This window comes from Stenotrophomonas sp. PD6, from assembly GCF_049199305.1.
Classification (GTDB): Bacteria; Pseudomonadota; Gammaproteobacteria; order Xanthomonadales; family Xanthomonadaceae; genus Stenotrophomonas.
In genome coordinates this window covers 1-84,964 of sequence record NZ_JBLZQD010000016.1, presented here as the reverse complement: position 1 = coordinate 84,964, position 84,964 = coordinate 1, and the positions used below count along the sequence as shown (strand labels likewise).

81 protein-coding genes and 6 tRNA genes are annotated in these 84,964 nt (G+C 65.0%); 25 read left to right on the top strand and 62 right to left on the bottom strand.

Features of this window, described 5'->3' with window-relative positions; all coding sequences use genetic code 11:
• Positions 1–91: 91 nt before the first annotated feature.
• Entirely contained in the window at positions 92–2,644 is a 2,553-nt protein-coding gene (locus ACOZHM_RS17730) for a Cache 3/Cache 2 fusion domain-containing protein (protein WP_421570637.1), read from the bottom strand.
• Positions 2,645–3,076: 432 nt separating this feature from the next.
• Between ACOZHM_RS17730 and ACOZHM_RS17725 the strand changes: the two genes are divergently transcribed.
• Positions 3,077–3,152, top strand: a tRNA-Ala gene (locus ACOZHM_RS17725).
• Between the two features lie 161 nt (positions 3,153–3,313).
• On the opposite strand, the gene ACOZHM_RS17720 is transcribed toward ACOZHM_RS17725, so the two are convergent.
• Together ACOZHM_RS17720 and ACOZHM_RS17715 are read right to left on the bottom strand one after the other, a co-directional pair.
• Positions 3,314–3,625 (bottom strand): helix-turn-helix domain-containing protein, encoded by a 312-nt coding sequence (locus tag ACOZHM_RS17720; RefSeq protein WP_421570636.1) that lies wholly within the window; start codon positions 3,623–3,625, stop codon positions 3,314–3,316.
• Positions 3,612–3,938: a transcriptional regulator gene (locus ACOZHM_RS17715; RefSeq protein WP_421570635.1), complete on the bottom strand. Its 327-nt coding sequence runs from the start codon at positions 3,936–3,938 to the stop codon at positions 3,612–3,614. Before ACOZHM_RS17715 ends, ACOZHM_RS17720 begins: the two co-directional genes overlap by 14 nt.
• A gap of 155 nt (positions 3,939–4,093) precedes the next feature.
• Between ACOZHM_RS17715 and ACOZHM_RS17710 the strand changes: the two genes are divergently transcribed.
• Both ACOZHM_RS17710 and ACOZHM_RS17705 read left to right on the top strand, forming a co-directional pair.
• Positions 4,094–4,330 (top strand): hypothetical protein, encoded by a 237-nt coding sequence (locus ACOZHM_RS17710; protein ID WP_421570633.1) that lies wholly within the window; start codon positions 4,094–4,096, stop codon positions 4,328–4,330.
• A 180-nt stretch (positions 4,331–4,510) separates the two neighbouring features.
• Complete coding sequence (locus ACOZHM_RS17705; protein WP_421570632.1) at positions 4,511–4,867, top strand: hypothetical protein; 357 nt, start codon at positions 4,511–4,513, stop codon at positions 4,865–4,867.
• 20 nt (positions 4,868–4,887) lie between these two features.
• On the opposite strand, the gene ACOZHM_RS17700 is transcribed toward ACOZHM_RS17705, so the two are convergent.
• The 3 genes from ACOZHM_RS17700 to ACOZHM_RS17690 form a co-directional block, all read right to left on the bottom strand.
• Positions 4,888–6,000 (bottom strand): alpha/beta fold hydrolase, encoded by a 1,113-nt coding sequence (locus ACOZHM_RS17700; protein ID WP_421570631.1) that lies wholly within the window; start codon positions 5,998–6,000, stop codon positions 4,888–4,890.
• Between the two features lie 104 nt (positions 6,001–6,104).
• On the bottom strand, positions 6,105–6,266 hold the full coding sequence (locus ACOZHM_RS17695) for a hypothetical protein (RefSeq protein ID WP_421570630.1): 162 nt from the start codon (positions 6,264–6,266) through the stop codon (positions 6,105–6,107).
• Positions 6,267–6,336: 70 nt separating this feature from the next.
• A complete protein-coding gene (locus ACOZHM_RS17690) occupies positions 6,337–7,152 on the bottom strand; it encodes an AraC family transcriptional regulator (RefSeq protein WP_421570629.1) in 816 nt (271 codons plus the stop codon).
• Positions 7,153–7,226: 74 nt separating this feature from the next.
• Here ACOZHM_RS17690 and ACOZHM_RS17685 point away from each other — a divergent pair, with 74 nt between their 5' ends.
• The 8 genes from ACOZHM_RS17685 (at position 7,227) to dxs (ending at position 15,533) form a co-directional block, all read left to right on the top strand.
• Complete coding sequence (locus tag ACOZHM_RS17685; RefSeq protein WP_421570627.1) at positions 7,227–8,417, top strand: YbfB/YjiJ family MFS transporter; 1,191 nt, start codon at positions 7,227–7,229, stop codon at positions 8,415–8,417.
• Positions 8,418–8,601: 184 nt separating this feature from the next.
• Positions 8,602–8,677: transfer RNA gene (locus ACOZHM_RS17680), tRNA-Phe, on the top strand.
• A 78-nt stretch (positions 8,678–8,755) separates the two neighbouring features.
• A complete protein-coding gene (locus tag ACOZHM_RS17675) occupies positions 8,756–9,205 on the top strand; it encodes a hypothetical protein (RefSeq protein WP_421570626.1) in 450 nt (149 codons plus the stop codon).
• 270 nt (positions 9,206–9,475) lie between these two features.
• Entirely contained in the window at positions 9,476–10,015 is a 540-nt protein-coding gene (locus tag ACOZHM_RS17670) for a lipocalin family protein (RefSeq protein ID WP_421570625.1), read from the top strand.
• A 213-nt stretch (positions 10,016–10,228) separates the two neighbouring features.
• A complete protein-coding gene (locus ACOZHM_RS17665) occupies positions 10,229–10,714 on the top strand; it encodes an LEA type 2 family protein (protein WP_421570624.1) in 486 nt (161 codons plus the stop codon).
• Positions 10,715–10,767: 53 nt separating this feature from the next.
• On the top strand, positions 10,768–12,561 hold the full coding sequence (locus tag ACOZHM_RS17660) for an acyl-CoA dehydrogenase C-terminal domain-containing protein (RefSeq protein ID WP_421570623.1): 1,794 nt from the start codon (positions 10,768–10,770) through the stop codon (positions 12,559–12,561).
• A gap of 300 nt (positions 12,562–12,861) precedes the next feature.
• Positions 12,862–13,521: an HNH endonuclease gene (locus ACOZHM_RS17655; protein WP_421570622.1), complete on the top strand. Its 660-nt coding sequence runs from the start codon at positions 12,862–12,864 to the stop codon at positions 13,519–13,521.
• A gap of 113 nt (positions 13,522–13,634) precedes the next feature.
• On the top strand, positions 13,635–15,533 hold the full coding sequence (gene dxs, locus ACOZHM_RS17650; RefSeq protein ID WP_421570621.1) for a 1-deoxy-D-xylulose-5-phosphate synthase: 1,899 nt from the start codon (positions 13,635–13,637) through the stop codon (positions 15,531–15,533).
• A 205-nt stretch (positions 15,534–15,738) separates the two neighbouring features.
• Here dxs and ACOZHM_RS17645 read toward each other — a convergent pair whose 3' ends face one another.
• The 7 genes from ACOZHM_RS17645 to ACOZHM_RS17615 all read right to left on the bottom strand — a co-directional run bounded on the left by ACOZHM_RS17645 (position 15,739) and on the right by ACOZHM_RS17615 (position 20,654).
• The gene (locus ACOZHM_RS17645) at positions 15,739–16,290 is read right to left on the bottom strand and encodes a DUF3011 domain-containing protein (protein ID WP_421570620.1); all 552 of its coding nucleotides are present in this window, start codon (positions 16,288–16,290) and stop codon (positions 15,739–15,741) included.
• 166 nt (positions 16,291–16,456) lie between these two features.
• Positions 16,457–16,660, bottom strand: a complete 204-nt coding sequence (locus ACOZHM_RS17640) for a hypothetical protein (RefSeq protein ID WP_421570619.1) — start codon at positions 16,658–16,660, stop codon at positions 16,457–16,459.
• A 160-nt stretch (positions 16,661–16,820) separates the two neighbouring features.
• Complete coding sequence (locus ACOZHM_RS17635; protein WP_421570618.1) at positions 16,821–17,885, bottom strand: linear amide C-N hydrolase; 1,065 nt, start codon at positions 17,883–17,885, stop codon at positions 16,821–16,823.
• 22 nt (positions 17,886–17,907) lie between these two features.
• Complete coding sequence (locus ACOZHM_RS17630; protein WP_421570617.1) at positions 17,908–18,198, bottom strand: hypothetical protein; 291 nt, start codon at positions 18,196–18,198, stop codon at positions 17,908–17,910.
• Positions 18,195–18,524, bottom strand: coding sequence for a hypothetical protein (locus ACOZHM_RS17625; RefSeq protein ID WP_421570616.1), 330 nt, complete (start codon positions 18,522–18,524; stop codon positions 18,195–18,197). Before ACOZHM_RS17625 ends, ACOZHM_RS17630 begins: the two co-directional genes overlap by 4 nt.
• 103 nt (positions 18,525–18,627) lie before the next feature.
• Entirely contained in the window at positions 18,628–19,983 is a 1,356-nt protein-coding gene (locus tag ACOZHM_RS17620; RefSeq protein ID WP_421570615.1) for a sensor histidine kinase, read from the bottom strand.
• Positions 19,980–20,654: a response regulator transcription factor gene (locus ACOZHM_RS17615; RefSeq protein WP_421570614.1), complete on the bottom strand. Its 675-nt coding sequence runs from the start codon at positions 20,652–20,654 to the stop codon at positions 19,980–19,982. The genes ACOZHM_RS17620 and ACOZHM_RS17615 overlap by 4 nt, the downstream gene beginning before the upstream one ends.
• A gap of 115 nt (positions 20,655–20,769) precedes the next feature.
• On the opposite strand from ACOZHM_RS17615, the gene ACOZHM_RS17610 reads away from it, so the two are divergent.
• The 4 genes from ACOZHM_RS17610 to ACOZHM_RS17595 all read left to right on the top strand — a co-directional run bounded on the left by ACOZHM_RS17610 (position 20,770) and on the right by ACOZHM_RS17595 (position 23,085).
• On the top strand, positions 20,770–21,546 hold the full coding sequence (locus ACOZHM_RS17610) for a MipA/OmpV family protein (RefSeq protein ID WP_421570613.1): 777 nt from the start codon (positions 20,770–20,772) through the stop codon (positions 21,544–21,546).
• A gap of 2 nt (positions 21,547–21,548) precedes the next feature.
• The gene (locus ACOZHM_RS17605) at positions 21,549–21,782 is read left to right on the top strand and encodes a hypothetical protein (protein ID WP_421570612.1); all 234 of its coding nucleotides are present in this window, start codon (positions 21,549–21,551) and stop codon (positions 21,780–21,782) included.
• Positions 21,783–21,816: 34 nt separating this feature from the next.
• Positions 21,817–22,239, top strand: coding sequence for a hypothetical protein (locus ACOZHM_RS17600; protein WP_421570611.1), 423 nt, complete (start codon positions 21,817–21,819; stop codon positions 22,237–22,239).
• A gap of 75 nt (positions 22,240–22,314) precedes the next feature.
• On the top strand, positions 22,315–23,085 hold the full coding sequence (locus tag ACOZHM_RS17595; protein WP_421570609.1) for a transporter: 771 nt from the start codon (positions 22,315–22,317) through the stop codon (positions 23,083–23,085).
• 445 nt (positions 23,086–23,530) lie between these two features.
• Here the strand turns inward: ACOZHM_RS17595 and ACOZHM_RS17590 are convergent, their stop codons facing one another.
• The 4 genes from ACOZHM_RS17590 to ACOZHM_RS17575 form a co-directional block, all read right to left on the bottom strand.
• Positions 23,531–23,704, bottom strand: a complete 174-nt coding sequence (locus ACOZHM_RS17590; RefSeq protein ID WP_313344673.1) for a DUF1328 domain-containing protein — start codon at positions 23,702–23,704, stop codon at positions 23,531–23,533.
• A 434-nt stretch (positions 23,705–24,138) separates the two neighbouring features.
• Positions 24,139–24,537: a response regulator gene (locus ACOZHM_RS17585; RefSeq protein ID WP_421570607.1), complete on the bottom strand. Its 399-nt coding sequence runs from the start codon at positions 24,535–24,537 to the stop codon at positions 24,139–24,141.
• A complete protein-coding gene (locus ACOZHM_RS17580) occupies positions 24,534–25,541 on the bottom strand; it encodes an HWE histidine kinase domain-containing protein (RefSeq protein ID WP_421570657.1) in 1,008 nt (335 codons plus the stop codon). Before ACOZHM_RS17580 ends, ACOZHM_RS17585 begins: the two co-directional genes overlap by 4 nt.
• A gap of 115 nt (positions 25,542–25,656) precedes the next feature.
• Positions 25,657–26,229, bottom strand: a complete 573-nt coding sequence (locus ACOZHM_RS17575; protein ID WP_421570606.1) for a GNAT family N-acetyltransferase — start codon at positions 26,227–26,229, stop codon at positions 25,657–25,659.
• A gap of 201 nt (positions 26,230–26,430) precedes the next feature.
• On the opposite strand from ACOZHM_RS17575, the gene ACOZHM_RS17570 reads away from it, so the two are divergent.
• A complete protein-coding gene (locus tag ACOZHM_RS17570; protein ID WP_421570605.1) occupies positions 26,431–26,886 on the top strand; it encodes a hypothetical protein in 456 nt (151 codons plus the stop codon).
• 18 nt (positions 26,887–26,904) lie between these two features.
• Here ACOZHM_RS17570 and ACOZHM_RS17565 read toward each other — a convergent pair whose 3' ends face one another.
• The 3 genes from ACOZHM_RS17565 to ACOZHM_RS17555 all read right to left on the bottom strand — a co-directional run bounded on the left by ACOZHM_RS17565 (position 26,905) and on the right by ACOZHM_RS17555 (position 29,140).
• Positions 26,905–27,228 (bottom strand): low molecular weight protein tyrosine phosphatase family protein, encoded by a 324-nt coding sequence (locus ACOZHM_RS17565; RefSeq protein WP_421570604.1) that lies wholly within the window; start codon positions 27,226–27,228, stop codon positions 26,905–26,907.
• Between the two features lie 833 nt (positions 27,229–28,061).
• Positions 28,062–28,334, bottom strand: a complete 273-nt coding sequence (locus tag ACOZHM_RS17560) for a hypothetical protein (protein WP_421570603.1) — start codon at positions 28,332–28,334, stop codon at positions 28,062–28,064.
• Entirely contained in the window at positions 28,331–29,140 is an 810-nt protein-coding gene (locus ACOZHM_RS17555; RefSeq protein ID WP_421570601.1) for a hypothetical protein, read from the bottom strand. Before ACOZHM_RS17555 ends, ACOZHM_RS17560 begins: the two co-directional genes overlap by 4 nt.
• Positions 29,141–29,569: 429 nt before the next feature.
• Between ACOZHM_RS17555 and ACOZHM_RS17550 the strand changes: the two genes are divergently transcribed.
• The gene (locus tag ACOZHM_RS17550) at positions 29,570–30,370 is read left to right on the top strand and encodes a tyrosine-type recombinase/integrase (protein WP_421570600.1); all 801 of its coding nucleotides are present in this window, start codon (positions 29,570–29,572) and stop codon (positions 30,368–30,370) included.
• 123 nt (positions 30,371–30,493) lie between these two features.
• Here the strand turns inward: ACOZHM_RS17550 and ACOZHM_RS17545 are convergent, their stop codons facing one another.
• From ACOZHM_RS17545 to thrS, 11 genes are all read right to left on the bottom strand, one after another.
• Positions 30,494–33,007: a hypothetical protein gene (locus ACOZHM_RS17545; protein WP_421570599.1), complete on the bottom strand. Its 2,514-nt coding sequence runs from the start codon at positions 33,005–33,007 to the stop codon at positions 30,494–30,496.
• Positions 33,008–33,385: 378 nt separating this feature from the next.
• A complete protein-coding gene (locus tag ACOZHM_RS17540) occupies positions 33,386–33,877 on the bottom strand; it encodes a hypothetical protein (protein ID WP_421570598.1) in 492 nt (163 codons plus the stop codon).
• 1,011 nt (positions 33,878–34,888) lie between these two features.
• Positions 34,889–34,965, bottom strand: a tRNA-Pro gene (locus tag ACOZHM_RS17535).
• A gap of 67 nt (positions 34,966–35,032) precedes the next feature.
• The gene (locus ACOZHM_RS17530; RefSeq protein ID WP_068853353.1) at positions 35,033–35,389 is read right to left on the bottom strand and encodes a MerR family transcriptional regulator; all 357 of its coding nucleotides are present in this window, start codon (positions 35,387–35,389) and stop codon (positions 35,033–35,035) included.
• Positions 35,370–35,669: an integration host factor subunit alpha gene (locus ACOZHM_RS17525; RefSeq protein ID WP_005410432.1), complete on the bottom strand. Its 300-nt coding sequence runs from the start codon at positions 35,667–35,669 to the stop codon at positions 35,370–35,372. The genes ACOZHM_RS17530 and ACOZHM_RS17525 overlap by 20 nt, the downstream gene beginning before the upstream one ends.
• Before the next feature lie 26 nt (positions 35,670–35,695).
• Positions 35,696–38,077: a phenylalanine--tRNA ligase subunit beta gene (gene pheT, locus ACOZHM_RS17520; protein ID WP_421570597.1), complete on the bottom strand. Its 2,382-nt coding sequence runs from the start codon at positions 38,075–38,077 to the stop codon at positions 35,696–35,698.
• A gap of 119 nt (positions 38,078–38,196) precedes the next feature.
• On the bottom strand, positions 38,197–39,192 hold the full coding sequence (locus ACOZHM_RS17515; RefSeq protein ID WP_421570596.1) for a phenylalanine--tRNA ligase subunit alpha: 996 nt from the start codon (positions 39,190–39,192) through the stop codon (positions 38,197–38,199).
• Positions 39,193–39,384: 192 nt separating this feature from the next.
• Positions 39,385–39,744: a 50S ribosomal protein L20 gene (gene rplT / locus ACOZHM_RS17510; protein ID WP_017355264.1), complete on the bottom strand. Its 360-nt coding sequence runs from the start codon at positions 39,742–39,744 to the stop codon at positions 39,385–39,387.
• A 10-nt stretch (positions 39,745–39,754) separates the two neighbouring features.
• A complete protein-coding gene (gene rpmI / locus ACOZHM_RS17505; RefSeq protein ID WP_017355265.1) occupies positions 39,755–39,952 on the bottom strand; it encodes a 50S ribosomal protein L35 in 198 nt (65 codons plus the stop codon).
• 354 nt (positions 39,953–40,306) lie between these two features.
• A complete protein-coding gene (gene infC, locus ACOZHM_RS17500) occupies positions 40,307–40,846 on the bottom strand; it encodes a translation initiation factor IF-3 (RefSeq protein WP_421570656.1) in 540 nt (179 codons plus the stop codon).
• Positions 40,847–40,893: 47 nt separating this feature from the next.
• Positions 40,894–42,798: a threonine--tRNA ligase gene (gene thrS / locus ACOZHM_RS17495; RefSeq protein WP_421570595.1), complete on the bottom strand. Its 1,905-nt coding sequence runs from the start codon at positions 42,796–42,798 to the stop codon at positions 40,894–40,896.
• A 440-nt stretch (positions 42,799–43,238) separates the two neighbouring features.
• On the opposite strand from thrS, the gene ACOZHM_RS17490 reads away from it, so the two are divergent.
• The 5 genes from ACOZHM_RS17490 to ACOZHM_RS17470 all read left to right on the top strand — a co-directional run bounded on the left by ACOZHM_RS17490 (position 43,239) and on the right by ACOZHM_RS17470 (position 48,698).
• Entirely contained in the window at positions 43,239–45,371 is a 2,133-nt protein-coding gene (locus tag ACOZHM_RS17490) for a TonB-dependent siderophore receptor (RefSeq protein WP_421570594.1), read from the top strand.
• Positions 45,372–45,379: 8 nt separating this feature from the next.
• A complete protein-coding gene (locus ACOZHM_RS17485; RefSeq protein WP_421570593.1) occupies positions 45,380–45,664 on the top strand; it encodes a hypothetical protein in 285 nt (94 codons plus the stop codon).
• Positions 45,664–45,927: a hypothetical protein gene (locus ACOZHM_RS17480; protein ID WP_421570592.1), complete on the top strand. Its 264-nt coding sequence runs from the start codon at positions 45,664–45,666 to the stop codon at positions 45,925–45,927. The genes ACOZHM_RS17485 and ACOZHM_RS17480 overlap by 1 nt, the downstream gene beginning before the upstream one ends.
• A gap of 10 nt (positions 45,928–45,937) precedes the next feature.
• A complete protein-coding gene (locus ACOZHM_RS17475; RefSeq protein WP_421570591.1) occupies positions 45,938–47,500 on the top strand; it encodes a PepSY-associated TM helix domain-containing protein in 1,563 nt (520 codons plus the stop codon).
• Between the two features lie 121 nt (positions 47,501–47,621).
• A complete protein-coding gene (locus ACOZHM_RS17470) occupies positions 47,622–48,698 on the top strand; it encodes a serine hydrolase domain-containing protein (RefSeq protein ID WP_421570590.1) in 1,077 nt (358 codons plus the stop codon).
• Here ACOZHM_RS17470 and ACOZHM_RS17465 read toward each other — a convergent pair.
• Together ACOZHM_RS17465 and ACOZHM_RS17460 are read right to left on the bottom strand one after the other, a co-directional pair.
• Positions 48,667–50,268, bottom strand: a complete 1,602-nt coding sequence (locus tag ACOZHM_RS17465; protein ID WP_421570589.1) for a tetratricopeptide repeat protein — start codon at positions 50,266–50,268, stop codon at positions 48,667–48,669. The genes ACOZHM_RS17470 and ACOZHM_RS17465 overlap by 32 nt on opposite strands.
• 77 nt (positions 50,269–50,345) lie before the next feature.
• On the bottom strand, positions 50,346–51,518 hold the full coding sequence (locus ACOZHM_RS17460; protein ID WP_421570588.1) for a glycoside hydrolase family 18 protein: 1,173 nt from the start codon (positions 51,516–51,518) through the stop codon (positions 50,346–50,348).
• A gap of 197 nt (positions 51,519–51,715) precedes the next feature.
• Between ACOZHM_RS17460 and ACOZHM_RS17455 the strand changes: the two genes are divergently transcribed.
• Positions 51,716–52,723 (top strand): hypothetical protein, encoded by a 1,008-nt coding sequence (locus tag ACOZHM_RS17455; protein ID WP_421570587.1) that lies wholly within the window; start codon positions 51,716–51,718, stop codon positions 52,721–52,723.
• Between the two features lie 97 nt (positions 52,724–52,820).
• Here ACOZHM_RS17455 and pnp read toward each other — a convergent pair whose 3' ends face one another.
• The 29 genes from pnp to ACOZHM_RS17310 all read right to left on the bottom strand — a co-directional run bounded on the left by pnp (position 52,821) and on the right by ACOZHM_RS17310 (position 82,420).
• Positions 52,821–54,929, bottom strand: coding sequence for a polyribonucleotide nucleotidyltransferase (pnp, locus tag ACOZHM_RS17450; RefSeq protein WP_068853377.1), 2,109 nt, complete (start codon positions 54,927–54,929; stop codon positions 52,821–52,823).
• A gap of 150 nt (positions 54,930–55,079) precedes the next feature.
• Positions 55,080–55,340, bottom strand: coding sequence for a 30S ribosomal protein S15 (gene rpsO, locus ACOZHM_RS17445; RefSeq protein WP_421570586.1), 261 nt, complete (start codon positions 55,338–55,340; stop codon positions 55,080–55,082).
• A gap of 164 nt (positions 55,341–55,504) precedes the next feature.
• Positions 55,505–56,413: a tRNA pseudouridine(55) synthase TruB gene (truB, locus tag ACOZHM_RS17440; RefSeq protein ID WP_421570585.1), complete on the bottom strand. Its 909-nt coding sequence runs from the start codon at positions 56,411–56,413 to the stop codon at positions 55,505–55,507.
• Positions 56,414–56,488: 75 nt separating this feature from the next.
• The gene (gene rbfA / locus ACOZHM_RS17435) at positions 56,489–56,902 is read right to left on the bottom strand and encodes a 30S ribosome-binding factor RbfA (RefSeq protein ID WP_421570584.1); all 414 of its coding nucleotides are present in this window, start codon (positions 56,900–56,902) and stop codon (positions 56,489–56,491) included.
• Between the two features lie 67 nt (positions 56,903–56,969).
• The gene (gene infB / locus ACOZHM_RS17430; RefSeq protein WP_421570583.1) at positions 56,970–59,615 is read right to left on the bottom strand and encodes a translation initiation factor IF-2; all 2,646 of its coding nucleotides are present in this window, start codon (positions 59,613–59,615) and stop codon (positions 56,970–56,972) included.
• A gap of 95 nt (positions 59,616–59,710) precedes the next feature.
• Complete coding sequence (gene nusA / locus ACOZHM_RS17425) at positions 59,711–61,222, bottom strand: transcription termination factor NusA (protein ID WP_421570581.1); 1,512 nt, start codon at positions 61,220–61,222, stop codon at positions 59,711–59,713.
• 4 nt (positions 61,223–61,226) lie between these two features.
• Positions 61,227–61,817, bottom strand: a complete 591-nt coding sequence (gene rimP, locus ACOZHM_RS17420; RefSeq protein WP_421570580.1) for a ribosome maturation factor RimP — start codon at positions 61,815–61,817, stop codon at positions 61,227–61,229.
• 729 nt (positions 61,818–62,546) lie between these two features.
• Positions 62,547–62,623 (bottom strand) — tRNA-Met (locus tag ACOZHM_RS17415).
• 82 nt (positions 62,624–62,705) lie between these two features.
• Positions 62,706–63,575, bottom strand: coding sequence for an RHS repeat-associated core domain-containing protein (locus ACOZHM_RS17410; protein ID WP_421570579.1), 870 nt, complete (start codon positions 63,573–63,575; stop codon positions 62,706–62,708).
• A 23-nt stretch (positions 63,576–63,598) separates the two neighbouring features.
• Positions 63,599–64,441 carry an RHS repeat-associated core domain-containing protein gene (locus tag ACOZHM_RS17405; protein WP_421570578.1) on the bottom strand — a complete coding sequence of 281 codons (843 nt, stop codon included), beginning with the start codon at positions 64,439–64,441 and terminating at the stop codon, positions 63,599–63,601.
• A 149-nt stretch (positions 64,442–64,590) separates the two neighbouring features.
• A tRNA-Met gene (locus ACOZHM_RS17400) sits at positions 64,591–64,667 on the bottom strand.
• Positions 64,668–64,777: 110 nt separating this feature from the next.
• Complete coding sequence (gene nuoN, locus ACOZHM_RS17395; protein ID WP_421570577.1) at positions 64,778–66,238, bottom strand: NADH-quinone oxidoreductase subunit NuoN; 1,461 nt, start codon at positions 66,236–66,238, stop codon at positions 64,778–64,780.
• Positions 66,239–66,274: 36 nt separating this feature from the next.
• A complete protein-coding gene (locus tag ACOZHM_RS17390) occupies positions 66,275–67,783 on the bottom strand; it encodes an NADH-quinone oxidoreductase subunit M (RefSeq protein ID WP_421570576.1) in 1,509 nt (502 codons plus the stop codon).
• A 23-nt stretch (positions 67,784–67,806) separates the two neighbouring features.
• Positions 67,807–70,020, bottom strand: coding sequence for an NADH-quinone oxidoreductase subunit L (nuoL, locus tag ACOZHM_RS17385; protein WP_421570575.1), 2,214 nt, complete (start codon positions 70,018–70,020; stop codon positions 67,807–67,809).
• 7 nt (positions 70,021–70,027) lie between these two features.
• On the bottom strand, positions 70,028–70,333 hold the full coding sequence (gene nuoK / locus ACOZHM_RS17380) for an NADH-quinone oxidoreductase subunit NuoK (RefSeq protein ID WP_068853402.1): 306 nt from the start codon (positions 70,331–70,333) through the stop codon (positions 70,028–70,030).
• Positions 70,330–70,989, bottom strand: a complete 660-nt coding sequence (locus ACOZHM_RS17375) for an NADH-quinone oxidoreductase subunit J (protein ID WP_421570574.1) — start codon at positions 70,987–70,989, stop codon at positions 70,330–70,332. Before ACOZHM_RS17375 ends, nuoK begins: the two co-directional genes overlap by 4 nt.
• Before the next feature lie 6 nt (positions 70,990–70,995).
• On the bottom strand, positions 70,996–71,484 hold the full coding sequence (gene nuoI, locus ACOZHM_RS17370; protein WP_017355930.1) for an NADH-quinone oxidoreductase subunit NuoI: 489 nt from the start codon (positions 71,482–71,484) through the stop codon (positions 70,996–70,998).
• 3 nt (positions 71,485–71,487) lie between these two features.
• Complete coding sequence (gene nuoH / locus ACOZHM_RS17365; RefSeq protein WP_421570573.1) at positions 71,488–72,579, bottom strand: NADH-quinone oxidoreductase subunit NuoH; 1,092 nt, start codon at positions 72,577–72,579, stop codon at positions 71,488–71,490.
• Positions 72,576–74,819, bottom strand: coding sequence for an NADH-quinone oxidoreductase subunit NuoG (nuoG, locus tag ACOZHM_RS17360; RefSeq protein WP_421570572.1), 2,244 nt, complete (start codon positions 74,817–74,819; stop codon positions 72,576–72,578). The genes nuoH and nuoG overlap by 4 nt, the downstream gene beginning before the upstream one ends.
• A complete protein-coding gene (gene nuoF, locus ACOZHM_RS17355) occupies positions 74,816–76,156 on the bottom strand; it encodes an NADH-quinone oxidoreductase subunit NuoF (protein WP_421570571.1) in 1,341 nt (446 codons plus the stop codon). Before nuoF ends, nuoG begins: the two co-directional genes overlap by 4 nt.
• 3 nt (positions 76,157–76,159) lie before the next feature.
• Positions 76,160–76,687 carry an NADH-quinone oxidoreductase subunit NuoE gene (nuoE, locus tag ACOZHM_RS17350; protein WP_070207226.1) on the bottom strand — a complete coding sequence of 176 codons (528 nt, stop codon included), beginning with the start codon at positions 76,685–76,687 and terminating at the stop codon, positions 76,160–76,162.
• Positions 76,688–76,781: 94 nt separating this feature from the next.
• Positions 76,782–78,011, bottom strand: a complete 1,230-nt coding sequence (locus tag ACOZHM_RS17345; RefSeq protein ID WP_421570655.1) for an NADH-quinone oxidoreductase subunit D — start codon at positions 78,009–78,011, stop codon at positions 76,782–76,784.
• A gap of 89 nt (positions 78,012–78,100) precedes the next feature.
• Positions 78,101–78,850: an NADH-quinone oxidoreductase subunit C gene (locus ACOZHM_RS17340; protein ID WP_313344568.1), complete on the bottom strand. Its 750-nt coding sequence runs from the start codon at positions 78,848–78,850 to the stop codon at positions 78,101–78,103.
• 32 nt (positions 78,851–78,882) lie between these two features.
• On the bottom strand, positions 78,883–79,437 hold the full coding sequence (locus ACOZHM_RS17335; protein WP_019182677.1) for a NuoB/complex I 20 kDa subunit family protein: 555 nt from the start codon (positions 79,435–79,437) through the stop codon (positions 78,883–78,885).
• Positions 79,428–79,784, bottom strand: coding sequence for an NADH-quinone oxidoreductase subunit A (locus tag ACOZHM_RS17330; protein WP_026069699.1), 357 nt, complete (start codon positions 79,782–79,784; stop codon positions 79,428–79,430). The genes ACOZHM_RS17335 and ACOZHM_RS17330 overlap by 10 nt, the downstream gene beginning before the upstream one ends.
• 113 nt (positions 79,785–79,897) lie before the next feature.
• Positions 79,898–79,982 (bottom strand) — tRNA-Leu (locus ACOZHM_RS17325).
• A gap of 65 nt (positions 79,983–80,047) precedes the next feature.
• Positions 80,048–80,488 (bottom strand): preprotein translocase subunit SecG, encoded by a 441-nt coding sequence (gene secG, locus ACOZHM_RS17320; RefSeq protein WP_421570570.1) that lies wholly within the window; start codon positions 80,486–80,488, stop codon positions 80,048–80,050.
• Between the two features lie 54 nt (positions 80,489–80,542).
• Entirely contained in the window at positions 80,543–81,295 is a 753-nt protein-coding gene (gene tpiA, locus ACOZHM_RS17315; protein ID WP_421570569.1) for a triose-phosphate isomerase, read from the bottom strand.
• A gap of 189 nt (positions 81,296–81,484) precedes the next feature.
• Positions 81,485–82,420, bottom strand: coding sequence for an isopenicillin N synthase family dioxygenase (locus ACOZHM_RS17310; RefSeq protein WP_421570568.1), 936 nt, complete (start codon positions 82,418–82,420; stop codon positions 81,485–81,487).
• Between the two features lie 293 nt (positions 82,421–82,713).
• Between ACOZHM_RS17310 and ACOZHM_RS17305 the strand changes: the two genes are divergently transcribed.
• Positions 82,714–83,865, top strand: coding sequence for a glycosyltransferase family 4 protein (locus tag ACOZHM_RS17305; RefSeq protein ID WP_421570567.1), 1,152 nt, complete (start codon positions 82,714–82,716; stop codon positions 83,863–83,865).
• Positions 83,852–84,706 (top strand): polysaccharide deacetylase family protein, encoded by an 855-nt coding sequence (locus ACOZHM_RS17300; RefSeq protein WP_421570566.1) that lies wholly within the window; start codon positions 83,852–83,854, stop codon positions 84,704–84,706. Before ACOZHM_RS17305 ends, ACOZHM_RS17300 begins: the two co-directional genes overlap by 14 nt.
• The last annotated feature ends 258 nt before the right edge of the window (positions 84,707–84,964 follow it).

The following is an 84,964-nucleotide window of genomic DNA, read 5'->3' as shown; positions in this document are numbered from 1 at the left end:
TTTCTTTTCTTCCCGCCATCCCCCCCCCCCGGGGGGGGGGGGCGGGGGGGCCCCCCCCCCCCCCCCCCCCCCCCCCCCCCCCCGCGCCCGATCAGGCCGCAACGCGCTCCTTGCGCGCGGGCTGCGCGTCGGCCAGGCGGAAGCGCCCGACCGATTGCTGCAGCTCGGCCGACTGCGCGTTCAATGCGCGCGCAGCGGCCGAAGCCTCCTCGACGAGGGCAGCGTTCTGCTGGGTCACACCATCCATCTGCACGATGCTCTGGTTGACCTGCTCGATCCCTGCCGCCTGTTCCTGGCTGGCGCTGGCGATTTCTTCAATCAGCCCGCCCAGTTCGCCTACCGATGCCACCACGCGCTGCAGGGTCTGCCCCGCCTGGCTGGCCAGTTCACTGCCATCGGCCACCTGGGCCACGGAGGCCTCGATCAGGCCCTTGATCTCCTTGGCCGCGTTGGCCGAACGCTGCGCCAGCGCGCGCACTTCGGAGGCGACCACGGCAAAGCCGCGGCCCTCCTCGCCCGCACGCGCCGCTTCCACGGCCGCATTGAGCGCCAGGATGTTGGTCTGGAACGCGATGCCGTCGATGACCGAGGTGATGTCGGCGATGCGTCTCGACGAGGCCTCGATGCCGCCCATCGTCTCCACCACCTGCGCCACCGCCGCGCCGCCCTGCACCGCCACCTCGGCCGCCTCAACGGCCAGGCGGTCGGCACGGCGGGCGTGGTCGGCATTCTGCTTCACCGCCGCGGTCAACTCTTCCAGCGACGCGGCCGATTCTTCCAGGCTGGCCGCCTGCTGCTCGGTGCGGCGCGACAGGTCGTCATTGCCCGCCGCGATCTCCGCCGAGGCGGTCGCCACCGACACCGCTGCCTGCTGGATGCCACCCACGATGGACGTCAGCTGCGCCACCGTGGCGTTGGCGTCGTCGCGCATGGTGGCGAACACGCCCTGGAACTGGCCGTCGATGCGGCCACGCAGGTCGCCCGCAGCCAGCGCGCGCAGCAGGCCGGACAGGGCGCCGAGGTTGCGGTCGGCGGTGACCATCAACGCGTTGAGGCCTTCGACCATCACCCGGAAGTCGTACTGGAAGGCATCGGCGTTGCCACGCACGCTGAAGTCGCCGGCGGCAGCGGCCGCCACCAGGTGCTTGATCTCGCCATTGATCGCCTGCAGGCGGTCACGCACGCCATTGACCGCCTCAGTGATGCGCGCCTTTTCACCCGGCAGCTGTTCCATGGGCTGAGACAGGTCACCATCGGCATAGCGGCGCACCAGGTCGACCATGCGCATCTTGACCGAGATGTGGGCCGCGACCAGTTCGTTGGTGCCGGTCACCATGGTGCCGAACTCACCCTCGAACCGACTGGCGTCGATGCGGTGGCTGATGGCGCCTTCAGCGTGGCGCTGGCTCATCTCGTTCTGCGCCTGGATGATCTCGCGCAGCTTGTCCTGCATCTGCTGCAGCGCCCCCATCAGGCGCCCGACCTCGTCCTGGCTGCGCACCACGATGCGCTGGTCGAGGCGGCCGGCGGCCACATCGCGCGCCACCTGCCCGGCCTGGGCCAAAGGCACGGTGAGCAGGCGGCGCACCACCAGCACCAGCGCCACGATCACCGCCAGCAGGCCAAGGCCCGAGACCACGCCAATCTGCAGCATCAGCTTGTGCAGCACCGCCTGCAGCACCGAGGTCGGTTCCAGGCCCAGCACCGTCCACTTCCACGGGCCATAGGTCTGGGCGCTGACGAAGTAGGTCTGCGCCGGTGCGCCCTGCGCGGTGCGCAGACGCAGCGTGGCCTGCGTAGCCTTGCCGGCCAGCAGCGCGTCGAGCGCGGCCTGGTCGGCCGGGTCCGCCAGCGCCGACAGCAGCTCGCCTTCGCCGGCGGAGGCGGCGACGACGGCACCAAACTGCTCGCCGGCACGCGTGTTGACGGCCAGGAAGTGGCCTTCCTTGCCCAGCTTGGAATCGCGCAGGCGCGCCTTCAGCGCGGCCAGGCCCTGGGTGTAGTTCTGGCCGACGAACGCGATGCCGGCCACCTCGCCCGCGGCATCCTTGATCGGCATGTAGTGGGTCATGTAGTCCACCCCGAACAGGCGCACCGGGCCGGTGAAGCCTTCGCCGGCGATCATCTTGGCGTAGGCCGGGCTGGCATGGTCGAGCACGGTACCCATGGCGCGCGCACCTTCGGCATTGCGCACCGAGGTGGACACGCGGACGAAGTCATCGCCATCGCGCACGAACACGGTGGCGACACCGCCGCCGGTGGCCTCGGCGAAGCGGTCCACCGCCGCGTCCTGCAGGTTGAGTACTTCGGTGCCCAGGCGCAGGGTCGGGGTCTGGCGCTCTCCCACGGTGACGGTCTTTGCGGTATCCACGCTGACGTCGCCGGCCGGCAGCATGCCGCGGAAGATACCGGCCATGCGCTCGGTGCTGTCGCTCAGGCTGCGGTCGTACAGCTCGACCGAGTCGCGCATGAGTTCAGTGGAGGACTGCAGCCCGGCTTCAACGCGCTGCTGGTAGCTGGTGGCGGCCTGGCGGTAGATCAGCACCGCCAGCGCCACGAAGGCCACGGTGGTGATCAGACCCATCAACAGCGCCAGCCGCGCGCCAATGGAGGTGGAGAAAACGGTGGCGGCACGGGTCGTCATCGTTGGTACTCGAGGGGAAGGTAGTGTGAGAGTTGCGTCACACTTCTTATCGGCACCGATCTGGTCCTCTTTACGTAAAACAAGCCAAAATTCTCTAACCTTTCGTTTTGGCTAACCAATTGATTTGCAAGGAATGTCCTCCGGTTGCATCTTCACAAAGCCGGATTCCTGTTCAGAAAAGCCGCAAATCCGCTCAAGTTGCGCCCCGCCCTGCCGCACACGGCCCCGCTGTCCCGGGCCTTAGGGTCGAATTGCCGCAGATCCTGCCGAACCAGAGCTGCGGCGCCGGTTGTCGCCGAACCTCGTGCAAGCCACCACGCGCGCTCGACGCACATCCTCGATCGAGAGGAAGCGCGAGACTATTGGCAGCGCGGGGTACCGGGCGCTACACTTGCCCGCATCGCGGCACCCACGCCGCGTAGCAGCACACATGGGGCCATAGCTCAGCTGGGAGAGCGCGTCGTTCGCATCGACGAGGTCAGGAGTTCGATCCTCCTTGGCTCCACCACATTTTTGCCGGCGTCCGTTGGACGACAGCAGACAAAAAAGCCACCCGACGGGTGGCTTTTTATTTGGGTCGGTGGCAATGCCACCGTAGAGCGACGCCATGCGTCGCTGCGCCTGATGCCGATCATTGCCGCGAAGCCACGCACGGCGTGGCTCCACGCCTCAGACTGCCAGCGCTTCGTGCACCGCATCCGGGCGAATGGCGGCAATCTTCAACAGCGTCCTGGCCGCACCAGAAGGCTCCCGGCGGCCCTGCTCCCAATCCTGGAAGGTTCGCACCGAAACACCCAGCATGCCTGCAAACTGCGCCTGGGACAGGCCCAAACGCTGGCGCGCCTCGGCCGCAATGGACACGGGAACCATGTTCACCTTGCCCACCTTGCCTGCCTTGATGGCACGGACAGACGCCAGCAACTCGGCGCCGATATCGCGCTTGGCGTCGCGTGCCTCCAGTACTTTCTCACTCTTCGGCATGACCAAGCTCCTCTGCCAACTCGCGCAAGACATGCGCAGGAATGTTCTCTTCCGTGCCCTTTCCATAAATGGTCAAGGCAACGACTGCACCGCTGGCAAGACGCAGGGTGTAGATGACGCGTACGCCGCCACGTTTCCCTCTTCCGTCGCCGGCCCACCGCACCTTTCGGCAACCGCCGGATCCTTTGATGACGTCTCCGGCCTCTGGATGCCCGGCGATGAACGCCACGAACTCTGCGTGCTGTTCCGCCGTCCAGTAGTCAGGCCAGTACCTGGTAAAGAGCGGCGACTCGATGACCGTCAGTAAAGACATGGAAGTACTATACGGCATTGCCGTAGTTTGAGCAAATGATTTCCGGCCCGGTCGGCCGGTCTCGCCAGACACCCCCGACCAACCGCACAATGCGGCGCTGCCGGCGCCTGCCGGTCGCGCATGGACACCGAACACACTCTCACAAGGACCCGAACGTGATTCGATATGCATTCGTTGTGCTGGCGATGGCCGCCGCGCCCGCCTCCGCCGCCGACCGCTTTATTCCCCCGCCCGCCCCGCGCATCATCGATGCCTCGACGCTGGCGCTGGAGCGGGAGGTCTACGGCAACCAGCAGATCATCCATATTCCGCGCTCGTCGCCGGCCCAGCAGTTCCAACTGGCGGGCAACTATCTGGTCGACCTCGCCTCGATCCCGACGATGCCCAACTAGGCGTTCGACATGAATCACCGTCAACGGACGTCTGCACTTCGCGCAACCTGCATCGCAACAGCGCTGCTACTGGCAGGGTGCGACAGCCCCCCTCCCGCTGCCGCCACCGCTTCCACGCCGTCCGCGCCAGTCTCAGCACCCGGCGCATCGCCCTCCGAAGCGCTGGTCAAGCGCTTCAACATGGGTGCGGGTCTGGAGTCGCTGGCGTACGACGTCGGGCGCGGCACTACCACCTTCGGCGCGCTGGCCAACCAGCATGGCGCAGCGCAGGCCGATCAGCGGCTCCGGGCGGAGATCGCGCGCGCCTTGCCGGCCTACCAGCAGCGCTGGGAGCACACGCTGGCATCGCTGTATGCGCGCCACTTCAGTGCGGCCGAGCTGAGCTCGCTGGCAGCCCACGGCACCGCCTCACCGTATGCGGCCAGATTCAGAACCGTGCAACCTACGGTCGCCGCAGAGATGCAGGCAGTATCGAAGCCGCTGCTGGAAGCATTGGTGACCGAAGCACTGACCAGAGCAGCGGCCGGTTCGGAGTGAAGCAGCGCACGCGCGCCGCCTCAACGCGGCGCGTCCCCTGCCCGCTCGGCGATGGGTCGAACCTGCTGCACAAGCGTCAGCAACGTCTTGCCCGGCTCCTCGATCATCACCTCATGGGCGGACTGTTCGAACCACACCAGTTGCTTCGAGGGTGCCTTCACCGACTGGAACCACTGCGCCGCCAGTTCCGATGACACGTTGTGGTCATGCCGCCCCTCGAAGAGGAATAGCGGGGTCTTCAGCTCACGCACCGTACTCATGTCCAGCGTCAGCACCTCGCCCAGCAGGTGCTGCATCGAGAAGTCGTTTCCCTTCCAGATGCCGGCCACATCCTCGTCGGTGTACTCGGGCGACAGCTTGATCGCCGCCGCCTCGGCATCGCCTCCGCGGCGGTTGTGGACCATGCCGCCGTAGTAATTCAGCCACTTGCGCTGTTTGAACAGCGATTCCAACGGCACCGGCGTGCGCCCCTGCGCGTAAGGCGCCAGTGCCTGCAGTTCGGCCACGGCCTCCGCGTTGCCATCGGCCATGGCCTGCTGCAGCGTCCAGGCCCAGCCGCGCCGCTCGCTTTCGGGCGCGTTGGAAATCTGCCCGATGCCGATGTAGGCATGCAGCCACTCCGGGTGGCGCTGCGCCAGCTCCAGGCCCAGGTAGCTGCCCCAGGAATGGCCCAGTACGAAGATCTTGTCCTTGCCGAATTCGCTGCGCAGCCAGGCCACCATCGCTTCGCTGTCGGCGATCATGCGTTCGCGGGTCATGGTCGGTGCGACGGTGGCCGGGTCGCTGGCGGCATAGGTCTTGCCGGCGCCGCGCTGGTCCCACTGCACCACGGTGAAGTATTCCTCCCAGCCGCGCTGGAAGTACCAGCTCGTGGGCATGGCCACCCAACCCGGTCCACCGTGCAGCATCAGCAGCACCGGGTTGCGCCGGTCGCTGCCACGGATCGACACCCATTGGTCGATGCCGCCGATACGCACCTTTTCCAGTCGCTCCACACCCTGGTCTGCGACGACCTTGCGCAGGTTGGCGATGATCGTCGTAGCCGCCTCGCGGCTGGTTGGCGCCGGTGGCGTGGACGCCATTACAGGCGCACTCGATACCGCAATGAGCAGCAGCGACAGCAGCATCTTCATGGGGCACGGATCTCGGCGGGCGTGACGCCGATTGTGGCATGCCCGCGCGCCACCACAGGCCACGCGAATTAGCGCCGCGCGCCGCTGCGTGGCGGCGACCCGAATCAGCCGGGCGTGTTGTCCTTGCGCTCCGGCCGGCGCGTTTCCGCGTCGTGGATCTTCTGGTCGGTCTGGCCCGGCCGCTGCTTGGCGACCTCGTCCTGCTTGCGGTCCTGCTGCGCTTCCTGCACGCCCTGCTGCTTGCCGCTCTGCTTGTCGTTGTTCATGGTGTCTGCCCGTTGGTTCAGCCCGCGATGGGCATGGCCACAACCTAGCCGCCCGCGCGTGATGCAGGGGTCATGAGCGCGACCTGCGCCACTGCAGCGGGCTCATGCCCATCTCGATGCGGAACATGTAGTTGAACGCCGAGGCCGAGGCATACCCCAGCTCATGCGCGATCGCGGTGGGCGAACGCCCCTGCGCCAGCCATTCGATCGCGCGCAGCAGGCGCAGGCGCGTACGCCACGTGCGCAGGCTCATGCCGGTCTCGCGTTCAAAGTGCCGCGACAAGGTCCGCGGTGATGCACTCAGCACGCGCGCCCATTCCTCAACACCACGCGCATCCGCCGGCTGGTCATGCAGCGCCTGGCACCAACGCTGCAGGCGCGCATCCTGCGGCCACGGCAGGTGCCGCACGTGTTGGCGCTGGCGGCGCAACTGCGCCACCACCAGCGCACTCAGGTGCGCGTAGTACGCCGTATCGTCTTCCGGCCGAACCTGCCCCAATTCCACGATCAGCTCGCGCAGCAACGGCGACACGTCCAGCACCGCGCAGCGGTCTGGCATGCCCAGCGCCGGGTCGTCGGCCACGTACAGGTTGCGAAAGGCCGCCGCACTCAATGCGCCGGTGTGATGCACCATGCCGGTGGGTACCCACAGCGCCTGCTGCGGGGTGATGACGTGGCGTGCATTGCGCGCAGTGACCTGCAGCACGCCCTCGGTGGCGAACACCACCTGGTTCCAGTCATGCGCATGCGGCGGGAACCGCTCGCCCGCCGCCAGTTGCTGGCTGCGCGCCATCACCGGCCAGGGCAGTGCGCGCAGCGGCGGCACCGGGACCTCCTTCCAGGGGGTATCAGGCGCGGCAGGGTGCAGCTGGCGACTGGTCGACATGATCCGGCATTCTATCGAAAGACAGCCGCCACGCCGCTGGCCGAGGATGGGCGCGTTCCCCACCGGCTGCGCGCATGTCCACACCCTCCCCGCATTCCTCTCCCCTGCAGCCCTGGCAGGTCATCGGCGCCGGCATCTGCGCGCTGGTGCTCACGGTCGGGCTGGCCCGGTTCGCCTACACCCCGCTGCTGCCGCTGATGCGCGTGGACGCCGGCCTGAGCGCCGCCCAGGGCGGCTGGCTGGCCACCTTCAACTACCTGGGCTACCTGCTCGGCACGCTGCTGGTGGCACGGGTGGGCGACATGCGGCAGAAATTCCGCTTCTACCGCATCGGCCTGCTGCTGGCGGTGGCCGCCACGGCGCTGATGGGCGCCACCACCCAGCCGTGGCTGTGGAGCCTGCTGCGCTTCGTGGCCGGCCTGTCCAGCACCGCCGGCCTGCTGCTGGCGTCCGGGCTGGTGCTCAACTGGCTGCTGGCCCACGGGCAGCGGCCACGGCTGGGGCTGCACTTCGCCGGACTGGGGCTGGGCATTGCCGTGTCCGGTCTGGCCACGGCAGCGCTGGCCGGGTACGCCAGCTCCAGCGCCCAGTGGGGCTGGCTGGGTCTGCTCGGCGTGCTGTTCCTGGTGCCCGCCTGGTGCTGGATGCCCGCCCCGGCGCTCCCGTCGGCCGCGAGTGCGGCAGCCGCCCCGCCCCCGCCGGGGAAGCGCTGGCGTCGGCTGCTGGTGGCGGCCTACTTCTGCGCCGGCTTCGGCTTCGTGGTCAGCGCCACCTTCATTGTGGCGATCCTGGAGCAGACCGCCGCCTTCCGCGGTCACGGCAGCGCCGTGTGGGTGCTGGTTGGGCTGGCGGCCGTGCCGTCCACCTTCGCCTGGGACCGCGTCGCCGGCCGCGTCGGCATCATCCGCGCGCTCATGCTCGCCTTCGCGCTGCAGGCGCTGTCGTTCGTATTGCCGCTGCTGGACGACGGGCTGGCCGCCGGGCTGGGCAGCGCGGTGCTGTTCGGCCTGACCTTCGCCGGCATCGTCAGCCTCACCCTCACCGTGGTCGGCCGGCACTACCCGCAGAACCCGGCCAAGGCGATGGCCACCCTCACCCTCAGCTACGGCGTTGCGCAGATCATCGCCCCGGCCCTGGCCGGCACCCTCGCCCGCGACAGCGGTTCCTACCAGGCTTCCCTGCTGCTGGCGGCCATCATCATGGCCATCGGCATCGTGCTGCTGGCGGTGATGCCGGAGGAGCGCGGCGATCATCCACGCCACTGACGTTGCGCGCGGCCTGCAGGGATGAACAAAAATTCATCAGCGGCGCGCACGTGCGATCAATCACTTAAGCCGCAGCAGCAGGCCCGCAGCAACGAATGTGAAATTTTTTGGTCGAAAGGCTTGCCGAACCCTGCAGACCTCCGTATTATTCGCGTCCTCGCCAGCGGCAACGCAGCGATGAAGTGGCCGAGTAGCTCAGTTGGTAGAGCAGGGGATTGAAAATCCCCGTGTCGGCGGTTCGATTCCGTCCTCGGCCACCATGATTCTAAAAAGACCTGCAGAAATGCGGGTCTTTTTTTTTGCACAATGCAGACCTCATTATTGAACAAGGATGTCCCATGCGCGTTGCCCTGCTTCTGCCTTTCCTGCTGCTCAGCGTCGGTTGCGCGCATCAGAGCCGGGTGAACGCACCGATGGCGCCGGGCTGGATCACGCCCGCCGAGGCCGTCCATGCAGCGAACGACGATCCGCAGCGCGGCATCAGTGGCACCTTCGTATTTACCGTCAAGAACGTTGACGTCACCGAGCATCGCCTTTACCTCAACAGCGAACGCGACTACCGCCACCAGCTTGCACTGAACGTGTCACTGGATGCATCGCAACGCGAGGCCCTGCAGGCACAGCTGGGCGTGCCGGTGGAGCGGCTGGTCAACCGTCGCGTGCTGGTGCAGGGCACTGCGCGCCGCACGACCATCGACTTCATCACCGACGGCAAGCCGACGGGCAAGTACTACTTCCAGACCCAGCTCAAGGTGAGCGATCCGCGCCGGGTGCGATTCGCGCCCTGAGCGGGTTCGAGGCTGATCGCTGCCGCGTGGCCATGCGATCCAGAGCTGGCGGGGCAACTGCGTGGTCAACTCATGGCTGGGCATCCGCTGAGATGTTCCTTTTTCGCTCCACTTGTGGACATGTGGCGCACATATGGAACATCGAAAGCCGAACGGCTCCTCCTGTTCCTTGTCCAATGAGCAGTCATCCGCCGTGCGCGGAATGACGAATCTTTTACACCTCCGCTCCCCTCTGCCCCCTAAGCTCTGGCCTCCTGCCGGGAGACCTCCATGCGCCTTCGCCCTGCCCTGTTTGCCGCTGGCCTGCTGCTGACGACACTCACCGCCCATGCGGCCGAGCCCGTGCAATCGGTGCCGGCGCTGGACATGGGCCGCTACGCCGGCCAGTGGCATGAAATCGCGCACCTGCCGGTGTCGTTCCAGAAGAAGTGCGTGGGCGACATCACGGCAACCTATGCGCTGCGTGCCGACGGCCGCATCAGCGTGCACAACGCCTGCCGCACCGGCGATGGCGAGCGCATCGCGGCCGACGGCGTAGCCCGGCCGGTAGACGGCGAGCCCGGCCAGTTGCAGGTGCGCTTCGTGCCGGACTGGCTGGCCTGGGTGCCGCTGGTGTGGGCCGATTACTGGGTGATCGCGCTGGACCCGGACTATCAGTGGGCCGTGGTGGGCGACCCGGGCCACAAGTACCTGTGGATCCTGTCGCGCTCGCCGAGCATGGACAAGGCGCTGTTCGCCAGCCTGAAGGCCAAGGCCGAGGCGATGGGGTATGACCTTGGCCCGTTGAGGGTGATGGCGCCGTTGGATTGAGCCGGCGCGGGCGTAGAGCCACCCCATGGGTGGCTGGCGGGCCCCGTTTCGCCTGAACAAGAAGCAGCCACGCATGGCGTGGCTCTACCGCTTTGCAACCTGAATGGACGTCGCATTGTCATACGATGCGTACCGGTCTCGACACACCCGCACAACCACCATACGCCGTAGTATGCTTCCACGCACGCGGCACCTGCACGAGGATTTGCGCCCATGTTCCACCGCCTTCGTACCGTCCTTACCGTGGCCTTGCTGGCCGGCACCGCCGTTGCGCTGACCGCCTGCAACACCAACGTCAAGCGCGTCTCCCCGCCGGCCGCCAGCGTGCAGCAGCTGACCGTGGGCGCCAACGGCAACTGGACCCTGGCCCTGCGCCTGCAGAACTTCAGCTCCATGCCCATGACCTTCGACAACGTGGACCTGCAGATGCAGGTCGGCGACCAGGACGCGGGCAAGGTGAGCGCACGCCCGGCCATCTCCATCGGCGGCGTCTCGGCCGATGTCATCACGGTGGAACTGCAGCCCTCCTCGGCCGCGCGGATCGTGGTGGCCGACGCCCTGGCCGGCAACCGCACCCTGGCCTATTCGCTCAAGGGCACGGTGAGCGCCACCCCGAACGAAAAGAAGCAGCGCAGCTTCGACATCGACAACCGCAGCACCCTCAACCAGGCCCCCGGCCTGCCCGGCGTGCTGCGCTGATACACGCACCCTGCCCCTTTGCCTGATTCCCTGCATCTGATCGAGACCTGACGATGAGCAGCTACACCGCCCCGCTTTCCGATATCCGTTTCGCCCTGCACGACGTGCTGAGGGTGGAGCCACTGTTCGCCCGCCTCGGCTTTGCCGACGCGACCACCGACGTGGTCGATGCCGTGCTGGAAGAAGCCGGCCGCTTCAGCACCAGCGTGCTGGCGCCGCTCAACAGCGTGGGCGACGAGATCGGTTGCGTGCTCGACCAGGCCAGCGGCGAAGTCACCACTCCGCCCGGCTTCAAGCAGGCGTACGCGCAGTTCGTCGACGGCGGCTGGACCGGCCTCACCGCCGCGCCGGAGCTGGGCGGCCAGGGCCTGCCGCATACGCTGGGCGTGCCGCTCAATGAAATGATCAACGCCGCCAACCTGGCATGGGGCAACTTCCCGCTGCTCTCGCACGGTGCGATCGAAGCGCTCAAGCAGCACGGCGAAGCCTGGCAGCAGGACGCGTTCCTCAAGCCGCTGATCGAAGGCCGCTGGACCGGCACCATGTGCCTGACCGAACCGCATTGCGGCACCGACCTGGGCCTGCTCAAGACCAAGGCCGAGCCGAATGCCGACGGCAGCTATGCCATCACCGGCACCAAGATCTTCATCACCGCCGGCGAGCACGACCTCACCGACAACATCGTGCACCTGGTGCTGGCCAAGCTGCCCGACGCCCCGGCCGGTGCCAAGGGCATCTCGCTGTTCGTCACCCCGAAGTTCAAGGTGGACCGTGAGGGCAAGGTGGGCGAGCGCAACGCGCTGCGCTGCGGTTCCATCGAACACAAGATGGGCATCAAGGGCTCGGTCACCTGCGTGATGAACTTCGACGGCGCCGAAGGCTATCTGGTCGGCCAGCCGCACAAGGGCCTGCAGGCCATGTTTACCATGATGAACACCGCGCGCCTGGGCGTGGGCCTGCAGGGCATCGGCCTGTCCGAGCGCGCCTACCAGAACGCGCTGAAGTACGCCCGCGAGCGCTTGCAGTCGCGTTCATTGAGCGGCCCGAAGCACCCGGAAAAGCCGGCCGACCCGATCCTGGTTCACCCGGACGTGCGCCGCATGCTGCTCTCCATCAAGTCGCTGGTCGAAGGCAGCCGCCTGCTCGCCCTGCATGCCGCCACGCTGATCGACGTGGCCCACCACGCCGACGATGCCGCCGAGCGCGAGCGCGCCGAGACCCTGGTGAGCTTCCTCACCCCGATCTCCAAGGCCTGCCAGACCGAATGGGGTATCGAGAACACCTACAACGCCCTGCAGTGCTTCGGTGGCCACGGCTACATCCACGAGCACGGCATGGAGCAGCTGGCCCGCGATGCGCGCATTACCACGCTGTATGAAGGCACCACCGGCATCCAGGCGCTGGACCTGATCGGCCGCAAGACCGCCGCCAGCCAGGGCGCCGGGCTGAAGCTGATGCTGACCGAGATCGAGGCCTTCGCCAAGGCCAATGAAGGCAACGAAGCGCTGGCCGAGTTCATCGCCCCGCTGCGCGCCAAGGCCGACGAATGGGGCAAGCTGACGATGGCCACCCTGCAGCGCGCGGCGGCCAACCCGGACGAACTGGGCGCGGCCAGCTTCGACTACCTGTTCTATTCGGGCTACGTGGTGCTGGCGTACTGGTGGGCCCGCAGCGTCGCCGCCGCCGACGCATCGGCGCAGAGCGAGGCCTTCAAGCAGGCCAAGCGCGAGACCGCCCGCTTTTACTTCGCGCGCATGCTGCCGCGCACCCTCAGCCACGCCGCCGCCATCCAGGCCGGCGCCGATTCGCTGATGGCCATGGAAGACGGCCGCTTCGGCGAAGGCTGAGGCCATCCATCTGGAGGAGAGCCCCCTTGATGTTCAAGGGGGCGCGCCAAAGGCGCGGGGATTAGGTGGAATGCGCGGAACGCGGGCGCCATGGCGCCCGTGTTTCAAGGGGGCGCGCCAAAGGCGCGGGGTTTAGGTGGAATGCGCGGAACGCGGGCGCCATGGCGCCCGTGTTTCAAGGGGGCGCGCCAAAGGCGCGGGGTTTAGGTGGAATGCGCGGCCCCGAATCATGACGAATTGCGTATCGGCGCTTGCGCCTATACACAATTCGTCATGATTCGGGTATAAGCTGTTTTCCCGATGGAGACAGACACTACACGCTTAGGTCTGATCGATACCGGAGCCTCGTCCGCCCCGGTCGACGAAGTATCGCCCATCGCCACGCTGCACCGGCCTGGCAGCGTACGGCTGCTGTCCCTGGACGCCCACGGGCGCGTCCTGGACTGGATCAACTGGCAGGACGCCGCCTGCCTCTACTCGCGCGATGCCGTTGCCTGGACCCTGGGCGACCCCTGCCTGCACATTCACGGCGGCATCAACCGGCTCACCGGCATCCAGAGCGGGGTCGACCTGCACCCGATCATCGCCGCACGCGGCCACGCCCGTTCGCGCGCCCTGGACCCTACCCCGAACCTGTCCAACCAGTCGCTGTTCGCCCGCGACGCGCACCTGTGCATGTACTGCGGCCAGCAGTTCAATCGGCCGCAGCTCACCCGCGACCATGTCATGCCGATCTCCAAGGGCGGCCTGGACGTCTGGGAGAACGTGGTCAGCGCCTGCTTCCACTGCAATTCGCGCAAGAGCGACCGCACCCCGCAGCAGGCGGGCATGCCGCTGCTGGCGGTGCCGTACCGGCCCAGCTGGATCGAACACATGATCCTGTCCAACCGCAACATCCTGGCCGACCAGATGGCGTTCCTGAAGGCGCAGCTGCCCAAGCGCTCCAAGCTGGTGGCCTGAACTGCGTCAAACTGACGCAGCCACCCTCACCGTTTGCTCACCGCGGTGGCGGTTTGCTTGCCCCACCCCGGTTTGGGGGCGAAAATAGGCGCTTAAGAAGAAGCGCGATAAAAATGATCGATTCCGCACGCTATCCCCGCCTGTCGCGCATCCAGAATCCGGATGACCTGCGCAGGTTCGACGAATCCGAATTGCCCGCCATCGCGGACGAACTGCGTGCCTACCTGATTGAGTCGGTAGGCAAGAGTGGCGGCCATTTCGGCGCTGGCCTGGGGGTGATCGAACTCACCGTCGCCCTGCACTACCTGTACCAGACCCCGGTTGACCAGTTGGTGTGGGACGTAGGCCACCAGACCTACCCGCACAAGATCCTGACCGGCCGCCGCGACGAGATCCACACCGTCAAGCAGAAGGACGGCGTGGCGCCGTTCCCCAAGCGCGAAGAGAGCGAGTTCGACACCTTCGGCGTCGGCCACTCCTCCACCTCCATCTCCGCCGCGCTGGGCATGGCCATCGCGCGTGCGCGTGAAGGCGATGACCGCAAGGTGGTGGCCGTGATCGGCGATGGCGCGATGACCGCCGGCATGGCCTACGAGGCACTCAACCATGCCGGTGGCATGGACCCCGAGCCGAACCTGCTGGTGATCCTCAACGACAACAACATGTCGATCTCCGAGGCGGTTGGCGGGCTCACCAAGATGCTCGGCCGCGCCACCGGCAGCCGCACCCTCAACGCACTGCGCGAGGGCGGCAAGAAGATCCTGGGCGACAAGAAGAAGTCGCCCTCCGCGCGCTTCGTCAAGCGCTGGGAAGAACACTGGAAGGGCATGTTCGTGCCGTCCACGCTGTTCGAGGAAATGGGCTTCCACTACACCGGCCCGATCGATGGCCACGACATTCCGGCCCTGATGGCCACGCTGAAGACGCTGCGCACCCTCAAGGGTCCGAAGCTGCTGCACGTGATGACCACCAAGGGCAAGGGCTACGAGCGCGCCGAGGGCGACCAGATCGGCTACCACGCCGTGGGCCCGTTCGACCCGGACAAGGGCCTGATCGCCAAGGGCGGCGCCAAGAAGCCGACCTACACCGACATCTTCAGCGACTGGCTGTGCGACGCCGCCGCGGCCGAACCGCGCCTGCTCGGCATCACCCCGGCCATGCGCGAAGGCTCGGGGCTGGTGCGCTTCAGCAAGGAATACCCGGATCGCTACCACGACGTGGCCATTGCCGAGCAGCACGCGGTGACGCTGGCGGCGGGCATGGCTACCCAGGGCGCCAAGCCCGTGGTGGCGATCTACTCCACCTTCCTGCAGCGCGCATACGACCAGCTGGTGCACGACGTGGCGGTGCAGAAGCTGGATGTGCTGTTCGCCATCGACCGCGCCGGCGTGGTCGGCCCGGACGGCGCTACCCATGCCGGAAATCTGGATTTGAGCTTCCTGCGCTGCGTGCCGCACATGGTGGTGATGGCCCCGTCCGATGAGGCCGAGTGCCGCCAGATGCTCAGCACCGGCCTGCAGTACGCCGGCCCGGCCGCCGTGCGCTACCCGCGCGGCAGCGGCACCGGCGTAGCCGCCGGCACCGACCTGTCCACGCTGGAGATCGGCAAGGCCGAGCTGCGCGTGCAGGGCAGCCGCATTGCGCTGCTGGCGTTCGGCAGCACCGTGCCGGCCGCCGAGGCGGTGGGCCGCGAGCTGGGGTTGAGCGTGGTGAACATGCGCTTCATCAAGCCGCTGGACCGTGGACTGCTGCTGGAGCTGGCCAAGACCCACGAAGGCTTCGTCACCATTGAAGACAACGTGGTGGCCGGCGGCGCCGGTTCCGGCGTGGCCGAACTGCTCAACGCCGAAGACGTGCTGCGCCCGTTCCTGCACTTGGGCCTGCCGGACAGCTTCCAGCACCACGCCAGCCGCGAAGACCTGCTGGCCGAAGCGGGCATCGATGCGGCGGGCATTCGCGCGGCGGTGTTGAAGCGTTGGCCGACGCTGGGCAGCCAGGCATTGGCATCGTAGCGCCGGGCTCTGCCCGGCTGATGTTCGTTGCGGTGCCGATGCATCCGGCACCGCGCAGCCACGCAGGGCGTGGCTCTACCCCTTGGGTGTCTGGCACCCCGTGGACACGCATGGCGTGTCCCTACGCGTGGGTCTCTGGCACCGCGAAGCCACCCATGGGGTGGCTCTACCGTTCCGGCGCCGCGCAGCCACGTCCGGTGCCGGGTTACCTCACCTCGAACTGGCCACGGCAGCCGCCGTTGACCCATACGCCATCGCGGTCGAAGCCCCAGGTGCGCCCTTCCACGCAGGCGGTGCGTGAGGTCTGGCGGACCAGCCGGGCGTCGCGGCGGATGCTCACGTTGCAGCGGCGCAGGCGCTGGTCGTTGGAATCGCAGCTGATCACCTGGCCGCCACCACCCCAGCCGCCGCCGTTGTTGCCGCCACCGTTGCCACCCCAACCACCGCCACCGTGCGACGGGCGCCGGCCTTCGGCAATGAACTCGGCGCGGCAGCCCTTGGTCACCCATACGCCGTTGCGGGCCTGGCCCCAGGTATCGCCCTCGATGCACGGCGAGCCCGAAATCTGGCGCACCAGGCGCGCGCGCCCCTGGATGGGGCACTGCTGGGTGCGGCCCTTGACCGACTCGCAGCGCACCGGGCCCTCGTTGTAGCCATCGTCGCGGTACCGGTCGTACTGCTGCGCCTGTGCGGCACCGCCCAGCACCAGCAGCGCCGGCAACAGGGTCCACACCCACTTCTGCGTTCCGTTCGCCATCGCCTCGCTCCTCATGCCTTGCCTCTGGTCTGTGTCTGAATAGGCACAGGATCGTGCAAGCGGAGCGCTTCGCCTATAGGCCGAAGGTCGCGGATTTCATACGCGATTCAAGTAGCCGACGCGCAGCTGACCGGCGGCGGGCGGCCGGGTCACATCCCCACGCGGCTCAGCCGTAGCGCACCACGTCGACGAACGCGTCGTGCACTTCCACCCGCACGGCAATGCCACGGCCGGTTTCGGCATGCTGCTCACGGGCCAGGTTGTCGGCGAAGTCGAAGGCCACGGCACCATCGACGAACGCAGCAGCTTCGTTGCGGCCGGGATCAAGAACACGCCAGCGACGATCCGCGAGTTGCAGGGTGATTTTCATGGTGCGCTCCGGGGCCTATCCCTGCCCCGCACCATACGGCCGACGCCGGCACCGAACTATCGGATTAGTCTGATATTGGTGCAGGTCCTACCCCCAAATCCGAACTTGCCCGATGGCGGCAACCGGCCTGCCGTCGCCCAGGCCGGCCCAGCCCTCCTCCTCAATCCTCCTTGCCAAGGAAGGCGAACGCCGGGGTGGGCTTGAACTGCGCCAGCGCGTCGCCGGCAAACACGTTGCGCTGGCCCTTGCCCAGGTCCAGCTTGAGCACCGGCGCCCCGGGCGAGAAGTCCGCCTTGTTCAGGTCAACCCAGAAGGTATTGGGGGTCAACGCCGATTCGAAGAAATAGAGCTTGCGCTTGTGGTCGGCCACCGTCCGCCACCGCGTGGAGGATATGTTGGGCGCCTCCGGAGTGGTCAGCCCATACGGTACCGACGCATTGCGAATGACGCTGAACACGCTCGCCAACGCCTCCACCGGGTCTTCGCTCTTGGGAATGGCGTGGATGTAGAAGTTCGCCCGCGCGAAGCGATCCGCGGCGCGGTTGGTGCCGGGCAGCATCACGGTGCCGCCGATCTGCTGCCAATACGCATTTAACGCCAACTGCTCGTCGAATACCGGCGAGTTGGTCATGACCTGGTAGGCACGATCATGATGGATGACCTGCTTGCCGTCGATGTACTCGATGATGGCGCTGTCGCCCGTGGCGTCGGACAAGGACAGGTGCAGGGTCGCCATCCGCGATTCGCCCGGCAGGTAGTCGGTGACCAGCGCATACGGCTCCTTGCGCATCGCAGCCACGGCTTCGGCTACCGTCGCGAAATTGTCCAGCATGTACTGCGCCCACAGCGAGATCACCAGCCCGGGCTTGCCGTTGCGCTGCTGTGGATACTCCGACTCCACCAGCCACAGCAGGTTCGCCGACAGGCCCGCTTCGTTCAACCCATCGGTCGTGGAAATATCGAACCCGCTGGCGATGACGCTGCCGTACTTCGACGTCCATGACGCCGAGTTTTTCCCTGCCTGCCCGGTGCGTGCAATGCCACGGGGAAATACCCACAGATTGGTGCCGATATCGCTCTGCCAATCCATCGAACGTGCGGTGATGACATCCTGGTTGTTCCCCAAGTACACCACGCGCGTGCAGGCCTGCGCAGGCCCGTTTACGAGCAGCAGGGACAACGACAACGTGCACAACGCCGGGTACAACGACGACAGAAAACGCATGGGTGCTCTCCGAGGGGATGACTCAGTAACGCCATTCCAGGCCCATACCGGGGCCCGACATGACAAGGTCGAAATCCATGTGGCGGGTGATCTGGCGCAGCGACAGGTAGCGGTAGCCCAGGCGCAGCCAGCCGTGCTCGCTGATGCGCACTCCGTACGAGGCCAGCAGGTCCCAACCCACCGCGTCGCCGGCACTGCCCACCGCCCACAGGTTGATGCCCTGGCGTTCGCTCAGGGCCCAGGTCATCCGCACGCCCAGCACCGGGTCCACCCAATCGCGGCTGACCTGCTCCTGGCGTCCAAGCGCGCTCACGCGCCGGTTGCGACCCGCGTCTCCAACGTGGCCTGCACGCCCAACAGTGGTACGCGCGCGGATTCACTGGTATCGACATAGGTCATGTCCGAGAGCAGGCCCCAGTGGCCGCGCCTTACATCGATCACGGCCATGCCGGCCATGTCCAGATCGCGCAGCGTATCGCTGAAGCTCTTGTGCACCGAGACCGGTGGCAGCCCGCTTACCTGCGCATCGCCGCGGACATCGGCTCCCCATGCATACGGCACCACGCTAACCTGCCACGCAGGTTCGGCGGCGGCCGCAAACGGCAGTATCGCCACGCACCACAGCAGCCAATGGCGCATGTGTGCTCCTCGAGGATGAAACGCCAGTGATGCGCCAGACAGCGCGCGGCTATTGAAGACTCATCTCGATCTGACCCGGCTGCCAGTGACGGGGCAGTGATGGTCAGCTGCGCAGGGCCTCGGCAGGCTCCACCGGCAGGCTCATCACGAACCGCGCGCCGCCGCCGGCGGCTTCCTCGGCCACGATGCTGCCGCCATGGCGCAGCATGATCTCCCGGGCCAGGTACAGCCCCAGCCCGCTGCCACTGCCACTAGGGCGCAGCCGATGGAACGGCTCGAAGATCGACTGCCGCGCCTGTTCGGGCACGCCATCGCCTTCGTCGCTGACCGACAGCACGCCGCCGGCCTGCAGTTCCACCACCACCAGGCCGCGCCCGCCGCCGTGGGCGATGGCGTTCTGCAGCAGCCCGCTGATCACCCGGTGCAGCGCATCGGGATCGCCGCGTACCCAGACCGGCGCATCCGGTGCCTCCACCGCGAATTCGTAGCCGGCGTCGATCAGCAGCGGCGCGACATCGGCGGCCACTTCCGCCGTCAAGGCCGCCAGATCGATGCGCTGCTGCTGGCTGCGGTGATGGTCCAGCCGCTGCAGGTCCAGCAGCTGCTCGGCGATATTGCTCAGCCGCCCCAGGTCACGCTGCAGCCGTGAGCGCACCTGGCCCGGCGGCAAGTCGGCAATGCGCGTGGCCAGGATGGCGATGGGCATGCGCAGCTCGTGCGCCGCGCCCACCAGGAAGCGGTCCTGCGCGTCGTAGCTTTCGCCGATGCGGCGCACCGCTGCATTGAACGCATCCACCAGCGGTACGATCTCGCGCGGCACCGCGTGGGTATCCAGGCCACGGCCGCGTTCGGTGATCTGGATCGCGGCGGCCTGCGCGGCCACCCGGTTCACCCCGCGCAGCGAACGGTGGATCGCCCACGGCGCTACCACCAGCGTGATCACGATCAGCGGCAGCGTGATCCAGCCGCCGAGGTAGCCGATCACCACCAGCATCTGCCGCCACAACCCGCGATGCGGAATGCCGCCCAGCATCACGTGGATTCGGCTGCCATCGGGTTCGGTCACCCACACCCGCATGGCCAGTTCCACGCCATGGGTGCGCGTGCGCACGTCGGTGGGCTCCACGTGCTGCAGCTGCTGCACCAACGGGCGGAAGGCGGCCGGCACGTTGCCCTGCTCCAGCCGCCGGCCCTGTTCGTCGGCGGCGGCAAACCAGAACGACGCGGGGCGATCGGGCACGGCGTCGTTGACCGCGTCCCAGTCCACCCGCAGCGCATCGCCATCCACATGGATCGCCTCGGCCACCGATTGGCTGGTCTTCCAGTCGATATACGCGGCGCCCCGGTCGCCATACATCAACACCATGCCGGTCAGGCCCACGGCCACCATCGTCATCTGGATCAGGCAGATCTTCCAGGCCAGGCTGAAGGACAGCGAGCCGGGTTTGAGGAACTTCATGCAGTTTCCTTGAGCAGATAGCCGATGCCGCGCATCACGTGGATTTCCACCTGCGCGTCGGCGTCGGCCAGCGCGCGGCGCAGCTTTGAAACGTGCGCATCGAGCGCGTTGGACTGGATCTCATCGTCGAAGCCATACACCGCTTCCTGCAGCGCTGCCCGTGCCACGGTGCGGCCCTGGCGAAGCGCCAGCGCTTCGAGCACCAGCAACTGGCGGCGTGGCAAGGCCAACAGCACGCCGTCCACGCTGGCCTGGCGCGCCACGAAATCGAACTGCAGCCGCCCCAGTGCCAGTACCGGCAGCGTGATCTGTGCCGGCCGCCGCGAAATGGCGCGGATCCGCGCCAGCAACTCTTCCACCGCGAAGGGTTTGGTGAGGTAGTCGTCGGCGCCCACGTCCAGCCCGACCACGCGGTCGGCCACCGAATCGCGCGCGGTCAGCATGATCACCGGCAGGTTGGGCACGTGGCTGCGCGCCACCCGCACGAAGTTGGCGCCATCGCCGTCGGGCAGCTGCCGGTCCAGCAGCAGCACCTGGTGCACCCCGGCCTTGAGCGCTTCGGCGGCCTGCGCCATCGACACCACCACGTCCACCACCATGCCATGCCGGCCCAGGCTGGCCTGGATCGCGTTGGCCAGTTCGGGGTCGTCTTCGAGCAGCAGGATGCGCATGGGCGGTGCAGATACAGGGCGGAGGGGGCCGATGGTACCGCGCTCCTTGGCGCAACGTTCCGACAATGTCCGGCCGCCATCATGGGGGTTTGATCGCCCCCAGGAGCAGGACCCCATGCAGATTGGTTCACGGAAGACGGCAGCAGCGGGCATCGCCCTGGCAAGCCTGATGGTCAGCGGCAGCGTGCTGGCCCAGGCCGCCCCCGGGGCCAAGCCCCGCAGCAGCGTGGGCCTGGCCGTTGCCGCGCAGAAGTCGCCGTATGCCGGCTATGACACCGACGTGCTGCCGGTGCCAGTGATCAACTACGAGGGCAAAAAGTTCCACTTCCGTGGCGGCAGCATCGGCTACACGCTGTTCAACACCGAAAGCACTGAAGTTTCGCTGCTGGCCTCGCCGTACATGATGCGCTTCAAGCGCAACGACACCGACGATGTGCAGCTGCGCCAGCTGTCCAACCGCAGCATGTCGGCGATGGCCGGCGTGGCGGTGCGGCACTCCGCGCCGTGGGGCGTGCTGCAGGGTAATGTGCAGGCCGACATCAGCGGCCACGGCGGTGGCCTGGCGGCCGATGCCAAGTACGCCTACCCCATTCCCACCGGCCGGGTCATGCTCATTCCCGGCGTTGGCGCCAACTACGCCAGCAGCAGCCTCAACGACTACTACTTCGGCATCAGCGCGCAGGAAGCGCAGCGCAGCGGGCTTGCCGCCTATCGCGCAGGCAGCGGCGTGGCACCGTACATGGACCTGACCGCCGTCATGCCGCTGGGCCCGCACTGGACCGCCACCGCCTCGCTGCGCCGCACCCTGCTCTCCGATGCGGTCAAGGACAGCCCGATGACCGTGGGCGACCATATGGATTCGGCCGTGCTCGCACTGACGTACGGGTTCTGACCATGCGCCCGGGCATCGTACGACGCGTGGCCACGCTGGCGCTGCAGATCGAGCCGGACCGCAGCCGGGTACTGCAGTGGATCCTGCATACCCCGCTGCCCGCACTCGGCAGCCAGACCACTTTCGAGCTGGCCTGCAACGGCCAGGGCGAGCGCGTCATCGCATTGCTGCGTGACGTGCTTGCGCACCCCGGCACGTCCCCGCCCCAACTGCCACAGGCACACGCCGCGCAGTAACCCGCGCGCTTCCGGCGCGCACCAAGGAGTCCGCATGAGCCGTCCTTTCCTGTTGCTCGATACCAGCGAACCGGCCGACGCACCGGCGCTCGCCAGCGCGCTGGTCGAATTCGACCGTGCGGTGCAGCGGCTGGTGGACCAGGACCCGGACGTGCATGGGCGCTTCTCGCGCGCCTATGTCACGGCGCTGTTCCGCGCCTGCCTGCTGCCGCACGACCCGCAGGCAGGCGTACCGCGGGGGCGGCCCGATCCGGAAATCGCGCAGGCGCTCAAGCACTGGATCCAGGCACAGCTGCTGCGTTACCCGGGCGAAGGCGATGACCATCGCCTCACCGCCGCGCGCCGCGCCGCGCACGGCTTCTGGCTGCAGTCCATGGCCTGCCCGATCGACGACGATGGCCGCCCGCGCGCGGCACGCCTGCTCGACGGCCTGCTGGCGCTGACCCGCCCGGACTGACCTCTGCAACGTGCCGTCACGGCGCGTTGCAGGCGCACCGCTAAGCTGCTGCCGTTTCCCGCCGCGGATGTAGCAATGCGTAACTGGATGGGGCTGTTGCTGGTCACGTTGGCCCTGCCCGCATGGGCGCAGCAGGATGACGAAGAGACTCCCGCCTTCGACCGCCCGGGCCTGGGGTTTGCGGCCTCCACCCTGCCGCGCGGCGGCGTCGCGCTGGAGCTGGGCCTGCCCGATTATTCGCGGGACCGCGACGACGATGGCACGCGTTCCACCCAGTACGGCACCGATATCCGGCTGCGCATGGGCCTGGGTGCGAACCTGGAACTGCAGGCTTTCGGCAACCCCTGGAACCGGCTGCGCGAGGCGCCACGCAATGCGCCGGCCACCACCACGCGTGGCGCGGGCGATAGCGGCCTTGCCCTGAAATACGCGCTCCCCACCGGCTCGGACCGCCACGCGCTGGCGTTGCTGGCCAGCAGCAGTTTCGACACGGGGTCGCGCGCGTTTGGCGAAGGCGGCACGCAGTACGAACTGGGTGCCAGCTACGAGTACACCTTCAACGACCGATGGACCGGCGCGCTGTACGCCAACGCCACACGCGGCGCGGGCGAGGATGCGTTTACATGGTCGCCCAGCGTCAACGTGGCCGTAACCGACACCGTGAGCGCGTTCGTCGAAGCCGGATTCACCCACACCAACGGCGAGCCCTCCACAGCAGTAGCCGGTGCGGGCCTCACCTGGATGGCGACCTCCCGCATGCAGCTGGACGCCTCCTTCGACCTCGGCCTGGACCGAAACAGCCCGGATCTGCAGGCAGGACTTGGGGTTTCGTTTTACTTCGAGTGATTATTGCTGTGCCTGATCGGAGTCATCCGGTTGGGCGCCAACCGCAACTCGTTTGATTGAAAGCTGCGGCTCGCGAGGTCACCGTGGCCAGCCAACTCCGCGTTATCGGACGGCAAGCGCCATGCGACTCCCACCCGTTGAGCAATCGCACCCTGCCACTGAGGCAGGCGAACTGGATCTGGCGGGTGCGGACTCCGCTGCCGACGCCTTCGATGCGGTGCTGCGGCAGTTGCAGGACGAGGGCGAGATGCCTGCGCACGAGGAGGATGACGATGAAGCGGCCCAGGAACGTCGCCGGGCGGCGTGGCCGGAGCAGGAAGACGCGCCTCTTCGGCGGCCCTACCTGGACAACGGCTTCTGGGTACTGCCTGACCTGCGCCCGAGCGTGCCGCGAGCGCCTGCGGTCACCCGCAGGCCGTTGCTCGCGGCGGCGCCGGCGGTGATGTCAACTGACCTTCTTGGCCACCGTCATGCCCAGCAGGAACAGGATGACGGCGATGATGATGCCCGCCCAGAACAGGAACTTGGCCACGCCGATGGCCGCGCCACCGATGCCGGCAAAGCCCAAGGCACCGGCAATGAGGCCGATGATGGCGAAAATGATGGCCCACTTGATCATGTTGTTCCTTTGCCCCAATCGGGATGAATGACAGGCCTTCACGCTAGCGATCCGCGCGTCCCCCACTCGTGAATGGGCCGCAGGCGGCACGTGAAAATGGCGGATTCTTCACAGGCGCTAGCAGAGCTTCTTCACGCTGTCTGTAGGATTTTTCCGACGAACGGTAGGCAGCCTTCTTTTGGGACAATGCGCATCTCGTTGAATTTGCTTCATTTTTTCCAGAAAGATCGTCACACCACTGAATGTGTGACCGTTGCCGCAATTTCACAGCTTGGTCACAATGATGACGTCCCACCCAATCATCAATTGCCATGCGCGCATTCGTCTCCAAGCAGCACCCCGCACTGCTCAAGGTCTATTTCGTAGCCTGTTATGTAGTGCTGATTGAAGAAGTGATCCGCGCCGTTACCTGACGCGATCGCAGCCTGCGCCCGTCAGCGCAGTGCCGCAGCGTCACCTTCATTGCCACTCCCTGCCGCGCTACCGGCCGCCTGCAGGGAGTGAAGCGCGCGATCCAGATCGCGCATCCGGAACGGCTTCTGCAGGCCATAGCGGTGCCGCAGCGGTTCCGGTATCGCACTGCGGTCGTAGCCGGTCAGGAACAGATACGGAATGCCGCGCGCCTCCAGCGCCTCGGCCACCGGAAACGACGGTGTGCCGCCCAGGTTGACGTCCAGCACCGCCACATCGATCGGCGCCCGCTGCAACGCTGCCAGCGCATCGTCCACCGTGCCCGCCAGCGCGACGACCTCGTAGCCCAGCTCCACCAGGCAGTCTTCCACCATCATCGCCACCAGCGATTCGTCCTCGACGAGCAGCACGCGGGCACTCATGGGTGCACCGCCTCGGCCTCTACCGCCGGTGGTATCGACACCCGATAGCGCAACCCACCCGGCTCGAACGCCAACTCAACCTCACCGCCCAAGTCATGCTTGAGGCCACGCTCCAGCAGCCGTGCGCCGAATCCCAACTGCGCCGGTGGATGCACGGGCGGACCATCCCGCTCCTGCCAGGTCAGTTCGATGCGCTGCTGCCCGTTCACCTCGTGGCGCTTCCACTGCACGCACACCCGCCCTTCCGGCGCGGACAGCGCCCCGTGTTTGACCGCATTGGTGCCCAGTTCGTGCAGCGCCATGGACAGTGCCACCGCGCGGCGCGGGTCCAGCCGGCAGGCCTCGCCGTGCACATCGAAGCGTTGGCCGTCGCCGGCGCCGTGCAGCGCCGCCACCGCACCCACCAGTTCGGTGATATCGGCGCTGTGCCAGTTTTCCCGCGTCAGCACGTCGTGTGCGCCGGCCAGCGCGATCAGGCGCTCTTCGATCTTGTCGCTGGCATCGTCCAGCCCTGCCGCACTGCGCAGCGTCTGCCGTGCAATGGACTGCACCATCGCCAGCGAATTCTTGACCCGGTGGTTCAGTTCGTTCACCAGCAGCTGCAGGTGCTCTTCATGCCGCTTGCGCTCGGTCACATCGCGGGTGCTGCCGGCAATGGCTTCCACCTGACCGTCGGGCCCGATGACCGGGGTGAAGATGTAATCGTAGGTGCGCACGCCCTCGGTGGCGTGCGGAAACGGCACATCGCCACGCACCGGCAACCGGGTGGCGATCACCTGCTCGATCTCGGCGTCGTGCATGGCGGCATGCCACGGCTCGTACCCCAGCTCCAGGCAGGTCTTGCCCATCGCCTCTTCCCAGTGCAGCCCCCACATGTCCAGCAGCGCCTTGTTGGCATAGATGAAGCGGTGCTGCAGATCGAACACATAGGTCAGATCCGGCGTGGCCTGCAACAGTGCCTCGTAGATGCGCCACTTGGCGGTGTTGTCTTCCTGCTCCAGCAGCACGGCGGGCGCCCTGTTCATTTGCGTGCAGCATAGGAGCGGAGGCGTGAAAGCGGGATCACATTCGCCAGGGTTCATGACCCCGGAACCAAGAGCAGACACGCATGGCGTGTCCCTACGACGGAATCAACACCATCTCCATCGGTTGATAGATCAGCCCCGCATACTCCCCGACAGGCCCGGACACCTGGAACCCATACCGCTCGTAGGCCGGAACCGACGCCAGCGAGGCGCGCACTGTAACAATGTCGCCACGCGCGCAATCGAGCAGCGCCTGCATCAACGCCCGCGCTACCCCTTGCCCCTGGCAATCGGGCAGAACGAACAGCGTGGCTACATGCTGGCCGCCCACCAGCTCCGCCACCCCAACAACGCGGCCGGCGGCCTCATATACAAACATGTCGTTCTCATCGGACATGCGGCTGGCGAATCCCTCCACAGAGGCGATTCCCGTGAAGGTCTCCACGCCCAACGGTGACAGCGACGGGGCGACGGCCGCCATGAACGAGGCCATGCACACGGCGCTGGCCGCTTCCAGATCTTCAGCGCGCAATCGTCTTGTCGTCATGTGTGCATCCTCATGCCAAGCGCGGTCGTAAATGGCCTGCCATAGCTTAGCTGTCCGCGCGTTGCAAATGGAAAGACCCGTTGCCGATGATCTACCCAAGGGCAGATGCGACATCTGCATCAGATGTGCGAAAGCGAAGTGAGATCCAGTCTTGCAGATCGCTCCATTGCGCGTTGACAGTCTGCGCGTGCAACAGCAGCATCCGCGCGTCGCCGCACAATCGGCGACCGGGATTGCAGCCCGAAAACAGAGGACGCGCCAGCGCCCAACGAAACTTGTCCGTAGGGCGGTGGTCTCAGCGATTTCTTGAGGAATCCCACCATGGAATACGACCCCTTAGCCGCCCCCACCCTCAACACCATTGATATCGCCAGCGAGCTCGGCGTCTTCGCCGATGCGATGGACTGGGACAGCGCCCACTGGGCGGCACTTGTTGCCTACATCGAAGACCAACTTGATTACTCGGGCAGGTCGTTCAACGAAATGACGGTCCACGACGTTAAGTGCGCCATCTGGACGAAGGGTCCCAAGGGCAACCACATTTCCCAAGTGGAACGCCTCATCGGCACCGAAGATCGCGCCAGCCATGAGGTTTTCCGCATCGCCCGCAGGATGCTGCGCATCTACGACCTCCGAATGGCCGAGCTGCTCAAGTTGTTCCAGGTGCTTCAGTGCTGCCCTGGAAAATTGGAAGACCTCACAGTGAAAAACCTGCTGGCACTGATCGACATGGTGGACGAGGACGCTGCCCCACGCTATGTATTTCCGCTAACGTAAGCGTCTCTTCCGGGCGGCTCAGTTCAGTAGCAGCGTCACCTTCGCCTCGAGCATCGCCACCAACTGCGGATCCATGTACCGGTAATCATCAGGAATCTCCAGGCAGTGCAAACGCTTGTAAGCGAGCAGCCGCGAGAAGCTCGCCTGCAACCGATGCTGATGCTTGGGTTCCATGACGAATATGACATCGGCCCAGCGGATGTCCGCTGGGCCGATGGGTCTGCGTGCATGCGGACTGGTACCCGCCGAGCGCGCATTGAAGCCCGCTCGACGCTGCCAGATCGCTTCACCGGTAGGGCTGCGCAGCTGGTTGCGGCTGCAGACGAACAGCAGGTTGGTCACAGTTGGTCCAACAGTTGCCGAGTGCTGCGGATGGGATAAGCGATACCTAGCTGACGTGCACGGACCAACTTGCATCCACGCGTATACAACAGCTTCCAGTTCTTTTCAGGCTTGAACCTAGTGCATTTCGCCTCGCGGTCGCCGCCACATTGACGGGCCAGCGAACGCCTCCAGGCGCGGTTTCTTTCAGTTTCCATGATTTTCTTCTCGTGAGTACCGGGTTCAGCAGCCGCGGTAGTACGAGTGGGCGGGATGATATCGCAGGATCGCGTCGGCGGTAAAGCCAGGCCGCTCGGCACCATCCGAATCGGTTCGCTAACGTAAGGCATTGGGACCCGCCCCGCCCTACCCCAGCCTGGGTCATGATTGTGGTTCTGCTAGAGCGTACCGGTCTCAGCGCCAGCCGAAGCGCCATTGACCACTTCCAGCAAGGTATCTGCAGCCCGGCATATCTGCCTTACCCTCTCCGACTGGGCCGTGCATGCTGAGGCATCGACGTCCTGGCCCAGTCGATAATCGGCAACTACGCGCTTCGCCCTAGCAGCCTCCATTGCTCGCAGCGCCCTCGCCTTGACGTCCTTGTACCGATTCAACGGCGCGCAAACGCCTGCCACCTTCCACTCGGCGAGACGCTCGGTAAGTTCAACATGAGTGACTTCCGCACCCCGAGACTTTACCGACGCTGGCAACATTTCCACCAGTGGCAGCATTGAATGAAACGCCGCGTAATGCGCTCTACTCATGGAAGATCGATGAGCCACCTCGCGACATCCATCTGTCGCAGTTGACGCTGCATACGCAAGCAATTCATCCCTTGAAATTGCCATCAGACGTCAACTCTCGGTCACATTGGAAGTCAGCGCGAACAACAGCTTCCGCTCAACTTCAACTCGAAAATTCTGTTCTTCCAACGCACCATACAGATCCCACTCAAGCTCTGCCGCCCGCTTCGGATCAACGTCAACGGACAGCTCATAGAGCAGGGAAGATGGACTGTTTCCTTCGCCAGTAATGGTGGTAATTGCGACCTTGGCGGTCGTTACTTTCCGAGCGTAAAGATATTCACGCACAAATCTCACAACCGGCGACGTTTCGGCGTCAGTCATGGCGTCCCTCTCGGAGAGCACCAACGACTGCTCGCCAGGGTGTATGTCACTTCCCCAATGGGCACGTTCATCCTTTCAAGGTCTGCGCGAAGCTCACCCGACAGCTGCAGGTAACCATGGGCAGCAAGCATGATCATGGCCTGCCTGGTTGCGTCAGCGACGCCCTCCAACACATCGCGATGCTTGACGAAGACGTCGGCGACCGCCTGCATGTGGCCACTATGCTCAAGACCTTGCAGGTATCTAATGAATAATCGGCTTCGGCTTGCGCTCATGTTGAGCGCCCGGTCAAAAAGGGCTTGACCCGCACGAAGCTCGCCCTTCAGCAAATGAACATGCCCACGCACCTCAAGAGCGCCACCGGCATCAACCTTCGCAAGAAGGTCCGCCTTGTTTCGTAGCGCGCGCAGGACGATATCGTTCGGTTGCCCGCCTCGATAGATCGAGGCAAGTTCCTTGAGCAATTCGTTGTGTATGGTCTCGGGAGCAGCTTGGACCGACATCGATTTCCCTAAAGGATGCATTCCGCGCATCGCTGCAACGGTTTCACCACGGTTCCGCGCATTGCGCGACCAATCTGGCGCTCGGCTTTCAAGCCGCGGAACGAAAAAGGGACCGCCCCAGCCTTGGAGCGAATGGTCTCTTACCCGGATTGACCGTTTCAAGTGGCAGAACCGCCACCGCACGCTGCCCGATAGGGTGAAATCAGCGGGCGAAAAAAAAGGCCCGCGCATTGCTGCGTAGGCCTTTGATTTCAATACCAGTTTGGTCGGGACGGCCAGACTTGAACCGACGAACTTCTGCACCCAGGCATCGACCCTGACCCACCCACGCACTTGATCCTAGAGGCATTTTATCTGCATTTTCGCGTGCGAAAACTGCGAATTGCTGCGCATACAGATCAACAACTTACAGGTCGATAGGATGAGGCCCCACCTCTTGAAGTGCAGGGAAGTCCCTGGCTTGAGTGGATCAGCGCATCAAAAATGGCCTACGGGCTTTCATCTGATTGATCCGCTGATCCACCCGCGCCTAGTCGAGACGTTCATGGGTCGGGACCAGGCCAAGGCATTCGCCACCACCAAGAAGCTGAATGACGTGCTCATGCCCGGCAACGACCTGGTGGAGCGCGTCATAGGCTCGCGCGAGACAGTCGCTGATGCGATCGCGGTCTTCCGCCGCCACGACATCCCCGCGCGTGGCTGGGCACCGAAACCGCGGAGGTCTACGAGAGCGTGATCCGCCGCATCGAGACGGGCATGGGCAGCCGACCGGCGGAAGACATTACGGTCAAGGATTGCGCCGAGTTCATCCGCGCCGTGACCCAGTCCGACCGCGCGTGCCAGCAGTTCCGGCACATGTTGGGCTGGATCATGGCCTACGCAGTTCAGGAGGGGTGGATCGATACGAACCCGGTACTGGCCACGCGCCGGTTCCAGCATGAGCGAAAGCGCCAGCGGTTGACCAAGGAGGTCTACGCGGCGATCTGGGACAAGGCCGAGCCGTGGCTGCGCCTCGCAATGAATCTATCGCTAGTCACGCTACTACGCCGCGAGGACGTGGTGTCATTGAAAATCGCCGATGTGCGCGACGGCTTCCTCTGGGTGGTGCCGCTGAAGACCGAGGGAAGCACGCTGGTGAAGTTGAAGATCCCGGTAGGCGAACAGCTGGTCACCCTGCTGACGCAGACACGTGATTCCGTGCTTTCGCCTGTCGTTGTCCACCGACTGCCCGATCGTGCGCGGCCGTCGGACAAACGCGCTGCCGCGCGCAAGCACCACACGCAGGTCATGCCCGAACAGCTGACACGCGCGTTTCAAGATGCCCGCGAAGCCGCCGGAATCAATGGTGCGAACCCGCCTAGCTTTCACGAAATCCGCAGCCTCGGCGGCGCGTTGTTGAGCGAATCGGGATGGACAATCGATCAGGTTCAAAGCCTGATAGGGCACTCATCCGCAGCCATGACTGAACACTATCTTGAGGGTCACGACGTGCCGTGGCACGAAGTACGCCCAGGCGACGTCCTCGTGCGATAGCGTCGCGCAGTTCAGCTTACCGCGCGCCTCTGCTGACTTGTACCAACAATCAAGGGCATCTACGTTCACCCGAGAAAAACCTACAGGTGGAGTCGGGCATCCACAGCCACATTAAGATGTGGTTTAGCCTCCTCGTGGACCAGCCTGCTTGGCCACCAGTGAGCGAATTCTCGGTCCTCCCCAGCCAAGATCGTAGGGCACGTCATTGAAGCCATCAAAATCCTGGGCAACTAACACCTCGAGTTTTGTCCACGGAGCGATCCTTGCACGGATATCGTCGGTGACATTCTCCAGCCTTTCCTTCACCAGATCACTGTCTTCACCATCGAGGGTATAGCGCTCAAAGGAAAGCATGGCGACGTCAGGCCTCAGCCGCTCGACTATAGAACAGAACTTCTCAATGGATCCTGCTACATTGAGAAAAAGACTGACTGAGCGCTTGACCTCGATGGCATAGAACTTCCCCCCCAGCATGCAAAGGGCATCTATCTCATTCTTCTCGGGGCGTCCGTGCTCCAAATATATGTCAACCTCCGGCAAGAACCAAAACGATCCAGAAAATGTCCTATCCAACAAGTGACCGAGCGTCCAAAGAACGGGAAGTCCACCACCAACTCTAAGCGACCTATACACAAATTCATTAAGCTCAAACTCCCAATCGAGGTCGATTGGAGCAAGATAAACCGTTGAACAGATCGAACACTGATTCTCGATACACATCAAGTCAAACATCTTCGAATTGGCATGACCGCAGTAATTGCATCGCCAGTTGAATACTTGAAAAAACACCTTCGATCTGACCAAATTCTCAAGAGTATCGAGAAGCCCGCTTCTGAGGTACTTCTGAGCCTCTTTGGAGTCCCTAAAGTTGCTGATCTTAGCGACACGAGCAACAGAGTCCTTGTCGTCCACTGCCATGCTCCGAAGCTTGCCGAGGGTAAATGTACGAGGCCTTGCCGCTCCTTCTGTTGCGGCGTCCAACACCCGCCTCCAGTAGGCGTTGCCGATCACCTCATATGCCACTGAGAGTTGCCCGAACATGGCGATAACGCCCCGCAGATTCTGCCCCTTGTCTGACACCCGGATTTCTGCGTAGCCGCTCTTAGCGAGCGAAGCCCTCAGGTCGTCGCTTGGGTACTGATGAAAGTTCAGCGCCAGATAGCGAAAGAAGGTCTCATCTGATGGAAGAGATATGTCAAAGAGCCAAGGCTCAGTCGCAAGACCTCTGCCATAGAGAGGTTCCTTCGAAGTAGGAAGCAGTGCGAGACGACATTGACGAGTCGCCCTAGCCAACCGCTCTGTAAAGGCACGTGTAACGCGGTTCCTATTCGGCAGCTCCCACGTATCGACAACATCACTGTACTTGGAGAGGCTGTTGTGTCGCTCTATGGCGATCTCGACCATCCACTGCCCCCTTCCGACTGACTTGAACCTGGGGTCCAGAAAGGAGAGATGTTCGGGCTCTTCGGCTCTAAACTGAGTAAAGGTTTCGCTTATCTTCACTGCTGCCGATGCCGCAAGTGCAGGGAACTCATGCACAGTCTCATCGGGCTCAAAAATTACAGCCTTATCAAATACTGAAGGAACTGATACAGAGTTCCAAGTGCAAGCCCGAAGTGAAGTAGCAAAGCTGTTAAGAGCGTCCTGAGAGTACTCACTGCTATGCAGCGAGACCAGGTTCTGGCCGCCACCTTGTCGAACGAAATTATTCTTGTTGAGGTACTTCCCTAACTGCTGTAGCAGCGGAGCATCAACAAAGAAGGATTCATCAACGATTAGTGCAGTTGCAGCATGACTTGTGCCTGCACAAATGCTCCTGCAGTTCCAGAAATTGATCCTTTCAAGTGGCGAAGTCCCAACGAATATGCGAAAGGTGTCCGCCCATAAAGAATGGTGCACTTGAGCGACCGCCTCGCTATGCGCCGTCGCCAGCTGGGACACGGTTGCAACTCGGTGCTCGGCTATCGCCGCAAACGCATCCGCGACGGAGGTGCAGCGCTCACTTCCCGCTATGAGGTTCTCCGGCAATTCAATCGGCGTAAGGCACAGAGTCCGATACAAGCCAGCAACCTCGTGCATTACATGGTGAAGATCGAGGCTAACGCCAAAATTGTCGGCGAGGGTGCGGTTTGTTGGCGCGGCGTTGTACTGCGTAAATAGCATCAGCTCAGGCTGACGCCTATCCTGCCGCGAGATGCGATATAGATCAGGACTACGTGCAGTACTGATAGAGGGCATTGGCCTGAAGTAGTGCTCCCATCGCGGAAGATAGGACCTCCAGCCTCGATCTACTTCGCAGTAATCATGCCTATGAGCCAAGAGAGCAACTGGCGAGCAAAGCCGATCGATTTCCTCGACCAAATCGCTAGCAAGATTTGAGTACGTGTAGATGAAATCAGGATCGAAGTGGACAAGCCAAGATTTGAAACCTTCATCCTGAAAGTTACCAGCCATTATTGGCACCATGAGGGTGCGAGCCCCTGCCCATCTGGAGTAGGACTCAAAGAACACCCCATCCAGTATTAGCTGTGCGGTTTCAGGTGTATCCAACGGCACCAGGTACGCAATTTTGATTGGACGGGACCCGAGCGCAGCCTCGACAGGTGCGGCTAAAGTGACGGGGCGATTCCAACGCATCTTTGACGCTCCTAAGAGATCTAACCCACTTCCCCTCATTAGACCTAATTGAGAGTGTCTCTGCTATATCAGGCCAAGTCAGGTCAGGTCTCCATGTTGCGAATGCCCATGCAAATCCGACCTCTAAGGTCGCGTGGTTGTCGCGCAAGTAATTGAAGGTGAGAATAGCGTACGAAATAAGAAAGGCCTGAACCGCTTGGTTCAAGCCTTTGATCTACAACCGGTATTGGTACGGACGGCAGGAGTTGAACCGACGACCCTCTGCGCATATCAACGTCAATAACGATATGCTTCGATGCACGAAGCCACAGGACGCGACTTCTTCAGACCTGCACCTCAATACATCGCGCCAAAACGGCATGCAGGAGAGGACTGCGATCAGAGTGCCCGATGCTCATCCACCACGTCGGTCGCGGTCGCGACGATCCGCAAGGCGCCGCCGGCCATAACACCCTGTTCGGTGAGGACGCGAACACGGATGACACTATCAGCATGGATTAGACGCGCACCGATGCGACCGCTCCAGCCGAACCACTGAGCCGGAAGTCCTCCCTGAGCAAGGTCCGTCTCCGTGATCTCTGCAACCTCGCTGATCTCCTCCGGTGAAAACTCTGTACGCGCAACGAGTTCCTCATCAAAAAAGACAAAGATCACCAATTCCCGAATGGGATCGCTCTTGTTTGATTCAACCGATACCCTCACGTCCAGCCCTGGGAAGATCCAGATTCCACCGGAACGGTGCACTTCCATTGCGCCCGCGTGGTAAAGCCCGAGGATGTTCAGTTTTTCATCCGAGCTGTCATCAATCCTATCCGCAAACTCGGTCTGCACAGTACGGTTGAAAATGAGCTCCTTATCCAAGTCGCTCATTTTTCGGCAGTCCCGTGTTGCACGCGATCAGTTAGCGATGAACGGGCGGCACGGTCATCCGCCTGTGCGCGCCGTCGCCAAATCGCCCCTCTGCCAAAATCTGCACCTCTCGCATAGAGAGACACTGACGACCGGCCAGCGGGCGGCGTTGAACCCTGGGTGGCCAAGTGTTGGCCCGGTGAACTTGCACTGTGCTTCCTCAATGCATCGTAATCGCTACGAGCCTTCTTTGCCAACGACTTAGAAACGACGCGCTCGTCCGCCGACATGATCAACCAAAGCTCGTCCAGCTCTGCGAGCAGTACGTCCCGAGTATCGAGGTCACCGGAATCGAACAAGCTGAAGCTCTCAAATATCCGGAGATAGTAGGTCACTAGGTTTAGGCTGAGGCTATCCATTTTCCACCATGATCCAGAGCGGCTTCGTGCCGTGGATGGCGCTTATGTAATCGTCGACCGGGCACACAGACGCAGGTTCGATAGCTCGATGAAGCACATTGTTTACTCGGTCCGCGCGTGCGATTAACTGCGCTGGCAACGATGAAGGAAGTAGCATGAATAGTTCGTGATCTTCTGCGAGACCACCAAACTTACAAGGCAACCTGTGATCAGGAAGGTCGTCATATCGTTCAGAAATAACCGACATACCTCCTGCTTGTGGCCGCACTATACCCGCATACGCGACGATGTCGTGATGCGGCGTTGGCGCCCCTGGTTCATGTCTAACTCTCACCCCAAGCGTTGAGGCAGAGTCACCGCATTTGGGCTTGGACAGATCAGCCGGATCCGGCTTCATTCCCCTGTATAGCATTCCATTGCCTCCGCATTTGGCGGCCAGCTTAGCATGCCCCCTCTCGTCTACATCGAGTCCTCCCACCGCTGGGGATGCGTGGTTCGCATCCCGGTTGAGCGGTCGAACAGCCCTGGCAAGCAGCGTATAGGGTGGGAATAGGGTACTGCAACAAAAAGGGCCTGCACCGTACGGCGCAAGCCCTTGATGTACAACCAGTATTGGTCGGGACGGCCGGATTTGAACCGACGACCCTCTGCCCCCCAGGCAGATGCGCTACCAGGCTGCGCTACGCCCCGATGATGCTGGTGTTGTCCCTGCTTTGCAGCAGGCCGACAAGTATAACGGGTTTGATCGAAAAATGGTTCAGCGACGGAGCAGTTGCAGTACTTCTTCCAGCTCCATGCGCGTCTGCTTGATGATCTGGTTGCTCAGTGCCGATTCGTCGCGCGCGCCGGCACCTTCCAGGCGCAGGCGGGCACCGCCGATGGTGTAGCCCTGCTCATAGAGCAGGCCGCGGATCTGGCGCACCATCAGCACGTCATGGCGCTGGTAGTAGCGGCGGTTGCCACGGCGCTTGGCCGGTTCCAGGCTGGGAAATTCGGTTTCCCAGTAGCGCAGCACGTGCGGCTTTACATCGCACAGCTCGCTGACTTCACCAATGGTGAAGTAGCGCTTGGCCGGTATCGGCGGAAGTTCGCGGTTACTGCCCGGATCCAGCATATGCCTCTACCCTTTCCTTGAGCTTCTGGCCCGGACGGAAGGTGACCACCGTACGGGCGGAAATCGGAATTTCCTCACCGGTCTTCGGGTTGCGGCCTGGGCGCTGGTTCTTGCGCCGCAGGTCGAAATTGCCGAAGCCGGACAGCTTCACCTGACGTCCCTGTTCCAATGCTTCACGCAGCACATCGAAGAACGCGTCGACAAATTCCTTGGCTTCGCGCTTGTTCAGACCCACTTCGTCGAACAGCTTTTCGGCCATCTCAGCCTTGGTCAATGCCATTGCCTGCTACCCCCCATGCTGCCCGCTCAACCGCGGATCCGGGCGTGGTGTTCACGCTCCATTGCGGCCACCGCCTCGGTGACCACCGCATCCACGTCGCGGTCCGTCAGAGTGCGCGACTTGTCCTGCAAAATCAAGCCCATAGCGAGACTCTTGAAGCCCGGCTCTACCCCCTGCCCCACGTAACGGTCGAACAGGGTCACCTGCCGAAGCAGCGGACCCACGGCCCGGCGCAAGGTGGCTTCCAGGTCGGCCCAGGCGGCCGCCTCGGGAACCAGGAAGGCCAGGTCGCGGCGCACCGAGGGGAAACGCGACAACTCGCTGGCGCGCGGCAGGTTGCGGGCGGCCAGCGGGGACAGGTCCAGCTCGAAGGCGAACACGTCCACGTCGATGTCCATGGCCTTGGCCAGGCGCGGGTGGATCTGGCCGATCCAGCCCAGGTTGACCCCGTCGCGCAGCACCTCGGCCGAACGCGCCGGGTGGCCGTACGGGCGGGTGGACGGCACGAAGCTGAGCGCGGCGCCGGAGGCGGCGGCCAGCGATTCCAGGTCGCCCTTGAGGTCATGGAAATCGACCTTGCGGGTCGCCAGGCCCCACTGCAGGGAATCGGCGTCGCCACAGACGGCGGCGGCCACGCGCTGGGTTTCCAGCGGTGCCGGCGCGCCCTCCCCGGCCTGCTGGTGGAACACGCGGCCCAGTTCGAACAGGCGCACGGTGCCCTGCTGGCGGGCGGCATTGCGGCCCAGGGTGGCCACCAGGCCCGGCAGCAGCGACGGGCGCATTACCGCCAGTTCGGCCGACAGCGGGTTGGCCAGTGGCACCAGGCCCTCGGCCAGCTGCCACTGCGCGAGCAGGTTGGCATCGACGAAGGCGAAGTTGATGGTTTCCTGCAGGTCGCGGGCCACCAGCTGGCGGCGCGTGCTCAGGTCGTCCAGGCGGGTTTCGCTGGGCATGGCCACGCGTGCGGCACCGCCCGGCAGGGTGGTGGGAATGCGGTCGTAGCCGTGGATACGGGCCAGCTCTTCAATCAGATCTTCTTCGATGGCGATGTCGAAGCGGCGGCTCGGCGCGGTGACCTGCCAGCCGTCGGCAGCCGCAGCCACCTCCATGCCCAGCGCGCGCAGGATGCGCTCCACGTCGGCGTCGGCAATCTGCAGGCCGAGCACGCGGGCGATGCGCGCACGGCGCAGGCCGATGGTCGCGGTCGCCGGCAGGTCGCCTTCGCGTACCGCCTCGGTCACCGGGGCCGGGGTACCGCCGGCCAGGTCCAGCACCAGGCGGGTGGCGTATTCGATCGCGATGCGCGGCAGCGCCGGGTCCACGCCACGTTCGAAGCGGTGGCCCGCGTCGGTGTGCAGGCCCAGCTTGCGGCCACGGCCCATGATGGCGGCCGGCGCGAAGTGCGCGGCCTCCAGGAACACGGCGGCGGTGTCGTCGGTGACGCGGGTGTCGTAACCGCCCATCAGGCCGGCCAGGCCGACCGGACGGTCGGCGTCGGTGACCACCAGGAAGCTGTCGTCCAGCGCGGCGTCGCGGCCGTCGAGCAGCTTGAGGGTTTCACCGGCGCGCGAACGGCGCACGCCGATGCTGCCCTGCAGGGTGCCCAGGTCGTAGGCGTGCATCGGCTGGCCCAGTTCCAGCATGACGTACTGGGTGATGTCGACCAGCAGCGACACCGGGCGCACGCCGCTGCGGCGCAGGCGCTCGGCCATCCACAGGGGGGTGGCGGCGCGCGGGTTGACGCCTTCGATCACACGGCCGAGGTAGCGCGGCGCTTCGGCACCGGCGGCCAGTTCAATCTGCAGCTCACGGCTGCCTGCAGCGGCCACCGGGGCGGCATTGAACGGCACCACTTCACTGGCGCACGCGGCGGCCACGTCGAAGGCGATGCCGCGCACGCTGAAGCAGTCGGCCCGGTTGGGGGTGAGCTTGATCTCGATGCTGGCGTCGGGCAGGCCGAGGTATTCCACCAGCGACTGGCCCACAGGGGCGTCGTCAGGCAGTTCGAACAGGCCCGAGGCGTCGCTGTCCAGGCCCAGTTCCTTGGCCGAGCACAGCATGCCGTTGGAATCCACGCCGCGCAGCTTGGCGGCCTTGATGCTGAGCTCGCCGATTTTGGCGCCGATCATCGCCAGCGGTGCGACCAGGCCCGGGCGCGCGTTCGGCGCGCCGCACACGATCTGCAACTGTTCGCCCTGCCCGGCATCGACCTGGCAGATCTGCAGGCGGTCGGCTTCGGGATGGCGCTCGGCCGAGACGATCCGCGCCACCACCACGTGGTCCAGGCCCGCGCCAAGGTCGGTGACCTCTTCGACTTCCAGGCCGATGGCGGTCAGCACCGCGCCAAGCTCGTCGCGCGAGGCGGTGGTGGGAACGTGGCTGCGCAGCCAGTTTTCAGAGAATTTCATGGTGTCACCCTGGGGGGCCCCGGCGCAGGCGCCTGGGCCGTAATTTCGACAGCCGGGCAGAGCCCGGCTCTACGTCGCCTCGACAATCGTGGTGCCGGGCTCTGCCCGGCATTCCGTCATCAGGCGAATTGTTTCAGGAACCGCACGTCGTTCTCGAAGAACGCGCGCAGGTCGTTCACGCCGTAACGCAGCATGGCGAAGCGCTCCACGCCCAGGCCGAAGGCGAAGCCGGTGTAGCGCTCCGGGTCGATGCCCACGTTGCGCAGCACGTTCGGGTGCACCATGCCGCAGCCGAGCACTTCCAGCCAGCGGGTGCTGCCGTCGGGCTGCTGCCACGCGATGTCCACTTCCGCGCCGGGTTCCACGAACGGGAAGTAGCTGGGGCGGAAGCGCATTTCGAAGTCGCGCTCGAAGAACGCGCGCACGAACTCGGACAAGGTGCCCTTGAGGTCGGCGAAGGTCGAATGCTCATCCACCAGCAGGCCTTCCACCTGATGGAACATGGGCGAATGGGTCTGGTCGCTGTCGCTGCGGTACACCTTGCCGGCCGCGATCATGCGCAGCGGCGGCGCGTGGTCGCCCATGTAGCGCACCTGCACACCGGAGGTATGCGTGCGCAGCAGGCGGCCATCGCCGAAGTAGAAGGTGTCGTGCATGGCACGCGCCGGATGGTGCGGCGGGAAGTTCAGCGCCTCGAAGTTGTGCCAGTCGTCTTCGATTTCCGGACCTTCGGAGAGCTCGTACCCCAGGCGGCCGAAGATCTCGGTGATGCGCTCCAGGGTGCGCGTGACCGGGTGCAGGCCACCGCGTTCGGCGCCACGGCCCGGCAGGGTGATGTCGATCGCTTCGGCGGCCAGGCGCGCGTCGAGCGCGGCGTTCTCCAGCACGGCCTTGCGTTCGCCCAGCGCGCTGGTCAGCGCGTCTCGGGCCAGGTTGATGGCTTCGCCGGCGGCCTTGCGTTCGTCGGCAGGCAGCGTGCCCAGCTGCTTGAGCTGTGCGGTGATGCTGCCGCTCTTGCCGAGCAGGGCCACGCGCAGGGCTTCCAGCGCATCGGGACTCTGGGCGGCGGCCACGTCGGCCAGCGCCTGGGTGGTCAGGGATTGGATGTCACTCATGGATAGCCTGGACCTCGCGTCGGTATGCCTTCGCGATGCGCGCCGGGCCGACCCCCGTCGCCACCGCTGTCGGGGCGGCACCCTGTTGGGCTGCCGCCGCCACAAAAAAGAATGGGGAAGGACTTGCGCCCTTCCCCATGCATTGCCTTACCCGCAGCCGTTGCGTTTGCACGGCAACGGCGGGGAATGGACTTATGCCGCCAGCGCGCCCTTGGCCTTTTCGGCCAGTGCAGCAAAACCAGCTGCGTCGTGCACGGCGATATCGGCCAGCACCTTGCGGTCCAGGGTGATACCCGACTTCAGCAGGCCGTTCATGAAACGGCTGTAGCTCAGGCCGTTGATGCGGGCAGCCGCGTTGATGCGGGTGATCCACAGCGAACGGAAGTTGCGCTTCTTCTGCTTACGACCGATGTAGGCGTACTGCTGTGCCTTGATCACGGCCTGCTTGGCAACGCGGAAGACCTTGCGGCGAGCGTTGTAGTAACCCTTCGCCAGGGTCAGAATTTTCTTGTGGCGGCGACGCGCCTGTACGCCACGCTTTACTCGTGCCATGGGTCAGTCCTCAGAGGTAGGGAAGCATACGGTTCAAACGGCCTGCGTCTTCTGCACGAACATGGTTCGTCTGACGCAGATTGCGCTTCCGCTTGGTCGACTTCTTCGTGAGGATGTGGCTACGGTTGGCGTGGCCAGCCTTGAACTTACCGGAGGCGGTCTTGCGGAAACGCTTGGCCGCCGCCCGGTTGGTCTTGATCTTGGGCATTGCAATGTCCTTGATGATGTTTTGTCACTGACCAGGGCGGTGGCATTGCCACACTTTCCGTCCGTGCCCTTGCCTGCTTGTAAGCCCGGGATCCCCATTGGGAACCAGGCCGGTCCTGTTGCCGTTGAAAAGCTTGAAACCGTTCAAAACAGCAGCCCCGCAAAAACGGGGTCGCCCATTATGCATGGGAACTGTGATGGTTGCAAACCTTTGATTGGGCGGGGTTTGCTGCGCCGGGGTTGCAGGCGACCACAAACCTGAACGGAGCGACGCCCCGTCCGGCCACGCGCCGCGTGGCCGCGCGTGGTTCTGGACCGCGAAGCCACCCATGGGGTGGCTCTACGCGTCAAACCCTTATTTCTTCTTGGGCGCGATCATCATGACCATCTGCCGGCCTTCCAGGCGCGGACGGGACTCGATCACGATGTCCTCTCCCAGATCGGTTTCGATCCGGTTGGCCATTTCGCGACCCAGTTCCTGATGGCTCATTTCACGGCCACGGAAGCGGATGTTGACCTTGATCTTGTCGCCCTCTTCCAGGAAACCGCGCATCTTGCGCAGCTTGATCTGGTAGTCGCCTTCGTCGGTGACCGGACGGAATTTGACTTCCTTGATCTCGACCTGCTTGGTCTTCTTCTTGGCCTCGTTGGCCTTCTTCTGCGCTTCGAACTTGAACTTGCCGAAGTCCATGATCTTGCACACCGGCGGATCAGCCTGCGGCTGAATCTCGACCAGGTCCAGACCTTCTTCTTCGGCCATCGACAGCGCTTCGTCACGCGTCAACACGCCAATCATTTCACCGTCGCTGCCGATCACGCGTACGCGCGGCACTCGGATTTCCTGATTCTTGCGGTTCTGTTTGTTGTCAGGGGTACTGATATTGCAATCTCCCAGAGGAATCAAACCGGCCCTCGCGGATCATCCGCAGGGCCGGGACTTTCTTACACAGACTGTTCTGCCTGCAACCGCTCGATGAAGGCCTGGACGGACATGCTGCCCAGATCTTCGCCCGAGCGCGTACGCACGGCCACGGCGCCATTTTCCTTCTCACGGTCGCCCACCACCAGCAGATACGGGACCCGCTGCAGCGTATGCTCGCGAATCTTATATCCGATCTTCTCATTGCGCAAATCGGACGTTACCCGGAAGCCTTGATCTGCAAGGGTTTTCGTCACTTCCTGCACGTATTCAGCCTGGGCGTCGGTGATATTGGCCACCACCGCCTGGGTCGGCGCCAGCCAGGACGGGAACTGCCCGGCATGGTGTTCGATCAGGATGCCGATGAACCGCTCCATGGAACCCACGATGGCCCGGTGCAGCATGACCGGGTGCTTCTTCTGGCTGTTCTCGTCCACGTACTCGGCGCCCAGGCGGCCCGGCATCATGAAATCGACCTGCATGGTGCCCAGCTGCCAGGTACGGCCGATGGCGTCCTTGAGGTGGTACTCGATCTTCGGGCCGTAGAAGGCGCCCTCGCCCGGCAGCTCCTGCCATTCCACGCCACAGCGGGACAACGCCGAACGCAGGGCGGCCTCGGCCTTGTCCCAGGTGGCGTCGTCGCCCAGGCGCGATTCGGGGCGCAGCGCGATCTTGATCTGGATGTCGTCGAAGCCGAAGTGCTCGTACACCGCCAGCGCCTGCTGGTGGAAGGCGGTCACTTCCGATTCGATCTGCGACTCGGTGCAGAACACGTGGCCGTCGTCCTGGGTGAAGCCACGCACGCGCAGGATGCCGTGCAGCGCGCCCGAGGGCTCGTTGCGGTGGCAGGAACCGAACTCACCGTAGCGGATCGGCAGGTCGCGGTAGCTGTGCAGGCCCTGGTTGAACACCTGGATGTGGCCCGGGCAGTTCATCGGCTTGACGGCGTAGGTGCGCTTCTCCGATTCGGTGAAGAACATGTTGTCCTGGTAGTTGTCCCAGTGGCCGGACTTCTTCCACAGGCTCACGTCCAGGATCTGCGGGCAGCGCACTTCGCCATAGCCACTCTTGCGGTAGACCTTGCGCATGTACTGCTCGACCACCTGCCACAGCGCCCAGCCCTTGGGGTGCCAGAACACCAGGCCCGGGGCCTCTTCCTGCAGGTGGAACAGGTCCTGCTGCTTGCCGATGCGGCGGTGGTCGCGCATTTCGGCTTCTTCGATGCGCTTGATGTAGGCCTCGAGCTGCTTCTTGTCGGCCCAGGCGGTGCCGTAGATGCGCTGCAGCTGCTCGTTCTGCGCATCGCCACGCCAGTAGGCGCCGGAGATGCGGGTCAGCTTGAAGGCCTTCAGGAAGCGCGTGTTCGGCACGTGCGGGCCGCGGCACATGTCCACGTATTCCTGGTGGTAGTACATGCCCATGGCCTGGATGTCCGGCGACATGTCCTCGATCAGGCGCAGCTTGTACTCCTCGCCACGGGCCTTGAAGATCTCCACCACCTCAGCGCGCGGGGTCACCTTCTTGACCACGTCGTAGTCCTGCGCGATCAGCTCGCCCATGCGCTTTTCGATGGCGGCCATGTCGTCAGGCGTGAACGGGCGCTCGGACTGGATGTCGTAATAGAAGCCTTCGGCGATCACCGGGCCGATCACCATCTTGGCGTCCGGGTACAGCTGCTTGACCGCATGGCCAACCAGGTGGGCGCAGGAGTGGCGGATGATCTCCACGCCCTCTGCGTCCTTGGCGGTGATGATGCGCAGGGTCGCGTCATGGTCGATGACGTCACTGGCATCGACCAGCACGCCATCCACCGAACCGGCGATGGTGGCCTTGGCCAGGCCGGCGCCGATCGACTGGGCGACGTCCATGACACTGACGGGGTTTTCGAACTCACGGCGGCTGCCGTCGGGGAGCGTGATCGCGATCATGACTGTGCTTTGTGCTGGTGGGCCTGCGGCGCAGGCCGAGGAAACAGGGGTCGAGGGTGTCCGGGGCGCGCGGCCGGATAAAAGAAAAGCGCCACGAAGGCGCCTGGGCAAGGGGCCGTCATGACGTTCAGCGCTGGGCGGTGGTAGTGCTCATGTCGCACGCTGGACCGGCGCTTGGCGCGGGTCACCTTGTTGCCTCGAGGTGGATGGCTCGATCTTAAACCAAACGCGGGGGGATGCCCAATGCCGCGAGCCCGGTAGCGCCGGCCGTTGGCCGTTGGCCGGCTCCTGAGACACCCGGCATGGCGAAGGCCGGCCAACGGCCGGCGCTACCGATTGATGGGCGCCTGAACAGGGGCATGTGGCGAACGAAAACAGCAATGATTACCATGCGCAGGTTGCCCGCACGCCTTGCCGGGCCTGCTTTTTCAAGGATTGCCATGTCGTTCGCCGCCCCCACGGCCGCTGTCGCCCTGCCCCGTCTGCTCGGTGTCGCCCTGCACGCCGCCCTGTTCGCCACCCCGGCGGTCGCCTTGGCGCAGGCCGGCGACGCCGCGCGGACGCTGGACACGGTGCAGGTCACCGCCCCGATTGCCACCGATTCGGGCAGCGCGACCAAGACCGATACGCCGCTGCGCGAGATTCCGCAGTCGATCTCGGTCATCACCGACCGGCAGATGCGCGACCGCGGCATCCACGGCGTGGAAGAAGCGGTGTGGTACACCGCCGGCGCGCAGGGCGGCCAGTACGGCGATGACACCCGCAGCGACTGGCTGCTGGTGCGCGGCTTCAAGCCGGCGCGCTACCTGGACGGCCTGGCCAGCGTGGAAGGCACCTGGACCGGCGAATCGCGGATCGAGCCCTACGGGCTGGAGCGCATCGACGTGCTCAAGGGCCCGGCGTCGGTCAACTACGGCGCGATGCCGCCGGGCGGGCTGGTCAACTTCGTGAGCAAGCGCCCGCACGCCGACCAGGCGCAGGAAGTGGAACTGCAGGTGGGCAACTACGGCCTGAAGCAGGCCGCGTTCGATATCGGCGGCGCGCTCAACGACAGCGGCACGCTGCTGTACCGCCTCACCGGCCTGGCGCGCAACAGCGACAACATGATCGACAAGGTCCACGACGACCGCTACTACATCGCCCCGGCGGTGACGTGGACGCCGAACGACGCCAACTCGCTCACCGTGCTGGCCCGTTACCAGAAAAACGACACGGTGGAAGCCGGCGGCTTCCTGCCCTACGAGGGCACCATGGTGCCGGGTGCGAACGGGCGCTACATCCGCCGCAGCTTCTTCGGCGGCGAGCCGGGCGTGAACGACTACACCAAGGAAACCGCCTCGCTCGGTTACGAATTCCGCCACGACTTCGGCGATGAAACGGTGTTCGCGCAGAACGTGCGCTACACCTGGGCCGAGGTGGACGCCAGCGCCGGCTCGCTGGGCCTGTTCGGCCTGGCCGCGCCGGGCAGCACCGAACTGGTGCGCTACTACTACCCGCGCATGAACACCTCGCGCAGCTTTGCCATCGACAACAACCTGACCTTCCACTTCGCCACCGGCGGCGCGGAACACACGCTGCTGGCCGGCCTGGATTACCGCCGCTCGAAAGACGACTACGCCTCGGCGTTCGCCTTCGGCGCGCCGCCGCTGGACGCCTACAACCCGGTGTACGGCGCGCCGGTGACCGTGCCCGACTACAGCTCGCGGCAGGTGCAGACCCAGGGCACGCTGGGGCTGTACCTGCAGGACCAGATCCGCATCGACCGCTGGCTGGTCACGCTGGCCGGCCGCCAGGACTGGGTGGGCACCGATACCGACCAGCGCATCGGCACGCTCAGCTCGGCGCACCAGAGCGATGACCAGTTCTCCGGCAAAGTCGGCGTGAACTACCTGTTCGACAACGGTCTGAGCCCGTACGTGAGCTGGTCGCAGTCGTTCCAGACCACCATCGGCACCGACTTCGCGGGCAAGGCGTTCTCGCCCACCACCGGCGAGCAGGTCGAGGCCGGCATCAAGTACCAGCCCGACGGCGGCAAGCTGCTGCTCACCGCGGCGGTGTACCAGATCGACCAGGACAACACGCTCACCGTTGACCCGGACCACACGCTGTTCTCTATCCAGCAGGGCCAGACCCGCGTGCGCGGCGGCGAGCTGGAAGGCCGCTGGAACATCGGCCAGGGCCTGAGCGTGTATGGCGCTTACACCCACCTGGATGCGAAGGTGCGGCAGAGCACCGATGCGGCGTCGGTCGGCAAGCGCGTGGCGCTGGTGCCCAAGCAGAGCGCCTCGCTGGGTGCCGATTACACCTTCACCCAGGGCGCGCTGAGCGGCTTCGGCTTCGGCGGCGGCGTGCGCTACAACGGCGGCATCTACGGCGACATCTACAACGAGTGGTACACGCCCTCGTTCACCCTGTTCGACGCGGCCGTGCATTACGACCGCGGCCCGTGGCGGGTGCAGGTCAACGCCAGCAACGTGACCGACAAGGAATACGTGTCGGCCTGCAACAGCAGCACCTGGTGCTACTACGGCTACGCGCGCACCGTCACCGCCAGCGTGCGCTACCAGTGGTAAGTGCCGACATGCTGGCGCTGCTGTACTGCGGCCTGGCCGGTACGGCGTCGGCGTTTTCGGCGCTGGCGTTCTATGCCGCTTCGCCGCACTGCCGCTGGCCGCGCCTGCGGCGCGCCGGGCGGCTGGGCAACCAGCTCGGGCTGATCGCGGCCGCCACCTCGCTGTGGCTGTGGATGGGCCAGCTGGGGTTGGCCACCGGGCTGTGCGTCACGCTGGCCGGCTGGATGCTGACCGCGCTGGTGCTGCCCTACCTGGCCGCCTGGACGCGGCCGGACGCGGAGGCGCGGCGCTGATGTGGGCACGTGCGCTGGCCGGCCTGGTGGCCGGATTCTTCGTGGCGGCCGCCGCCGCCGGTTTGATCGCCTGGCTGCCGCCGGGCCCGTGGCAGGCGGTGATCGTGCCCAGCATGGTCGCCTTCATTCCGTTGTGGATGCTGGCCGCACTGTGGGCGTTTGCGTTCCGTACCGGTCTTCGCGCATGGCTGTGGCTGGGCGCCAGCGCGGCGACCGGTTTCGCGTTGCTGTGGCTGCTGCGCCACGTCCACTGGGTGCAGTGAGGCCTATTCGATGAAATTCAGTTCGCTCACCCTGCGTACCTTCACCACCGTGCACACCTGGGTTGGCCTGGTGGCCGGCTTCGCGCTGTTCGTGGCCTTCTATGCCGGTGCGATCACCGTGTTCCACCACGACCTGCCGCTGTGGCAGTCGCCGCAGGGCAGGGAGCAGCCGGCGCAGACGCTGGACGATGCGCAGCGGCTGCTCGATGGCGTGCTGGCCAAACACCCCGATGCGCGCAAGCACGTGGGCATGACCTTCCCGGGCGCGGAAACGCCGCAGTCCATCGCGTACTGGCAGGACGCCAAGGGCACCTGGCTGTTCGCCTGGGCCGACCACGTGGACGGCAGCCCCACTCCGCCGCAGGCGGGTCTGGCCGAGCTGGTCAACGAACTGCATTACACGCTGGGCCTGCCGGTGGCCGGCATCTACCTGATGGGCGTGGTGAGCCTGCTGTACGGGCTGGCGCTGCTGTCGGGGCTGGTCATCCACCTGCCCAAACTGGCGGGTGACCTGTTCGCGCTGCGCCCGGGCCGCAACCTCAAGCAGATGTGGCAGGACGCGCACAACGTGATCGGCGTGCTCAGCCTGCCCTTCCACCTGCTGTTCGCGGTCACCGGCGCGCTGCTGTGCCTGATGTTCCTGCAGATGGCCGCGCTCAATCCGCTGATCTACGACAACAACCTGCTGGCCGCATTGCCGGCCGCGACCGATACCGCGCCGATCCGCGCACCCGCCAATGAACCGGTCCGTGCCGGCAGCCTGGCGATGCTGCATGCCCGCGCGATCGCGGTGGCCAATGACCAGGGCCAGGCACGGTTCGAGCCGGCCTACCTGAAGCTGGCCAATGCCGGCGATGCCAACGCGGTGATCGAGATCACCGGCGACGGCGGCGTGTCGCTGGGCCCACTGGGTGCGGTGGCGATGGATGCCAACACCGGTGATGTGCTGCATACCCAGCTGCCGGGCCGCCGCGATGCCAACCACGCCACGCTGGCGACGGCCTATGCGCTGCACTTCGGCGAGTTCGGCAACGGGCTGGTGCCGTGGCTGTACTTCGCGCTGGGGCTGGGCGGGGCGTTCCTGTTCTATTCGGGCAACCTGCTGTGGATCGAGTCGCGCCGCAAGCGCCGCCAGGCCACCCAGGGCCGCGCGCAGATCAACATGGCGCGGGCCACGGTGGGCGTGTGCATCGGGTTGTGCGTGGCGGTGTCGGCGGCGTTCGTGAGCGTGCAGCTGCTGGAGCACCTGGCACCGGCGCACGCGGACCGTGGCATGCGCTGGGTGTGTTTCCTGGTCTGGGGCGGCTGCGCCCTGTGGGCGGCGCTGCGCGCGCCGGCCAAGGCGGCGGTGGAGCTGCTGTGGGCGGCGGCCATCGTGACCGCGTTGATCCCGGTGGTGCACGGCGCGATGAGCGGGCTGTGGCTGTGGACCAGCGCCGCGCGCGGCTACTGGCCGCTGTTCTGGGTGGACGGCGTGGCACTGGCGATGGCGCTGGGCTTCGCCGCGATGGCGCGGGCGACGCGACGCCGCGCGGTGCATGGGGACCCGAACAGCGTGTGGGCGAACGCCTGACAGGGCGTAGAGCCACGCATGGCGTGGCTCTACCGGGCGGTTTCAGAAATCTTCAGGCGTTTTTCCAGCACTTCAGATGCGCTGCTGGCGTAGTGGGCCCCTCACCCAAGGAGCTCCACCCATGCGTCGAACTGCACTGAGTTTCCCCGCCCTGATCCTGTCCCTCGCCACCTGCCTGCCCCTCGCCGCCGTGGCGGCGCCGGCGCGGCTGGACCCCGCCCCGCTCGCCGCGCTCGAGGCGGCCATCGCCAAGGAGGACATCAAGCAGGTCACCAGCGTGCTGCTGCTGGTCGACGGCACGGTGGCCTACGAGCACTACTTCAACGGCGCCGATGCGCAGACCCTGAACGATGTGCGTTCGGCCAGCAAGAGCGTGACCGCCCTGCTGGTCGGCGCGGCGATCGGCGACGGCCACCTGCCCGGCGTGCAGGCGCGCGTGTATGACTACTTCCCCGAATTCACCGCGCAGCACACTGTCGACCCGCGCCTGCTCGGCACCACGGTGGAAGACCTGCTCACCATGAGCAGCCTGTGGGAGTGCGATGACCAGAACCAGTTCTCCAGCGGCAACGAAGAGCGCATGTATGTCACCGAGCGCTGGCTGGACTTCGCGCTGTCGCTGCCGGTCAAGGGCTTCGCGCCGTGGATGACCCGGCCCGAGGACAGCCCGCACGGCCGCGCGCATGCCTACTGCACGGCCAATTCGTTCGTGTTGGGCGCGGTGGTGGAACGGGCCACGAAGATGCCGCTGGCCGACTACGCCGCGCAGGCGCTGGAACGCCCGCTGGGCATCGCCAACAGCCACTGGAACCGCTCCCCCGAAGGCATCGGCATGGGCGGCGGCGGCACGCGCTACCGCAGCCGTGACCTGGCCCGGCTGGGCGAACTGGTGCTGGACCGCGGCCGCTGGCAGGGCAAGCAGCTGGTCCCCGCCGCCTACGTTGCCGCCATGATCCGCCCGCAGGCGCAGACCGATGACGGCAGCGACTACGGCTACCAGTGGTGGGGCCTGAAGCTGCCGGTGGACGGCAAGGAAACCACGGTGTGGGCGATGTCCGGCAATGGCGGCAACTATGTGTTCGTGATGCCGGAGAAGAAGTTGGTTGCGGTGGTCACCAGCCGCGCCTACAACCGCAACTACGCCCATCCGCAGTCGCGCCGCGTGCTTACCGAGTTCCTGTTGCCGGCGCTGCGCTGAGGCCGTCCAGGTCGGTCGGGCGCCAGGTCGCTGCCAGCACCTGCGCCCGTTGCGCGGCCACGTCCGTATCGATCCGGGCCAGCAGGCGCTCCCAACCGGGCGCCTGCCGCAGCGGGAGGAACAGCGGCGTGACGCGCAACCACGCCGCATCGCGGAATCCCGCATCGACCGCGCGGTTCAGGTCGGCGACCGCGGCATCGGCATCGCCCTGCGCCTGGTGCAGCAGCGCCCGCTCCAGGGCCGCATCCGGCCAGCCGTCGTCGGCCTGCCCGCTCACCGTGTACAAGCGGCCGGCGATCCATTCCGGGGCGGGCGTGCCGCCCCCCTGGTGCAGGCCGGCCAGGGTCCGCCCCAACGACTGCAGCGGACGCAGCAGACGCCCGCGCTCGAAGGCCTCCGCCGCCCCCTGCGGGTCGCCGCTCATCAACAGCAGTTCGCCCTGCAGCCGCTGCAGCTGCGGGTGCGGGGTGCCGCGAGCGAGTGCCTGCTCCAGCGCCTGCTGCGCCTTGTCGCGCTCGCCCATGTTCATCAGGGCGCGCGGCCACGCGATGTTGCTGAAGACGTTGTCCGGGTACAGCTGGAAATTGCGCGCATGCCGTCGTGCGGCGGCGTCGGTGAAGCCGAGCAGCTCCAGTTCGCGCGCGACCTGCACGTCGCGGAAGCGGATCCGCTCGGGCGCGCGAAGACTGAGGTTGGCCTTGAGCGCCTGCGCAAGGTGGCCCTGCTCCTGCTGCAGGTACGCCAGCGAGGCGCGGGTGCGCTCGTCGTCGGGATCGCGCAGCAGTGCCTGCTCATAATCGGCAATCGCCTGCGGCATGGCACCCAGACAATCATGAGCGTAGCCGCGCAGCGCATGCGCAGCGGCATCGTCCGGCGCGGCCTGCAGCACCTGCCCCGCCAGCAGCAGCGCTTCCTGCGCGTTATCGGGCTTGCCGTTGAACAGGCAGGCGTCGGCCGCAAGGGCGCGCGCGAGGCCACGGCGCGCCGCGCTGGAATCCGGATCGATCTGCAGCGCCTGGCGGTACAGCACGATTGCCCGTTCGTTGTTGCTGGCCTGACCGATGCCGGCGTAATACGCGGCGCGTTGCAGCACCGGATCCGCCGGTGAGTGCGGCACGCTGTCCGGCCGCCCAACGATCACGGCGACGACGGCGCCGGCAACCGCCACGCCTGCGGCCAGCCAGACCCAGCGGCGGTGACGGTTGCGCCGCGGCGCCTCGGTGACTGTCGCAGGCGCTGTAGCCACTGTCGGCGCTTCGAACGGCTGTACTGGCGCGCATAACTGGTAACCACGACCGCGCACGGAACGCACGTAGCGCGGCTGGCGGCTGTCATCGCCCAAGGCCTGGCGCAGCAGTTTCACCCGCTGGCTGATGGCATCCTCGCCCACCACCGCCGGCGCCCACACTTGCTGGGCCAGCGTGTCGAAGTCGACCACGTCGGTGCCGTGCTCCAGCAGGCAGTCCAGCAGCCGCCAGCTGAGCCCGCTCACCGGCAACAGCTGGTCGCCACGCCGCACCTGTTGCGAGGCGCGGTCGATGTGCAGATCCAGCAGCTGAACGCTCGTCATGCCGGCAAGCATAGTGCAGGCCCGCCCGGGGCGTTACACCCCAGCAACCCCGGGGTGCAATCAGCGTGCGGTCAGCGTTACTTGAACGGTGCGGCCATGGCCTTCAACAGGCTGGCCTGGTCGTCGTCGCCGGTCAGTTCCCAGGTGAACACGCCGCGCAGTTCCTGGGCCTTGGCGTAGTCCGCGCGCAGCGCGATCGAGGTCGGGTCTTCATAGCTGATGAAGACCTTCTCCGCCGCGTTGTACAGCCACGGGCTCTGTGCCACCGGATGCCAATGCCGCTGCCAACCCGGCTTGTCGAGGAACTCACGCTGGATCCGGCGCCAATCGCCCGCATCGAACGGCGCGCTGTAGGGCTGATACAGGCCATCGGCAGATTCGGTGGTGACCTTGAAGCCGCGTCCGTAGAACGGCACGCCGAGCACGAGCTTGTCATCCGGCACGCCGTGCTGGCGGTAGTACTGCACGGCGCCTTCCACGCTGTTCCAGCGGCGCTGTTCCGGGGCCAGCGGGTCCTGCGGCACCTCGCGCAGCGGCGCGTTGAAGGTGGACACCTTGGAGAAGCCGGTGCCCATGTCGTAGCTCATCAGGTTGATGAAATCGAGCGCCCTGCCCAGTTCCTTCAGCTCATAGCTGAGCGCGGGATCGTATGGACCATCGGTCTGCACGCGGCCGGCCGGCAGCGCGGCGGTGAGCAGCCGGTGCGGGCCGCGACCGCCGTCGAGGGCGTCCAGCTGCTTGCGGAACTCCTGCACCAGCAGGGTCATGTTGTGGCGGTCTTCAGGACGGTCGGTGATCTCCAGCGGGCCGCCGGAGACCGGGAATTCCCAGTCGATATCCACGCCGTCGAAACTGCCGCGATGCTGTTCGAAGAACAGCGCCACGCAGGAGCGCACGAAGCGTTCGCGGCTCTGCGCAGTGAGCGCGGCGTCGGAGAACCCGCCGGCGTTCCAGCCGCCGATGGAGATCATGGTGTGCAGATGCGGGTGTTCGCGCTTCAACGCCGCCAGTGCCTTGAAGTGCGCCGGCGCATTCGCATCGACCACGCACTTGCCCGCATCGATGCGGGCGAACGCGTAGAACAGGTGCGTCAGCGTATCGGCGGGAATCGCGGACACCGGGTAGCGCTCGGCCGAGCCGCCGGGGTAATAGGCGCCGATCACGGCGTTCGACGGCGTTGCGGCAGGGCTGGCGAGCGGGAGCGCGACCGCGATGGCGGCCCCCAGCAGGGAAGCAAACAGACGGGACATGGCGACTCCAGCAACGAAGATTGCGGCAACGTTAGCAAGGCGCGAGACGTCGCGGCCGGATGTCCTGTGAATCTGTCCGGCGGACATGTCTGCGGCGGCTGCGGCGGTCACGTACCGACCCGCATGTGACCAGAGGCGGTGGCGTGACGGCAAGCAGCCCAGCTATCGTGTGCATATCTTTCCCGCATGCGATGACCATGGACGATCCGGTTGAATCCCCCGACAAGGCTGCGATCAGGGCGCTGTACGACCGCGCCTACGCCACCTTCGACAACGGCGACCTGCACCAGGCCAGCGCACTGTTTGGCGAACTGACAGTGCACCGACCCAATGTCGCCTATCTGCACTACATGCGTGGGCTGGCGCACAAGTACCTGCGCGACTGGCCGGCGTCGCTGGAGCACAACCTGCGCGCGCAACAGGTTGAGGAAGAATTCGACGAAGCCTCCGCCTGGAATGCCGGCATTGCGGCAACGGCAATGGGCGACTGGGCCGAGGCCCGACGGCAGTGGGCGCAGTGCGGCATCACCATTCCCGAGGGCGATGGCCCGATCGAGTCCGATTTCGGCATGGTCGCGGTGCGGCTCAATCCGTGGGGCACTGGCGAGACGGTGTACGCGCGCCGCATCGACGTGGTGCGCGCGCGGTTGTTGAACGTGCCGCTACCCGAGAGCGGGCACCGGTTGTTCGACATCGTGCTGCACGACGGCGCCAAGACCGGCGAACGCGTGTCCGGGGACCGCACCTATCCGGTCTTCAACGTGCTGCAGACGCTGCAGCGCTCGGACCACCGTACCTATGTGGCGTTCGTGCAGTGCCCGACCGTGGAAGACAAGGAAGCGCTGGAAGCGGCGGAACTGCCGGGCATCGGCTTCGTGGAAGACTGGACGCATTCGATCCGGCATCTGTGCCTGCGCTGCAGCTATGGCGTGGCGCATCTGCAGGAACACCCGAAGGGCGACGCCGACGCCGGCAACGATGACTGGCAGGCGGAGCGGCAGCTGGGGATTGGGGCGCAGGGCAAGGCGGCGGTGGAACGCCTGCTGGCCGATTGGGTGGCCGCTGGGCCCGGGCGACGGGTGGATGCGATCGAGAGCCGGGAGGTCGAGGCTGAGGGGCCTGCCGAGGGCTCGGTGTGGTGGCGCGGGTTTGAGGACGAGGATGATGATGATCAGGATCAAGATCAGGATCAAAATCAAAAGTAAAAAAAAACGGGCCTGGGCCCGTTTTTTTCTTGAAGGAGTGACGACTAACAGTCGTCACTACAGTCGTCACCTACCGTCGTAATTCGCCGTTGGCGGATTACTCGGCCGAGGCGCCTTCGCCTTCCTCGACGGCCTTCATCGACAGGCGAATACGGCCCTGCTTGTCGACTTCCAGCACCTTGACCTTGACCACATCGCCTTCCTTCAGCTTGTCGCCGACCTTTTCGACGCGCTCGCTGGAGATCTGCGAGACGTGGACCAGGCCGTCCTTGCCCGGCAGGATGGTGACGAACGCACCGAAGTCCATGATCTTGGCGACCTTGCCTTCGTAGATGCGGCCCGGCTCGACGTCCGAGGTGATCTGCTCGATGCGGGCCTTGGCAGCCTGCGCAGCGATGGCGTTGACCGAGGCGATGACGATGGTGCCGTCATCCTGGATGTCGATCTGGGTGCCGGTTTCCTTGGTGATGGCCTGGATGGTGGAACCACCCTTGCCGATCACTTCGCGGATCTTGTCCGGGTGGATCTTGATGGTCAGCAGGCGCGGCGCGTAGTCCGACAGCTCCTGACGCGGAGCGGTCAGGCCGTGGGCCATTTCGCCCAGGATGTGCAGACGGCCAGCCTTGGCCTGCTGCAGTGCCTGCTTCATGATCTCTTCGGTGATGCCTTCGATCTTGATGTCCATCTGCAGGGCGGAGATGCCCTCAGCGGTACCGGCGACCTTGAAGTCCATGTCGCCCAGGTGATCTTCGTCACCCAGGATGTCGGACAGGACGACGAAGCGCTCGCCTTCCTTGACCAGACCCATGGCGATACCGGCCACCGGCGACTTGACCGGCACGCCGGCGTCCATCAGGGCCAGCGACGAGCCGCAGACCGAGGCCATCGACGAGGAGCCGTTGGATTCGGTGATTTCCGAGACCACGCGGATGGTGTACGGGAAGGCTTCCAGCGACGGCATCACTGCCAGCACGCCGCGCTTGGCGAGGCGGCCGTGGCCGATTTCGCGACGCTTCGGGCCCATCATGCGGCCGGTCTCACCCACCGAGTACGGGGGGAAGTTGTAATGGAACAGGAAGTTGTCCTTGTACTCACCGGACACGGCATCGATGACCTGGCCATCACGGGCGGTGCCCAGGGTGATGGTCACGATGGCCTGCGTTTCACCGCGGGTGAACAGCGAGGAACCGTGGACGCGCGGCAGGATGCCGGTCTTCACGGCGATCGGGCGGACGGTGTCCAGCGCACGGCCGTCGATGCGGACCTTGGTGTCGAGCACCGAGTTGCGCATGGTGCTGTATTCCAGCTCGCCGAATTCCTTCGACAGCTCGGCCGGGTTCCAGCCTTCAGCGGCCACGCGGCCAGCCAGCGACTCGACCACGTCCTTCTTGATCGCCGAGATGGCGTCACGGCGCTGCAGCTTGTCGCGCACCTGGAAGGCTTCGCCCAGACGCGGGCCGATGGCTTCCTGCAGGGCGCTGATCAGCACGTCGTTCTTGGCCGGGGCGACCCAGGTCGACGGCTTGGTGCCGGCTTCCACGGTCAGCTCGTTGATGGCGTTGATGACCTTCTGCATTTCGCGGTGACCGAAGGTCACGGCGCCCAGCATCACGTCTTCGGACAGCAGCGCGGCTTCGGATTCGACCATCAGCACGGCGTTGGCGGTACCGGCCACAACCAGCTCCAGCTCCGAATCCTTCAGTTCGGTCACGGTCGGGTTGAGGATGTACTCACCGTTCTTGTAACCGACCTTGGCAGCGGCGATCGGACCCTTGAACGGGGTGCCGGCCAGCGACAGGGCTGCCGAGGCGCCGATCAGGGCGGCGATGTCGCCATCGATGTCCGGGTTCAGCGACATCACGGTGGCGATGATCTGCACTTCGTTCTTGTAGTCTTCCGGGAACAGCGGACGGATCGGGCGATCGATCAGGCGCGAAATCAGCGTCTCTTTTTCGGTCGCGCGGCCTTCGCGCTTGAAGAAGCCACCCGGGATACGGCCACCGGCGTAGAACTTCTCCTGATAGTCACAGGTCAGCGGGAAGAAGTCCTGGCCCTCACGCGCGCTCTTGGCAGCCACGGCGGAGACCAGCAGCACGGTGTCGTCGAACTTGACGATGACGGCGCCACCGGCCTGACGGGCGATTTCGCCGGTTTCAAGCGTGACGGTGTGCTTGCCGTACTGGAAGGTTTTGGTGATTTTTGCCACGGGGGATGTCCTTGGGGAAATGCTGTCTTCGAATGGACCGCGGGCGACCCTTGCCGCCGACGGGTGACCGGAAGTCCGGTCCTGGCGTTTGATGCGGTACTGCCAAAACAAAACCGCGGCGCATTCCTGCGCCGCGGTGGGGATTCTTGCTTAGCGACGCAGGCCGAGCTTTTCGATCAGGGCCTTGTAACGCACGCCGTCTTTCTTCTTCAGATAGTCCAGCAGGCTGCGGCGGCGGTTGACCATCTGCAGCAGACCGCGGCGGCTGTGGTGATCCTTCTTGTGGGTCTTGAAGTGGCCGGTCAGCAGTTCGATGCGGGCGGTCAGCAGGGCGACCTGGACTTCCGGCGAGCCGGTGTCGGTGGCGCTGCGCTTGTTGTCTTCAATGACTTTCTGGGTGTCGACGGACATGGTGGTGTTTTCTCTTGGATGCGTGGCCCGCAGAAACGTCCCATTGACGTACCGCGCGACTCGCCGTTAACGAAAGGATGAATCCGCAGAATGCGGACAAGCCTGAAAAGGCCGCGAAATTGTAACGGTCATGGCCCCCCGGAACAAGCGCCGGGTGGCCGGGCTCACAGGTTGAAACACCGCTGCGGGGACAGCCGGCCGGTCTCGTCGACCTCCCCGAGCCCCAGGATGCGGGCCTCCGGGCCGTATACGGCGACGGTGCCCTGCGCCCAGGCCGGATCGCGCAGGCGCTGGCCCACGCTGAAACGCGGTGCCTGTTCAGCATCCAGCTCGACCTGCGGATAGCCCGCCAGCCCGGCACCCAGCGGCAGCAGCAGGGCCTCCATGGCGGCCTCGTCGCCCTGCTCCGCCAACGCGCGCAGGGTGTCGAGGGTGACCATGGGGGCGTCGCGGAACGGGTCCACCCACAGCCGCCGCAGGCCGGCGATGTGCGCCCCGCAGCCCAGGGTCTCACCGAGGTCGCGCGCCAGGCTGCGGATGTACGTGCCTGAACCGCAGGTCACGCGCAGGCGCAGTCGGGTGGACTGCTGGTCCAGCACTTCAATGGAATGGACCTCGACATCGCGCTCGGGCGCTTCGATGGTCTCGCCCCGGCGCGCCTTCATGTAAAGCGGTTCACCGCCCTGCTTGAGCGCCGAATAGATCGGTGCGCGCTGTCGTATCTGGCCCGTCAGGGGCGCCAGTGCGGCGTCCAGCTGCGCACGACTGATCGCCGGAACAGGGCGCTCGAGCAGCACGATGCCGTCGGAATCGTCGGTATCGGTGGTCTGGCCCAACACCACCTCGGCGTCGTAGGCCTTGGCCGCACCCAGCAGCAGGCCGGCGATCTTGGTGGCTTCGCCGAAGCACAGCGGCAGCAGGCCGGTCGCCAGCGGGTCCAGGCTGCCGGTGTGGCCGCCCTTCTCGGCGCGGAACAGGCGGCGCGCCACCTGCAGCGCGGCGTTGGAGCTCATGCCGGTGGGCTTGTCGAGCAGCAGGATGCCGTCCAGGCGACGGAAGATGATTTTGGGCATGAGGTTCCGCCGGGATTGGTCGCGGACACGCATGGCGTGTCTCTACGTGACAACAGCCCTTTCGGGCTGTTGTTCTTATTCGGGCTTGGTGTCGCTGCCGTCGCCGTCTTCGGCGTCGGCCTCGCGGCTTTTCTCGGCCGCGACAGTGTCGGGCAGCTCGCGCAGGATGTTGTCGATGCGCTCGCCACGGTCGACCGAATCGTCGTAGTGGAAGTGCAGCTCCGGGACGTGGCGCAGCTTCATGGCCTTGGCCAGGTCCATGCGCAGTTCCCAGGCCAGTTCCTTCAGGCCCTTCATCGCTTCGGCCGAACGTTCCGGCATCAACGCGGTGACGAAGATCTTGGCATGGGCCATGTCACGGGTGATTTCCACGTCGGAAACGCTCACCGAAGGCAAGCCGTGCACGCGCACCAGGTTGTGCACGAGCGTACCCAGCTCACGGCGGATCTGGGCGGAAACACGGTCGGTTCGATGGAAGGTTTTCGGCACGAGGAACTCTTTGAATGGGGTTACGGTTTACGGAAGGGCCCGACCGTGGGTCGGGCCCCGTTCCACATTACAGGGTGCGCGGCACTTCGATACGCTCGAAGCACTCGATCTGGTCACCCGGCTTCACATCGTTGTAAGCCTTCACGCCGATACCGCATTCGGTACCGTTGCGGACTTCCTCGACGTTTTCCTTGAAGCGGCGCAGCGATTCCAGTTCGCCTTCGAACACCACCACGCTGTCGCGCAGGACGCGGATCGGCTTGCTGCGCTTGACCGTGCCTTCGATGATCATGCAGCCAGCGACCGCACCGAACTTCGAGCTGCGGAACACGTCGCGGACCTGCGCGATACCGATGATCTCTTCGCGGATTTCCACGCCGAGCAGACCGGAGGCCACCTGCTTCACCTGATCGATCACGTCATAGATGATCGAGAAGTAACGCAGGTCAACGCCGTTGGATTCAATGATGCGCCGCGCCGAAGCGTCCGCACGCACGTTGAAGCCGATGACGGTGGCCTTGGAGGCCACGGCCGAGTTGGCGTCCGACTCGGTGATGCCGCCCACGCCGGAGCTGATCACGTTGATGCGGATATCGTCGTTGGACAGCGCCACCAGTGCCTGGCTCAGCGCCTGCACCGAACCCTGCACGTCGGCCTTGATCACCAGGTTCAGCACCTGCTGGCCATCGCCCTTGCCCAGGGTCGCCATGATGTCTTCCATGCGGCTGCCGGCAGACTGCACCAGGCGCGATTCACGGCGCTTGGTTTCGCGCTGCTGCGCGACGTCCTTGGCCAGGCGCTCGTCCTCGACCACGACGAAGTCGTCGCCTGCGTCCGGCACGCCGGACAGACCCAGCACCTGCACCGGAATCGACGGGCCAGCCTGGTCGGGCTGCTTGCCGGTTTCGTCGAACAGGGCGCGCACGCGGCCGTACTGGATACCGCAGACCAGGTAGTCGCCCTTCTTCAGCGAACCCTGCTGCACCAGCACGGTGGCGATCGGGCCACGGCCCTTGTCCAGCGAGGACTCGATGACCACGCCGCTGGCGCGGCCTTCGGCCGGCGCCTTCAGTTCCAGCAGTTCGGCCTGGATCGAAATCGCGTCCAGCAGGTCGTCGATACCGAGACCAGCCTTGGCCGAGATTTCGACCATCTGGGTGTCACCACCGAAGTCTTCGGACACGACCTGCTCGGTGAGCAGCTCGTTCTTGACCCGCATCGGGTCGGCACCGGACTTGTCGATCTTGTTGATGGCCACGATCAGCGGCACACCGGCGGAGCGGGCGTGCTGGATCGCTTCCTTGGTCTGCGGCATCACGCCGTCGTCGGCGGCCACCACCAGGACCACGATGTCGGTTAACTTGGCACCGCGGGCACGCATCGAGGTAAACGCGGCGTGGCCCGGGGTATCCAGGAAGCTGATGACGCCCTTCGGCGTTTCAACGTGGTACGCACCGATGTGCTGGGTGATGCCACCGGCTTCGCCCGTGGCGACCTTGGTGCGGCGGATGTAATCCAGCAGCGAGGTCTTGCCGTGGTCGACGTGACCCATGATGGTCACCACCGGCGGACGTGCCACCGGCTGGCTCTGCTCACCCTCGTTCAACGCCAGCAGCGCGTCTTCGGCGTCGTTGGTGTTGGCACGGATCACGTTGTGGCCGAGTTCTTCGGTCACCAGCGCGGCGGTGTCATGGTCGATGGTCTGGGTGATGGTGGCCATCACGCCCATCTTGAACAGCGCCTTGACCACATCGCCGCCCTTGACGGCCAGCTTCTGGGCCAGGTCGGCCACGGTGATGGTGTCGCCGATGGTCACGTCACGCACGATCGGTGCGACCGGCCGTTCGAAACCATGGGCACCACCGCCGCTGCGCGACTGGTTGCTGTCGCGGCGACCGCCGTGCTGCACGCGCCCGGTCGGACGACCGCGCGAGTTGCTGTTGTTGCCGCGACGCGCGCGGTCGGCGGCCGACAGATGCAGCTGGCCGGCGAACCGGTTGCCACCATCGTCGTCGCGCTTGGCGCCCGGGCGGTTGTTGTTGTTGTTGTTCGAGTTGCGGTCGTCTGCACGTGCAGCCGGACGGGCCGGCGACGGCGCGGACGGACGCGCGGCACGGGCCGGCGCTTCGCTGGCAGCCGGGCGAGCAGCCGCAGCCACCGGGGCCGGCGGTGCATTCTTGGCCGCTTCGGCAGCAGCTTCAGCCGCCTTGCGCTCGGCTTCGGCGCGTTCCTTCGCGTCGATTTCTTCCTGGCGCTTGCGTGCGATTTCTTCGTCGCGCGCACGGTCCTTCTCGGCCAGTGCGCGCTGTTCGTCCAGATTGCGCTGGCGGGATTCCTCCAGCTTGCGCAGGATGTCGGCGCGCTCCTCATCCGGCGTCATCGCCTTGCCACTGGCGTCCTTGGCGTAGGTGCGCTTCTGGCGCACTTCCACGTTGACGGTGGTCTTGCTGCGGCCGGCGCTGACGGTCACTTCCTGCACCTTGCGACGGTTCAGGGTGATCTTCTTGGCGGCGTCGTCGGCGTTCTCGACGGGCTGCTCTGCCTTGCCATGCGAACGACGAAGGAAGCCCAGGAGCTTCACCTTCTCGGCGCTGGTCACGACCTGGTCGGGACCGCTGAACTTCATGCCCGCTCCGGCAAGTTGTTCAAGCAGTTTTTCGACCGGCGTATTGACCAGTTCGGCAAGCTTGCGGATGGTGGTTTGCTGCGACATTCGGATCCTATGATCTGGTTGGCGCTCCTCCGAAACGGGCGAAGGCAGCGCGGAGTCTAAGCCCTGATCGGGTCAGGGCACTGTTCATCGCTGGCTCATTCGCCGCGCTCCAGGCGGGCGATCTCCTCGGCTCGGGCGGCAAGGACAAGGGCGACGGCGCGCTCCTGATCCATGTCCTCGATGCCGAACTCGAGGATCTCGTCGGCGGCCAGGTCCGACAGGTCCTCACTGGTACGCACGCCATGGCTGGCCAGGGCGTAGGCGGTTGCCTCGTCCATGCCTTCCAGGGCGAGCAGGTCTTCGGACGGCGAACCGTCTTCCATACCCTCTTCCACCGCCAGCGCTTCGTTGAGCAGCGCGTCGCGGGCACGGGCACGCAGCTCTTCGACGATGTCTTCGTCGAAGCCTTCCACGGCCAGCAGTTCGCCGACCGGGACGTAGGCAATTTCTTCCACGGTGCCGAAACCTTCGGACACCAGGATGCCGGCGATTTCTTCATCCACTTCCAGCTTGTCGATGAACAGCTGGCGGGCAGCGCCCTGCTCTGCCTCGGACTTGGCGGTCACCTGGTCCTGGGTCATCACATTGAGCTGCCAGCCGGTCAGGCGGCTGGCCAGGCGCACGTTCTGGCCGCCCTTGCCGATCGCCTGGGCCAGGCGATCTTCCGCCACGGCCAGGTCCATCGAGTGCTTGTCTTCATCGACGATGATGGACTGCACTTCCGCCGGCGCCATCGCATTGATGACGAAGTTGGCGGGGTTGTCGTTCCACAGCACGATGTCCACGCGCTCGCCATTGAGCTCGTTGGACACGGCCTGCACGCGCGAGCCGCGCATGCCGATGCAGGCGCCGATCGGATCGGTACGCGAATCGTGGGCGAGCACGGCGATCTTCGCGCGGTCGCCCGGGTCGCGTGCACAGGCCTTGATCTCGACCAGGCCCTGGCCCACTTCCGGCACTTCAAGCTTGAACAGCTCGATCATGAATTCCGGCGCGGCGCGGCTGATGAACAGCTGCGGACCACGCGGTTCCGAACGGACTTCGGCCAGGTAACCGCGCACGCGGTCGCCAGCGCGCAGCACGTCGCGCGGAATGCCCTTGTCCTTCGGAATGAAGGCCTCGGCGTTGCCGCCCAGGTCCACATAGATGTTGCCGCGCTCGGCGCGCTTGACCACACCGGTGACCAGTTCGCCCACGCGGTCCTTCCACGCATCGACCACCTGCTGGCGCTCGGCTTCGCGCACGCGCTGGACGATCACCTGCTTGGCGGCCTGTGCGGCGATACGGCCGAAGTCCGGGTTTTCGATCTGCTCTTCGATGTAGTCGCCTACTTCCACGCCTTCGGCTTCGTCGATGGCATCCATCAGACGCACCTGGCGGTCAGGCGATTCCATCACCACGTCATCGGCCACCACTTCCCAGCGGCGGAAGGTTTCGTAGGTGCCGTCCTTGTGGTCGATCGACACGCGCGCCAGCACTTCCTCATCGGGATAGCGCTTCTTCGCGGCCGACGCCAGTGCTGCTTCGATCGCATCGAAGATCACTTCACGCGGAACGCCCTTTTCATTGGCGACCGCATCCACTACCAGCAAAAGTTCCTTGCTCATTGGCTCACTCCGCGCGCGGCTTCTTGGCCGCCGGCTCGTTGGATGGTTTCTTGTTCGCCTTGCCACCCTGCTTGGGCGCCGGGCCAGTCGGTTTGGTCGGAGCCAGGCCGAGAGCGGCCCAGTCCGGCATGATGCGTGCCTTCTCGATATTGTCGACGTCGGCGGTAAACGGGGAATTGTCGACCTTGAAGGTGACGGTGTTCTGCTCGGCATCGACGCCGAGGATTTCGCCCTGCAGGCGACGGCGGCCGTCCTGCGGCAGCTTCAGCGTGACCTTGGCCGACTCGCCGACCGCGCGCTCGAACTGCTCGAAGGTGAACAGCGGGCGGTCAACGCCCGGCGAGGACACTTCCAGCGTGTAATTGGCGGTGATCGGATCTTCCACGTCCAGCTGGGCCGACACTTCGCGGCTCACGCGCTCGCAGTCGTCGATGTTGACGACGCGCTCGGGCTGTTCGGCCAGCGGCACGTCGATGTACAGGCGCAGCGTTGCACCGCCCGGGGCAGTCAGATATTCCACACCCAGCAGCTCGAGACCCAGCGACTGAACGGTGGGGGCGAGCAGATTCGCGATTTCGGTTGCCTTGTCGCTCACAGTCTGCCTTGATTCGTTGAAAGAGGTACTGGGCCGGCCAGTCACGCTGGACCGCTCCCACTGAACATGTTCCGGAAACAACAAAGGGCCCGCTGGGCCCCTTGTCCGGTACAACTCCGGTCATGCTGGATTCCGGTTGCAGACCATGCGCGGTGCATGATGCTGCGAGCCCAGTCTTCCGGGGGGTCACGGCGCCCTGAAGACAGGTCGTCGTTCCTGGAAGCCGGTCGCGAGCCCCTTCACATCCATGAAAGCGATGAATTCAGGGAACCCGCCAAGCCGCTGATGATAGCGGTTGCACCGCGCTGGTGCAATGGCCCGGCGCCAGATCCTGCCCAGCCTGGTAGTCACCGGCACCGAGGTCCGGCAGCCGGCGCCATCATGCTCCGGCCCCGCACCGGTAGGGTCGCGCCCCAGCCGACTGCACGGAAATGACCATCGCCCGATACCGGCATGAAAACTGAACGAAACCGCTGCATGACGACCGCAGAGGCCAACCCCGTTCCATGGTCATGCCATCCCCGAACGGTGCTCGGCCCCGCGCAGTCGGCCGGCGCGCGACCCTACCACCGGTAACGGTCACCCGCGCCGCCCATTGCACCGCCACGCGAAGTCCGGTCCGCGCCGCCCACACACGCAGGCACGCACCACAATCAGGCACAACGAAAAAAGCGACCTCGTTGCCGAGATCGCCTTTTCGTCTACTGCATCTGCACTGCAGAATTTCTGTGGTAGCGGGGGCAGGATTTGAACCTGCGACCTTCGGGTTATGAGCCCGACGAGCTGCCAGACTGCTCCACCCCGCAGCAGAAGCGGAATTGTAAGTGACTTTGAAACAAGCCGCAACCCCCTGCAGCACCGCCACGTTTCGCAGCAGCCTCACCGGAGTCACCTGCCGTGGCCATTCCCCGCCCTCCCCCATCGTTGCCGATGCAGCGCCGTATTGCGGATCTCGGTCACCTCGCGCTCGGCGCCTTTCTGAGGGTAGAACATAGCCGAGGTGCGAGGCCCAACGGCCTTGAAGGTCTTCCGGTTCGCGGAGACCTTGCCATGAAACCCCTTGACCGGGACCTGGAATTCATTGGAGATCAACTGCGCCTGAGGCGAGTCTCCGTCTGCCGAGTGGCACGACAGAAGTTTGATGGGCTTTGATCCATCAACGCCACGGCGCCTAAGCTCACCGCTGGCCTGCACACCATTTAGCAACCGGTTACCTACCTTGGTACCCGCCCGATCGCCATGGACGATGACTTTCACCGTATGCCGCCCTTGTTTGGTGAGCATCTCACCCTGCGGCAGGTAAGACGCAGTCCCTCTCGAATGAGCCACGCTCCCCACAATCATCGACGCGGCACCCAGCACCCCGGCGATCGCACCCAGAATGCCCGCTTCTTTGGTTTTCCCCTGCGCGGCCATGACTCCCGCCGCAGCCCCCACCCCGACCGCACCGATTCCCATGAATGCAGCAAGAGGGACCAGAAAGTGGCCGGTGGAGTCGGTGTGATTTACCGGGTCGCAACTGCAGTAGGCGTATGCATTGATGCCGCCCTCGTCGAACGGACTCCGGTTGTCGGGGCTGTGAAACCGCATCAGTACCGGGTTGTACACGCGGTAGCCATTGCCGAGGATCTGCCAGCAGCCGACCGGCTCATGCAACTGGCCGTTGTAACCAAGGCGAGCCGCGCTGTCGGGGGGTGCATCTGCAGGGCATACGCCGCCACCTGCGCCCTGCGCCTTCATGGTAGATGGTCGCTGCATTGCAGTCTCCTCGCGCGCCCCGCTCATGCGCGAACCCCGCCCCTGATTCGCGCTACCTCATTCGTGGATACGCGCGAAGGACGATCCACTGGCCCAACGTTTCCCGTGCGACGGCCCTGTCCAGGCGGCGGCGGGGCAAGACGCTTCTGACGAAACGATGCAGGCGTGGATGGAGCGACCATTGATGCCACTGAAGGTCCTCGCGTTGGGGGCAATGAGAACGAGACACGCGTTGTGGTGGTGGAGACAGAGATGGACCTTGAGGGACTGGCATCAGGCATCGGCAATGCAGGCGGCCTCGCCTCACCCACGACTACCGGGGCGGTTGTCGACTTCTGCACGGCAGTCGCCGATGACTTCCCAGGCGCTGCGCGAGGCTTGCGCTTCATCCAGGCATAACGCGCGCCCATGAGCGCGCCCGTGGCCGCTATCACGGCGCCGGCGATCGCGAACGCCCGCTGCTTTTCGTTGGGCGATGCCACCGCCAAGCCCACTGCGGCCAGCGAAGCCGCGGTTGCCACGAAGATAGGCGTCACCAGAGGGGTGCGCAGTTTGAACTGCAGCAGGTTGGCGGCGAACGCGTGGAAAGACCAGTGACCATTCGGGTCCATCCGATTGATCGGGTCACATGTGCAGTACGCATAGGCGTTGATCCCACCCTTGTCAAACGGACTCAGGCTGTCCGGGCTGTGGAACCGCATCAGCGCCGGGTTGTACACGCGGTAGCCGTTGCCAAGGATCTGCCACCAGCCGGCCGGCTCGTGCAGTTGGCCGTTGTAGCCAAGCCGGCCCGGAGACTGCCAGCGGGAAGGCGCGCTGTCGTGGCTGCTGCCAGCGGGCGCGGGCCGGGTAAACGACGGCGACATGGCACAGCCTCGCTGTCCAATACTGCGTGTGTCCCCCGACGACACATCTCAATACGCCCGCCCCCATCAAGGGGTCGTGAAACGAAAAAAGCGACCCCGTTGCCGGGATCGCTTGGTTCGTCCATCACCCGGCTTGCGCTGGGTCGATATGGTAGCGGGGGCAGGATTTGAACCTGCGACCTTCGGGTTATGAGCCCGACGAGCTGCCAGACTGCTCCACCCCGCAACGGAAGTGTTTGAGTCGATGTAATCACCGCAACGATGTTCTGGCGAAACCGCTGCATCAACAACTCAGGAGACGAATATTACACTACTTGCGCAGTTTTGTATCGTTTTTTATGCAAGATGCGCAAAAGCCTGCTGGCACCAGACCATGATCGGGTTCCACGCCAGGCCCAGGGCCAGCAGCGCCAGCGCGTTCACGCCCAGCACCACGCCCACCACACGGTCGTTGTTGGCCGGCAGCGGCTCGCCCACCGGCTCATCGAAGTACATGACCTTGATGACGCGCAGGTAGTAGAAGCAACCGATCACGGCGCAGATCACGCCCAGCAGGGCCAGCCACAGCATGCCGCCTTCGACGGCCGCGCCCAGCACCGCCAGCTTGGTCCAGAAGCCCAGGAACGGCGGGATGCCGGCCATGGACGCCATGATGCACAGGACCAGGCCTGCCATCCACGGATTGCGTGCGTTGAGGCCCTTGAAGTCTTCGATCTTCTCGGCTTCGAAGCCATTGCGCGACAGCGCGATGATGGCGCCGAAGGCGGCGGTCGACATGATCGCGTAGCTCAGGGCGTAGAACAGCGCCGCCGCGTAGCCGCGCTCACCGCCACCGGCGATGCCCATCAGCAGGAAGCCGATGTGCGACACGGTGGAGTACGCCAGCATGCGCTTCAGGTTGGTCTGCGCGATCGCCATCAGGTTGCCGATCACCAGCGACAGCGCGGCCAGGCCACCGATGAGGTACTTCCATTCCGGCGACAGCGGGCCCACGCCCACTTCCAGCAGGCGGTAGGCCATGCCGAATGCAGCCAGCTTCGGGGCCGAGCTGATGAACAGCGCGACCGGTGCCGGGGCACCCTGGTACACGTCGGGCAGCCACATGTGGAACGGAGCAGCGCCCAGCTTGAAGGCCACGCCGGCGATCATGAACACCGCGCCGGTCAGCAGGAGCACCTTCTCGTCCGTATGCGGGATGGCCGCATTGATGGCGTCCAGGTGCAGCGAACCGGTGGCGCCGTAGATCAGCGACATGCCGTACAGCAGCAGGCCCGAGGCCAGCGAACCGAGCACGATGTACTTCATCGCCGCTTCGGTGGCCAGGCCGTTGTCGCGGTTGCTGGCAACCAGCGCGTAGGAGCACAGCGCCAGCAGTTCCAGGCCCAGGTACACCATGAGCAGGCTGCCGGCCGAGACCAGGATCATCATGCCGGCGGTGCCGAACAGGATCAGCACCGGGATTTCGCCCTGGAACAGATCGCGTTCGCGCAGGTAGCTCCAGCCGTAGACCAGGGTCAGGCCGCTGCAGAGCACGATCACGGTCTTCATCACGTCGGCCGCGGTGTCGCGGACGAACATGCCGTGGAAGACCTCGCCCTGCCCGCCCACACCGGTGGCGAGCATGAACAGCACGACCGCCAGCGCGGCGACCGAGAACAGGTGGGTCCAGATCTTGTTCTCTTTGCTGATGAACAGATCGAGGATCAACAGGGTGAACGCGCTGCCGATCAGCACCAGCTCGGGAGCGAGCGGCGGCAGGTCAGCGGCGGTCAATGGCAACAGCGGCGAGGTGGTCATCATCAAATCCTGGAATCAATACTCTCGACGGCCCGATTACAGCAGCTTGCTGGATGCGATCTGCATCGCCAGCTTCGCGATCGAGGGCTCCATCAGGTCGGTCAGCGGCTTCGGGTACAGACCCAGAGCCAGCGTACCCACGGCGAACACACCCAACACCAGCCATTCACGGCCGTTGATGTCCTTCAGCTCGGCAACATGGGCGTTGGCCACTTCACCGAAGAACACGCGCTTGTACAGCCACAGCGTGTAGGCGGCGGTGATGACCAGCGTGCTTGCTGCCGCCAGTGCCAGCCACGGATTGCGCTGGAAGCTGGCCATGATGATCATGAACTCGCCCACGAAGCCGCTGGTGCCCGGCAGACCGGCATTGGCCATGAAGAACAGCATGGCGAAGGTGGCGAACCACGGCATCACGTTCACCACGCCGCCGTAATCGGCGATCCGGCGGCTGTGCATGCGGTCGTAAAGCACGCCGACGCAGGAGAACATGGCACCGGAAACGAAGCCGTGCGACACCATCTGCACCATCGCACCCTGCAGGCCCAGGCGCGCGGCGTCCGGGTTGCCGGCGTCACGCACCAGCCACAGGGCAATGAAGGTGCCCAGGGTGACGAAGCCCATGTGCGCGATCGACGAATAGGCGATCAACTTCTTCATGTCGTCCTGCACCAGGGCGACCAGACCGACGTAGATCACGGCGATCAGCGACAGGGTGATCACCAGCCATGCCCATTCCTGCGACGCGTCGGGGACGATCGGCAGGTTGAAGCGCAGGAAGCCGTAACCACCGATCTTCAGGGCGATGGCGGCCAGGATCACCGAACCGGCGGTGGGCGCTTCCACGTGCGCATCCGGCAGCCAGGTGTGCACCGGGAACATCGGCACCTTGACCGCGAAGGCGATCAGGAAGGCGAAGAAGATCCAGGTCTGCTCCTGGGCCGACAGCTGCAGCTGGTACAGGTCGGCCAGCTGGAAGCTGCCGCCCTTCAGGTACAGGTAGATCAGCGCCACCAGCATCAGCACCGAGCCGAGGAAGGTGTACAGGAAGAACTTCAGCGCGGCGTAGATGCGGCGCGGGCCGCCCCAGACACCGATGATGAGGAACATCGGGATCAGCATCGCTTCGAAGAACACGTAGAACAGCATCGCGTCCGTGGCGGCGAAGATACCGACGGTGACGCCTTCCAGGATCAGGAAGGCGGCCACGTACTGGTTGACGCGCTTGTCGATCGCGCTCCAGGCGCCGATCAGCGCCAACACCGAGACCAGCGTGGTGAGCAGGATCAGCGCGATGGCGATGCCATCCACACCCAGGTTGTAGCCGATGTCGTAGGCGGGGATCCAGGCGCGGGTCTCGACGAACTGCAGCGCGTCGTTGCTCACGTCGTAACCGCTGAGCAGGAACAGGCTGGCCGCGAAGGTCAGCACCGCCACGCCCAGCGACGCCCAGCGGGCGGTCTGCGCATCACGGATGGCAAGGATCAAGGCACCGCCGAGGATCGGCAGCCAGATGAGAACACTGAGTAGAGGCCAGTTCGACACGTCTTCTTATTCCGTACAGGTCATCAACGCAGGTAATGCATCAGGACGCCCAGAAGGGCAATCAGGCCGATGATCATCGCGAAGGCGTAGTGATAGAGGAAACCGGATTGGGTGCGACGCAGCAGGTTGGCCGCCAGATCGATCAGGCGTGCCGAACCGTTGACCACCACACCATCGACGATGTTCGTGTCGATCGCGCGCGAAACCTTGCCCAGCTTGATGCCGCCACCGGCGAAACCGCCGATCCAGAGCTTGTCGAATCCGTACTTGTTCTCCAGCACCGACACCAGCGGGGCGAAGGTCTTGCGGGCCTTCGTGGCCAGTTCCGGCTTCCACAGGTAGAACAATGCGGCCAGCAGGAAGCCTGCCAGGGTCAGCCACACGGCCGGCCCCTTCATGGCATGACCAACGAAACCGAGCGGGCCATGGAATTCTTCAGCCAGGGCGCCAATGGTGTTGCGCGCCGGGTCGTAGAAATCGACCACGCCGGTGAAGAACGAATGCACCTGGCCCGGAATGCCGTGCGCGGCATGGTGGCCGGCCCAGTCGGTGCCGTACAGCATCGGACCGATGCTGAAGTAACCGATGAAGATCGACGGGATCGCCAGCAGGATCAGCGGCAGCGTCACCACCCACGGGGTTTCGTGCGGCTCATGCGGGCCGTGGCCATGGCCGTGGTCGTCATGGTGCGCGTCACCGTGGTGGGCATCGGCAGCATGGGCATCGGCATGCGCGTCGGCGGCATGGTGATCGTCATGGTCATGACCATGCGCGTCGTCATGATGCACGTCGCGGAAGCGTTCCTTGCCATGGAAGGTCAGGAACAACAGGCGGAAGCTGTAGAAGCTGGTGACGATCACGCCACCCAGCACGGCCCAGTAGCCATACGTGGCCACCCAGCTCGGAGCGAACTCGGCGTGGTGCTTAGCCGCCTCGATGATGGTGTCCTTCGAGTAGAAGCCCGAGAAGAACGGCGTACCGACCAGGGCCAGCGTACCGATCCACATGGTGATGAAGGTGATCGGCATGTACTTGCGCAGGCCGCCCATCTTGCGCATGTCCTGCTCGTGGTGCATGGCGATGATCACCGAGCCCGCACCCAGGAACAGCAGCGCCTTGAAGAACGCGTGGGTCATCAGGTGGAACACGGCAGCCGAATAGGCCGACACGCCCAGCGCTACCGTCATGTAGCCCAGCTGGGACAGCGTGGAGTACGCGACGACGCGCTTGATGTCGTTCTGCACGATGCCGATCAGGCCGGTGAAGAAGGCGGTGGTGGCACCGATGAACAGCACGAAGTTCAGCGCGGTCTGCGACAGCTCGAACAGCGGCGACATGCGGGTGACCATGAAGATGCCCGCGGTGACCATGGTCGCGGCGTGGATCAGGGCCGAGATCGGGGTCGGGCCTTCCATCGAGTCGGGCAGCCACACGTGCAGCGGGACCTGGGCCGACTTGCCCATGGCGCCGATGAACAGGCAGATGCAGATCACGGTGGCGATCGACCAGATCACCGGCTCGGCGGTCACCTGGATGCTGGTCAGGCCGAACAGGTTGATCGTGCCCGACCACACCTGCAGCTGCGCTTCCGGATGGGCCAGGATCGGCGCATTGGCGAACACGCTGGCGTAGTCCAGGGTGCCGAACACCCACAGCACGCCGGCGATGCCGAGGATGAAGCCGAAGTCACCCACACGGTTGACCAGGAAGGCCTTCATGTTGGCGAAGATGGCGGTCGGGCGCTTGAACCAGAAACCGATCAGCAGGTACGACACCAGGCCCACCGCTTCCCAGCCGAAGAACAGCTGCAGGAAGTTGTTGCTCATCACCAGGGTGAGCATCGAGAAGGTGAACAGCGAGATGTAGCTGAAGAACCGCTGGTAGCCCGGGTCATCCTGCATGTAGCCGATGGTGTACACGTGCACCAGGAACGACACGAAGGTGACCACGACCATCATCATCGCGGTCAGCTTGTCGATCATGAAACCGACATGCGCCGAGTACTGGCCGACCTCAAAGAAGGTGTAGATGTTCTGGTTGAACGGCTGCGCGCCGCCCCACAGCAGCTGGTAGAACACGTAGCTGGACAGCAGGCAGCTGACGCCGACACCGAGAATGGTGACGGCCTGGGCGCCTGCGCGGCCCACCTGGCGACCGAACAGGCCGGCGATGATGCTGCCGAGCAGCGGTGCAAGCACCACTGCAATCAACAGACTCTTGGAGAGAGTAATTTCCATCTACGGATCAGCCCTTCAGCGAATCGACTTCGCCGACATTGATGGTGCGGCGGGTACGGAACAGGGTTACCAGGATCGCGAGGCCGATCGCGGCCTCGGCCGCGGCCACGGTCAGGATGAAGAAGACGAACAGCTGTCCGGCCGTATCACCCATTTCACGCGAGAACCCGACGAAATTGATGTTGACCGACAGCAGCATCAACTCGATGGACATCAACAGCACGATGATGTTCTTGCGGTTGAGGAAGATGCCGGCAAGGCTGATGCAGAACAGCAGCGCGCCAAGGGCCAGGATATGACCGAGGGTGATCATGGGTTGGCCTCCTCGTTGCTGGACGGCTTGGTGAGGGTGTGGACCACCGGGGTTTCGGCGTCCATCTTGACCACGCGCAGGCGGTCATGGCCCTTGACCATGGTCTGCTCGGTCGGGTTCTGGGTCTTCAGGCCGGTGCGGCGACGCAGGGTCAGCATCACGGCGGCGACCACGGCCACGGTCAGGATGACGGCGGCGAACTCGAACGGCAGCAGGTATTCAGTGAACAGGCTGCGCGCCAGCCAGGTGATGTTGGAGCTGTCGGCGGCGAGCGCGGCGGCGTTGTCGGCCGGGAACGGGTTGACCGCCCTGCCCTTCACGCCGATCAGGATCAGCATCTGCACCAGCATGGTGACCGCCACGATCAGCCCGATCGGCAGGTAGCGCACCCAGCCTTCGCGCAGGTTCGAGGCGTCGATGTCGAGCATCATCACCACGAACAGGAACAGCACCATGACCGCGCCGACGTAGACCAGCACCAGGGCCACGCCCAGGAACTCGGCCCCGACCAGGATCCAGATGCAGGCCACGGAGAAGAAGGTCAGGATCAGGCACAACACGGCATACACCGGGTTGCGCACGCTGATCACCGCCACGGCGGAAATGCCCGCCACGATGGAGAAGACCCAGAAGAAGATATTTACCCAATCCATCATGCGACCTCAGCGGAAAGCGGCATCGGCGGCACGACGCTCGGCGATTTCGGCTTCAAGCCGATCACCGATGGCCAGCAGCTGCGGCTTGGTAACGATGTTCTCGCCACGGTTCTCGAAGTGGTACTCGAGAATGTGGGTCTCGACGATCGAGTCCACCGGGCAGCTTTCCTCACAGAAGCCGCAGAAGATGCACTTGAACAGATCGATGTCGTAGCGGGTGGTACGGCGGGTGCCGTCTTCGCGCTTGGCCGAATCGATGGTGATGGCCAGCGCCGGGCACACCGCTTCGCACAGCTTGCATGCGATGCAGCGTTCTTCGCCGTTGGGGTACCGGCGCAGCGCGTGCAGGCCGCGGAAACGCGGCGACTGCGGGAACTTTTCCATCGGGTACATCAGGGTGTACTTCGGCTTGAAGGCGTACTTGAGGGTCAGCCACAGACCCCCGAGCAGCTCAAGCAGCAGCAGGCTTTTGAAGTAATGGGTAATTCGATTCATCACTTAGACGCCCTTCTGGATCACGCCGTAGAACACCATCACAGCCGTAACAGCAATCCACGCGATGGTGAGCGGGATGAAGACCTTCCAACCCAGACGCATGATCTGGTCATAACGGAAGCGCGGGAAGCTGGCACGGAACCAGATGTAGGCGCTGGCGAAGAAGAACACCTTCAGCAGCAGCCACGGGGCGCCGCCCTTCCAGATCCAGTCGATCCACGGCGAGATGTCTGCCGTGATCCAGCCCTGGAACGGGCTCAGCCAGCCGCCGAGGAAGAAGATCGAGATCAGGAAGCTGATCAGGATCATGTTGGCGTATTCGGCCAGGAAGAACAGCGCGAACGCACCACCGGAGTACTCGACCATGTGGCCGGCGACGATTTCCGATTCGCCTTCCACCACGTCGAACGGCGCGCGGTTGGTTTCGGCCACGCCGGACACCCAGTACACGACGAACAGCGGGAACAGCGGAATCAGGAACCAGTCGAAGAAGCCGGAGTTGCCGGCCTGCGCCGCCACGATGCCGCTCAGGTTCAGGCTGCCCGCCGCGATCATCACACCGACCAGGGCGAAGCCCATGGCGATTTCGTAGCTGATCATCTGCGCCGAGGCGCGCATGGCCCCCAGGAAGGCGTACTTGGAGTTGGATGCCCAGCCGGCCAGGATGATGCCGTACACGCCCAGCGAGGTCATCGCCAGCAGGTACAGCAGGCCGGCGTTGGCATTGGACAGCACGATCTGCGCGTCGAAGGGCACCACCGACCAGGCCGCGAAGGCCGGGGCCAGGGTGATCAGCGGCGCCAGGATGAACATCGCCTTGTGCGAGCTCGCCGGCTGGATGATCTCCTTGAACAGCAGCTTGAAGACGTCGGCGAAGGCCTGGAAGATGCCCATGCCCACGTACATCGGCCCGTGGCGGACGTGCATCCAGCCGATCAGCTTGCGCTCCCAGACGACGTAGAACGCCACCGAGATGATCACCGGCATGGCGATCACCAGGATCTTCAGCACGATCCACAGCAGCGCACCGATCTCACCCAGGCCCAGGAGCCACTGGTGGAGCGGGTCGACCGCGTTCAACAGCAATTCGTTCATGCAGCCACCACCGTTACGCGTGCGGCACCCAGCGGTGCGGTTGCACCGTGGCCCGATTCAATCCAGACCGAGCCCGCAGCGACGCGGGCGTCGACCACCACCGGCAGGGTGGCCTTGCCGGCATCGGTGCCGACCTTGGCCATCTGCCCTTCCACCAGCTGCAGGCGGGCGGCGTCATCGGCGTTGAGCACGATGCGCGGCGCGGCGTTGAGCGGGTGCGACTGCAGCGCCTGGGCGCGGCGGACGACCGCATCGGTGCGGTAGATCGCGGCGGTCGAGGCCACTTCCAGGCCCTCGCCCGCCACCGGCGTTGCCGCCGAGGTGGAGACGCTGACGCTGACCGGGGCCAGGCTGGCGCGCAGGCCGGCCAGGTCGATGAATTCGAAACCGGCCAGGGCCAGCTCGCCGCCCAGCGCACGCAGCACGCGCCAGCCTTCACGGGCCTCGCCCGGCAGCTTGCCGCCGGCACGTGCCGACTGCTCGCGACCATCGAGGTTGGTCAGGGTGGCGTCGATTTCCGGCAGTGCGCCGATCGGCAGGATCACATCGGCCACGTCGCGGGTCGAGGCGCAGGCGAACTGGCTGAAGGCCACCACCTGCGCACCGGCCAGTGCCTTGCGGGCAGCGGCGGCGTCGGCGAAGTCCAGGCCCGGCTCGATGCCGTACAGGGCATAGGCCTTGCGCGGCTGGGCCAGCATGGCGTTGACGTCCTTGCCGGCCGGCAGCACGCCGGCGCGGGCCAGGCCCACGGCATTGGCGCCCTGCGGGATGCGGCACAGCTTGGCACCGGTGGCGGCGGCGAAGTCACGCGCGGCGGCGCGGATCGCGGCGGCCTGCGGGTGGTTTTCGGCGATGCCACCGACGATCAGCACGGCGTTGCCGGTCACGGCCTGGCGCAGCTCGGCGTTGCCCAGGGCCTCGACGAACTTCGACGGGGCCACGATCTGCTTGCCGGCCAGCTTGAAGGCGAAATCGAAATCCACCGGATTGATCGCGTGGATCTTGGCATTGCGCGTGGTCTGCGCCTTGCGCAGGCGGGCGTGCAGCAGCGGCAGTTCGTGGCGGATGTTGCTGCCCAGAACCACGATGCTGTCGGCGCCTTCGATCTCGGCCAGCGACAGGCCGAAGACTTCGGCAGTGGCGGCGTCGGAGAAGTCGCGGTTGTTGATGCGGTGGTCGATGTTGGTGGTGCCCAGGCCGCTGGCGAGACGGGCCAGCAGGGCGCCCTCCTCGTTCGAGGCCGACGGGTGCACCAGCACGCCCAGGTCGTCACCGCGGTTGGCGGTGAGGATGTCCTTGGCGGCGGCCAGGCCTTCGGCCCAGCTCACTTCCTGCCATTCGCCGTTGACCTTGCGCAGCGGCTTGACGGCGCGGTCGGCGCTGTACAGGCCCTGGTGCGAATAACGGTCACGGTCGGACAGCCAGCATTCGTTGACGAGCTCGTTGTCGCGCGGCACCGAACGCAGCACTTCGCCGCGGCGCACGTGCAGGAACAGGTTCGAACCCATCGCGTCGTGGTAACCCAGCGACTCGCGTGCGGTCAGTTCCCACGGACGGGCGCGGAACTGGAACACCTTGTTGGTCAGCGCGCCAACCGGGCAGACGTCGACGACGTTGCCGGACAGCTCGGTGGTAAGCGGCTTGCCGTCGTAGGTGCCGATCTGCAGGTTTTCACCGCGGTACATGCCGCCCAGTTCATAGGTACCGGCCACGTCGGCGGTGAAGCGGACGCAGCGGGTGCACTGGATGCAGCGGGTCATTTCGGTGGCGACCAGCGGACCGATGTCCTCGTCGGGCACCACGCGCTTGCGCTCGTTGAAGCGGCTCACCGAACGGCCGTAGCCGAGCGAGACGTCCTGCAGCTCGCACTCGCCGCCCTGATCGCAGATCGGGCAGTCCAGCGGGTGGTTGATGAGCAGGAACTCCATCACCGAACGCTGGAACTTGAGGGCCTTCTCGCTGCGGGTGGCGACCTTCATGCCATCCATCACCGGGGTGGCGCAGGCCGGCGCCGGCTTCGGCGACTTCTCGACGTCCACCAGGCACATGCGGCAGTTGGCCGCGATCGGCAGCTTCTCGTGGTAGCAGAAGCGCGGAATCGGAATGCCGGCCTTGTCGGCGGCCTGGATGATCATCGAGCCCTTGGGCACGACCAGGGACTGGCCGTCGATCTCGACGGTCACATGCCCTTCCGGCACGATCGCCGGGGTGCCACCAGGATTGTTGGGTTGCGCGCTCATGCGGCGGCTGCCTCCACCTTCTTGCCGTCAACCATCGAATGACCGTTGACGATGTAGTACTCGAATTCGTCCCAGAACTGGCGCAGGAAGCCCTGGATGGGCCATGCCGCCGCTTCACCGAACGCGCAGATGGTGTGGCCTTCAATCTGGCCGGCCACCGTCTTCAACTGGTGCAGGTCTTCCATGGTCGCCTTGCCGGCGACGATGCGCTCCAGCACGCGGTGCATCCAGCCGGTGCCTTCGCGGCACGGGGTGCACTGGCCACAGGATTCCTTGTGGAAGAACTGGCTGATGCGGCAGGCGAACTTGACGCAGCAGACGCTGTCGTCCAGCACCACGATGGCGCCCGACCCCAGACCGGTGCCGAGGGCACGCAGGGTGTCGTAGTCCATCTGCAGGCCCTTGAGCTCTTCGGCCTTCAGCACCGGCATCGACACGCCGCCCGGCACTGCGCCCTTGAGGGTGCGGCCCGGCTTGAGGCCACCGGCCATTTCCAGCAGCTCGTCGAAGGTGGTGCCCAGCGGCACTTCGAAGTTGCCGCCCTGCTGCACGCAACCGGAGACCGAGAAGATCTTCGGACCGCCGTTCTTGGTCAGGCTCAGGCCCTGGAACCACTCCGGACCGTTGCGGATGATCGCCGGCACCGAGGCATAGGTCTCGGTGTTGTTGATCGTCGACGGCTTGCCGTACAGGCCGAAGTTGGCCGGGAACGGCGGCTTGTAGCGCGGCTGGCCCTTCTTGCCTTCCAGCGATTCCATCAGCGCGGTTTCTTCGCCGCAGATGTAGGCGCCGGCGCCGAGGGCACCGTAGATGTCGATGTCCACGCCGCTGCCGAGGATGTTCTTGCCCAGCCAGCCGTTCGCGTACGCGTCGGCCAGGGCCTGCTCGAAGTTCTCGAACGGCTCGTGGTGGAACTCACCGCGCAGGTAGTTGTAGCCCACGGTGCTGCCGGTGGCGTAGCAGGCGATCGCCATGCCTTCCACCACCGAATGCGGGTTGTAACGCAGGATGTCGCGGTCCTTGCAGGTGCCCGGCTCGGATTCGTCCGAGTTGCAGAGGATGTACTTCTGCATGGTGCCCTTGGGCATGAAGGACCACTTCAGGCCGGTCGGGAAGCCTGCGCCGCCACGGCCGCGCAGGTTCGACTGCTTGACCATCTCGATGACCTGCTCCGGCGAGATCTTCTCTTCGAGGATCTTGCGCAGGGCGGCATAGCCACCGGTCTTGAGGTAGCTTTCGTACGACCACGGGGTGTCGTAGTGCAAGGTGGTGTAGACCACCTGGTGCGGCAGCGGTGCGGGACCGACCGGACCCTGGGGTGCGTGATGATGTGCCATGTCTTACTCCAACCCGTCCAGCAGCTCGTCGACTTTCTCGACGGTCAGGCGCTCGTGGTAATGGCCATTGATGACCATCATCGGCGCACCGGCGCAACCGGCCAGGCATTCTTCTTCACGCTTGAGGTAGATGCGGCCATCGGCGGTGGACTGGCCGGTCTTGCAGCCGAGCTTCTTCTCGGCATGCGCAACCAGGTCCTCGGCGCCGTTCAACCAGCAGCTGATGTTGGTGCAGAAGGCAACGTTGTGGCGGCCGACCTTCTCCAGCTCGAACATCGAGTAGAAGCTGGCCACTTCATAGGCCCACACCGGCGGCAGGTCCAGGTACTTGGCCACGCCGGCGATCAGCTCGTCGGTCAGCCAGCCTGCGTTCTGCTCCTGCGCGGCGTGCAGACCCTGCAGCACGGCCGAGCGCTTGCGGTCCGGCGGGAACTTGGACAGCCAGTGATCGATGTGCGCGCGCGTCTTGTCGCTCAACACCACCATCGGGTCGACGTCACGCGCCGCTTCGAAATTACCCGTCGCCTTCATCGGCCGACCTCAGCAGATACCAAATCGTTAAGAACCAGAACCTGCAGCGCCGGCAGCAGCCGGCGGGTGTCAGGCGTCGTGCATGCGGTTGCCATTACCGGTCCACCTCGCCGAACACCAGGTCGTAGGTGCCGATCATGGCCACCACGTCGGCCAGCATGTGGCCGCGCACGATGGAGTCGATCGAGGACAGATGGGCGAAGCCCGGCGCGCGCAGGTGCACGCGGAACGGCTTGTTGGCGCCATCGGACATCAGGTAGCAGCCGAATTCGCCCTTGGGCGCTTCGACGGCGGCATAGGTTTCGCCGGCCGGGACGCAGTAGCCTTCACTGAACAGCTTGAAGTGATGGATCAGCGCTTCCATGTCGTCCTTCATGTCCTCGCGGCTGGGCGGCGCGACCTTGAAGTTCTTGACCATGACCGGGCCGGGGTTGGCACGCAGCCACTGCACGCACTGCTTGATGATGCGGTTGGATTCGCGCATCTCGGCCACGCGGACCAGGTAACGGTCGTAGCAGTCGCCTTCCTTGCCCAGCGGGATGTCGAAATCGACGGCATCGTACTTGGCGTACGGCTGCTTCTTGCGCAGGTCCCAGGCAACGCCCGAACCGCGCAGCATCACGCCGGTCATGCCCCAGGCATGGGCCAGTTCCGGGGTGACCACGCCGATGCCGACCGTACGCTGCTTCCAGATACGGTTGTCGGTGAGCAGGGTTTCGTATTCGTCGACGCGACCCGGGAACTCGACGGTGAAGTTCTCCAGGAAGTCCAGCAGCGAACCTTCGCGCGAGGCGTTGAGGTTCTTCAGGGCCTTGCCCTTGTGCCAGCGCGATTCCTTGTACTTCGGCATCTGGTCCGGCAGGTCGCGGTAGACGCCGCCCGGGCGGTAGTACGCCGCGTGCATGCGCGCGCCGCTGACCGCTTCGTAGCAGTCCATCAGCTCTTCGCGTTCGCGGAAGGCGTACAGCATCACCGCCATCGCGCCCAGGTCGAGCGCGTTGGACCCCAGCCACATCAGGTGGTTCAGGATGCGGGTGATTTCGTCGAACATGGTGCGGATGTACTGGGCACGCTCGGGCGCTTCGATCCCCATCAGGGTCTCGATGGCGCGCACGTAGGCGTGCTCGTTGCACATCATGGACACGTAATCCAGGCGGTCCATGTAACCGATGGACTGGTTGAACGGCTTGGATTCGGCCAGCTTTTCGGTGCCCCGGTGCAGCAGGCCCACGTGCGGGTCGGCACGCATGATGGTTTCGCCGTCCATTTCCAGGATCAGGCGCAGCACACCGTGCGCGGCCGGATGCTGGGGACCGAAGTTCATCGTGTAATTGCGGATTTCCTGCCGGGCTTCGGCGGGATTGCTGGCGAAGGCCTGGTGGGCCTGCGGCTCGAGCTTGCTCAGATCAGCACTCACTTTACTGCCTCCGTCTGCGCGCTTTCGCCGGCAGCGGTCTGGAAACGGGCGTCGTCACGGATCACGCGCGGCACGCCGACACGCGGCTCCACCGAGGTGACCGGCTCATAGATCACGCGCTTCTTCTCTTCGTCGTAGCGCACTTCGACGTTGCCGATCAGCGGGAAGTCCTTGCGGAACGGATGCCCCACGAAGCCGTAATCGGTCAGGATGCGGCGCAGGTCCGGGTGACCTTCGAAGATCACGCCGAACAGGTCGAACGCTTCGCGCTCGAACCAGTTCAGGCCCGGCCACACGTCGGTCAGCGAGGCCACCACCGGCAGTTCCTCGTTCGGCGCGAAGCAGCGGATGCGCATGGTGAGGTTGTGCTGGTAGGAACGCAGCTGGGCGACCACGGCGAAACGCTGCAGCGGAATGGGCTGCGCCTGGGTGCCGTCGCTGGTTTCGCGGGTGGGGAATTCACCCCACGCGAAACGGCCGACCGACTTGCCCTCGACGCCACGGCTGAAGCCGTGCGAGGAGACATCGGAGGTGTCCCACTCGTCACTGCCATAGCCGAGGTAGTCCAGGCCGCACAGGTCGACGGACTGCTCGAAACCGAATTCGTCGCGCAGCGCCAAAGCCGTGGCATGCCAGTCAGCGGCGGGCACTTCCAGCGTCACTTCGCCGCGGGGTTCGACCACGAAGACCTGCGCACCGGCAAAGCGTGCGGAAAGTCGGTCGATGAAGGATGCTTGCTCTGCCATGGGGGCTTGGCGTGCTCTTGTCAGGAGGAATGTCAGCGGGCGATGGTCTGCGTACGCCAGATCTTCTTCTGCAACTGCAGGATCCCGTACACCAGCGCTTCGGCGGTAGGCGGACAACCGGGGACGTAGATGTCCACCGGTACCACGCGGTCGCAACCACGCACTACTGCATACGAGTAGTGGTAGTAGCCGCCACCGTTGGCGCAGCTGCCCATGGAGATGACCCACTTCGGGTCCGGCATCTGGTCGTAGACCTTGCGCAGGGCCGGAGCCATCTTGTTGACCAGGGTGCCGGCCACGATCATCACGTCGGACTGACGCGGCGACGGGCGGAACACCACACCGTAACGGTCAAGATCCAGGCGCGCGGCGCCGGCATGCATCATTTCAACCGCGCAGCAGGCCAGACCGAAGGTCATGGGCCACATCGAGCCGGTACGTGCCCAGTTCAACAGCGCATCAACGCTGGTGGTCACATAGCCCTTCTCGAGCAGCGGGTTGTCGCCTTCAGGGCGCAGGATGTCATCGACCCGCCCTTCCGGGACCGGGTTGTTCATCAGGCCGTCGAGCGTCTGAATTACTCCCATTCCAGCGCTCCCTTCTTCCAGACGTAAATGAAACCGAGGAAAAGCATGCCCACGAACAGGCCCATCGTGACCAGCGAACGTGCGCCCAGCTCCATGAAGACCTGGGTCCACGGCACGATGAAGATGATTTCCAAGTCAAATACGATGAACTGGATCGCGATCAGGTAGTAGCGCACATCGAACTTCATGCGCGCGTCCTCGAAAGCCTCGAAGCCGCACTCGTACGGCGAGAGCTTTTTCAGATCTGGACGACGGGGACCGAGGAATCGGCCGACCAGCATCAGCGCAACGCCGATACCGGTGGCAACGATCAGAAACAGCAGAGACGGCAAATATTCGGCCAGCACAGCGATTCTCTCTTGCCTCTGCCGCTACGCCTGCAGGCGTGTTGGCATGGGGGAGTGGACGGGTACCGCTACCTGGCGCTTTGCGCGCCAGACGGATCCGCTTACAAACAAAATGGTGCCCAAGAGGGGACTCGAACCCCTACGACCTAAGTCGCTACCACCTCAAGGTAGTGCGTCTACCAATTCCGCCACCTGGGCTTACGTGTCACACCGGGAGCATTTCCTATTGGACTCCCCCGATGCGCCGCATATTGTAACCGTCTTCAGCGAGTCTGGGTGCCTTCCGAAGGCTTTTCTTCACCCGATTTCGGCGTTTCCGCCTGAGCCGGCACAGTCGCCTGCGGAACCGGCTGCTGGACGGCGGTTTCCGGGGCCTTCGGCACGACCGGCAGCTCGCCCGCCGGGGTCGCCGGCGCGGTTGCGGCCGGAGCCGACATCACGCCAAGGTCCTGCTGGACGCCCGGACGCGAACCATGGCTGGCGTACCAGGCCATGAACAGGCTGATGCCGAAGAACACCACGGCCAGCCACTTGGTCGACTTGGACAGGAAGTTGGACGCGCCACGCGCGCCGAACACCGTGCCCGAGGCGCCGGCACCGAAACCCGACCCTGCGGCCGCGCCGGAACCACGCTGCATCAGGATGAGCGCGATCATGGCCACCGCCACCAGCACGTAGACCACATTGAGGATCAACATCAGCATTTCGAATCCGCCCTCGGACATGTAATGCCGACGGTCAGCCGGCAATGTTGCTTATCAGGTGGCCGCCGCATGGACGATGGCCAGGAAATCCGCGGCCACCAACGAGGCGCCGCCTACCAGCCCACCATCGACATCGGGCTGCGCGAACAGTTCCCCAGCGTTGTCGGGCTTGACGCTGCCGCCGTAAAGGATGGGCAGTGAATCCGCAATTCTAGCATCGAGCTTGGCCACTTCGCCACGGATGAACGCATGGACCTGCTGGGCCTGCTCCTTGCTGGCGGTCCGGCCGGTGCCAATGGCCCAGACCGGCTCGTAGGCGACCACGGCATGCTGGAAGCCGGCGGGGCCCACCAGCTCGAGCACGGGGGCCAGCTGGCTGGCGATGACCTGCTCGGTCTGGCCGGCTTCACGCTGCTCCAGGGTCTCGCCGACGCACAGGACCGGGACCAGCCCGGCATGCAGGGCGGCAGCGAACTTGCGCGCGACCAGCTCGCTGCTCTCTTGGTGGTACTGGCGGCGCTCGGAGTGCCCGACCAGGCCGTAGCGGGCGCCGACTTCGGCCAGCATGGCGGCGGAGACCTCGCCGGTATAGGCGCCCTTCTCGTTGGAGCTCACGTCCTGGGAGCCAAACGCCACGGCCCGGCCCTCGAAATCGGCCACGAGCTCGCCCAGGTAGGGCAGCGGCGGCAGGATGACCACCTCCACCCCGTCCTTCGGCAGGCGGGCGACGATGTCGCTGACCAGGTCGGTCGCGAATTGGCGGCTGCCGTGCAGCTTCCAGTTACCGGCGACGATCGTGCGGCGCATGGCGGGCTCCTTTTGGGTATCAGCCGGCAATGATACCGGATGTAACGAATCGGCGTTTCCCGAAAACGCTTACATTTCAAATGGATATTGAAATCGGGCAGGACTCCGCCCCGTGCCCGGGGCAAAGCATCCGGCCAACGGCCGGGGCTACCGCTGAAATGAAAAGGCCACCCTTAGGTGGCCTTTTGATCATTTCAGCTTGATCTCGCGCAGGCGTTCTTCGAGGAACCCGTGGGCGGTGATCGGCTCCGGGTAGCGGCTCGGGTTTTCCGGGGTGATGCAGGTCGGCAGCACGTCGATCAGGAAGTCCGGGTTCGGGTGCAGGAAGAACGGCACCGAGTAACGCGGCTGGCGTGCCTGCTCGCCCGGGGGGTTGACCACGCGGTGGATGGTGGACGGGTACACGTGGTTGGTCAGGCGCTGCAGCATGTCGCCGATGTTGACCACGATGGTGTCCGCGTCCGAGGTGAACGGCACCCACTTGCCCTCGTGCGACTGCACTTCCAGGCCCGCGGCGCTCGCGCCGACCAGCAGCGTGATGAAGTTGATGTCGCCGTGGGCGCCCGCGCGCACATTCGGAATGTCGTCGGCGGTGATCGGCGGGTAGTGGATCGGGCGCAGGATGGAGTTGCCGTTGTTGGTCTTGTCCGCGAAGAAGTCGATCGGCAGGCCGATGTGCAGGGCCAGCGCCGACAGCACCCGCGAGCCCAGCTTGTCCAGCTCCTGGTACAGGCCGTAGCCCTTCTCCTTGAAGCCCGGGACTTCGCTCGGCCACAGGTTCGGGGCCATCACGTCACGGTACTTGGAGTCGTCCGGAATCTCCCGGCCGATGTGCCAGAACTCCTTCAGGTCGAAATGCTTGGAGCCCTTGGCGGTCTCCACGCCGAACGGGGTGTAGCCGCGCGCGCCGCCGGTACCCGGCAGGTGGTACTGCAGCTTGGTGGCTTCGGGCAGGGCGAAGAAGGCCTTGAACACATCATAGGCTGCGTCGATGTCGGCCTGCGGAATGCCGTGGTTGCGTATGCCTGCGAAACCCCATTCGCGGTAGGCCGCGCCCAGCTCTGCGACGAAGGCGTCGCGGTCGCTGTCGAAACGGGTGATATCGAGGGTGGGGATCTGGCTCACAGCGGTTCCTGGCTTGTTCGAGGTGGGAAACGTGGCCACGCCTGTGGCCCGGCTGAACATTGTGCCAGATCGGACGATCGACACCTTCGATACATTGATACATATCGATACAATGCGCCCTGCCCGGCCACGCGCCACCGCCGGGCGGCCAGGGACGCCAGCCACCGCCACGTCTTCCGACTCCCCATCTGCGTAGACCGTGCATGGACGCCGGCCCGGTGGCAGCACCCTGCCCGGCTGACCCGGTTCCGCACGCACTGACGTTTACCGACTACACCCTTGGACCGTTCATGATGAACACACCCCTCAAGATCCTGCACACGGAAGCCGCCAAGGGATTCGGCGGGCAGGAAATCTATATCTACCGTCACATGCTGGCCATGCGCGAGCGCGGCCACGATGTCTCGCTGCTGTGCCAGCCCGGCGCCCGCCTGGGCGAGATGGCGCGCGAAGCCGGCTTCACGGTGCACGCGCTGAAGATGGGCGGCCTGCTGCGCCTGCTGCGCGGGATCTGGTCGGTGTCGCGGCTGGTCAAGCGCAACGCCTATGACGTGGTCAATACGACCAGCCGCCGCGACGCGCTGATCGCCGCCGCCGGTGCGCGCCTGGCCGGCGCGCCGCTGGTGGTGCGCTCGCGCCACCTGATGAGCCCGGTCAATTCCCTGCTCACCTACACCGGGCTGCCGCACCGGGTACTGACGGTCAGCAGCTTCGTGAAGCAGTTGCTGGTCCATCGGGGCATCGAGGACGCGCACATCGGCATCGTGCCGCCGATCGCGGTGCCGCCGCAGTGGTCGCAGGTGCAGAACGACGACGCCTGGCAGTGTCTGCAGGACACCCGCGCGGAAGTCCGCCGCGAGCTCGGTTTCGACGACGACCAGATCGTGGTCGGCTGCGTGGCGGTGCTGCGCGAACCGAAGGGTCACGCCGACCTGCTGCGCGCGATCGCGCCGCTGTGCCGTCGCCATCCCCATCTGCAGCTGGTGATCGTCGGCGACGGCCAGCCGATGATGGACACGCTGAAGGCGCTGCGCGAGTCGCTGGGCATTGCTTCGCAGGTACACCTGCTGGGTTACCGGCTGGGCGCGTGCCGGCTGATGACGGCGTTCGATCTGTTCGCGCTGGCCAGCCACAAGGAGGCGGCCGGCACGGTGTTCCTGGAAGCGGCCTATGTAGGCGTGCCGATCGTGGCGACCCGGGTGGGTGGCGTGCCGGAAATGCTGGTGGAAGGCAGCAACGCGCTGCTCGCGCCGCTCGGCGACGAAGCGGCGCTGACGCGTGCGCTGGAGACGCTGGTGGAACAGCCGGAGCGCCGCCGGCAGATGGGCCGCGCGGGATGGGAGTGGATGCGCAGCGCGCACCGCTTCACGCCGACCGGTCACACGGAGGCGACCGAATATTATTATCACCAGTGGCTGAGGGAACTGGGACATGGCGAACGCTAGAACGGTACCGGTATTGATGCACCACCACGTCTCGCCGTCGCCGGGAATGATTACGGTGTCGCCGGAGAATTTCGAGAGCCAGATCGCCTGGCTGGCGCGCAACGGGTGGACGTCGCTGACGCTGGAGCAGTACGCCGGCTTCCTGGCGGGCAAGCCGGTGCCGCGCAAGTCGATCGTGATCACGTTCGATGACGGCTACCTGGACAATTGGGTCTACGCGCACCCGATCCTGCAGAAGTACGGGATGCACGCGGTGGTGTTCGTGGTGACCGGCTGGATGGGCGAAGGCCCGCTCCGCCCGCACGCCGGGCAGGCCGGCGCGCCGCTGCCCGACACGCCCGATCACCGCGGCTGCGAGGCGGCGATCCTGCGCGAGAACCGCTGCGACGATGTGATGATGCGCTGGAGCGAGGCGCGCGCGATGATCGCGGCCGGCACGTTCGAGGTGCATTGCCACACGCACACGCACACACGCTGGATGAAGCAGGACATCAGCCGCGAGCAGAAGCGCGAGGGCATCGCCGGCGACCTGGCGATGGCGCGCATTGTGCTGCAGGAACAGCTCGGCGAGGTCTCGGACACGCTGTGCTGGCCCTACGGCGATTTCGACGAAGACTACCTGCCGATCGCACGCGAACATGGCTTCCGCTACCTGCACACCACGCACCCGTTCGGGCGCAACGTGGTCGGCGGCGATCCCGAACACATCTACCGCTTCGCGATCCGCAACCGCCCCGCCAGCTGGCTGCGCAAGCGCATCGCCTGGAGCTACCACCCGCTGATCGCGCCGGTATTCAACCGCTTCAAGGCAAAGCAGAAGAAGATGGTGCCGGGGCCCTGAGCCTCACGCGGTTGCACAGATCTCGACGCGGTTGCACAGATCGCCACGCGATTGCAAAGATCGCGCAGAGCCGGGCTCTGCCCGGCTGCCTCATGCATTTGGGCTAACAGCGGGTGGCCAATGATTTCACTGATTTGGCGGGACGGTGTGGGTTTGCGGGGGACGCTGCAAGTACGTCCATGTAAGCTCAGTCGCCGCTTGCACGTGTGCGCTGTCCTGCGCACACGGCAAGACCGGGGTTGGGCTCCTGCCCAACCC

Coding starts and splice junctions, on each gene's coding strand:
- ACOZHM_RS17730 (WP_421570637.1), bottom strand. CDS start 2,644: ATGACGACCCGTGCCGCCACCGTTTTCTCCACCTCCATTGGCGCGCGG.
- ACOZHM_RS17720 (WP_421570636.1), bottom strand. CDS start 3,625: ATGCCGAAGAGTGAGAAAGTACTGGAGGCACGCGACGCCAAGCGCGAT.
- ACOZHM_RS17715 (WP_421570635.1), bottom strand. CDS start 3,938: ATGTCTTTACTGACGGTCATCGAGTCGCCGCTCTTTACCAGGTACTGG.
- ACOZHM_RS17705 (WP_421570632.1), top strand. CDS start 4,511: ATGGGTGCGGGTCTGGAGTCGCTGGCGTACGACGTCGGGCGCGGCACT.
- ACOZHM_RS17700 (WP_421570631.1), bottom strand. CDS start 6,000: ATGAAGATGCTGCTGTCGCTGCTGCTCATTGCGGTATCGAGTGCGCCT.
- ACOZHM_RS17695 (WP_421570630.1), bottom strand. CDS start 6,266: ATGAACAACGACAAGCAGAGCGGCAAGCAGCAGGGCGTGCAGGAAGCG.
- ACOZHM_RS17690 (WP_421570629.1), bottom strand. CDS start 7,152: ATGTCGACCAGTCGCCAGCTGCACCCTGCCGCGCCTGATACCCCCTGG.
- ACOZHM_RS17685 (WP_421570627.1), top strand. CDS start 7,227: ATGTCCACACCCTCCCCGCATTCCTCTCCCCTGCAGCCCTGGCAGGTC.
- ACOZHM_RS17675 (WP_421570626.1), top strand. CDS start 8,756: ATGCGCGTTGCCCTGCTTCTGCCTTTCCTGCTGCTCAGCGTCGGTTGC.
- ACOZHM_RS17670 (WP_421570625.1), top strand. CDS start 9,476: ATGCGCCTTCGCCCTGCCCTGTTTGCCGCTGGCCTGCTGCTGACGACA.
- ACOZHM_RS17665 (WP_421570624.1), top strand. CDS start 10,229: ATGTTCCACCGCCTTCGTACCGTCCTTACCGTGGCCTTGCTGGCCGGC.
- ACOZHM_RS17660 (WP_421570623.1), top strand. CDS start 10,768: ATGAGCAGCTACACCGCCCCGCTTTCCGATATCCGTTTCGCCCTGCAC.
- ACOZHM_RS17655 (WP_421570622.1), top strand. CDS start 12,862: ATGGAGACAGACACTACACGCTTAGGTCTGATCGATACCGGAGCCTCG.
- dxs (WP_421570621.1), top strand. CDS start 13,635: ATGATCGATTCCGCACGCTATCCCCGCCTGTCGCGCATCCAGAATCCG.
- ACOZHM_RS17645 (WP_421570620.1), bottom strand. CDS start 16,290: ATGGCGAACGGAACGCAGAAGTGGGTGTGGACCCTGTTGCCGGCGCTG.
- ACOZHM_RS17640 (WP_421570619.1), bottom strand. CDS start 16,660: ATGAAAATCACCCTGCAACTCGCGGATCGTCGCTGGCGTGTTCTTGAT.
- ACOZHM_RS17635 (WP_421570618.1), bottom strand. CDS start 17,885: ATGCGTTTTCTGTCGTCGTTGTACCCGGCGTTGTGCACGTTGTCGTTG.
- ACOZHM_RS17625 (WP_421570616.1), bottom strand. CDS start 18,524: ATGCGCCATTGGCTGCTGTGGTGCGTGGCGATACTGCCGTTTGCGGCC.
- ACOZHM_RS17620 (WP_421570615.1), bottom strand. CDS start 19,983: ATGAAGTTCCTCAAACCCGGCTCGCTGTCCTTCAGCCTGGCCTGGAAG.
- ACOZHM_RS17615 (WP_421570614.1), bottom strand. CDS start 20,654: ATGCGCATCCTGCTGCTCGAAGACGACCCCGAACTGGCCAACGCGATC.
- ACOZHM_RS17610 (WP_421570613.1), top strand. CDS start 20,770: ATGCAGATTGGTTCACGGAAGACGGCAGCAGCGGGCATCGCCCTGGCA.
- ACOZHM_RS17605 (WP_421570612.1), top strand. CDS start 21,549: ATGCGCCCGGGCATCGTACGACGCGTGGCCACGCTGGCGCTGCAGATC.
- ACOZHM_RS17600 (WP_421570611.1), top strand. CDS start 21,817: ATGAGCCGTCCTTTCCTGTTGCTCGATACCAGCGAACCGGCCGACGCA.
- ACOZHM_RS17595 (WP_421570609.1), top strand. CDS start 22,315: ATGCGTAACTGGATGGGGCTGTTGCTGGTCACGTTGGCCCTGCCCGCA.
- ACOZHM_RS17590 (WP_313344673.1), bottom strand. CDS start 23,704: ATGATCAAGTGGGCCATCATTTTCGCCATCATCGGCCTCATTGCCGGT.
- ACOZHM_RS17585 (WP_421570607.1), bottom strand. CDS start 24,537: ATGAGTGCCCGCGTGCTGCTCGTCGAGGACGAATCGCTGGTGGCGATG.
- ACOZHM_RS17575 (WP_421570606.1), bottom strand. CDS start 26,229: ATGCAGATGTCGCATCTGCCCTTGGGTAGATCATCGGCAACGGGTCTT.
- ACOZHM_RS17570 (WP_421570605.1), top strand. CDS start 26,431: ATGGAATACGACCCCTTAGCCGCCCCCACCCTCAACACCATTGATATC.
- ACOZHM_RS17560 (WP_421570603.1), bottom strand. CDS start 28,334: ATGACTGACGCCGAAACGTCGCCGGTTGTGAGATTTGTGCGTGAATAT.
- ACOZHM_RS17545 (WP_421570599.1), bottom strand. CDS start 33,007: ATGCGTTGGAATCGCCCCGTCACTTTAGCCGCACCTGTCGAGGCTGCG.
- ACOZHM_RS17540 (WP_421570598.1), bottom strand. CDS start 33,877: ATGAGCGACTTGGATAAGGAGCTCATTTTCAACCGTACTGTGCAGACC.
- ACOZHM_RS17530 (WP_068853353.1), bottom strand. CDS start 35,389: ATGCTGGATCCGGGCAGTAACCGCGAACTTCCGCCGATACCGGCCAAG.
- ACOZHM_RS17525 (WP_005410432.1), bottom strand. CDS start 35,669: ATGGCATTGACCAAGGCTGAGATGGCCGAAAAGCTGTTCGACGAAGTG.
- pheT (WP_421570597.1), bottom strand. CDS start 38,077: ATGAAATTCTCTGAAAACTGGCTGCGCAGCCACGTTCCCACCACCGCC.
- ACOZHM_RS17515 (WP_421570596.1), bottom strand. CDS start 39,192: ATGAGTGACATCCAATCCCTGACCACCCAGGCGCTGGCCGACGTGGCC.
- rplT (WP_017355264.1), bottom strand. CDS start 39,744: ATGGCACGAGTAAAGCGTGGCGTACAGGCGCGTCGCCGCCACAAGAAA.
- rpmI (WP_017355265.1), bottom strand. CDS start 39,952: ATGCCCAAGATCAAGACCAACCGGGCGGCGGCCAAGCGTTTCCGCAAG.
- thrS (WP_421570595.1), bottom strand. CDS start 42,798: ATGATCGCGATCACGCTCCCCGACGGCAGCCGCCGTGAGTTCGAAAAC.
- ACOZHM_RS17490 (WP_421570594.1), top strand. CDS start 43,239: ATGTCGTTCGCCGCCCCCACGGCCGCTGTCGCCCTGCCCCGTCTGCTC.
- ACOZHM_RS17485 (WP_421570593.1), top strand. CDS start 45,380: ATGCTGGCGCTGCTGTACTGCGGCCTGGCCGGTACGGCGTCGGCGTTT.
- ACOZHM_RS17480 (WP_421570592.1), top strand. CDS start 45,664: ATGTGGGCACGTGCGCTGGCCGGCCTGGTGGCCGGATTCTTCGTGGCG.
- ACOZHM_RS17475 (WP_421570591.1), top strand. CDS start 45,938: ATGAAATTCAGTTCGCTCACCCTGCGTACCTTCACCACCGTGCACACC.
- ACOZHM_RS17470 (WP_421570590.1), top strand. CDS start 47,622: ATGCGTCGAACTGCACTGAGTTTCCCCGCCCTGATCCTGTCCCTCGCC.
- ACOZHM_RS17465 (WP_421570589.1), bottom strand. CDS start 50,268: ATGACGAGCGTTCAGCTGCTGGATCTGCACATCGACCGCGCCTCGCAA.
- ACOZHM_RS17460 (WP_421570588.1), bottom strand. CDS start 51,518: ATGTCCCGTCTGTTTGCTTCCCTGCTGGGGGCCGCCATCGCGGTCGCG.
- ACOZHM_RS17455 (WP_421570587.1), top strand. CDS start 51,716: ATGGACGATCCGGTTGAATCCCCCGACAAGGCTGCGATCAGGGCGCTG.
- rpsO (WP_421570586.1), bottom strand. CDS start 55,340: ATGTCCGTCGACACCCAGAAAGTCATTGAAGACAACAAGCGCAGCGCC.
- truB (WP_421570585.1), bottom strand. CDS start 56,413: ATGCCCAAAATCATCTTCCGTCGCCTGGACGGCATCCTGCTGCTCGAC.
- infB (WP_421570583.1), bottom strand. CDS start 59,615: ATGTCGCAGCAAACCACCATCCGCAAGCTTGCCGAACTGGTCAATACG.
- nusA (WP_421570581.1), bottom strand. CDS start 61,222: ATGAGCAAGGAACTTTTGCTGGTAGTGGATGCGGTCGCCAATGAAAAG.
- ACOZHM_RS17410 (WP_421570579.1), bottom strand. CDS start 63,575: ATGCAGCGACCATCTACCATGAAGGCGCAGGGCGCAGGTGGCGGCGTA.
- ACOZHM_RS17405 (WP_421570578.1), bottom strand. CDS start 64,441: ATGTCGCCGTCGTTTACCCGGCCCGCGCCCGCTGGCAGCAGCCACGAC.
- nuoN (WP_421570577.1), bottom strand. CDS start 66,238: ATGACCACCTCGCCGCTGTTGCCATTGACCGCCGCTGACCTGCCGCCG.
- nuoL (WP_421570575.1), bottom strand. CDS start 70,020: ATGGAAATTACTCTCTCCAAGAGTCTGTTGATTGCAGTGGTGCTTGCA.
- nuoK (WP_068853402.1), bottom strand. CDS start 70,333: ATGATCACCCTCGGTCATATCCTGGCCCTTGGCGCGCTGCTGTTCTGC.
- ACOZHM_RS17375 (WP_421570574.1), bottom strand. CDS start 70,989: ATGATGGATTGGGTAAATATCTTCTTCTGGGTCTTCTCCATCGTGGCG.
- nuoI (WP_017355930.1), bottom strand. CDS start 71,484: ATGAATCGAATTACCCATTACTTCAAAAGCCTGCTGCTGCTTGAGCTG.
- nuoH (WP_421570573.1), bottom strand. CDS start 72,579: ATGAACGAATTGCTGTTGAACGCGGTCGACCCGCTCCACCAGTGGCTC.
- nuoG (WP_421570572.1), bottom strand. CDS start 74,819: ATGAGCGCGCAACCCAACAATCCTGGTGGCACCCCGGCGATCGTGCCG.
- nuoF (WP_421570571.1), bottom strand. CDS start 76,156: ATGGCACATCATCACGCACCCCAGGGTCCGGTCGGTCCCGCACCGCTG.
- nuoE (WP_070207226.1), bottom strand. CDS start 76,687: ATGAAGGCGACGGGTAATTTCGAAGCGGCGCGTGACGTCGACCCGATG.
- ACOZHM_RS17345 (WP_421570655.1), bottom strand. CDS start 78,011: ATGAACTTCGGTCCCCAGCATCCGGCCGCGCACGGTGTGCTGCGCCTG.
- ACOZHM_RS17340 (WP_313344568.1), bottom strand. CDS start 78,850: ATGGCAGAGCAAGCATCCTTCATCGACCGACTTTCCGCACGCTTTGCC.
- ACOZHM_RS17335 (WP_019182677.1), bottom strand. CDS start 79,437: ATGGGAGTAATTCAGACGCTCGACGGCCTGATGAACAACCCGGTCCCG.
- secG (WP_421570570.1), bottom strand. CDS start 80,488: ATGCTGATGTTGATCCTCAATGTGGTCTACGTGCTGGTGGCGGTGGCC.
- tpiA (WP_421570569.1), bottom strand. CDS start 81,295: ATGCGCCGCACGATCGTCGCCGGTAACTGGAAGCTGCACGGCAGCCGC.
- ACOZHM_RS17305 (WP_421570567.1), top strand. CDS start 82,714: ATGAACACACCCCTCAAGATCCTGCACACGGAAGCCGCCAAGGGATTC.
- ACOZHM_RS17300 (WP_421570566.1), top strand. CDS start 83,852: ATGGCGAACGCTAGAACGGTACCGGTATTGATGCACCACCACGTCTCG.